The organism is Neobacillus sp. NPDC093182 (assembly GCF_044754045.1).
On sequence record NZ_JBIVOI010000021.1, the window covers coordinates 1 to 115,343 of the forward strand.

Below are 115,343 nucleotides of genomic sequence, written 5' to 3' on the forward strand. Positions count from 1 at the left end.
AAGTTGATTAGCTCATTTGTTACGTTGGCTAGTTTCTATAGAAGAAACTAATATTTTTTGTTGACGTTCTTGTTTGTTTAGTTTTCAAAGAACAAATTTCTTTCTTTCGCCTCATGAACAATCCCGCTCAGAAGCAACTCTATTACTATATCATTTTGTTAACTCGGCGTCAACATCTTTTTTTAAAATGTTTTTAACGCTTGCGTGTTGTTAACTCGTTATTAACGACCGCTAAAATATAATAACACCATTAGCACCTATCGTCAACAAATTATTATTAATTTATTTTACCTCGTAAATTACCTTCATTTATATATAGAAGAAAGCCGACTCACAAATTAGAGCCGGCTCCTTTTTCATTACTTGGTAATCTTAATAATACCTGTTTGTTTTAAATTAACTTGACCTGGTTTTTCAATCACTACCTTTTCACCTTCAGCTAAGTTAGTGAAGACAACTGGTGTAATGGTTGATGTAGCATGTTCTTTAATGTAATCTAGATCAACTTTTAGTAATGGCTGGCCTTGGTCAACAATGTCATTTTCAGATACTAAAGTTTCAAACCCTTGCCCCTTTAAGTTCACCGTATCAATTCCAACATGAATTAGAATTTCACGTCCTGCATCAGACAGGATTCCAATTGCGTGTTTGGTTGGGAATAGGTTAACTATTTTCCCATTTACCGGTGATACAATTGTACCCTCTGCCGGGACAATCGCAAAACCGTCACCCATCATTTTCCCAGCAAATACTTGGTCAGGTACTTCTGTGATTGGTTTTAATTCACCTTTTAATGGAGCCATAAATCCTTCATCTTCATTACCGCGCGCAGTTTGAAGTGCTTCTGGATTAATTTCCTCGATTTGCTGTTCCACACCTTTTTCAGGCGCTTTTACCGTAGTGCTTGGTTTTTTACCATTCATTATATCTTTCATTTGACCCTTAATCGTTTCGGAGCGCGGTCCAAAGATTGCTTGAATATTGTTTCCGACTTCTAAAACACCAGCCGCACCTAATCTCTTCAATTGGTCTTTATCAACATTTTTAATGTCATTAACAGAAACACGAAGACGAGTAATACATGCATCTAGATGAGCAATATTCCCCTTACCGCCCATTGCCTCCAAAATGTTAGAAGCCAAATCGCCTGAACCAGTTTTACCTGTTGGCGCTTGAGATTCCTCTTCTTCTAGCTCACGTCCTGGAGTTTTCAAATTAAATGTACGGATTGCAAATCGGAAACCAAAGTAATAAACGACTGCAAATACAAGACCTACCGGTATAACAATCCACGCATTTGTCTGCGGGTTAATTAATCCAAATAAGATGTAGTCAATTAAACCACCGGAGAAAGTCATCCCGATTTTTACATCTAACATGTGCATAATCATAAACGAGAATCCGGCGAAAATCGCGTGGATACCAAACAATATTGGTGCTACGAATAAAAACGAGAATTCAATTGGTTCTGTAATACCTGTTAAGAAGGAAGTGAGGGCGGCGGATGCCATTAATCCTCCAACAAAAACTTTCTTTTCAGGCTTTGCTTCATGATAAATCGCTAAAGCTGCCGCTGGAAGTCCAAACATCATGAACGGGAATTTACCAGTCATAAATGTTCCAGCTGTTAAGTTTTGAACATTATCTGTAATTTGTGCCATGAAGATTCGTTGGTCTCCACGAACCACTTCTCCTGCTTTTGTTGCATATTCTCCGAATTCATACCAGAATGGGGAATAGAAAATATGGTGTAAACCAAATGGAATTAATGATCGTTCAATCACACCGAAAATAAATGCAGAAATCGTTAAGTTTGCATGAACCATGTTTTGGGAGAATGCATTTAGACCATTTTGAATTGGCGGCCAGATGAAAATCATCAATATCCCTAAAACAAGAGCAGTTGCCGCAGTAATGATTGGGACGAAACGTTTACCTGCAAAAAATCCCAAATAAGATGGTAATTCGATTTCATAAAACTTATTGTACATTGACGCTGCTAATATACCGACGATAATACCGCCAAATACTCCTGTTTGAAGAGTAGGTATCCCAAGTACACTCGCATAGCTTAAGCCATTAACATCCTCAGCTGTAATGCCAAGTACTGTTCCCATTGTTACATTCATGACTAAGTATCCAATAATGGCAGCCAAACCCGCGGTTCCTTCACCGCCAGCTAACCCTACAGCAACACCAACCGCGAACAAGAGTGGCAAGTTTCCGAAGATAATGTTTCCGGCATTCTGCATAACAGAAGCAATCATTTCAACCGTACTGTTATCTAAGAATGGTGCTAATTCTAATAGTGCTGGGTTTAATAGTGCTGCTCCTAAAGCAAGTAATATACCTGCAGCCGGCAATAGCGCGACCGGGAGCATTAATGCTTTACCGACTTTTTGCAAGACGCCAAAAGCTTTTTTAAACATAATATATACCTCCATTTTTTCATATAGCTCATTAAGCGTTTTCATTCAGAAAAACACAAAAAAGGCATGAGTAAAAGTTCAATCGAAATGAGACTACGGGTATAGATTACCCAAAAGTCTTGGTTTCAATTAATACTTTTCACTCATGCCTGATCGAATCAGTAACACGTAAAAAATAATAACTATTTAAATTTTTTCTGTATTCGCTGCAAATGCATGGTTAAGTACACTGCTTCTGCGTCGAATACTTTCATTTTCAATGTCTGTTGCATCACTTTAATGAGCTTCCATGAGAGATTATAGCACACAGGATATTCTTGTTTCAATAGAAAAGATATTTTTTCTGGCTCGTCGACTTTCTCCCCTTTAACTACTCTCTCAATGGTGAATCGCAAATGGCGAACAAGCCTCATATAATCAATGCTTTCTTTATCGATATCAATTTCAAACTGCTCTTCAACCATTTTTACCAGCCTGCTGACTAGCTGTGAATGCTGATTAACCTCTGATAAGTTCCTATTTGTCATCGCACTGTGAATATGGAGAGCAATAAAACCTATCTCGCCAACAGGCAGAGAAATCCCTGTTTTATCATTGATAAAATCAACAACCTCAGCAGCTATTTCATATTCATGCCGATAAAGCGTTTTTGTTTCTACCAGGAACGGATTACTCATTTCCATGCCTTTTGATACTCTATTGATTGCGAACATTAAGTGATCGGTTAATGCCACATGGATATGTTCATCTAACTGCGTATGGGTCCTTTGCTTGATTAGCCCAATAGCAGAAATAATCACTTCTAGTAAATCATTGTCAATAAAAGGAAGCAATTTAATATAATTTTGTTGTTCCTTTTCATTTTTAAGTACGAATAGTTTTTCCACCGAATCAGTTTCAATAAAATCTCCATGTTTCCGATTAAAGCCTATTCCTTTACCGATTAGGACAACTTCTTCGTAGGAAGGATGTTCGGCAATCAAAACATTGTTATTTAGTACTTTATCAATCAATAGCTTTACCATTGCCTTCCTCCCCTTTTTACCCGAAATACCTTAGTAATCTCATGTTATAAGAGACAAAACAAGAAGTCAACGACAATATTCGACACCGTTAAAAAGTTGCAATATAAAAAAGAGCCTGTGATAGTTCACAGACTCTCTCGACTTAATTATAGAAATAAGAAGTATAGAATGAAAATAACAAAGAACAAGTACATGATTGGATGAATTTCTTTCATACGCCCTTTAACAATCATTGTAATTGGGTAAAAGATAAACCCAATTGCGATCCCTGTAGCAATGCTATATGTCAAAGGCATAGCAATCATCGTAAGGAAGGCTGGTACAGCCACTTCAAATTTGGTCCATTCAATTTTACCTAATGATGCTACCATCAACGCGCCAACAATAATTAATGCAGGTGCTGTAACTGCTGACGTAACAACTGATAATAATGGGAAGAAAAACAGTGATAAAATAAACAATGCTGCTGTAACAAGTGAAGCAAACCCTGTTCTTGCACCTGCCGCTACCCCAGCAGATGATTCAATATAAGATGTTGTTGTTGATGTACCTAGGACTGCACCGACAGTTGTTGCAACTGAATCAGCAATTAATGCTCTGCCTGCACGAGGCAATTTATTGTCTTTGATCATTCCTGCTTGATTTGCTACCGCTACAAGTGTCCCTGCATTATCAAAGAAATCGACAAACAAAAGAGTCAAGATAATTCCAAGCATACCCATTGTATAAAATGAACTATCACCCAAAGAAGAAAACGCTGCTCCAAATGTTGGTGCTAAACTCGGAACAGTATCAACGATTTTTTCTGGTGTGTCAATCAAGTTAAAGATCATACCTACAATAACCGTAATAATCATTCCAAAAAATACTGCTCCATTAATTCCTCTAGTCATCAAAATAACCGTAACAATTATTCCGAAAATAGCCAGCAGAGTCGGTCCAGCTGTCAAATCACCTAACCCAACAAGTGTCGCGTCATTATTTACTACAATACCAGCACTCTGTAAACCAATAAAGGTAATATATAAACCAATACCGGCTCCAACCGCATGCTTTAACTCTATTGGAATCGCATTGATTAATTTCTCACGTAATCCTGTTAGTGTTAGTAAAAAGAAAAATACACCGGAAATGAATACTGCTCCTAATGCATGCTGCCATGGAACGCCGCTTCCTAATACAACGGTATAAGCAAAAAAGGCGTTTAATCCCATACCAGGCGCTAATGCAAGTGGATACTTTCCAAGTAACCCCATCACAATAGATCCGATTGCTGCGGCTAAGGCTGTTGCTACAAATACTGCACCATAATCCATTCGAAGTGCATCTGGTAAATCCGGTACACTTGATAGTGTCAATGTAAGCGGGTTAACCACTAATATATAGGCCATAGCCAAGAATGTTGTTATGCCGCCAATAATCTCACGGCGATAATTCGTCCCTAATTCCTTAAACATAAAGTATTTTTGCATTTGTTCTTCCCCCTAGGAATCTTTCTTTAATAAAAACAAAAAAACGCTCCGATATCTACCGGAACGCTTGACTTGGGGCTAGTGTAAATAAATAGAGGAGCTATCCTCCGTTTTAAACACCGCCTCGTAGTCAAGCCATTTACGGTGGCTCGGTAGAAACTTTTGGGCCTTATTCCCAAGATTATACGAGTTAAATCGACAAATTATTTACTTCCCCTTTATATTACCAAGGAATTTCCTCTTTGTAAACATAAAAAGCGAACGTTTTTAAATATATATTTAAAAACGTTCGCTTTTAGAAGTATTATTTTAAATTTATTCCCATTCAATCGTTGCAGGCGGTTTGCTCGTAATATCATAGACCACTCTGTTAACGTGAGCTACTTCATTAACAATCCGGGTTGAAATAACTTCGAGCACATCCCATGGGATACGAGCCCAATCAGAGGTCATCCCGTCAATGGACGTAACAGCGCGGATACCAATCGTATAATCATATGTCCTCGCGTCTCCCATTACTCCTACACTGCGAATGTCCGGAAGCACCGTAAAGTATTGCCAAATTTCGCGGTCAAGTCCGGCCTTCTTAATTTCTTCACGAAGGATCCAATCAGATTCACGGACAATTTCAAGTTTATCTTCAGAAATCGCTCCTAAGACACGAATTCCAAGACCTGGTCCAGGGAATGGCTGTCTCCAAACAATATCATCCGGGATTCCAAGCTCTGTACCAAGCGCACGAACCTCGTCTTTAAACAGGGTATTCAATGGTTCAATTAATTTAAATTGCATATCTTCAGGCAATCCGCCGACATTATGATGGGATTTAATGGTTTGAGCAGTGGCAGTTCCACTTTCGATAATATCGGTATAAAGTGTTCCTTGAGCTAAAAACTCAATTCCTTCAAGCTTCGTTGCTTCATCATCGAATACATAAATGAACTCGTTGCCAATGATTTTCCGTTTCTTCTCAGGATCAGATACGCCTTCTAATTTAGATAAGAAACGTTCTTTTGCATCCACTTTAATAACATTCATATGGAAGCCTTCAGCAAAGGTCTTCATAACACTTTCTGCTTCATTCTTACGCAGTAAACCATGGTCAACAAAAATACAAGTCAGTTGATCACCGATCGCTTTATGAATAAGTACAGCAACAACAGAAGAGTCCACTCCGCCGCTAAGAGCGCAAAGTACTTTCTTATCGCCGACCTGCTCACGGATTTTTGCCATTTCCACTTCAATGAAATTTCCCATTGACCAATCGCCTTTACACTCACACACATTAAAAACAAAATTCTTTAGAAGTTCATTGCCATATACGGAATGACGTACTTCTGGGTGAAATTGAACTGCATAAAGTTTCCTTGCTTCGTCACTCATTGCCGCGATTGGGCAGTGCGGGTTTGTTCCGTCAACCGTAAAGCCAGCTGGTGCTTCCACAACCAAATCTCCATGGCTCATCCAAACCACTTGCTCCCCAGGCATATCATGGAATAGCTTCGTTTGATTTTGAAGGTTCATTACCGCCTTCCCATACTCACGGTTCTTCGCTTTTTCAACTTTCCCTTGAAAATGAACAGTCATTAATTGCATGCCATAGCAAATCCCTAAGATAGGCAGGCCCATTTCGAAAATTTCCTCATCACAGCGGAATGAGTTCTCATCATATACACTATTCGGGCCACCTGAAAAAATGATTCCCTTTGGATTCATTTTTCTAATTTCCTCAGCCGTAATCGTATGAGGATGAAGTTCACTGTAGACTCCGAACTCACGAATTCTGCGTGTAATTAACTGGTTATACTGGCTTCCAAAGTCTAAAACCACAATCAAATCTGTATTTGTCAACACGTCCACCTCTTCCAAAATAATAAGGTTAGTATTTACTTTAATAACAAAAAAAAACTAGAATTCCCCCTCCAAAAAAACCAGGAAGGCAGAATTCTAGCTTTCTCACAATTGCTATAGCAGAAATTTCTGCCTTCATAGTCAGGTTATTTATGGTAACCCGGTAGAGACTCTCGAACCCTATTTTCGAGGATATATGAAGGAAAACCGAATAACAGAAAAGCGGAAGCGCCTTGCACAGGGGCGACAGGCATAAGACGAGCCGGTGGGAAGGTTGTTCTTTAACCTTTCTGACGGATTGGCTTATGACCCCGAGCCCCTAGGCGCTGCAGCTAGACATTAATTTTACGCCTTATTGTAACAATAGGTTGTTTTATCGGTCAAGCAATTGTCTTTTTAATTAAATTTTCCCATAATTCCCGTGAATCCTTCCAGCTTCCCTCGGGGAGTTTCTGATGGTAAAGATATTGCTCATATCTATCCGTCAGCTTAGACATCTCTCTAGAAGCAAAGAAGGTATCAATGTATCGGGCATAATTTCTTAATGTTTGGTCCTCATCTCTCTTTAAGCCGTATCGCTCTAATTGTTCTAAAAGGATAAGATATGCTTTACCGATATTTTCATCCTTTTTTCTTAATCGGAACCGAAGTAAATATAACCGCGGAATCCACTTTCCTCGCAGCCTATACATTAGGCCTGCTGTACCAATAACTACCACAAATAAAACGAAAATCCATTTCCAATTTTGATTGAAGAATGTTTTAATACTCAGCCAGAAACTGCTAAATGAAAAAGTTTGTTCTGACTTTTCGGAACTGCTGCTATCTTCCTCGAGATCCTGCTGAGGCTTTGGTGTTGTCGCAGCGGTTGCTTCGGCAGCAGGAGTTGTTCCATCATTATTTGTAAAATCAATCGAAACACTATTCGTGAAGCCCTTTGTTGGTTCAAATGGAACCCAGCCTTGGTTAGGAAAATAAACTTCAACCCAGGAATGAGCATTATTATTGGTGATTTCATAAATTTGTTTTGAAGAAGCATCTTCACTATATTCTAGAAACTCTCCGCCAGTATACCCCTTTACCCAGCGTGTAGGAATCCCTATTGATCGGAGCAGAACCGCCATTGAGGTGGAAAAGTTATCACAATACCCTATTTTTGTTTCAAATAGAAATTGATCTACGTAATCATCATTTTCTTCCGGTACGGCTACATCACTCTGACTGTAAGTGAATCCAGCACCGCCAAAATGGCGCTCCACGGCTTTTGCTTTATCAAACCAGTTTGTTTCTTTTTCCGTAATACTCTCAGCCAGCTCCTTCACTCGATCAGGCAGGTTATCAGGCAATTGCGTATATCTTGCGAGAAATTCTGAATCTATCTGATTAGGGTCTGCTGTAGTTGTTTCCCTTAGCTCAGCTGCTTGATATTTCGGCACCTTATACTCGATTGAATAGGAATCAGGAGCGATTGGACTAGAATCAAAGCCATTCAATATTGAGATCTTTTCCTTCGTTGAGTCAATCTCTAAAATATAATCACGTTGGAATTGTGCTCTTTGGATACCAGCCGGATAAATGAGGTGATCATAATCCATAAACATAAATAAGGAGGCACTCTCATCCCGGGTTTCAACATTAGAAGGGATAGGGGAAACAGGGATTAAATCCTCTCCTCCTATTCGGAACGGAGTCGCTTCAGAAGGAATCCACCCTTTTCCTGTATAATGGTCCTTTGTTTCTACCTTCCAATAATTCTTCTGTGCTGCTTCACTCCGAAACACAATACTGTCATCCCCAATAAAAGGACCGCCTAAACGGGAATCATCTGTGCCGTAGCCTACTTTAGCAATGCCATTGCCTGCCACGTCTTCCCCGCCTTTATTGCTGGCAGCCTTTAGATACGGCACAGGATCTGGCCATATTGGCGAGAACTTTGGAGCAATAATACCAACGAAAACGCTAAAAGTGATCATTAAAACTAATGGTCTCATCCACTTTCGAGTAGTAAAGGAATCACTATTTACATGTTCTTTAGCGAGAATTCGGTAATAGGTTAACATTCCCATCACAGCAAAACCGACTACAACCGTTCGGACAATGGCTGTTTTTGCACTATAAAGTGTGAATGTATCTAAAACGGTAATATAAATGAGAGTCATAAAAAAGAAAATGAAAATTCTTTTCCGATTCAAAAGCCAATAGTGAACTAAATACACCATCAACCATAGAAGAATAAACAGCAAGAATGTCCTAAATTCATTGGTCAACCCCAGCCAATTGCGCGCCACAATCCTGCTAAAATTTGCGGTCAATTCATTAGTAAAAAATGTTACCCAGCTGAATTGAAAGAAATCTTCCTCATAATGAAACATATTAACTGAGAAGAAAATAAACCATAATTTTATTATCATCTGCCAAATCCACTTCATCCTAAGAAAAGCTAATGTAAAGGATAACAGGATAAAAATCACGAACATTTCAATATGATCGGTCGTTGTTAATTGCTCGACAGGACGGAGCCATTCCCATAGCAGCAAAAAACCAAACATATATAAAAGAAAAGACTGAAAATCTCTTTTCATCGCAAATTCACCTCCGTAAAGGCCGATGCAAATTGCCCTTCATGCACCATCACTACACGTACATTTCGTGCGTTTGCCAGCGCAATCAATGACCTTTCGTCATCTGTAGGGGACTCCTTTTCTCCTTTAATAAGGAATAAAGTGATCTTCCCTTTTCTTTGCCCTAGGAAGCCAGCCTTTTCTATTAAAGGCTTCGTTAATTGGGCTGATACTAGTAAGAAGGAAACTGTTTGTTGGACAAACATCCCCTCGGTCTCTAACACTTTTTCAAACGAGGAAGGACTCTTTGCTTTTATCTTTGCTAAATGATAGAAAAGCTGGTGCAGTTGATTTTCCCCGCCCCTTATCGGAAAGGATGCTCTTTCTCGACTAATGGTCAGAAGCCCAATTTGTGCTCCCTTTTTCAAAACGGCACGTAATAAAGATGCCGTAAAGGAAACGATTGCTTCAAAGTGCTTATCAGGTGTGCAATCCATCACAACAAATACATCATGGGATTGACGCTGTTCAAATTCCTTTGTCATGATTTCATTTCGTTTTGCAGAAGCTTTCCAGTTGATCCATGAAAACCGATCACCCGGCTGGTAATCCCTAACACCTATCGCCAATGTGGTATCACGCTGTACCCGTTCTCTTGAAGCAGTCATCCCTTGATCAAAGTGGATTTCAAACGGGCGGTACAATAACTCTGTGTATGCTGGATAAACTATGATTTTACTTTCATTTGTCTGCGATTTTTCTTTCTCAACCAAGCCGAGAATATCTCCGGTTCTGACGGTAAAACCGTGAAATATATGCTCTCCCCGTGGAAGTTCATCAATGGCATATTCATAGGAAAACTCCTTCCTAAAACCCGGCAATACTAATGCCTTTGCCTTTTCTCTCTTAGGGGTTAGGATGTCATCTAATTGATCCTCAACGAGCAGATAAAATATAGGAAAAAACGAGTGTCTCTTTATATTTACGGTTACCTTCAACGCTTCGCCAGCGTTGTAATCATTTTGGGGAATGTGTCGAGTTATTTCCAGCTCATTCAAAGAATAAAAGGATAAGCCGATACAATAGAGCGCAAAAGGCAAAAAGCTATAAAATAAAAACCAGCTTACAAATCCGCCTTGAAACATGGCATAAGAAAAGGTAAGCAGAATCAAAAATAGTAAGACGACAAACTTCCATACTTTTTTGAATGGAATCCATAACTTTTTCATCGTTACTTCACAAGCCTTTGGATTGGAACGGGAATCCTCGCAATGACTCTGGTGACAATTTCTTCTGCAGAAATTCCTTCAAATTTTGCTTCTGATTTTAAAATAATCCGGTGCGATAAAACGAACGGTGCTAGATATTGAATATCGTCTGGAAGGATATAGTCACGGCCATACATAAAGGCATAAGCCTGTGCCGCTTTCATGAGGGCAATCGATCCCCTTGGACTGGCGCCAAGGTACACTCCGGAAAAGTTTCTAGTTAGGTTAACGATATCAACAATATAGCGTTTAATCGTTGGGTCCACATAGACTTCTTTGATTTCCTTTTGCAATGCGAGTAATCCTTCTAGGTCAATCACCGGATAAAGGTCTTCAATCGGCGGGACTTTTTGTGCTCGATTTAAAACTTCTATCTCTTCATCCACTTCAGGATAGCCCATTTTCATTTTTAATAAAAAACGATCCAGCTGTGCTTCTGGCAGGGGATACGTCCCTTCATACTCAATGGGGTTTTGAGTCGCCATGACAAAGAACGGCTTCTGAAGCCGATGAGTCACGCCATCAATGGTTACACTTGCTTCTTCCATTCCTTCTAGCAGTGCAGACTGAGTCTTTGGAGACGTCCGGTTAATTTCATCTGCGAGAATAATATTCCCCATCAACGGTCCCGGCCGGAATTGAAATTCCATTTCCTTTGGGTTATAAATTGAAATTCCCGTTACATCTGATGGCAGTAAGTCAGGAGTAAACTGAATCCTGCGGAAGTTTGCATTTACAGACTTGGCAAGAGCACGGACCATCATGGTCTTCCCAACACCAGGTACATCCTCTAGCAGTACATGCCCTTCTGCTAATAAGGCAATAAGGCTAAGTTCGGCTACATTCCTTTTTCCAATCATAACCTTTTCAATGTTTAAAAGTATTTTTTCTATTATTTGGTTCATATGTTCACGGGCCACTATAAATCCTCCTCGGCGTATTCTCTCGTTATAAAACATTATATCTGACGTATTCTATTTTTCTTTCGGAAATTCCTGTAAAAAGTAACGAAATATTCAAAAACTAAATAATATCGAAAAAAGACCTTTCACCAGTTTGATGAACTGATGAAAGGCCTTTTCTGTAAGTGACCAAAATTAGCGATTTACCACTCTCTGAATATGGATAGCCAAGTATAATTTTTCATTATTCGTAAGACTATAGTCAAACTGGTTTACAATGTAATCATTGATTTTTTCTGTACATTTAATGGCCTCTTTATGCTTTTGCTTAAAGGACTCATACAGGAACGGGTCATCGTCTTCTATATAGTTCTTGCTATACAGTCTCTGTGCAAAAAATTTCAAATGCGTCACAAAGCGAAAATAATTTAATGATTCCTCGTCAAAATTGATTTTATAATGATATTTCACTATGTTTAAAATGTCTTGCATGACTCTCGTAATATTAGCGACGTTTGGCATTTCCTCATTCAAGCCTGAGTTAACGATGTGCATCGCTATAAATCCAGCTTCATCCTCCGGCAAGAGAACACCAATTTTCTCCTTCACTATTTTTAGTGCCTCCATACCGATTGAAAACTCATCCTTATAAAACCTTTTGATTTCCCACAATAAAGCATTTTTTATGTCGTAGCCTTTTTGGTGCCGATCTACGGCAAAGTGAATATGATCCGTTAAAGAGACATAGATGCTGTCGTTAAGATTTCTCCCTAACCTGCTTTTTGCGAGTTGTATAACTTCCTCCGTTACTTCCATGTATTCAATAGGCACTTCATATAAAAGAGTTTTGAATCGCTCTGATATATCGTTATTTTTTAAAACAAAGGTCTTTTCAATCTTTTCTTCGTCCACAGTATCTCCGGGCTTTTTTTGAAAAGCCAGACCTCTCCCCATGACCACTAACTCTTGGTTCTTTTCATTAAACGCACTGATGACGTTATTATTGTACACTTTGGCTATTTTCATTTGACCACCTATATATGTTAAATATGGTTTTAATAACTAGAATAGTGATCGTTAAAAAATCTAGAGATTCAAAAGAAGGAAAGCCACAACAGCTTTCCTATTATAGTATATACTAAAGTTTTTCTCCATTCGTTGCAATGACATCCTTATACCATTGGAAGCTCTTCTTCTTTGAACGCTTGAGCGTTCCATTTCCTTCATTATCCTTGTCCACATAAATGTATCCATAGCGTTTTTTCATTTCGCCAGTGGAGGCACTAACAAGGTCGATGGGGCCCCAGCTAGTATAGCCGAGAATTTCAACGCCGTCTTCAATCGCTTCTGACATTTCTGCCACGTGCTTTCGTAAGTACTCGATACGGTAATCGTCGTTAACCTGCCCATCTTCTGTTGGAACATCGACAGCACCTAAACCATTTTCCACAACAAATAAAGGTTTTTGATAGCGATCATACAATTGATTTGCAGTAATACGGAAGCCCTTCGGATCAATCGTCCAACCCCACTCAGACTTTTCGAGGTAAGGATTTTCAATTGAACCAAATACATTGCCTGCAGTCGTCTTATTGATTTCTGGGCCGGTACTGGTTGTACGGCTCGCATAATAACTAAAACCAATATAATCTACTGTGTGCTTCTTTAGAAGCTCTTCATCCTTCTCATCCATTTCAATCGTCAGGTTGTTATCCTTGAAAAATCTCTTTGCATAGCCTGGGTATTGGCCGCGAGATTGAACATCGATAAAGAAGAAGGAATCACGGTCTTTTTCCATCGCATCGAAAACATCATCTGGGTTACATGAGTAAGGATACGTTTGACCTGCTGCCAGCATACAGCCGATTTTAACATCCGGAATGATTTCATGGCCAGCTTTAACAGCTAATGCGCTGGCAACCAATTGGTGATGCGCAGCTTGGTATTTTACTTGCTTCTTATCTTCTCCCTCTTTAAAGACAAGACCAGCACCAACGAACGGCAAGTGCAGAAGCATATTGATCTCGTTAAACGTCATCCAGTACTTTACTTTGTCTTTATATCTCTTAAAAAGAGTCGTCGCATATGTTTCAAAAAAGCTAACCATCTTGCGATTTCTCCAGCTGCCATAATTCTTCACTAAGTTAACCGGTACATCAAAGTGAGCAATAGTTACCACTGGCTCAATACCATATTTCAATAGTTCATCAAACACATTGTCATAAAATTGAAGTCCTGCTTCATTCGGTTCAGCGTCGTCTCCATTTGGGAATATCCGAGCCCAAGAGATCGATAAACGCAATGCTTTAAAACCCATTTCTGCAAAAAGGGCAATATCTTCTTTATATCGGTGATAAAAATCGATGGCTTCATGTGATGGATAAAATTCACCTTCAAGCGGTTCGTACGAAGGCAGATTCCCAAACATTATCTCCCAGCGTTTGTTCCCTGTTGGCAATAAATCAACGGTGGTTAATCCCTTTTCATCTACTAAATAAGCACCTTCTGCTTGGTTGGCAGCAATCGCGCCGCCCCATAAAAATCCTTTTGGAAAAGCCATGAAATCCTTCCTTTCTTAAACGACAGGAAGAAAGGAAAAGTAACCTTTTCCTTTCTTCAATAAAAATGATTAAATCGTTACTAGTTTAATTAATTGATTACCTGTTTTTACTTGCTTTTGATTTGTTAACTGTAAGCTGTATTCCTTATGGTTCGTCACGACAACAGGTGTTGTTAACGGCTTTCCAGCTTTTTTAATTTGCTCCATATCGAATTCAATTAGTAATTGACCTTTTTTCACATACTCACCTTGAGTCGTATGCGCTTTGAAGTGCTTTCCTTCTAGTTGAACCGTGTCCATTCCAATATGCATTAAAATTTCTGCACCTGAATCAGTTGTAATTCCAATTGCATGATTCGTTGGGAATAATGCAGATACCGTTCCAGATACAGGAGCGAGTAACTTACCTTCACTTGGTTCAATTGCTACACCATGTCCAAGTGCACCAGATGAAAACGCTGCATCTTCAATATCTGATAATGCTAGTACTTTCCCACTTAATGGGCTAAGCAATTCTTCAGTTTGAACCTTAGTTGCTGCAACTTCCTTAGAAGCAGTAGTTGTTTCTTTTGTGCCTTTCTCTTGTTTAATACCGCCAAATAAGAAGGTTAAAATAAATGCAACTGCGAAACCTGCAACTAATGCAATAACCGCTCCCCAGAAAGACATATCAAGTCCTGATCCTGGTTTGATAAAGGCTGGAAAAACGAATATTCCCATTCCACCAAACATCCATAATTTACCCGCTGTAGCACCGATGATACCGCCACCGACTGCACCACCGATACAACTCATAATGAATGGTTTTTTAAGCGGTAATGTAACACCATAAATCGCTGGTTCGGTTACACCAAAAATACCTGAAATGAACGCTGAAACGCTAAGTGATTTTAATGCTTTGTCTCTAGTTTTCAGTATAATAGCTAAAACTGCACCGATTTGTGCAAAACATACCATTACGGTAGTTGCTAAAATTGAATCGTTACCCATAGTAGCCAAATTGTTAAATGCTATTGGAACAAGTCCCCAATGAAGACCAAAGATAACAAATACTTGCCAGAAACCGCCTAGAATTAAACCAGCTATAACAGGGCTTAACTCATAAATCCATACAGTTGCTGCCCCTAACAAACTACCCGCCCATGTTGAGATCGGCCCGATAACGAGGAATGTTAATGGCACCATAATTAAAATTGTTAAGAATGGAACTACGAATGCTTTCACAACAGCTGGAATAATTTTCTTAAAACCTTTTTCTACTTTAGAAGCTACAAAGCTTGCAAGAATGATTGGAATAACACTAGATGCATAACTCATCATAATAACAGGTATACCTAAGAATGTAATATGAATTGGTGATTCAAAGAGTGTACCTTTGAAAAGCACCTGTGAAACTTCTCCTGTTGTTAATGTTGCTAATGTAGGGTGTACCAATGCTGCGGCGATCGCCATCCCAATAAACGGTGTACCGCCAAATTTCTTCATTGCTGTATACCCTAAGAAGATTGGCAAGAAGTTAAATAAACCATCACCGGCGAGATTCAATAGATGGTATGTGCCTGAAGTTGCTTCGACCCAGCCTAACGCCAAGAGTAAGGCAGCCAACCCTTTGATCATACCTGTTGCAGCCAAAACGCCAAGGATTGGATGGAAAACGCCTGAAATCATATCAATGAATTTCGCACCCAAACCCATTTTTTCATCACTGCTTGAATCACTGTTTTCACTCATCGCCCCAAGATTGCCTACATTTAAAACAGCGGCGTATACATCAGGGACATGGTTTCCAATAACCACTTGATATTGTCCCCCGCTTTTCATAACGGTAACTACACCATCCATATTTTTTAACACTTCTGTGTTCGCATTCTTTTCATCCTTTAACTTAAAGCGGAGACGTGTGACACAGTGCACAACACTGGAAACGTTTTCTTTTCCGCCCACATTTGCAAGAATATCTTTTGCTAACTGATCGTATTTCATATTTTGACCCTTCCTTCTTTATTAGATTTTATTTTATTCAAATAAAAAACCTGACCCGATTAGAAACAACACACACGAGATTCTTTAGCGTGTCATGTTCTAATCAGATCAGGTTATGCCCACTTAAGGTAACATTCCTGCAAAGGAATTTTATTAAGTTTTATTTGATACGTGTAATTTATCACGGGTATTTGGTATGTGTCAACGCTTTCTTTTTAAAAAATTTAGTAGATTAATTGAAATCCGAAAACCATCTTATATATATAAAAATACAAAAAAATAACGTTTACAAAAATTCTTGCCTGTTAAAAAAATTCATGATATAGTAAACGCAATTAAACAAAACAACCTTTTAGGATTGTTACTGGTTATGCAGGCAAAACCTAAATCACGTAAACTATGAGACCTTTCTGTCTTCATTACGTGGTTTAGGTTTTTTTATTTTCTCTAGTAGAAAGCGTAACCAAAAAAATGGAGGGATACTTTATGAATAAATCAACTTATCAATTTCCAGAAGGATTTTTATGGGGCGGCGCAACAGCTGCTAACCAATTAGAAGGAGCTTATCTTGAAGGCGGCAAAGGAATGAACCTGGCAGATGTAATGCCTGGTGGAAAAGTAAGATTAAAGGTAATTGGAGAACCCGGTTTTGACTTTAAAATTGATTCAGAGAAATATGTCTATCCGAACCATGATGGGATTGATTTCTATCACCGTTTCAAAGAAGATATCGCTCTTTTTGCTGAAATGGGTTTCAAGACATATCGCATGAGTATTGCCTGGAGCCGTATTTTCCCTAATGGTGACGAGCTAGAACCAAATGAAGAAGGTTTAGCTTTCTATGACCGTGTATTCGATGAGTTAGAAAAATATAATATTGAACCAGTTGTTACGATTTCTCACTATGAGATTCCGCTTCATTTAATCACAGAATATGGCGGCTGGCGTAACCGTGAAGTGATTGGTTTCTTTGAGCGCTATGCAACAACGTTGTTCAACCGCTATAAAAACAAAGTAAAATACTGGTTAACTTTTAACGAAATTAATGGTGCGACACACATGCCACTTCTAGGACTTGGTTTCTCACCAGAGACGGAAGAAACAAAGTTACAAGATAGTTTCCAAGGTCTTCATCACCAATTTGTAGCAAGTGCCCTTGCAGTAAAAGCAGGACATGAAATTATTCCAGGAAGCCAAATCGGCTGTATGCTTATTTATGCACCAACCTATTCCTTTGATTGCAATCCTGAAAACGTGATGCATGCACTACAAGAGGAGCGTCTATTTAATAATTATTGTGGTGATGTACAGATCAGAGGAGCTTATCCAACGTTTGCAAATCGTTTCTTTAAAGAAAACGGGATTAACCTTGAGATTAAAGAAGGTGACCTAGAAATCATTAAAGCAGGAACTGTTGATTTCATTTCATTTAGTTATTATATGTCACGCACAGATAAAAAGAATAAAACACCAGAGGAAATTGGACAAGGTAATCTGATTGGGGGCGTTAAAAACCCATTCTTAAGCGCTAGTGATTGGGGCTGGGAAATCGACCCAACTGGACTTCGAATTGCTCTTAACCAATTATATGACCGTTATCAAAAGCCGCTATTCATCGTAGAAAATGGACTCGGCGCTTACGATACGATTGAAGAGGATGGCTCAATCAATGATGATTATCGTATTGATTATCTAAGAAGCCATATCGATGCAATGGGTGAAGCCATTGCAGATGGTGTAGATTTAATGGGATACACTCCATGGGGATGTATCGACCTAGTGAGTGCGTCAACAGGCGAAATGTCCAAGCGTTATGGCTTTATCTATGTAGATAAGCATGATGATGGAAGTGGTACGCTTGACCGCAAAAAGAAGAAATCATTCTTCTGGTACAAAAACGTGATTGCTACAAACGGGCAAGAACTTTAAGAATCAAAAAAGCAGAGACCAAGAATACTTGATCTCTGTTTTTTTGGTATTTTTAAGTTGTTTATTACTAAATTATAACTTTACGCCATGACGTTCAAATGCTGCTGCTTCTAGAACGGACATACCTTGCGCCTCGGCAGCCTTAGCCACTTTTTCCGAAACTTGCGGTGCAAGATTGGCAGGAGCAGCGTAGGACATTTCTCTTGCGCGCGCTGAGTTTCTGCGTTGGAACGGTCCCCAGATCGCAAAGGTTTGGCCTGGACTTTGAATATTAACAAAAAGCGTGTTTCCATCAGGGGAGAAGGTTGGTCCTGCCAATTCAGAATCACTTAAACGGTTAGCGGCAAAAGGATAGACTTTGCCTTCTGGGGTGATTCCCATAAGTCGATCTTGACCTGAACCATCTTCTGCATACCAAAGGTCGCCCCATGGAGTCATACAGATATTATCTGGATATTCCATTTCTCGTGCATCATTTCCCTCATAGAACAGCTCCAATGTATTAGTGTGAGGAATATAACGGTAAACGCGGCCGAGCTTTTTGTCGCCGGCAGAGGTATCATCAAACCAGAAAACACCCTCTTGGAAGAACGCTCCCTCAAGTCTTGAGAATTTAATGCAGTTTTGTGCAGCAGCTTCCTCACGGCACATATGAGGATCTACTTTCTTCCAAACAATTTTAAATGTTTGGCCTGTTTTGAAAGTGCTTGCTGCTGGATCAGTTACTGCTTCAATCGCAGCCGCATATAGCGTACCGCCTTCTTGTAACGCGCCAGGCTTTTGGCTCGTGTTATTTGGGATAAAACGGTAAAGGTAGCTTGGGCTCGCATCTTCAGTTAAGTATACATATCCTGTAGATGGGTCAATTGCACAGGCTTCGTGTGCAAAACGGCCCATCTCCTTGATTGGAGTTTTGGACATATCGTTTTCCGGCTGCTGTGGATCTACTTCGAATACATATCCGTGTCCCGTAGAACGGTTTTCTTCACAAGTCAGCCAAGTGCCCCAAGGTGTTGCACCACCAGCACAATTTCGGATTGTTCCTGAAGACGTTACATATTCTTTAATAACTTCGCGATTAGCTCCTACAACTAGAGCCGTTGTACCGCCTTGAGCATTTGCATCATACGGATTGCTTCCAAATGCTGGACCTGCCCCTAATTCATGATTACGAACAAGGATAGTCGTATTGTTTGGACCTTCAAAAGCTGCCATTCCATCAAATGCGCCCGGGATTTTTGTCCCGTTTGACATTAGATCTCCCTCTTCAGAGATAATTTTGTAATGAAAACCTTTTGGAAGGTCGAGAATTCCATTCGGATCCGGAACCAAAGGACCGTAACCGCCAAAGCCGCTAGTTGGATTATTTGTCGTGTCCGCAAATGCTTTTGAACCTAGAGCCAGCACACCAGTTGATCCAAGGGTTAGGGCAAGTGTACCCATTCCTCCTGCTTTTAAGAAGTCTCTTCTGTTCAAACTATTTTTAGAAGTTTCATTATTCATAGTTTATATTTCTCCTTTTTATGTATATTTGTTGAATCTAGTAATAGATTAAATGGAAAGTTTTAAGGGATGATAGGTTTTTTGTAAATACTCAGTAAATTAATGATAAGGAATTGTAAATAGGTCTTAGTCTGAATACTTCATTAATTCTTAACATTACTTAACATGGTATTTACACACTAGTAATTATTTCTTCAAATTTCTTCCGTATTATTTAATAGAATCTACTAGAGGAGGAAATGAGTAATGAAAATCATGAAATTGGTAATGTGCCTGATGTCTATTGCATTTTTTATGGGTTCTCTAATTGGGACACAGTCAAAAGCAGCAGCAAATGGAACGGTGTTTGAACGGGGTGTATCCGTCAATGTAAAGATGATGTCATATAACATTCATCACGCTGAAGGTGTTGATAGAGTATTAGATTTGGAACGAATTGCTAAGATTATTGAAGATGAAGGGGCAGAGATTATTGGACTGCAGGAAGTGGACAATCACTGGTCAGAACGCAGTGCTTTTGAAGACCAGGCAAAATGGCTGGCTGAACGTCTTGGAATGTTTTATGTCTATGCTGCCAACTTGGACAGAGATCCATTAAATGAAGGGGAGCCGCGCCGTCAGTATGGAACAGCGATTTTGAGTAAATATCCAATCTTGAACTCTGAAAACCACTCTCTTACGAGAATCGGAAATACGGAACAGCGGGGTCTCCTTGAAGCTACAATTAATGTAAAAGGAAATCACCTACATTTATATAATACGCACTTGGCTTTAACAACGGCTGAACGTGAAATACAAATGAAGGAAATCATTGCAATAGCAGCAGAATCCAAAGGACCTCAAGTAATTATGGGAGATTTAAACGCTGTCCCAGAAAGCATTGAAATGCAGCCGATGTATGCACATTATCTTGACGTTTTTGCGGATAAGCCTGAAGCTTATACCTATTCGGCTATGAATCCTACTAAACGTATTGATTATATTTTTACCTCATCCGATATTAAAACGGTAGAAACAGATGTAATAAATACATTAGCTTCCGATCACCTGCCAATTACAGCTGAAATTGTATTGGAAAGACTGGAACCTTTTTATAATGGCGGAAAGTAAAGACCAAGAAAAATTCCCATTAAGCTGTAATGGCTTGGTGGGTATTTTTTGATTATGTCACCCACCTTTAATAAAACCTCTTATCTATTAATAGATTTTACCAGAATATACACTAATGGTTTTCTCTAAAAAAATTAATTCTTATAGTTTTACTATTAATACGAGTGTTTTAACATAACTAGTCTTTCTATTAAACAAATTAAATTAAAAAAGTCATATTTCATAACTTGTCAGCATTATTAAAAAATGCCTACCTCTCAAAATGTGAAAAAAGGCTGTAAATGATATTTACATCATTCACAGCCCTCTGCTTACTTTATTCCTCAACTTCTACTTTTTTCTTTCGTCTAACCAAAGCAGTAATCCCAATTCCCATTATTCCGAATAGCCCAATTAATGACCCTGCAAACAATGGTTTGTTTTCATAAAACTTTACTAAAGCTGTCTTCTCGGCAATTTCAAACGGAATGACTGTAGTCGTTTTATTTCCCGCTTCATCTACCGCTGTCACTTCCACTTTATATGAATTGATTTCTGAGAAAGTAGATGTAAAGACGGAAACTCCATTCTCATCTGCTAATTCATCAAAGTTATGCAACTTGCCATTTACCAGAATGGATTTGATGGTATCGCTCGGATTATCAAGGGTAATCTCTGCTTTAACAGCCTCGAAGTATTGCTCATTCTGCTTAATGCCATCGTAAATTACCTTTGGAGCCTTTTTATCAATAATAAACTCGACACTTAATTGCTTAATATTACCTGCCTTATCCTTTACTTCAAAGAACAAAACATGTTTACCTTCAGAAGTAATCGGATCGCCTAGCTTATACTCCCTGCCGTCCAAGGTGAGCGCAATAATGTCATATTCGTTCAAGTCCTCAATTAACAGTTCTGGTATTAAGTCCTTATTAAAATAATTATTCGAAACAGGTTCTTTAAACTTGATGACTGGTGACGTTTTATCAATCGTAAAGACGATTGTTCTCGCACTAACATTGTTCGCTAGATCTGTTACCGTTGCTTTGAAAACATAGTCTTTTTCCAACTCTAGATTCGTTCCGTTTTTATAAGGAGCACCATTCAACGTTACAGAAGTTCTGCTTGGATCTAAATGAATGTCAGAATACGTAACATTTGGCTTCAGATTCTCATTAAAGAATCCATCAAGGATGCCGGAAATCGATAATGTTGGTTTTGTCGTATCTACGGTAAACTTGATTTCCACCGTTGATTCATTACCCGCTTTATCCCGAGCCAAAACAGTAAAGTGATAAGCCATTTCCTTCGATGCAGTCGGGGCCGTTCTGCCGGCATTCGCACCGTTTAATGTAACGGAAACGATAGAATCATCTTTCTGATCTAAGGCAAATTCCGGAGTGAAAATTTCATTAATATATTCTCCATCCTTAATGACTCTGTTTTGTCCTTTAAATTTAGGGGTGATGACTGGTTTGGTCTTATCAATCGTGAAACTCACTTGCTGCGAGAAACTATTTCCTGCTTTATCGGCAGCTTCTACCAAGACATGATAGTCTCCCTCTTCACTAAAATTGTGACTTAGCGACGCTGTGTTATTGCTGACAGAGAAGCCGCCGGCATTATAACGGGCACCATCTCTCGTAACTGTTATCTTGTTAATGTCTAAGTTTACGTCACGAATCGCCACACTTACTTTCTTATCCACATTATAAAATGCATCCTGCTCCACGCCCGTTATTTCTATAGCGGGTTTTGTTTTATCGATCGTGAATGTCGTGTTTACAATAACAGGTCCATTTCCAGCCTTATCTGTTGATTTAACAAAGATTGCATACAACCCGTCTTCAGCAAAATTATGATCAATGACGGAAAGCTGTTTTTGATTGGTGATGAACGGACCCAAATCATACGGCCTGTTATCTTTTGTTACCGCCAGTTCAACCTTATTTGTTGAAAAATTCTTCTCATTAACGGATATTGTTACGTTTTTGTTCGCCGGGTTAAAGGAGTGATCATCTACCCCCTCCACTTTTACAACAGGCTTGGTTGAATCAATAATAAAATGAATCGGCCCATGGACGGTTTTTCGCTTCGCTTTATCACTAGATTCCAACGTCACTGTATAATTTCCTTCTTCTTTAAACGTATAGCTTAGTGCACCTTCTGTTTTATAGCTTAATGCAATCTCACCAATGCTATAAGGCTCCCCATCTTTTAACACGCTCAGTTTTGTATTGGATATGTCAATGTTCGTATCTTTTATCCAAAATGCTGCTGTGGTACTTTGGTAATTCTGATCATTCTCAATACCATCAGTTGCTACTATCGGATTGATCGTATCAATGGTAAAGGTTACTGATTTTTCATCTGCGGTGTTTCCAGCTGCATCTTCCGCAATTACTTTGATGAAATACTCATAGTCATCTTTAAAATTGTAGGTAAGACTGGATATTTCAGCAAAGTTTCTCCATTCACCGATCCAGACACTTTTACTTTCATTTGTAACTGTATTTTTTTCTATTACCTCATACTGTACTTTGTTGTTAGCAAAATTATGTTCGTTCACTACAATTGAAACATTTTTGCTCTCAGCGTCGTATGAATGATTTTTCACCTCTGTATTGGTTTTCACATCGATTATATCGATTACAGGTTTAATCGTATCAACCGTGAACGATAACTCCATGTCGGAAGCTTTGTTTCCAGCCTTATCTTCTGCACTTACTGTAATTTGATAATCTCCATCTTCAGTAAATTTCAATGCGAGTTCCGATTTTTCAGCTGTATTCACAAACGTTTCTTCTTTTTTGCTGTCATCTTTCTGAACCGAAACACTTACGTTGTTTGTTTCATAGTAGTATTCATTAACCCCGATGACAACCTCACCGTTCTTAACAAAGGCACCATCATAAATTCCAGTGATATCAACCTTTGGTACTGTTCTGTCGATGGTAAACTCTACAGTTTTAGAGCTTACTTTTCCAAATCTGTCTTCTGCGGTTACTTTAAGTTGATAAATGCCTTCCTCTTTGAAAGAAAGGTTCATTTCACCATTATAAAGCCACTTAAAATAATCATAGATGTTCCAGTTGCTTGGTGGGATTTTGGTGACCTGATCACCATTTGTTCTTGTCATTTCAAGGGTTGTTTTGTTTTTATCAAACGTGAAGTCATTGACCATTATGGTTACATCTACAGTTTCACTGTTGTAATGTTCTTGATGGTTAATTCCTTTAAAATGAATATCTGGTTTTCCCGTATCTATTGTAATTGTTTTCGTTAGAACTGTTTTATTCGTAGCTTTATCTGTAGATTCTACTATAATTTCATAGACTCCATCTTCTTTAAATAAATGTTCGACTGCAACGTTTTCACCGTCTCGAACAAGTGGATCAATCCTATAATCTTCTCCATTTTTCTTTACCGATACGTTGTAAAACTCATGATGCTTATCGGTTACCGTTATTTTTACTGTTTTTTCACCATCAACGACTAGTTCATCTTCTGCCATCACCGTGCCATCAATGGCAACTACCGCTTTTGGATTGGTATTATCAATTGTAAAAGAAACTGATTTTGCTGGTGAAGCTTGTCCTAGTTTATCGGTTGAAGTGAGGGTAAGCTTATATTTTCCTTCAGCGGTAAAGGTATGTTTCGCCTCCGCTTTTGCGTCTGAGATGTCCTTCAATTGAATCACTTCTGGATAGGCTGCTCCGTCCTTCTCAACTTTTAAACTGGTTTGAGTTAAATCAAGGGTTAAATCCTCAACGGATACCGTTACTTCCTTTTTACTATTATCGGAGTTGTAGAATTCCCCTGCATTTACCCCAGTGATATCAAGTGTTGGTGCAGACTTATCGATAATAAATTTTACTTTATTAGCTGCGGTATTCCCGGCTTTATCGGCGGCGCTTAACTCAAGTACATAAACACCTTCCTCGGTAAAAGAATGTTTTTTGTAGGCTTCTTCACCCGTATAGGTTGTTACTTGGTTTCCTGCCGTTACTTTAAGCTCAGTTTTACTTTCATCCACATTCGCGTCGGTCACACTTATTTCAGCATCTTTGGATTCACTGTATTCACCTTGATCATTAACACCGTTAATGGCTAGGACCGGTGCTGTTTGATCAATTGTAAAACTTGTGGCTCCTAACTGATGTCCAGGATCAATGTTTTGCCGATCTTTTACTGTAACACTTACCTTGTAATCACCATCCTCCGTCAGGGAAAGGACAGCATTTTTACCTTTTCTCTCGAAACTTTTCACTTCTGTTGTCTTTTCGCCATTAATCGTTTTCTCGATGGCTGCACTTGCATCGTAAATAAGAATGTCGCTTTCAATTTTCAACTCAACCTGTTTATAAAAACCACTGTCGTTTTTATCTTTTATCGTTAATCGCGGCCCTTGTTTCACGATACCAAAGCTCACTTTTGCAGGATCACTTTTATTTCCTGCTTTATCGGCGGCAGCAATCGTCACCTCATAGAACCCAGTATTATCAAGAGTTAGGAACGTTTCATTTTCTTTCCAGACAGGTGCCTGTGCAGGTTCGTAGGCAATCCCATCTTTTAAAATTGAAATCGTATCGTTCCCAGGAATAAAATGGCTGTCGGTTACCTCTATACTCATCGAGACTGGCTTGCTAGTAAACGCTCCATCTTTAAAAAAGCCATCTTCGAACCAAGGTGTAACATTCACTACAGGTTTTACGGCATCTCTCTTTATAGTAAATGTGTTAGTTGAAGCTGGGATATTCCAAGAATTCTCCTCAGCAAATACCACCGTTACATGTAAACTGCCCTCGGGACTATCTGGCTGTACTGGGATGGAAACCAAATATTCTCCTAAAAAAACTGCCTCAGGATTCTTTATTTCCTCAATTTTTGCTGTTGTGATTTCACTGCCTTGGTAAGCAGCTATAACAGCAAACGGTGCTTCTACCCCCGCAACACCTTCACCCTGACTGTTATTCTCAAAGTCTTCCTTTAAATCTACCTTAAAGGTAATACTATCTTTATTCGTGATCCAGTCTGGCTGGTCAATCGACTCCATATCCCATTTGTCATCACTAAACACGATATATCGCTTTGCCCCATCCAGCGAAAATGCATTTGTGCTAAATAGAAACACTGAAATGAGCAAAAGGCTGACCATTAGTGTCCAGATGACCTTCTTTTTACTTTTGTACCTTCTAGCTATCCTATCTGCCATTCTACTAAACTCCCCTTAGATAATCGTGGTGGAATGAACAACGATTACATCTACTTCTTTTTTGAAATAATCTTCTTCTCGTAATAACGAAGTTTCCTCTGCCTCCTCCGATAAAACCGTTGTCTCATCAGAGTCTGCTGTTAACAATGATGTTTCTTCGATATATCCATCACCAAGTAATGCTGTTTCCTCGATTTCTCTGCTCAAAAGTTCCGTCTCTTGACTTGCCGCAGCTTCCCCGGCATACTGCTTTTTTATCATGATTTCTTTCGTCAGACGCTTTTCATTCGAATTATCCTGGACCTTTTTCTTTTTATGTAATCTTTTCCGCAGGCTTATACCGGTTAAGTCCTCGACCACTTGTGTAATACCCATTTTGACGTAGAGAATAATTGAGACGATCAGGGTAATCAGTGCACCGGCCATTCCTCCGTAAAGCATAATCTGGTACTCCATTTTCCTTCCCCTTTCTAGTTAATACTAAGGTTATCAAACCTCCTTTTTAGCTTTTTAAAGGCTTCATCCTCTCCTGCTCCATCCAGCGCATTTGCTTGTTCATAAACCTGCTTCGCGACTTGATAATTTCGGCTGCCTTCTTCTTTACCTTGTTCGATATCTAACAATAAATTTCCAAGTTTAACATGTGCATCAATACTTTTTGGATAGTCTTTTATAGCACTTTGGAATTGCTCAACTGCACGTGCTGGCTCACCCATCTCTTGATATATGACTCCAATTTTCACTAATATATCCTCTTCATTACTTGCATTTAACTGTAAAAGGTTCTGATAATGCTGTATTGCCTGCTCGTAATCTTCCTTTGCAGTCACTTTATCTTTTGAATTTACACCTCTGCTATAGAAGGCTTGCGCCAATTTTTGCTCGAAATCTAATTCATACTTAATCAATAGGTTCTCGTTTTCGACTAAACGTAAAACCTCGTAGGCCTTTTCAACGATTTCAATTGCTTTTGTATTGGCATCGGAAATTTGTCCTTTATACGAGATGTAAATATTCGCCAAGGAATTATAGTTATCGATTTTCCTTCGTTCATTTGGCAGCCGGTCATTGAACTTTTCAAATTCAAGCAGATTTTCTGAGAACTTTTTATAGTCAATATTCATCGAAATCATCGTAGTCGCTAATGCTTTATAAAACTGTGCATCCGGAATTTCTTCGGGATCCACTTGATTGAAATGCTTCAGTGCCTCCGAGTAGTTACGTTTGATATCAAAATACGTCATCCCCATCTTAAAGCGGACCTCATTATTCTCATGGATATCTCCGTACTCATCCTCAATATAGGCTTCTATCTTTGCTAATCCCGTATCCGTTTCATTTCGATTGCTATATAAACCTAGTAAATTGATGTATGCTTCTGCTCGGGATTTGTCGACCGTCGTAATTGCTTTTTCTAACATTTCAATAGCTTTCTTATCCTCGCCATCCATTAAATAAACCGTGCTATCATTGACTAAGCTCATATAATCCTGGAACTGCGTATTTTTCACGCCTTTATAGCCAAACACCGTTGTTGTCGCAAAAGCTAGACACAAAACAACTGGTACAAGAAAAATGGAGAGCTTCCTGCGCAGCTTATTTTTATATCCTGCTGTCAGCTTGTTTATATTTTCAAGGTCATAGGATAGTTCACTGCAGCTTTGATAGCGGTTCGTTGGTTCCGACTGAGTCGCTTTGTTAATAATATGTTCAAGGCCTTCAGGAAGGGCTGGATCCCAATGACGGATTGGCTTAAGCTCAAAGGGCGGCTCATTTAAGCTCTTACCGGTGACAAGATGATACAAGGTAACCCCTAAACTATAGATATCCGTGCGCGCATCCGTCTGTTTGCCGGACATCTGCTCGGGCGCCGCATAGGATTTCGTTCCCAAATTAGTTGTATCCGTAGAACTCTCACTCTTGAACTCCCTTGCGATTCCAAAGTCAATCAGCTTAATTTTGCCTTCAGGAGTAAGCATAATATTATCTGGTTTCATATCCCGATAAATAATCGGGTAAGGTTTTCTTGTATGTAAGTACTCTAAAACCTCACTCAGCTGCCTTGCCCAATCAATTACCTGATTCGCCGAAATGGTCTTTTCTCGTTTCAGCTTCTCTTTTAAAGACTCGCCTTCGATATAGTCCATGACCACATAGATATCGCCTTCAGATTCGATAATATCGTAGATTTTGGGCAGCGCTCCGTGGTCAAGAACTTTGAGCATATTGGCTTCGACAATCAAGCTGTTGATTAGTAGCTCGTTATCACTAGACGTGCGTTTCCGTATATCCTTTACGACTAATGATTTGTTCAGCCTGTTATCCATCGCTAAATAAACGATACTCATCCCGCCGCGGCCAATTTCCTTTAATATTTCATATCTTTCATCGATTACCGATCCAATTTCTATCAAGTAAAACGCCCCCGCTGCTTACAAAACTTTTGCTGCTACAACCGAAATATTATCTAGTTCTTTTCTTGCCTTGACTAACTCGACTAACTCGACAACCTTATCCTTCAATTGCTGATCATTCGTTATCGTATCTGGTTTGAGATTCAGTGCTAACTCTTCCTCCGTAATTTGATGGTAAAATCCATCTGAACATAGCATAAATACTGTGTTTGCTTGGACATCACCTGTGGAAAAATTAGTTTCAATTTCCTTTGTTGCCCCGACACATTGCAGCAGCACATTTCTGCGTGGGTCCATTTTCGCCTGCTCATCCGTTATGTTCCCACGGGCCACTTCCCTCGCTACTAATGTTTGATCCTTTGTCAGTTGGTTTAAAGAGTTAGAAATGCTGTATGCCCTGCTATCCCCAATGTGTGCAATATAATATTTATTGTGAACGATCAACAGTGCGGTCAGGGTTGTCCCCAATTTCACTTTTGAGGTCTCACCGTAGTTGAGGATTTTCTCATTCAATTGTTTAATGCACTTTTCTACTTCTAAATAAATTTCTTGCTCGATGTGTTCTGAAAGTGAGATTCTTGGCATTTCCGCATCGAACCACTCTGCCATTCCTCTAATTACGGTCGCACTTGCCAGTTCACCGTGCGACAAGCCGCCCATCCCATCACAGATGATAAATAAGCCGACCGGACCTTTCGGAGTTTTGGCTGTCTTTAGTAGCAAGGCATCTTGATTGGTCTTCTTTTTGATACCTACATCCGTATGGTGCGCTGTTAAAAATGCCATTTTCCAAACCTCCTTACTTAAAATAACTTGAAAACGAATTCCTGATTCGCAAGCTTTATTCGATCTTCGTGTTTAATTTTTGTCTTTTTATTGGGAGACAGTTTGACCCCGTTAAGATAGCTGCCATTTTTTGAATGTTTATCAATTAGAAAATATTCGCCATCAGAGGTAACCACTTCTGCATGAATCCGCCCAATCACTTTATTGTTCGAAGCATAATCGGCTTGTTCAGGGTCTCTTCCTAATTTAAAAACTTCTTTCGTTACGATGATTTTTGCACCGGTTTCCGCCTCTAAAAGAAATGGTTTTGGCAGACTCTCATTGTCTATCCCTAATGCTGTGGTACCTTCTTCATACTCGTCCAGCTCGTTAAAAGCCCCTAAAACCGTCGTCCCCTCATCCGCGAGTGCCAATGCACGCGTGATGAATCCTGGACTGTAAAAATTGGAGTTCGTTTCCGTAACAGCCTCGTTTCTACCTCCACCTGAAAACTCAGTCAGTTTTTCTTTAAACTCCTGCAGCCGGAATACCGGCGTACCCGCCAGGTAATTATGAAGCTTGATAAAAAACTGTAAATCGTCATTTTCATCATAGGATGTGGAAGCGATTAATTCTTTAAAAAATTGACTCATTGATACCTTTTCAAAGACATTATCTTTTATGGGAAGGCACATAAATACTAATCTATTTGAAAAGTGATCAAGAAAAATTTGTTTCTTGTCTAGCAAAATGTTTTTGAAATCCATACCGCTTTTCTCTAACTCCGTCAAACTGTCGACGATGTTTACTAAATAAGTCATCAACTGTTCTTTCGTAAGCGTTCCTGAAAAAAGCTTATCCAAATCGGTTTTCATCGTATCGTCTCCATCTTTAGGGTCTCAATCTACCCGTTATTACTTACTCCCGAAATGGTGTTGTTCCTAACTCTCCTCTAAAAAGAGAGTTAGGAACAATACTACCTGCAGGCTTATTTAAATGCACTCGCGTTGCTGTTGATAGCTGATTCTGTAGAGTTATAGGCATTTACAGTTTGATCTAAAAATTTTGCATAGCTGTCAACGATTTCACGGAAGTTATCAAACTTTGGTGTAAGTGCATTGAAATTATTCCGAATGGTATTCGATGCATCACTATTCCATGAATTCGCTAAAGCATTCATTTCTCTCTTCATCTCATCCAATCTGCCCGTTAATTGTTGGTTTAAATTACGGATTTGATTGGCTGTACTGCTGACCTCATTCAGAGATATTTTGATTCCTTCTACTGCCATGGTTTCCACCTCACATTCATTATGACTCTATTAGTTCGTTAAACGCCTCGCTCCATTAATGATTTCATTTTGAGTGTCACGATAAGTGCGTGCACTTACTTTTAAGAACTCAGAGTATTGTTTCATTAAACTCGTCATCTGATTGAAATCATCCATAAATCCTTTAATCTGGTTTACGTAAGCCAAGTTATCAGTACCTTGCCAAGCAGCCTGCATTCCCTCAACCTCGTTGAAAAGAGCTTTATAAATACGCTCATAATCAGCTGATTGCTGGTCAATTTTTGACGCAGCAGTGTCTAGCTTTGCTGGATCAACTGTGATTGTTCTTGCCATCTTTTTCACCTCCTTTAAAGTGCCATTACCACTGGTTGCACTAGATTTTCCTTAACTCATGCGTCACATTGCGATACTTATTCGCAGCTTGCTGCAGGCTTGAGGCACTCTTCATTGAACCAATCCCTTTAAACTCTCGGCCAAGACCCTGTGAAATATCCTCCAACTCTCTAGTAATCTCATTAATTTCGGCAATAATACTACTAACCTTGCCTTGAAGATTTTTATCCATTGCTTTCCCCCGAACCATTACTGTATAGACCGCGCTTTCGTACCCAAAATGGATTCAGTTCGTTCCAGTAGATTTTTCACAGTATTCAAATAGGTAATATTTTGATTGATGGTGCCGTTAAACGTCGTTAACATATCTGCTTTTAACACGTTGTCCAAACCAAAGAGCCCGGCTTCAAAATACAAATCATCGATCCTGCTATTTAAACTGTTTGTTTTTCGTTTTATTACTTGCAGCCGCTCTGCGTAATAAGCTAATCGTTGCAGATTCACCTGAAGATAAGGCTCGACAGGGAAACTGCCTCCGCTCGCAGCACCGCCCCTTCTATTTAGCAAAAATCTCGTATGATTACGAACTGAATCAAAAAAATTCCTCAAATCGATAATTGCCTTAACACTTACATTCTCAAATCCTCTGACCAACGCAACACAACTATCAATCACTAGGTTCGCTGCATCCTGCATCCCTTTCCAGGTTGCATGGATAACCATTAATGCTGAATTTGTAATGGCTAACGCTGCCTTATAGGCTTCTCTTACTCCATTTACCGCATTAACAATCGCAAACTTAATTGCCTCTGTATTAATATCATTAGGTGAAAAAATTGATCCTTCTTGAGACTTTTCAAATGATCCATTGGCGAAGTCTACACTCGTCTCATAATGCGGATAAAATGGATCATCATAGTCATCTTTATTAATCGCAACTGTCTTATCCACATAAGGTGCAAACCCTAGATCATGTACAAAGTCACCTTCATAAGCAATAAAATCAAATTTGATGCTTTTTAATGCCTCTTGTTGTTCCTCTGTTAAACTAGGCCAAAATAATGGAGCACCATTGACCACATAGCCACTAGGTTTATCAGCTATGTTATTTACAAATACATACGAAGCTAAATTTCCACCCTTTGAATGACCAACTATTAACTTTTCCCCCGTTGCACCTTTTACAAATTCCTCATAGAAGTGGTTAGCTTCCTTTTGCTGTTGAATTTCATTTCCAATTCCCGCGGATCCATTTGATACCCAATCTGTTTTAAAATGGTCCCAATTTGTAGGATCTTCACTGCCTCGATAAACCGCTGCTGCATTACCTGTTTTGTCACCCCATGCATAGCCAACAAAGCCTGATTCCGACTCACCACCCATAGTGGGATTGTTGTTCTGATACCCCTGGAGCGTAACCTCAGCCAACCTAGAGTTTTTGTATGTATCGGAAGTAAAATACTCCTCAAGCTTGATTCTTCTTGCCTCTCCGCCGTTGCTCGGAGTTCGCATTGCTTCTTCCCATATTTCCTTAACCGTCAAACCTGTTAAATCTCCTGGTAAGTCAAAATAAGATAACTGGAGAAGAACATTTTTCTCTTCATCATTTAAGTTAGAAAGTGACATGGTATCATTCCTTAAACTCTTTATAATATTCTTCTATTTGGCTTGCATCTGATATCGTAAATCGTTTATCAACCATGATGGTTCCAAAAACCTTCGCATCCAAATTGGACCAAGGTGTATTGTTAACACTTGAGGTTCGAATATAATGGGAAACATCCGCGCCGTTGTCAACAAATCCAACTGAAACACGGCTTGATTTCACATCCATTTGTTTAACAACCTGTAATAGCTGATAAATCGGTTCATTATAGTCAGTTACATTTGGTTTCCCTGCACTTTTAACAGCTGCCTTTAACTCAATACTTACATCATTATTTACATTTGCAAAATAATCATCGACAGACATATCCTTCATGGAACTATCGTATTTTCCGTCCTCGACAAATAACAAAACTCTATATTCAGCGTCCTCTGGCAGAAGATTGCTAATTTCAGGTTTTAACCTTTTTGTCAGTTCATCTGACCATTTAGACAACACATAGTTATCATAATATTCCCCTTCATGGTCTCTATCTTCACCTGCTAAAAATACATGCTCAGGCTTACCCTTCGGATGAACGATTACTTTATCGGCACCGTACATGTTTTTAAAAATGGTACTTCCCTCCTTAAAGGTTTCCACTTCAAAGGTTTCATGATAGGTCTCTTCTAAATATGTCAGTATCGCGTTCTCTGAAGATTTCTCATTCATACAGCCTGTCACCCCTATTAATAGAACGAATGGAAGAAGGATGGATCTCACCTTCTTTGTTATTTTCATTGTGCACCTTCCTTTAGCGGCAATTTGGATTCACTTGCAAATAAGGCTCGACAGGGAGGTTGATGCACTGACTGCATCGACTTTCTATTAAGTATAATTTTCATATTCCTTCGAACTGAATTAAAGAAATCCCTTAAATCGTTGATTGCCTTAACACTCACATTCTTCGGCACCGTTGCTTTTATAACGCCCTTTTAGCAGATTAAAGTATGACAATTGCAGAAGTATATTTTTTCTTCATCATCTAAATGCTCAAGTGCCATCAGCTTACTCCTCGAACATTTCGTAATACTCTTCAATTTGCTTCCCATCGGTGATATTCGCAAAACTATCAACCATAATCGTTCCATAAACCTTACCGTCATAATTGTTCCACGGAACATTATTAACATTGGACGTCCTGATGTAATCGGTAACGTCTTCCTTGCTGTCTACAAATCCTAGTGATACATCATACATATCCACACCTAATGTATCGAGCAGCTGTAACATCTGATAAACCGGCTCATTATATGACGTAACATCCGGTGTACTAGATTTTTTAACCGCCACTTTTATAACAACGTTTGCTTCATTATTCTTATTAGCAAAGTAATCAAAGACAGACATCTCTTTCATGGTGTTGTCATATTTTCCATCCTCAATGTATAACAGTACTCGATATTGGACTTCCTCCGGCAGAATACGGTTGATTTCCGTTTCAAACTTTTTTGTCAGTTCAACTGCCCATTTTGACAACACATAGGTATCGTAGTATTCCCCTTCATATCTCTATCTTCTCCGGCTAAAAAGACATACTCAGGCTTACCCTTTGGATGAACAATCACTTTATCGGCACCGTACATGTTTTTAAAAATGGTGCTTCTTTCCTTAAAAGTTTCCACTTCAAAGGTTTCATTATAGGTCTCTTGTAAATATGTCAGTATCACATTCTCTGAAGATCTCTCTTTCATACAGCCTGTCACCGCTATTAATAGAACGAATGGGAGAAGGATGGATATTACCTTCTTTGTTATTTTCATCGCGCACCTTCTTTAGCGGAAATTTGAGATGATTACAGCCCGTCAGAGTAACATCAGCTTGGATCCATTTTTCAAACCAAGTTCTTCGATGGTCCTGTTGATATCAAATACATTTCCAGTAATTGCATCACATAAAACTGTTTGCTCTGTGACCTTGTAATGCCCTTGTGAAAGATCGGAGATTGTATGTGTTAGCAGATAGACAACTTCAAATACAGGACTTTTCAACGGGATAAATATGTCATAAGTGTTGTTTGAAGCCGGGTTATATATCTCGACTAAAATCTTATGCATATTGCACCGCCTCCTCTTCACTCGCTGCAGTTGTCAGGAGTTTTACTAGTTTTACTTTTCCTTTGTTCACTACATAGCCGAAGTCCTCTGCTAGTTCACCATACATATCATTGGTAATTTTATTGATTTTCAGCGTGTATTGTTCAGTAATACCATTTCCTACCCATACACCATCACTCAGCGATACTTGTTTTTGGAACCACGGTTCATATGTGTAAGAGCTTAGTTTGTCGACTGCATCGGAGAAGATAATCGTCACGTTCAGTCCATTTACTCGTTCTAAAAAGACCTTCAGCTTATCTTTTCCATCATCGGAGAGCTGTGCATTCAATTCTGTAAATGAATGGATGATACAGGTTATGTTTTCAAACACCGGTGCCGGCTTGCCTTCCGCAATCGCGTCCTTTGTAGTGTTGTTCCGGTACACCAATGTCGTAAATAAATAGACAATCATCTCTTCTAACGGTTTTGGTCCTGTCACATATTGATACGTACGACCGCTGTCATACACAAGGCTGCCAACAGCATCGATGACAATTACCTCTCTGCTGTCTTTCATCGTGATTACTTCCGCTAGTCCCTGCAGGAAAGCTGAGCATTCATCACCCGTAAGCGAAGTTACGAGACTGACCTCTGAAGCAGTAAAGTCATAGGGATAGATAATTAATGAGTCCTTCTCGACTCCAATCGGAATTTTGTTTGTTTGATTAAAACGGATTTCATCCTGTAAATACTTGATATCTACTTTATCTGGAAGAATCGGAATTCGTTTTGCTGAATTCTTGTTCCATTTCTGCTGGTGCTCGCGGCAATAACCTGTTACAAAGCTGTACAAGTCTGATGATGCTTCTACTGAAATTTGAGCCACCTGGAATTCGTAAACATTCTCTGTTTTGAAAATTCCTCTTCCCTTATTTTTCGATGGGTAAACTCCATCAACGTTGCCTAACACACCAGAATATTCGGTTGTGTCATTGAGCTGAAGGACATACATTTGTTTGAAGTTCTGAAGCTGCCTATACCGAATCGCACCCGTATTTAACGCTGTTACTAGAAAATAGATTCCATATTTCGTTCCTTCTCGGGTCAAAAGTGAAATAGCTTCTTCATATTGTTCATACATCTCTGAAAAAGCAGAGTAATTGTGAATCATCAGCACAATCGATGGTACTTTTTCGTTCGACTGTTGGTTGAAGGTTTTGAAGTCTCCTCCATAATTTGCGAATTGCTTCTTTCTTGCTGCGATTTCAAGATTCATCATTTTAAAGAGATTGTCGATTTTTTCCCCTTCATGTGACAGCATTACATCGCCAACATGCGGAGACTCACGGTACCAGCTTAATGTTTCTGACCCAAAGTCTAGTAAATAAAGATTTACTTCTTCAGGGGTGTGTTCTTCCATCAAAGAATAGATAAGCGAGGTCAAGAAAGTTGTTTTCCCGCTTCCAGCTACCCCGTATACAACGGTATTGCCTTCTTGGGAGATTGGCAGCCTCAACACTGCCTGACGTTGATTTGCTGGATCATCATATTCGCCAATGACCGGATTAAGTTCAAACTGCTGCGAGCCATTCTCACGATACTTTTCCTTTAGTTCATCCAGGTAGATATTAGCTGGGATAGGATCCAACCAAAGTTGTTTTACTTTAATATTTTCTTGGTTTGCAAGATTCGCTAGATAGTTGGTGACCTCATCAATTTGACTCACTGGTTTTGTGACTGTATTTTTCCGCTTATCAATTCTAGCTGATTTCATTACGCGTCCTAAATTATCAATGACCGTAATTCCATCATCTTTTGTCCTTTCCACCTTATCTGCAGGGTAATATGGTGCCCCAGCCCATGCCGATTGACCAAGTTCAAACAGTTCATTGTACCCGACCTGCAAGTAGAAACGTCCTGTTTGTGAAAGTTCAGCTGCGTCCGGTCGTTTGATGACTTCCATACTGTCTGCCTTTTCTTGTACCTTCAAGCTGATACGGAATTTACTGTTACTCCAAATTTGGTCATCTACAACCCCTGAAGGCTTTTGAGTCGCTAAAATTAAATGGACACCCAAGCTTCTTCCAATCCGTGCTGCGCTGACCAGCTGATCCATAAATTCAGGCTGCTGCGTTTTTAATTCGGCAAACTCATCGGAAATCATAAATAAATGCTGTAATGGCTCTGAAACCGCACCTTCGCGGTATAACCTTTGGTACTTATAAATATCAATATTGCTTTCATTCAGTCTCCTGCTTGTTTCACTAAAAATAGCCTGGCGTCGTTTTAGTTCACTTTGGATACTAATTAGTGAACGTTTGACGGCTGCTCCATCAAGGTTGGTAATTGTACCTGCCAAATGCGGCAGGTTCCTGAATGCATTGGCCATCCCACCACCTTTATAATCGATTAAAATAAAGGCCACTTCATCTGGATGGTAGTTTACGGCTAACGATAAGATGAACGTCATAATAAACTCACTCTTACCAGATCCGGTCATACCCGCAATCAATCCATGTGGTCCATGGTATTTTTCATGAAGATCAAGTTTGAAGTGCTCACCTGCCTGGTTAACACCAATCTGCGTTTCAATACTCTGTGTCGGGTTATTTTCCTTCCATCTCGTAGGTGAATTTAAATGCTCTACTTTTCCAACGCCAAACATTTCTAAAAAGGTGATCATATCAGGAAGGGTGTAGGCCTTAACAGAAGAAGCCAGCTGTATATTGGCCAACTCGATCGCAATAGGTTCTGCATCTTGTTGTAAAAAAATATCGGCAGCAAAGTTTTGAACCTTCCCTGAGATATCGTCTTTATCAAATATTTTGCTAGTTTTGTCATTAAGCTCAACGACATTGGTGCATTCTTTCGGCAGTAATTCCAAACTGTCATATAAGGTAATCAAGCTGAAGCCAATCTCTTTCTTTTCTCTTAAAAGTAAATTCACCATTTCAGCTTTTCCTGCTAATTCTTTGCTCATCGAAAAAACTACATAATGCTGCTTAATCTCTGCTTCATTACTATCACCCATGGCTGCTCGATGGGTGATCTCTTTTTCAAAATAAGCAGAAAGCTCTTTTATTTCATTGGCGTCAGTGGCAATAAAGCGGACACTCTTTCCATCATCCCAGACATGCGGCAGCCACTTGACGAACTGCCAACAGTCTTGTTCTTCTTTATCGTAAAGAAACACTAATTTCAATTCGTCGTAACTATGTAATGCCGCTAATTGGAAAATAATCCCTTTTGCAAACTCAATAACCAAATCCCTTTTTCCAATAATCCCGCTTACGTGCTCATCGACAAGTGATATGGTGACAGGCACCTGTCTTATGATTTGAGGAGATTCTACCCATTGATACAATTCATCATGGAGATTGTCATCCTCAAGCGTAAATTTTTTCTCAGGATATTTGATTTCAGCATCTAATGGCAAATCACCTAAACCGACTCTAATTTTAAGAAAATCATTTTGTCCTATTGTGCGTTCCCATAAATTACGTTCACGATTGCGGATCCTTTTTAAGCAAAGGTATAGGGGTATATGGTTTTCATGCAGAATCTCACTCTGATATTTGCATTCGTCCGCCACCACTTGTTTCATCTCTTCTATGTACTTGCTATATTTTTCCTGACGTATTTTCTCCTGTTCGATTCGCCTTTTCTTCTCATGCCTTTTTGTTAAAATCGGCCATAGGATCATCCCAATCATCATACTTAAGGACATGATAAGCGTAGGCATTGCATACATAATGTCCCCATTCGTTCGCATTACATTTTGAACTGCAAATATTCCTGTAAACAGTGACGCCATCCCCATCGTAATCGAGGGACCAAGCATCAGCATTAATGGTGTTTCTTCGGCATTATTTTTCTGAGGCGGCGGGTCAATTTTAATGGTCTTTCGCTCAATATCCCGTTTAAACCTCGGTGAACGGAAAAACAATTCATCCTGTTCTTCTTCGATTAGAAAATCATCGAGCTCCTCTTCCTCTTTGATAATTGGCTGGTCAACAACAAAAGGTTTAAAAGCATATCGATTTAAAAACACTAATTGATGAGGATTATTTAATGAAAGTAATCGTCCATTGTAAATAATCCGCAGGCCCATAATCGAAATCACGTCTCCAATGGCGAGCACTTTTTCCTTAATTCTTTCACCATTGACATATGTACCATTTGAACTGTTATGGTCCCGAATTATAGCCTGACCATTCCCATCATATTCAACGGAACAGTGTGAGCTGGATACCAACTTGTCGGTAAAACAAATATCATTATCTTTGGCTCTCCCAATCCTAATTACATCCGCTGATACCATATGTCTAGTAAACTCATTTCGTCCTTCACTTGCTGGTTCCACATATAATAATGCAGTCGAATCTTGATCACGGTAGATTGTATACGTCATAAAAGGCTCTACTGGGACTTTTCCGATCTTTTCTCCAGCAGCGCCTTTTAGGTAGGCATATTTATTTGATTTTACATACCACTTGCCGTTTTCTGCTTCAACGGCAATTAAATCAATCGAATTATCATCTTTATCAACCGTAGAGAGAACGTATCTCCCGGTTATTTTTTCAGGTAAAACAAGATTAAATGCTTTACCTCTATCAAACAGCGTTACTATCAAAACAATTCTCTCCCTGCTCCAGTAGAAACAATTTCCTATATTTGTTATTATAAAGCAATTTCCCATTTGGTCCGTCATACTTTAGACACAATTTGACAAATCCATTCCAATCCTATCAATGACTGATACAAAGCCTATCTAGCCCTTTCTTCTTAGTAATTTTTCTAAAATGAGATAAGAATAAAGAACCATAGGTCCCACAAAAAAATCCACATGAGAGTTCTCATATGGATTTTCGTTATCGACTATTTACACTTGAAGCTTCAAGCCCTACACCATTTAACAAATCACACCACTGCTCAATTGTATTTAATGCAACCTTTACTGGTGCAGTTGGATGGTCCGTATATTCTACGACCCAAATCCCTTTCGCTGCGGGAAGAAAGAAGACAATATTTTCGAGAATCGGGTCTCTTTCAATACTTGGATTATGAAACATTGAAATATTATAAAGAGACCAGCCCTGCGATTCTAAATCATCTAGAAACAATTGAAAGCTCTGCTCTTCTATAGGTGAAAAACTGCTTTGTTTCCTTACCTTACCTGCGTTATGGTGTTCACTAAGCAAATCAAATGCCCGATCGGTGAGATGGAACATCTGTGCTCTTTCAATACCCTCTTCCGAAAAAGAATAATAGTTTCGGATTATGCTTGGAATATCTGCACCTTTGATATAGGCGAATTCATGGATAATGTCCCGATCAATGATATGAGTCATCCATGTATCCTTTTCAATATGGTGTATCATTAGAATGTTGGATTGTCCCTTATTTGAGCAGCGAATCATCCATTTCGATTCAACATAACTCTGAATAAATTGCTGAATTTCATCCCTTAATGGGATCTCTCCCTTTAGCTCTCTTTCGTCATCCCAGAGCTGCTTTAGGATTAATTGGTGAGTAGTCACCTCCATAATTGCTTCCCACTCTTTTGGTCTCTTTTCTCCAACGGATGCCTCCGCAATACCTTTTGCTACACCAGGATATCCACTAAGTGTTACTAAGAGTGCAAGCTCCGCTGATGTACAAGTCATAATATAATCCATTTATTTCACATTCCTTTTCGTTATAAAGCCCTTTTATATTATCGTTTCACGAGAGAGTGATTATAGAAAAATTGCACGGAGCAGGTTTTTAATCACATAATAAACAATAATAGAGGCAAAAAGTTGGACTACAATAGAAATCAACATAAAGAACTTTCTTTTAAAAAAAGAGTACTTTAAAAATTTCTTGTTCAGATACGGTCCTATACCAAAAAAAGCATTGATCACAAACGTAAACGTCCTTTGAAATACTGTTTTTGGATTTTCAGAAACACCTGCCTCGTACACATCAAGCATGATCCTGCCAAGTAAAAATACTAAGATACTGAAAATCACTTGAACTCCGAGAAAATAGATTAGTAATTCTTCGGTTCGTTCCAATGTTTTTAAAGTCATGTTCATTCCTTATCCTAAACCATGGGGACGGTTCTCGTGGTTTTTAATGAAGCTAGTTATGCCACAAGAACCGTCCCTATGATCTTTTTTCATAGATTTATAAATAGGTGTTTATAGAAAAATCGCCCGGAGCAGATTTTTAATCACATAATATACAATAATAGAGGCAACAATTTGGACTACAATAGAAATCAACATAAAGAACTTTCTTTTTAAAAAAGAGTACTTTAAAAATTTCTTGTTCAGATAAGGTCCTATACCAAGAAAAGCATTGGTCACAAACGTAAGCGTCCGTTGGAACACCGTTTTTGGATTTTCATAAACACCTGTTTCATAAACATCAAGCACGATCCTTCCGAGTAAAAATACCAAGATACTGAACATTATTTGAATACTCAGATAATAGGATAATAAGCCTTGAATCAGTTTCATCGTTTCTAAAGTCATGTTTCATCCTTATCCTTTATTAAAAGATTTGCTGAAGATTTCTCGCTTTCATAAAAAAAAGTTTTAGTTGAACCAACTTCCTACGGATTTAAAAGTGTTATTAATCCCCGCACCTATATCTTTAATTCCCTCTTCAATTGCTCCTCCAAGCTTTTCGCCACCAGCTTTAATCTGGTCTTCAAAGACAATACTTCCGACTCCGCCAACTAAGGCACCAACGGCACCGCCAACTACGATTCCGACAGGGCCACCCAAGCTCCCAATCATCGCACCGACTTTAGCGCCTCCGCTGATTGCGACAAAATCAGCGGTAAGTCCAGCAACTGCGCGTCCGGTTTTTTCACCACCAGTCTTACCTGCATTGTCAGGATCAACAAACTCTGCACTGTTTGCAGCGATTGATATTCCCCAGCCAACTAATGGGACTTTCTTTGCCACTTTGGTCCAACCCTTGGCATCGATTATGTGCTCAGCAATTTCCTTAGTACCGGTTGTTATACGTTTTTGGAATGTACCAGATAAAGTATCCGCTTTTAACAGATTCAAATTCTTTGGAAAACCAGCAGCATGCTTTAATAAAGCTGAAGGGTTATTATAAGAAGCTGCCAACTTATGAAGTTGTTTTACTATAGGGTTGGTAGGGCTCGATTTTGAAAAATTATAAATGGCACGAGCCAGCTTCGAGTCATATCTTCCTCTTCCTCTGCTCTTCCAGGATGGATGAGCTCCTACTGTAAATTTATAATCACCCTTAATTTTCTTCCAAAACTTTGGCTTCCCGCCTATGTAATTAATTTTAAGCTTCCGTGAAATCCCAGCACTAAGTGCGATTGTGAAAAGTTGTGTGCCAACTAGGGCGGCATCCCCGATACTAAGTTTTCCATTGATGTAGTTAAACACATTCAAGATACTTGCGATGGTTGATTTCTTAGATTCTGGGTTTATTGCCGATTCCGATTTTTTCGTTAACTCGGTCTCAGTCCGGCTATACTGATCCATAGATTGTGCAATAAATCTCTCCAAGTTTCTCAGTCGTGTTTCTAATTCATGAGATGAACTAATGGAAGTATTAAACCTTGCACGCAGGTTTCCCCGATTCATAATTTCATGATCAATCGAATACCTAAGAGCGCTTAAACCATCACTAACCTCTGATACTTTTTGTGACATATGACCAATACTGGCACCAGTCTGTTTAACATAATCTGTTTGAATCCTAATGGGCGGCAATTTATAGCACCTCCATGTACTCTAGTAAATTAGTTACCAGCGGCTTTTGCCTTTTTCTCGGCTTCCGCTTTTGCCTTGGCTTCTGCCTCCGCCTTTGCTCTTGCTTCGGCTTCTACTTGACGCTGGATTTGTTGAGCAGCTGAAAGAACATCCGAGCCGATTGAACTTAGTTTAGAAGAAAGAGTCGCGATTTCCCGATTTATACTGTCAATCGTTTGGTTTATGTAGAACATCTCTTGGGCATTCCAGCCATTGTTGAGATTTCCTTTTACCCTATTTAAGTTGCTTTTAACCTCAAGTAGTTTCGAGGCATAATCGTTGATTTTATTTGCCTGCGAAGCGGCCAAATTCACGTTAATACTCACTTCAACACCTGCTTTATTAAAAAATATTCTTTGTTTTTCACTGGTTGCCACGGGTGGTTGCCACGGGGACGGTTCTTATGGTTTATAATAAACCTAGTTATTGCCACAAGAACCGTCCCCTCGGTCCGCCCTCGGTCCGGATTTCCCTCTATTTTCCTATTTATTATAAAAGCTATTTTTTTATTATTCTATAAAAATGAAGAAATTGGTTATTTTGTACCGGTCGTTCTCCAAAATATATAAAAAATAACGCCTGAAGACCTAGACGTTTTCCATTGCCCCTGCTCATCACCTTTTGCATGTAACAAAATAGATGAAAAAAGAGGCTTCCCAAAAATTCAAAGAACTAATGGAAAACCTCTAATTTTGAACCTTATCAGGATTCAATGTTCCCCTAGAGACATGGCCCCTATAGAATCAAGGGATAATGGGACGATATTACATCATGCTACCCGCTAAAGATATTTAAAATTGATAATTGCTTAACATTGAATCCTATAAAGCTTTCTCCATGAGTCCACTTCTGCTGATACATCTCATTCCAATAAAAATAGCAGTGCAATATTCAGCACTAAAGCGCCCTTGTTCTACTTCCCCTTTATTTTTCCTCCATTGCTTTTAATGCTTTTGTTTTAAATCCACATTGCTCCATGGCTTTAGCAAGCTCTGCTCTTAATTGTGCTTCTTCAAAATCCACTAATGTTTTTCCTGCAACCACTTGCTTCCCAGCGATAAATACATCTCTTACATTGCCAGCATTTGCTGAGTACACCAAAGCAGAATACGGATCAAAAATAGGAAACATATTGACTGAATCGGTTTCAACTAGGATGAAATCCGCTTGTTTCCCTGCCTCAATAGAGCCAATTTGCCTCTCCAGACCTAAAGCGTTCGCTCCTCCGATAGTTGCTAACTTTACAATTTCTTCAGCTGGAAAGGCACTGCGATCCTGTAAAACCGTTTTATGAAAATTGGCAAACAATCGCATTTGGCTAAATAAATCCAAAGTATTTCCGCTGCTTGGACCATCTGTTCCCAGCCCCACCGTTACACCTGCAGATAATAAATCCCGAACACGTGCTACACCTTTAGCCGATTTCGTATTAGCACCGATACAATGAGCCACTTTTACATCATACTTCTTCAATAACTCAATGTCATGATCTGACAAATGAATACAGTGTGCAGCTACAAGTCTCGGACTCAATACGCCAATCTCCTCTAAAAATTCAATCGGAGTTTGATTGTGTTCTTCACGAAATTTATTCATTTCAAAATCCATTTCACTGACATGCATCATCCATGGTACATTGTACAATTGAGACAAAACATCTGCTTGCTGGAGCACTTCAATTGTATTAGAGTAGGGGGCATGCGGTGCAACTGATACTTGAATTCTCCTATTTCCTTGCCATTTCGTCATAAAACTTTGAGCATACCGTAAGCCACCCATTGGCTCAGGTACATCAACCGTTACGGAATCTATGACGGTTTCTGCTAAAATACCGCGGCTATGCATTTCTTCTGCCGCTTCAGCCAATTGTTGTTCAAAATAATACATATCAAAGAATGTCGTCACACCGGCAAGCTGCATTTCAGCAATTGCATATTTTGCGCTCGTGTACGCCAGCTGTTCGTTCATACACTCATTTTCTAATGGAAATAAGAAGCGGCGTAAACGGTCTGGATAGTCATCCCCTAGTGAACGAAATGGAATCATGCCAATATGAGTGTGTGTATTAACCATGCCAGGCAGCAAAATTGCCCCTTTGGCGTCGATGCATTTGTCATAGAGGATGTCACTTGGCAGTGAAGCCATCGTGCCAACATCTAAAATTTTCTCATCATCAGCAATTATATAGCCTTTTGGAAACTGTTCCATCTGTTCATTCATGGTTAAAATCCAAGCATTTTTAATCACTATTTTCAAATTTGTTCACCCTCAACTAATGGGATCATCACTTGAGAACGCACATTCATCATCCCTTTGTCGGTAATTTTGATAACAGGGGAAACAGGCAAGGATAATGTCGAGAAGGACATAATTTCATTGCTGTTGCGGTAGCCTAACCTATTCATAGCTTGACGCACTCCCTTTAATTGCGCACCTAGTTCTTGTATCGGTGCATCGCTGATTATGCCGCCAACTGGCAATGGGCAAACGGCTTGCACCTTCCCAGCTTGTACCACAACATAACCACCTTGTATATCCAATAATTGTTTTTGCGCAGCTAGTATATCTTCCGAGCTCGTTCCCATTACCATCAAATTATGATGATCATGTGCCCACGTAGTGGCGACAGCTCCTTTTTCATATAAAGCTTTATCAACAAATCCGTAGGCGATGTTGCCTGTCTTCCCATATCGCTCCATCACAATAATTAAGGCTAACCCACTATTCTCCCAATCTAAAAACCCATCTGCAACCCTAACCTCCCGCTGCACATGTTCGGTAAATGTGCCCACATCCGAGATTTGAATCACATTAACTACAGCCTTTTCAGATGCCTTCACCCTGAATCGTAAATCCTCTAATTTTAATGCCCGGCAATCTAAGGATTTATAGAAGTGTTCTGGAAAATCAGGCTTCACAGCAGGATAGCTGATTCCATTTCCCTGTCTATACACCAATTTCCCATCCTTATATACCGCCCCAATTTCAAAGCTTCCAACATCATTCAGCAATAGAAAATCGGCTTTAAAACCTGGGACAATCGCACCTCGATCCTGAAATCCCATTCTTCTAGCAGGCGTATAAGTAGTGCAATATATGGCCTGTTCGGCAGGCATCCCACATGAAATGGCTAGACGTACGTTTGCATCCAAATGTCCTTCCAACAAGTCGTCCGCCATCACATCATCCGTAATGATTGCTATATATTCATAGAAATCATTTTTAACAATGACACGCATATTTTCTGGAGTAATTGATTTCTTTTGAAATTCTAAAAACATTCCATTGGTGATTTTCTCATAAATTGATTCGGGCGCTTGATGGGTATGATCAGCCGTGATCCCTGCATATAAAAATTTTGATAATTCTAATCCCGAAACACGCGGAACATGACCTTCTAAAGGCATAAATGGCCTCTCCGATTGAACTGCGTGTAAAATCTGCCTAATCAAAGAGTCTGGTTCATTGACAATGCCGTTGAAATTCATCGCTTCCCCTAGTGCAATAACTTTCGGATGCTGCAAGAGCTGCTTCACTTCTTCTACACCGATATAGCCGCCCGTTGTTTCTAATTCTGGAGTTGTCGAAGGGACAGAGGAAGGAATCGCATAGAAAATATCCATGACACTTGGCTGGGAAAAGAACGCCTCAAGCCCTTCCATACCAAACACATTCGCAATCTCGTGAGCATCAGCGACAACCGTTGTTACTCCATGGGTTACGACCGCTTCTGAAAAAATGGAAGGGGATGTCATTGAGCTTTCTATATGCATGTGAATATCCATTAATCCTGGAATCAAATACTGCCCTTCCGCATCAACCACTTTACTAGCCTGCCAATTTTCAATTTCGTCATCCGTTATATAATAAAATTTATCCTCAATAATAAACACATTGTTCTTTTCAAACTTTTTGGTAAAAGTGTTAAAAACCTGTGCATTTATAATCGCCAAATCAACTTTCATTTCTTTTCTCCCTTCTCAAGGACTTAATTAAAAGAAAAAAGCCAAGAATGATCTTAGCCCTTTTCCTCTACCTCAAACTATTTGTTTAAAATTCTATTCCATTGATTAATCCAAGATTCAAGGTTTTTATTAACAAATAATGAATCCACTTTGTTTGTACGTTCAGCCACATCACCATACGTTTTATTTTTAGCCGTTTCTTCGTCTAGTACTACATTTTTATTGGTTGGAGCTTCATTAAGAGACACTGCCGTTTTTTCCTGAACTTCCTGGCTTAGTCTCCAATCGATATATTTATAGGCCAAGTCCTTATTTTTAGAGTTTTTGTTGATGTTGATCGTGTTAAAGTTTGCGTATGTTCCAGATTCAGGAACAACATAGGCTACATCTGGATTGGATTCCGTGATAATCGGAACAGCAAAGTCGCCGACAACAGCTGCTGAAATTTCTCCTGATTGGAACATGTTGGCTAAATCAGAAGATTTGCTATACGTTTTTACAACGTTTGGAGCTAAATCCGTGATTCCTTCAAATGCTGCTTTTCCATTATCAGTTGTAATGTCAACATTCTCGTGACCGCTTGCTACATATAGCATCGCTGGACCAAATGTTGTAGTAATGTCAGGAATCGAGGTTTTCCCTTTTAAAGAAGACTCCCATAGATCATCCCATTCCTTAATTTCTTTACCTGCTGTCTTTTTATTATAAACAATCCCGATACTGTTCAGCGTGTAGGCTGGGCCAGAACCATCTGCAGCCAAATCTTTTGCACTATCGATTAAGTTGTCCATATTTGGAGCTTTAGAGCTGTCGATTTTTTCAAATAAATCTGCTGATACACCGTCAGCCGCATTTGATTGAGACAATTCAATAACATCAACCGTTGAGTTTGGATTGCTTTTTAATTTTGTTAAACGCTCAGAGCTCGTACCCGTTTCTAACACAATGTCCACATTGTATTTTTCTTCAAATGGTTTAAAGACATCTTCTTGCATTTTATCTTCTTCCAAACCAAAAGTTGAGATGATCAATGTTTGCTTTTCCTTACTCGCATCTTTGTCCCCGCCGCCGCATGCAGCCAGTATACTAGCTGTTACTAAAGTTAAACTTACTAAACCTAATTTCTTTTTCATTTTGTTTCTCCCCTTTTCTTGGATGTTTTAAACTATGATTAGTTTGTGAGATGGCATGGATAATGTGACTTCGTCTCCAACTTGATAGACCACATCATCTGTTTTATTTGCGAGTAATTTGCCAATAGGTGTTTCGACTTCATATTGGTAGGACTTGCCAAGGAACGTACGAACTTTTATAATCCCTGACACCATATTATTTTCATTTTGTTTACTATTTCTTGTAATCTCGATATCATCCGGACGGATGGTTCCCGTATGCTTTCCTGGCTCCCAATCGCGAGTACTATGGAAAACTGTTCCATCAACAGCTTGATAGTTCCATTCTTCTGTTGGTGTTAATTCAAAAAAGTTCTCAAACCCAATAAAACGGGCCACGAACTCCGTTTTTGGATTATTATAAATTTCTTCAGGTGTGTCGAACTGTTCGATTACCCCTTTATTCATAACAGCAACTCTGTCTGAAATGGAGAAACATTCCTCTTGATCATGCGTTACAAATACAGATGTAATGCCTAATTGCCTTTGAATCCGTTTAATTTCGATACGCATTGCCAAGCGTAATTTAGCATCTAAGTTGCTTAATGGTTCATCTAATAATAATAATTTGGGTTCGATGACTAAGGCGCGCGCTAAAGCTACACGTTGTCTCTGCCCGCCTGAAAGTTGTTTGGGATAGCGGTCGCCCAGCTCTTCTAATCCTGTAATCGCTAAAATATCTTTTACCTTTTTGTCGATGGAATTCTTTTTTTCCTTACGTAATTTCAAGCCGAACGCAACATTTTCCTTAATCGTTAGATGGGGAAACAATGCATAGCTTTGAAATACCATTCCAAATTCACGTTTATGAACGGGCACCTTCGTTAAGTTTTGAGTGTCAACAAGAAACTCACCATCATTCGGCTCAATTAAGCCGGCAATGACGCGTAAAGTGGTTGTTTTCCCGCAGCCTGATGGGCCTAACAAGGAAACCAATTCGCCCTTTTCAATTGATAAATTTAAATCTTTTAAAATATTGGCTTTGTTGTCATAACTCACACGAATATCTTTTAATTCAACATAGGACATAATGCTGTTTTACCCCCTTCGCTGTTAAAATCCTGGTTGTTCCTATGAAATACTTGCTAACCCTAACGTCTTCTCAATAACATACATCAGAACAATCGTACCAAGCATTAAAATGACTGATAAAGCAGATACAGATGGATCATAGTTATATTCTATATAATTCATTAAGCTTGTCGGCAGCATGGTTACACCTGGTCCTGATAAAAACTGAGATACCGGTATATTGTTGAAAGAATTAATGAATGCCAACATGAAGGAAGCAAAAATTCCAGAAGTAATGTTGGGTAATACCACTTTTATAAATGCTTGTAATTTTGTGCACCCTAACGTCCACGAAACTTCTTCAATTGAAAAATCTAGCTGCTCAATTGTTGAACCAACCACCCGAATAACGTAAGGCAGGCAAATCAAGAAATGGCCTAAAAACAATCCTTGGATGATAGGAAATTGAAACTTAATGACTATAAATTGATACATAGCATATCCAACTACCAAGCCAGGTACAATCGTTGGAGAAAGGAAAAAACTCTTAATCCAATTTCGTCCGAACACCCTGTGGCGTGCCAAAGAATAAGCAGCTGGAACACCAATAATTAATGCCAAGAGAGTCGCTATAAATGCTACTTGCAGACTTAGAAAGAAGCTGTCCATAAATGCTTCATTGTTAAATACCTTACTGTACCATTCAAAGGTAAAACCTTTAATTGGAAATTGAATAGTTGTGTTTGTTCCAAAAGAAGTCACTATGATAATGAGCAAAGGAACTAACAGAAATGCAAAAACTAGACCGGCAAAGATTTTTAAACCTATATTTTTACGCACTCGCCTCACCTCTTTTATCCATGCGTCCCGCAATCCAGCTGAATAACTTCATCACGATTAAAGTCGCCACAATCATAATCAAAGCAATGACACTTGCACCTTGCCAGTTTCCTAGTGCAGTTGCATTTTGATATAAGAAGGTAGCTAACATTATGTTTCGATTCCCGCCTAATAATTGTGGGGTTGTATAAGCTGTCAAGCTTCCTGTGAAAACTAAAATGCTGCCAACAATAATCCCCGGCACACTTAATGGCAGGATAACCTTCGCAAAAGCGATCAAGCGATTGGCGCCTAACGTTTCTGCTGCTTCCATAATTTCAGAATCAATGTTCTCTAAAATTCCCACTAACGTAATAACCATTAATGGCAAGAAGAGATACACAGAGCCAATGACAATGGCAAATTCTGTATAAAGCATCGTAAGTGGCTTAGAAAGTAAGCCAATATTCATCAAAGCATTATTTAAAATACCGTCTTGTCCCAAAATTGTAATCCATGCAAAACTCCGCACAACCGAATTCGTTAACAACGGAAACAATGTGATCGACATTAATAGACCGCGCCATTTTTTCGGACTTTGGGAAATGTAGTAGGCCGTCGGAACTCCTAACACTACACAAATCAGAGTTGCAATCAGTGAAATCTTTATGGTCCGCCAAAAAATTCCAAAATTATACTCATCCAAGAAGAATGAGGTGTAATTTGAAAAGGTAAACCCTCCATTAAAGAATGTTGGAAAAATGGTAGAAATAAGAGGTAACACCAAAAATAAAATCAAGAGAATCAATCCTGGAGCCAAGATGAGATAAGGTACTCTTCGCTGCGTCATATCTGGCCTCACTTTCCAATTCAAAAAAGTATTATTGAATGGTGATTAACACCATACAAGAATCCGGTTTTATCTATCTCTTACACTTTTAGATTATAATTAAAAACTATCATTTTGGCAATATAAAAGACGAATATTAATTTAGTAATTACATTAAATGTTCGTAAAAAGACAGGAAATTCTATCAAAAAAACTATTTATACTTTGTGTAATGCATTTTTTTACGAATATTAGAATGACGAAGTAATTCATCTTATGTAACGAAATCGAGAAAAAGGCCTCCCACCAGTTTCGTAAGCTGATGAAAGACCTTTTCAAATATATTAAAAAATTGAAGATGACTCAAAAGGTCGTTGAATAACGATTCTTTCAATTCATCCTCTACCATTTTTTATCTCCATGTAATTAGGAAACTTTTTTAGCCTCTTCCATTTCCTGTTCTTTTTTTGCAGCCTTTTTTGCCCAATAGGTAGCAACCAATGGTCCAGAAATATTATGCCACACAGAGAAAATCGCACTCGGAACAGCCGTAAGTGGAGAGAAATGTGCAGTCGCTAGCGCTGCGGCAAGTCCTGAGTTCTGCATTCCGACCTCGATTGAGATTGCTTTTTGATCGGCATACGGGAATTTGAACCATTTTGAAATAAAGAAACCTAATACCAATCCAACAAAATTATGTAGAATGACCATACCAAGAATTGCCAAACCAGATTCCAGGATATTTGCTTTATTCGCTGCTACCACTGCTGAGATAACACCGACGATTCCAATTACAGAAACAAGCGGCAGGATTTTCGCCCCTTCCTCTGCTTTGTCCTTCAAAATCCATTTAAAGACAATGCCAAGAATAATAGGAAGAAGAACGATTTGAACCGTTGAAAGAAGCATATCTTTTCCTGATACAGGAAGCCACTGGCTCGCTAATAGGTAAATAAGCGCAGGGGTTAGGATTGGTGATACCAAGGTTGCTACCGATGAAACAGCAACTGACAACGCGACATTTGCTCTTGCTAGGTACGACATTACATTTGATGCAGTTCCCCCAGGACAGCAACCGACCAATATTACACCAACCGCCACTTCAGGAGGGAGATTCAGCCCTACAGCCAGAAGATAAGCTACACCCGGCATGATAATGTATTGAGCAGCAACCCCTACGAATACAGCAAGAGGCTGTTTGAATACGGCCTTGAAATCTTCTACAGATAACGTTAACCCCATCCCAAACATGATAATTCCAAGCAGAACTGAGATATAAGGAGCAATCCAGGTAAAACCGCCTGGAAACACCATGGCTAGAGCTGTGAATAATAAAACCCAGTAGATAAAAGTGTTACCTGCGACTGTACTAATTCTTGCTAGTATATTCATTTGTTGTCCACCTTTTTAGAGAATTTTTAGATTATTCCATTATACATTATATTCAGACAATATCAATGACACTTTTCGTTATAAAATAACATCCAGAGAGGTATGAGGAAAGATACACAAAATTAAAAGAAGGTCTCCACCAGTTCAGTAAACTGATGAAAGACCTTCTCTTTTCAAATTCATTTACGACAGCACGGTATGGATTTCACCCTTGGCTACGTTTAATCCAAGTAAAAGTATTATGACCCTACAAGCTCTTCAACTTCCCTCTTACTCGGCAGAGCAGAGATAGCTCCTTTTCCTGTTGTAGTAAGAGCCCCGCTAGCATTGGCAAATTCTAGAATAGATGCCTGGTGGTTTCGAAGCACCTCTTCAATGTTTTCCGGATTGGCATGCAATTCTAGTAATTGATATAAAAATCCGCCAATGAACGCATCACCTGCCCCAGTGGTGTCCACCGGTTCAACAGCGTATCCGCTCGATTCAAACTTTTGATCTTTTAAAATCAAATCCGCTCCGGCAGCCCCCTTCGTGTAGACAACTGCCTTCACGTTTCCAACGAACAATGACTTTATCGCATCCGACTCATCTTGTATTCCCGTAATAAAATTAAGCTCTTCATCGGAAACCTTTACGATATCTGCAGTCGGTAAAAATTCGAGAATTGCCTTACGACAGTCCTCTGGATTTTCCCAAAGCGGAAGCCGCACATTTGGGTCAAAGCTGACTAAGCCATCCGCAGCTGAAACAGCGGCAATCGCTTTTTTATGAGCCTGTTTCATCGGGCTTTCCACCAAATCAACCGAGCAAAAGTGAAGTATATCCCCCGCCTGAAACCATGTTGGATCGACTTCCTCTTCGCTTAACAGCAAATCAGCTGATGGATTACGGTAAAATGAAAAGTCACGTTCCCCATTTTCTTTTAACGAAACAAAAGCCAAGCCCGTATTTGCCTCCCTAGTGCGGTAAACCTTGTCCGTCTCAACCCCCGACTCGACAAGCTTTTCAACTAAGAAGTCGCCAAACGCGTCATTCCCTAATTTAGAAATCAGCGCTGCTTTCTGTCCATATTTGGCAACGGCGGCTGCCACATTTGCCGGTGCCCCCCCAGGTGCTCTCTCAAAAGAGACAACATCCTTTAAAGCCACACCTTTTTTAAAAGGGATAAAATCAATTAACATTTCACCAATTGTAAAAAGCTTTGCCATTCTTTCACCTCTTGTACTCTAAAAAGTTTATCTAATATCCCATTTAACAGCCTTTACTTTCGTTTGTCCACCACGAGCAAACACAGAGATTCCATTACTAGCTTTACCAGGAAAAATCCTTCCCGTAAATACTTCAACCCCATCATTGATAAACACCTCAACAGAGGAAACATCAACAAAGATTCGGAACGAAATCTTTTCAGCGTCCAACGTACATTTCCGAACGGTACCAAACTCTTCAGCAAAAGATTCGCCAGAACTAGTCCGATCAAACACAACCTTTTTCGCCACCGCGTCATATTTAATCACGGTTTTCTCCATTTCCCCAACCCGAAGTTCCAAACCAAACTCCTCAGCATTACTATCAGAGAATTCCGCAAGAAGCTCATACGCGTCTCCCTCAAAGTTATCCAAACGGACATTTTCATTCTCCACCGTTTGAAGGGTTTCTACCTTTTGACCGCGGAGCGATATCAACTCAGGAACGGGCTGTTGAATCAATTTTCCGTCCTTAATCTTTAACTCACGAGGAAGTGTTAAACAATGCGCCCAGCCATTTTTATCAGTAGGATAGTCAATTTCCGGTAAACCCATCCAGCCGACTAAAATCCGCCTTCCCTGGTGATCCACCGTTGTTTGCGGTGCGTAAAAGTCAAAACCGCGATCCAGCTCATGGAATGCACCATGCTTTAATTCGATATTCTCTAAATCTATGGGACTTCCTGCTACATACCCTGATTGATAAATATTTTGATAGCAGTCACCTTCCGCTTTTAACCCTTGCGGGGAGAAAAGGAATACACCCTGCCCACCCAGCTCAAAATAATCCGGACATTCCCACATATAACCGAACTCTTCACCTAACCCGGTCTTCACTTCACCCGCAAACTGCCAATCTTTTAAATCCCTAGAACGATATAAAACTACACTTCCAGTCTCATTTTCCCTTTGGGCACCAATCACGGCATAGAAGAGGTCCCCATTTTTCCAAACCTTTGGATCACGAAAATGATCAGTATACCCGCTCGGAACCTCTGCAATCACCGGCGCATCCATTTTGACAATGCTTCCATCCGGACTCATCACAGCCAAACATTGGTAGGAGTGTCGATTCCAATTTTCATCGCGCGTATTGCCCGTGTACATTAAGTATAGTTTCCCCTCATGCTCAATCCCGCTTCCAGAATACGCCCCATGACAATCAAACTCATTCGACGGCTCAATGGCCATTCCAACATTTTCCCAATGAACCAGGTCTTTAGACTTCGTATGATACCAATGCTTCAACCCATGAACCGGCCCTAGCGGGAACCATTGATAGAATAAATGATATTCCCCATTAAAATAACTAAATCCATTCGGATCGTTTAACAATCCTGTCACCGGCTGAATATGAAAAGACTGGCGCCATGGGCATTGATTCACTAGTTTGGCTAACCCTTGGATTTCCTCTTCGGACATGTCTTCCATGGTTCTGTATCGCTGCTCCTTTGTCCATTCCATGCTGTTCACTCCTAATACAGAAAGGAGAATCACGGGATTCTCCTTTTCATTTTTTATTATGCTGCTGCTTGATCAGATGTTTGTTTCACTGCTTTTTTTTCGTCTCTTTTTGCTAAAACAATCGTGACGATAAACGATACGGCAAATGCGATGGCCATACCGATAATATAAGAAATAATGGTATCTGGGCGAATCGAGATGATTCCTGGTATACCTGCTGCCCCTAATGCCGTCGCTTTAACCTTGAACATTGTAACAAAGCCAGATCCAACGGCAGAACCAATAATGGCACCGATAAATGGATAGCGTAATTTCAAATTAACCCCAAACATCGCTGGTTCGGTAATCCCAAGTAAGGCAGAAATCCCGGCTGCTGAAGCAGTTCCTTTGATCTTGGCATTTTTTGTTGTTTTTAGCACCGCAAGTGTCGCTCCTCCTTGCGCAATGTTTGACATCGCAGCAATGACGAAGATAAACGATCCACCCGTTTTCACAACATCAGCAAGCAATTGTGTTTCGACGGCAATAAAGCTATGGTGCATCCCCGTAATAACAATTGGCGCATACAGTAAACCGAAAATGATTCCGCCAATGATACCTGTTGTGTCATATAACCAGACAATTCCATCTGTTAATAGATTACCAGCCGAGCGTGTCAGCGGTCCTACCAAAGTAAACGTTAAAACCCCTGTAATAAAGATAGAAAATAACGGTGTTAATAGATTGTCTAAAGCCGATGGAACAACCTTTCGTAAGGAGGTTTCGATTTTTGCTAGAATAAATGAAGCAGCAAGTACAGGCAGTACGGTTCCCTGATAGCCTACCTTTTCTATTTCTAGGCCAAATAGATTCCAAACTGGGACTTCATTATTCAATAACGCCGCACCATAACCGTACCCATTTAATAGGTCAGGATGAACCATTAGCATTCCAAGAGTTGCCCCAAGGAAGGGATTCCCTCCAAACCGCTTCGTTGCTGAAAAACCAATTAAAATCGGTAAAAAAACAAAGGCTGCATTTGCAAATGTATTAATAAGTGCCGCCAAATCTGACATTTCTGGGTTGGCATCCACTAAGGATTTTCCCTCAATAAATAAATCTGGGGCTGTTAAGATATTGTTTATACCCATCAATAAACCGCCAGCTACAATTGCTGGAATAATAGGAACAAAAATGTCTGACAGCATTTTGACGAACTGCTGAATTGGATTCAGTTTCTTCGTCGCTGCGTCTTTTACATCACTCGTAGACATTTCCGTTTGACCAGACATCTCTGCTAAATGTTTATAGACCTCGTTTACCGTTCCAGATCCTAAGATAATTTGAAACTGTCCTCCAGTTGAAAAAGTCCCTTTTACGACATCCATGTTTTCCAACGCTGATTGATCTACGGCTGATTCATCATTTAAAACTAGACGTAAGCGTGTGGCGCAATGCGCTGCAGCTGATACGTTTTCCTTACCGCCAATGGCGTCCAAAACTTCTCGAGCAATTTTTTTATGATCCATCTTAATCCCTCTCTTTTCATTTGTATTAGGAACCGGTTCCATCCGAGGGTAAAAAATAAAAACCCTTCGGTAGAGGAACCGGTTCCAAAATTAACTAAAAAAATAATTGGTTAAGAGAAACCATATCCAACTGTTAGCAAGTGAATAGGCCCTCTCAATTGGAACCGGTTTCGTTACCTTTATTATAGGGGACGTTTAAAGAAATTGTCAACGCTTTCCCGCTCAATAATTTCAAATTTAGAAACGGTTATTTTTTCCACAGGGCGTTCCTTGACTAACTCTACAATATGTCTTGCCGCCGTTTCCCCCGCTTCTTTGTAAAAAAACTTCGCTGTCGTTATGCCCGGATGAATGATTCCTGTCACATCATAGCCTCCAAAGCCTGTAACTGCTAAGTCCTGCGGTATCGTAATCCCCTCTGAATACGATGCCTTCAATACCCCAAGAGCAATATTATCGGTTGCACAAACAAAGATGGCAGGCTGAAATTCATGGATGATTCCCTTTGCACTAGCCTGCGCAGCTGGAATATTGAATAATGTCTCATAGAAGCGAACATCACAATCGTCTACTTCTTGTATCGCCTTTTTAAAACCCAGCTTTCGTTTCACGCCTACTGAAATATCCCGTTCCGTTACGCCTAGATAAGCAATCTTCCGATATCCTTTTTCAAGGACATATTGCCCCATCGCATAACCAGCATGAAAATCATCATGAATCAGACTATGAAAATCCTCATGCTCCTGTCCAATTAATAGAACAGGAATCTTAACACTTTCAAATGCCTCGATATGCTGATCTGTGATTTCAGTAGCAAGCAAAATAATCCCCGCCATCTTTTGATTGGCGAAGCTATAAATGCTTTCAATCTCTCGCTCTAGATTTTGACTTGTATTGGAAATAAGCATCTGATAATTCATTTTCTTTAATTGTTCATCGATGCCAATTAACGTTTGTGAAGAAGCATACGAATCAAGCCGCGGGACAATCGTGCCAATAATATTCGTTTTCTTCGCTTTTAAACTCTGCGCAAATGGATTCGGAGAATACCCAGTTTCCTTGATCGCCTGTTCAATTTTCTTTTTTGTCGCCTCGCCAACAGAGCCGCCATTTAAATACCGAGAAACCGTGCTTTTTGCTACACCCGCAAGCTTGGCAATATCTAAAATTGTACTCATTGTCCTCAACCTCATAACATTTCAATTTCATATAACATTATAGTATCATAAATAGCTTCATCCACAATGGAGCAATGATGATAACAGTTAACTGGCTTGAAAATGATAGCTGCTAACCCCATAATAATAGTTTCTGTCCTTACTTAGCCTGTGAAATTTTACTCCTCGTAAAATTTCACAGGCTTTTTAGTTGTTAGCGAAGTGTTTTGTCCCAGCCTCATTTGTTTTTGGCAGGATTCGTTTGGTATCAAACCGGGTAAGTATTGATATACCTATTGATTAATAAACGAGGAGGATAGGGACATGGAAAGAAACAACACAATCATGCAATTCTTCGAGTGGCATCTAGAGCCAGATGGAAGCCACTGGAGACGTTTGAAGGAAATGGCGCCAGAATTAAAAGAAAAAGGAATTACCTCCATCTGGATACCACCAGTAACAAAAGCGATATCGCCAGAAGATAATGGCTATGCTTCCTATGATTTATATGATCTGGGTGAATTTAATCAAAAAGGATCCATCCAGACAAAGTATGGGACTAAACGAGAACTAATAGAAGCAATAGCTGCATGTCAAAATGTCGGGATTAAAGTGTATGTAGATGTGGTTATGAACCATAAAGCAGGTGCTGACGAGACGGAATTAATTAAAGTTATTCAAGTGGACCAAGAGGACAGGACCGAAGAGATATCGGAACCCTTTGAAATTGAAGCTTGGACAAAATTTACATTTCCAGGACGTGAGGGAAAATATTCTCCTTTTGAATGGGGGTATGAGCATTTTACCGGAACTGATTATGATGAAAAGACGGAGAAATCAGGAATATTTAAAATCCTTGCCGATGACAAGGATTGGAGTAAACATGTGGATAATGAATGCGGAAATTATGACTATTTAATGCTTGCCGATATTGACTATGAACATCCAGAAGTAAAAAAAGAAATGATAGAATGGGGGAAATGGCTTGCGGATACCCTTAACTGCGATGGATACAGGCTTGATGCAATCAAGCACATTAATCACTATTTCATTAGCGAGTTTGTAGAGGAGATGCGTAAACACCGAGGCGATGATTTTTATTTTGTCGGAGAAGTCTGGAAAACTCAGCTTCATGCATGTCAAAAATACCTTGACCATGTCGATTATCGAATAGATTTGTTTGATGTCCCCTTGCATTATAAGCTACATAAAGCCTCCATCGAAGGCAGTGATTTTGATTTAACCAGCATTTTCGAGGATACCCTTGTAGATTCCCACCCTAAAAATGCTGTTACCTTCGTTGATAATCATGACACTCAGCCCCAAGAATCCCTTGAATCGTGGGTTCAGGAATGGTTTAAGCCAAGTGCATATGCCCTGATTCTCCTAAGAAGAGATGGAAATCCATGTCTCTTCTATGGTGATTATTACGGAATCGGCGGCCCGGAGCCGGCAGAAGGAAAAAAAGAAATCCTGGACCATCTCCTCTTTGCCAGGTACGATAAAGCATACGGGGAACAGCATGATTACTTCGACCATCCAAATACCATTGGCTGGGTTCGGCTGGGTGTGAAAGAACTTAAGTACTCTGGTTGTGCAGTCGTCATCTCCAATGGACAAGATAGCGAGAAAAGAATGTATGTTGGCGAAAGGAAGGCTGGAGAAACATGGATAGACCTAACAAACTCAAGGCATGACCAAATTATCATCGAAGAAGATGGATATGCCACTTTCCCAGTTAACGGCGGCTGCGTATCAGTCTGGGCTTCCCACACTAAGGAATAAGATAAATTATCTGTATGAGCCAGTCTAGCAATTTTAATAACACACTTTCAAACAAAATGTCCACTGTAGGTGGACATTTTGTTCGAAGTGTCTTTTTGTGGTGACAGGCACCTATATTATAAAAGGGATTCTGCGCCGTCAATGTAAATTTCACTTCCGGTTATGTGGTTTGATAGGTTGGAAGCAAGGAATAGTACTAGGTCGGCGACTTGTTCGGGTTTTCCAGGTTTGTGCTCCAATGGTTGGTTCCCTTCCGGGTATTCAATGGGGATTTCCACTTTTTTTAATTTTTCGGTTTCTTTCCATGTGTTTTTATTGATATTTGTTTCAATCGCTCCTGGGCAGATCATGTTGACTCTAATACCATAGTTGGCAAGCTCAAGAGCTGCCATTTTTCCAAAGCCCATCTGGCCAATTTTTGATGTACTATATGCGGACATGCCGATATTTTTATAGATTCTGTTCCCGTTAATGGAACTAGTAATAATGATACTTCCCCCATTTGTCTTTAAATGCGGGATTGCATATTTTACCGTTAAAAAGGTACTCGTTAAATTATTGGAAATGGTTAAGTCCCATTCTTCCGGCTCCAAGTCTTCTATGGGCGCCACTTCCCCATTAATCCCCGCGTTAGCAAAGACAACATCGAGTCTTCCCCACTGATCAATGGTTCTTTTGTAGCAGTTTTCTACTTCCTTCGGGTGAGAGACATTGGCCTCCAAGACAAGCGCTTCACTTCCCATATCTTCGATTTGTTTTTTGACTTCTTCCACGTTTTCTTTATGCAAATCTACTAATGCAATTTTTCCTCCATTTTGAGCAAGCTTCAAAGCAGAAGCCCTTCCTATCCCTGAGCCAGCCCCTGTAACAACAGCAACCTGATTTTGAAGTAGATTTTCCACGTTAAAAAGCCTCCTTTAATGGTGATGTATATTACTATATCCACCATGGAGATTTTGAAACATAAAGATTATATTACTAGGTTTCACTTTCCTATAAAAAGGGTACCGAATGGAGTGTGTAATTCTTTTACCTGCACTTTCTTTATTTTGTGGTTACATATTTTCGTGAGGAGGATCACTATGGATAATAAGAAGGCTGTTCAATTAAGTAGCTTTACCATTAACAATGAAAAAACTGCTCCTTTAACTACCAACCAAGGGCTAAAAGTATCTGAAGATGAGTTTTCATTAAAGGCTGGGTTAAGAGGACCTACATTGATGGAGGATTTTCATTTCCGAGAAAAGATGACCCATTTTGACCATGAACGGATCCCTGAACGGGTTGTTCATGCCCGTGGCGTAGGGGCACATGGAATCTTTCAGCTCTATGAATCTCTGGTTGAATATACAAAAGCTGATTTTCTTACTGACACCTCCAAAACTACACCGGTTTTTGTCCGCTTCTCAACGGTACAGGGTTCGAGAGGGTCAAGCGATACGGTTCGTGACGTCCGAGGGTTTGCGACCAAATTTTATACGGATGAAGGTAACTTTGATTTAGTCGGTAATAATATGCCTGTTTTCTTTATTCAAGATGCAATTAAGTTCCCTGACCTGGTACACGCTCTTAAACCTGAACCTCATACTGAAATTCCACAAGGATCGAGCGCTCACGATACGTTTTGGGATTTCATTGGCCAAAATCCCGAATCCGCCCATATGGTAATGTGGGTAATGAGTGACCGTGCCATCCCACGCAGCTTCCGAATGATGGAGGGCTTTGGTGTGCATACTTTCCGACTTATAAATGCGGATGGTGAAGCACATTTTGTAAAATTCCACTGGAAGCCTGTCCTTGGGATTCATTCACTAGTCTGGGATGAAGCCCAGAGGATTGCAGGTAAAAATCCTGACTTCCACCGCAAAGACTTGTATGAGGCGATTGAGAAAGGGGATTTTCCGGAATGGGAACTTGGCCTGCAAATAATTCCTGAAAAAGATGAATTCAAATTTGAATTTGACATTTTAGATCCTACAAAACTATGGCCAGAGGATGAAGTACCCGTAAAGATGGTTGGTAAATTGACCTTGAACCGTAATGTTCAAAACTTTTTTGCGGAAACAGAACAAGTCGCTTTTCATCCCGGTCATGTAGTGCCCGGCATCGACTTTTCGAACGACCCTCTTTTACAAGGACGTTTATTTTCCTATACAGATACACAGCTTTCCCGGCTAGGAGGTCCAAACTTCCATCAGATTCCCATTAATAAACCTGTTTGTCCTTTTCATAACAATCAACGAGATGGAATGCATCAAATGACCATTCATCAAGGGCAAACAAGCTACCATCGTAACGGTTTAAATGCAAATCAACCTGAACCGGCACCGGTTGAACTAGGAGGCTATGAATCCTATCAGGAAAAAATCGATGGGCGTAAAATTAGAGGCCGAAGTGAAAGTTTTCTAGATCATTACTCTCAAGCGAAGTTATTCTATAACAGTCTTACTCCGGTTGAGCAACAGCACCTGAAAGATGCACTGAGCTTTGAGCTTGGGAAATGTAAATCAGATATGGTGAAAAATAACGTGGTCGCACTATTAAATCATATCGATCGGCAGGTAGCGGAAGAAGTGGCTGACAATATTGGTGCGGAGCTTCCTGTAGATAATCTTGAAGTAAAATCAGATAAAAAGTCTCCTGCACTTAGTATGGCAAACACAGTTAGACAACCGGCTACTAAATGTGCAGCCATCTTATTAAACGGTGAACCCGATGATGAAAAATTAACCGTTTGGATTAGAACACTGGCACAATATAATATAAATTATAGTATTGTTGCAAAAAAGATGTATACGATAAGCCCAGTACTAAAAGTAACAGATACGATTGATACGGTAGATTCAAGTCTTTTTGATGCAGCCATTTTGATTAGTACGAGTTCCGAAGCCGATCCGTCTGTATTGGAATTTATTGAAACTGCCTATAAACACTTCAAACCTTTGGCAATGGCCGTTGAAGATAACACAGCCATAGAAAGATGTCGTGTGCGGTTAGATGCACCTGGTGTTTATGATTTAACCAAGGCTGGTATTCCTCAATTCATAGAAGGAATAGCACAGGGACGTTTCTGGGAACGTACATTATAAGCATGAAGCCCTGAACATTAAAATGCGTTCAGGGCTTTGTGCTAATTTCTACAACATAAAAAGAGTACCTCCTTGTTTTTAGGAAGTAGTCTATTTTTTAGAAAAAAGTTTTTACATAATTGTTTCCAAATGCTATATAAAACATCGGAGGTAAATCAAAGGACAATTTCAAAAGTGATAATAAAGGGAACCTTATCGATACCTGCAAAAGCGTTCCACTATTTTTACTTGCTCCTCTTCTCGACAATATTCTTGATACTAAAGAGAACTAAACATAGGTTTAACAGCATTTATAGCTTTTCTAATCAATCGTTTGGTTAAAACCGATTCAACTAATTAATCGTTTGATTAAAAGTAAAGTAAACCCTTTTAAATCAAGCTTTTACCTGTTTTCCAGAAAAATTTATTGTCGAGGAAAACTTTTGTATTATAGGTAATAAGTTGCAGAACCAATCTATGTGACGGGAACCGGCATTCTCCCTACCAATCTTTTTTCCCTTCAGTAAAACCGACTTTAGTATAAAGAAGCGGCCAACACTATTGTGAAGGCCGCTCCCAAACCAATGATTCTATTAAAATGGTACTTTTTTATAATATCTTCTCGTTGTCAGCGGGTGATTTCTTTGCTCTTCCAAGTGGCAGCTGACTCTCTCAAGTAACGCCGCAAAGACAATCGGAGAAACGAGACTACGCAGACCTTCGGAAATGCCCTCTAATGGATATTCCTTCGTATCAAAAATGGTTACTTCCTTCGAGTAATGTTCAGCAAATCGCTCGACTCTCTCCACTAGCTGACGGGTTCGATCTTCCCCTTTTAGCAGAATAATGCTCGTATCTTCTTCCACTAATTCCAAGGTACCATGAAAAAAATCAGAGGCATGAACCGGTCGTGTTTTAATCCACTGCATTTCTTCTAAAATACACATGCCATAATAATAGGTTTGACCCCAATCGATCCCTGTTCCTGAAAGGATATGGTACGGTGTATCTTTATGTTTGCGGGCAAACTCCGCCGCCTGCGGTTCTACCGCTTCTTTCACGGTAAGGAGGGCATTTGGCAGATGTCTCATTTCCTCAACAAATTGCTGATAGACTGGAAATTCATTCCGCATATACATCAAACGAAACGCTAGTAAATAAGACTGGATATAGAACGATTCACAGGAGGTATCATCAGCCGCATAATTAACAAAAGTATAATCGGTTCCATTCGCTAACGGTGTAGCGGCATGCCCCACAAAGCTGACCGTTACCGCCCCTTTTTCTTTACAAAACGCTGCTGCCTCCACTGTTTCTTTGGTTGTACCAGACAAAGAAGGCAAGATAACCAATGAATGTTCACCCAGGTGCTGATGATCCATTAACATCAATTCCGAAGAGATTTCTGTATAAACCGGCAGGTTGGAATGTGTTTTTAAAATATATTCTGCCGGGCGCATCAGGATGGCCGCTCCTCCAGTTCCAACAAAGAATACATTTTCCAACCCTTTTTCTATCACCGAATCAATTACCTGATCGAATTCATCCTTAAGAGATAAGGCACCATTTTGAATGGTTAAATATCTTTCCACATCAAAGTTAAACATGATGGCCACCTCCTAGTAAGCCATTTTACGGTAATATCTGCGAGTCTCTAACGGATGATTTCTTTCACGCTCAAGATATACACTGATTCGGCCCGTTAATGCCCAGTTCAGGCAGATCGCAAAGTGCTTTCTGAATTCATCACTAACTCCTTCCAAGCGGTAATCCTTTGTATCTATAATGAACAATTCGTTGGTGATATTTTCTACGAATCGTTCCACACGTTCCACCAATGGACGAGTTTCATCTTCGCCCTTGAATAAAATCACACTTGTATCCTCTTCAACCAGCTCAAGCGTGCCGTGGAAGAATTCAGCCGCATGGATGGATTTAGACTTGATCCACTGCATTTCTTCCAAGATACACATTGCGTAGGAATAAGTATTCCCCCACAGGTTCCCGGCCCCAACCAGCATATGGTAATCGGTATTTTTATGTTTGATCGCGAATTGCTCAGCTTGTGAGTCAAACTGCTCTAACGCATCAACGATACCTTGTGGTAAAAGGGAAATTTCTTTTGCAAACTGATCATATTGCGGAAACTCATCATTGTTATGAATAAAACGGAACGTAAGCAGCTGCAGTTGAATAAAGAAAGTGTCAAATGAATGCTTCTCATGACCAGTGGAGATGCAGTAATCAACAGCCTCAGCCAATGGTGTGCCTTGTTCTGCGACTAGTCCAATCGTTGTGGCACCCTTGTTCTTACAGAACTCGGCAGCGGCTACTGTTTCTTTTGTCGTGCCAGTAACTGAAGCAAAGATACAAACAGAATCCTTGGTAAGATGGCGATTATTCATCACCATAAGCTCAGCTGCAATTTCCGCATGTACCTCTAGTGTGGAATTGGACTTTAAGATATACTCATATGGATACATCATCGCAATCGTCCCGCCGGAACCGATTAGGAAAATGTTTTTAAATCCTTTAGCCGAAATACCATCAACAACCTTCTCAATTTCCTCTCTCTTCGCGATGGCCTCTTTCCCAACCAATTGTAAAAATAACTCAGCGTCAAATTTCAACATGTACACTACCTCCAAATTTTTATTAGAATTATTAGGACTACATTTTTATGGTTCCTTTTTGGTGCCTGACACCCAAAAATGACACCATAAATGACACCGCCAACATTTTTAGTAAGGCACTTTCCACATATATCTTCTTGTGCTTAGTGGATGGTTTCGGGCTGTTGCTAGTTCTTCTGCGTATTGGCGCAGGATAGTTTGCAGGACGAGTGGGGCTATGTAGCCTTTGACGCTTTCTGCTATACCTGTCAGATCAAAGTCCTTTGCATCAAGGACGACGACTCTTTCGCCATATCTTTGGGTGAATTCCAATGAGCGTTCTTCTAATGGCCGGGTCTCATCTAAACCTAACAGCTGAATTACTGGTACGTTTTGATCCAAGACTTCAAACGGCCCGTGGAAATATTCTCCGGCATGGAGAGCGTGGGAATGAATCCACTGCATTTCCATCAGCAGGCAAATTGCAAACCAATAAGCAGTTCCATAATTCGCCCCGCTTGCCATTGTGTAAATTACTTTTTCATCCTTATAGGATTGAGCAAATTCCTTTGCCTGTTCTAAATACTTTGCTTTCTCCTGTACCAATATTTGATCTAAATTCTCTAAGGAGGAAACGACAACGGAAAACTTTTCATTCCCTTCTTTAGCAGCCAGAAGTCCAAAAACAAGTTCCAGCATCACGGCTGGTGACTCATTCACATACTTCGCTTCTTTCCCATCTTCATAAACAATCACATACTCAGATGCTTCGGCAAGCGGTGATCCCGGGTCAAAGGTTAACGATACAGTAATTGCACCTTTTTCCCGTGCAAAGCGGGCAGCCTCCACCGTCTCCGGTGTTTTTCCAAAATGGGAGCACAAAATCACCAGCGATTTCTCATTGAGTTTCCGCGGGTTTCGATGCACAAACTCATTGGAACTATACAGGTCAGAATCAATCGTTGCACTTTCCCGGTCTAAGACGTATTTACTCGCATACATGAGGGATGAAGAGCCACCGCAACCTACGAAATAGACACGATCGATGTCCCGTTCTTTAAAGACATCCAAAGCCTTTTGTACGTCTGCTAACATTTTTTATCCTCCTTTATTTATTGACTTTGACAGATGAAACTTCATTTTGCGTATATTGGAGCCTTTGATAGGTACCAAAACAAATCAAGGCGAATCCACCAATAAAAATACATCCAAACAGCAGAACCAACGGACCAAATCCATCGTAGAGCAGCCCGCCTAGTAAAGGTCCGATCGTTCTCCCCACATTGGCTGCTCCACTCACTAAACCTTGATACATTCCTCTTCTATCTAAGGGTGCCAGTCGATCCGCAATCGCTGGCACGGCCGGAAAAATAAGGATTTCTCCGATCGTCATAATCACCATACCCGCAACAAACCCGCTATAGGAATGACTCTGTGACAGGAGGCCGAAGGTAGCCATAAAAAAGAGTACCCCCGATAAAAGCTGCCACTTCATCGGTGCTTTCATGCGGGCTATAAACCATTGGATCAAAGGCTGACCCAATAAGATCAGTACCCCGTTGATGGTCCACAAAGCACTGTAGGCTGACAACGTAAATCCTAACTGGTGCATATAGTTGGAAATACTCGTTTGCCATTGGATATAGGTAACCCAGCAAAACATAAATCCTAAACAAAGAATTAATAAGGAATTAAAGCTTTGTGCAGGGCTCACTTCGTACTTCGGCCTCAGTGCAGGTTCCTTCTTTACCTTCGAAGTTTCAATAACTGGGTCAGGTTCTTGGAGAGCGAACCAAACGATGAAGATAAAGACGATATAGGTGAATCCATTGACCCAAAATACGTATTGAAACGAGAATTGCGCCACTATGCCGCCTAAAGCGGTACCTACTGCCACACCGAAATTAAGAACCAGGTAGATGAGATTAAAGCTTTTTCTGCCGCCTTCCTTCCAAACAACCCCTGCAAGGGCATAGATGGGAGGAAAAATGGTTCCAATGGCTAATCCAAGCAGGATCATCATTAGAATATAGATAGGCCATGATAGACCAATGGAAATAATGAAAATAAAACAGGCAGATGCTAGGACAGAAAGGAGAAGGGTGCGTTTCCCCCGAATGCGGTCATATAAGTAGCCGCCAAGGAAACTGCCCACAATCTCAGCTCCTGAATGAAGCATTAGAACAAAACCTGCTTCTGACAGCGTTTTTTCCATCCCTTGTGTCATGTAGATGGTGTGCAAGGGCCAAAGAAAAGCCATACCGGTGGAATTGACCAACATTGCAATTAATAAAACTTTTAAGCTCTTGGGATAACTCCTCCAAATCGACATAGGATAAAACTCCTTTATATCACTGAATTAGTCACCCTATTCGGAACAATCCCTTCGTCCGTTACTCTAGAAACGGTGCAAGACTTCGCAGGGACTTTTCAACCGCCTCGTTGGGGTTAATCAAGTATTGTGAAGAAGTAAACTCCAACGTAAGGGCGCGATCGTAGTTGTAGTTTCCTAAGGTTTTCATATATGTTTCCAATGGCAGGCTGCCATCCCCCCATGCTAAATGTCCACCCGGGTTCCCATCGATAAAGTGGATATGGACCAAGTCATCCTGTAATTGCTCAAAATAGCTGGCCAGTTCCTCCCCTTCTACCGCAAGCGGAATGGTATCGACCATTCCTTTTAAATTAGGAGAAGCAATCGAAGCAAGGATTTCTTTTAACTCAGGCAATGTCGTAATCAGATTGGACTCAATTTTTTGTAATGGCTCCAGGGCTAAAACGATTCCTTGTTTTTCCGCATAAACGGTTAGCTGCTCCAAAGAATCTTGGGTCCTGCTCCACGCTTCCTGCCTGCTTTCATTGCGGTATCCCCAGCCGGCCGTAACTAACACCATCGGCGCCTCTAATTCAAGCGCAGCATCGATCGATTTTTTAAAATAAGCGACACTTCGTTCACGAATCGCAGATTCCTTTGCCGCCAGATTAATCGGGTACATACATTGTTCTGGCGTAAAGCAAACGACATCTAATTCCCGCTGGTCGATTCCTTTCTTAATGATACGGATGTCTGCTAAGGAAAGATCCTCCACATACAGATGCGGCGCAGCACCCCACAGTTCAATTTTTTCAAACTCATACTTCCCCATTGCATCTAAAAAATAGTCCAGCGGATAGTGCAGGTAATGAAAGTTCATTCCAGTTATTTGCGACCGTTTGATTTTGCTCATCCAATTCCTCCTTCTCCGTTACCCAACCTAGTTTTAGCAAAATGTCATATGGTATATACCATTCAAACCGCTCATACGAAACTAGAGTGATTGAGTATGGAAGAGGAAAGCCAACAAATCTTTCCTCTTTATTCTCCTATTACTCTTACAAGTTTCGATTATCCTTTGACACTACCTGCCGATAGACCGCGGACAAATTGCTTTTGGAAAACAATATACGCGATAATCATTGGCAGCGCCGAAATGGCTAACCCCGCCAATTGGATTCCGAAATTGGTATTCAACTGACTTCGCAAATTCATCAGACCCACCGGAATCGTCCTTAGGGCAGAATCCTCTACAAAAACTAACGCAAACATAAATTCATTCCACACGTTCATTCCCGTTAATAACGCACACGAGGCAATAATCGGTTTCCCCATCGGAACAATTATATGTCGGTACACCTTCCAACTATTACACCCATCAATAATCGCTGACTCCTCAAGCTCTTTCGGAATCGACAGAAAATACGAGCGCATCAAGAAAATTGAAAACGGCAGTTGAAAGGAAACATATGGGAGAATTAACGCCCAATAAGTATTGTACAGTCCCATCGCCTGCAGTAATTTGTAAAGTGGAATTAAGCTGACCTGCGGCGCCAGCATCAACCCGCTTAGGATAATAACAAGCAAAATATTTTGTCCTTTAAACTGAAAGCGGCTCAAACCAAAAGCAGCCATCGACCCAAGAAGTAATACCGTGACGACCGATACCACCGTAATGAACACACTATTTAGGAAAAATTGGCCAATTCCGGCATCCCAAGCGGCTCGGTAATTTTCCCACAACCATTCCTCCGGCAGCGACCAGGTATTTAAGAAAAAGTCAGCATTGGATTTTAATCCGCTCAAGCCGAGCCAAATGATCGGATAAATGATCACCAATGCAAAGAGACTAAACCATATAAGCACACCCGTTTGAAAAATTCTATTTTTCACCTTCAAGGACAGCATGGAACTCCCTGTCCTGATTTCTTTTATTTTATTTGTCTCTACTACCGTGTTATTATTCTCCATCGCCTTACTCCTCCTGTCCTGATTTGCCTATTTTCAGCTGAATTAAGGAAAGAGTAAGGGTGACGACAAAAATAATCGTCCCGATCGTGGAAGCATATCCCATTTCATCATTTCGGAAGGCTGCCCGATAAAGCATCGTTCCCAACACTTCCGTTGAACGGCCTGGTCCCCCATTTGTCATAACATACACTTCATCGAATACTTTGAACGCACCGATTACCGTAATCACCGTACCGACCAGAATCATTTCCTTCATTTGCGGCAAGGTGATGAAAAAGAACGTTTTTATCTTAGAAGCTCCATCAATCATGGACGCTTCATAATATTCAAAAGGAATTTTTTGCATCGCAAGCAAGAATAACATCACCATATAACCGGTGTACTGCCATTGTGAAACAGCAACAACAGCATAAATCGCCGTCTTACTGTCCCCCAGCCAAGATAGTGCCCATTCCGATTGTCCGATTGCATTTAACACCCCGTTCACTAAACCCACTTCTGGATTATAAAGGAGCTGCCATAACAAACCAACAACCGCAATTGAAATAACAGATGGGATAAAAAAGACAGTCCGGAAAAATGGCTGAAACCTTCTAATCAATTTATCTTCTAATATAGCTGCAATGATTAAGCCCATACCTACCTGAAAAACTAATGAAATGACAGCGTACAGAGAATTATTTTTCAATGCAGTAAAAAAGATTGGATCCTTGAAAAGTCTGCCATAATACTCCAAGCCAACAAAAACTCTTCCAGCCTCAAAGGAATTCCACCGAAACAAACTGTTATAGAGATTTAATACAATCGGCAAAAATACAAAGAACAGGATGAATAGGAGCGCTGGCAAAATAAAAAGTATCGCAGTTCGGCTGTTTTTAAATGTTTTTGTCATCCCCAACTTCCTCCTAGGAGGGGGTAAGCAAGTGTGCCCTGCCTACCCTTTCTCGTTTATAAAAAATAAAGCATGTAATAACTTTGAATACTGTGTCTAGCTCTTACGGCCCATACGCCGCTAAACGGGTGCCTCCGCTTTTCTTTATTCCACTTCACTTTGTACTTGCTTAGCTACATCTTGTACTTCTTTGATAATTTCTTCTGGAGATTTGGATCCATCTAGCAATAGCTGAATATTGGATAGATACACATCTGCTACCTTCGCATGGACATCTGTGTCGAGCCATTCAGCCATACCTTCAGCCTTCTTCATGACTTCCACACCTTCAGCCACTTCCTTCAAAGCTGTATCTGGGTTTGTAGCCCCATCAATCGGACTTGGCCAGCCAATTTGTTTCACAAGCTTTAAGGCGTTATCTTTACTTGTTAAAAACTTCAAGAATTTAATTGCTTCTTCTGGATGTTTTGTTTTAGAAGAAACGATAAATCCATCTGGTGCTCCGGTAATGAAACTCTGACTGCCCTTACCATCTGCAATGGACGGCATTTGGAAGAAGCCCCAGTTGCCTTTCATATTATTCTCGATCGTTTGGAACTCTTCTAATTCGACATAGAAGATTGCTCCCTTACCGGCCGCAAATAATTGTTGTCCCATATCATGTGAACTAGAGTTAACATTCTTCATAAAATAACCCTTTTTATTCAGATCAGCTAACATTTGCATAGCTGTCACATAGCCAGGGTCTGTAAACTCACCTGATTTCGGATTATAGTCTTTCATTCTCACGTCTTGGGCTACCATCTTTTGGTTTAAGCCTGTTAAGTAATGGATTGCTGCCCATGGACCTTGGTTTCCTAGAATAATCGGCGTTTCTCCGCCCTTTTTCAAGGTGTCTAGGACTTGTAAGAATTCATCCCAAGTAGTTGGTGCCTGTAGTTGATGTTTTTCAAATATCTTCTTGTTGTAAACAAAGAATTTTCCATTGAAGCGGAGAGGAATACCGTAATTTTTTTCATCGGATGTGAAAGGCTGAAGGGATGCCGGAATAAAACTGTCCTTCCAAGCTGTATCTTCATTTAAATAAGGAGTTAAATCTAAGGCTGCATCAGCGCGGACGAATTTCCTGGCAAATTCGCCTGACCATGAAAACATAATATCTGGAACTTCGTTACCGCCTAGAATAACACGGAGTTTATCTTTAATCGGTTCATCTGCAATCGCTTCCATTTTAATGGTGATATCTGGATTTTCCTTTTCAAAGGCTTCGACTACCTCTTCAAAATAGGGAGCGTATTCTGGCTGCGGCCACTTATGCAAAAACTTTAATACAACTTTTCCCGACTCTTCATTGCTAGAAGAAGAACTGGAACATCCCGTCAGGACAAGCGCGAACACCATTAGTACTGCTAATAAAACGTTTAATTTCCTTCTCATTCATTAACCCTCCTTATTTTTTATAAAATCAACCTATACTAAAGCGGTATCCATTCACCCCCCAAACCTTCTATGAATGGTTTTTATTTTAATCCCTTTAAAGAAATTAAAAGGGAATCCCATAACCAAAAGCACCATCTACAAGACACGTCTTTGCTGCAAACTTGGCCCCTTCCTCCATACTGTTTTGGAGGAGGATGGCTTCCTGAATTTCAGGATTTTCTTTTTTTCCAGAGAGATAATGTAAGATAAATGCAGTAAAAAAGGAATCTCCGGCACCCAGCGTATCAACCGGCTGCACAAAGTATGGCTCCTGGCGGTAAAAGGATTGGCCGTCATAGACGATCGAGCCGCGTGAGCCCATGGTGCCCAGTACTAATTTACTCCCATAGGAATAAACACGTTTTAATAGATTCTCTACTTCCTCTTCAGCCAATTGCCCGCAGGAGAGCAAGCTTATATCGATATGAGGGCAATTCTTCGCTAGCAATTCATCGTTATAATCACTCGAAAAATCATAGGATACCGGGATCCCAGATTCTTTTAATTTACGTAACTCTGAATCCATCTCACTGTAGATGCTGCTATGGGCAATATCAAAGCTTTTAATATATTCCAAGTCTTCTGAACTGAGGATAATCGGATGATCCATTTGAACACCGCCCCCATTTCCGCCGATAAACACCCGGTCACCATCTACTAAATCAACTGCGGCAAAGCCATTTTCCCCTTTATGCTGCCTGCAGTTAGAAATGTCCACATTCAAGCATTTTAAGGTGGCAATAATATGCTCTGCGGCCCGATCATTGCCGAACACTCCAAGATAGGCAGCTTCAATCCCTAACTGCTTAGCATAGACACTGAAATTCAAGGCATTTCCGCCTGGATACATCGTTTTTTTATAAACATATTTATCAACCACATTATCGCCAACACCGATTACCTTCATGAAAAAACCTCCAAATTCCATTATTGGTATATACCATTTAAACTAAGTTGAAATGATTTTAACCATCATTTCAGCTTTAATTCAGAATAAAACTTGACTATATCACTTCTCGTTAAGGACGTGGAGAATTCTATTTCCTTTTCATTGGTATCAAAAGCAACTGCTTCTTGGAAAATACACGGACTCTCGGAACGTATTTTCAACAGCTTGCTCTCACTTTCATCGGAAACCGTGACCTGCATATACTCCTTTGCCATGACAAGGACAACCCCGTACTTTCTTTCTAAAATTTCATACAAGGAATCATTGTCGGTAATAATTTCATCGAGCCCAGGACAAAGCTTCTCTGGCAGGAATGATTCTTCAATCGAGATCGGAGTCTCATTGACAAGCCGAAGCCGTTGAATAGCAATCATCATTTCTCCCAGGGGCAGTTTAAGCTTTTGAGCTAAATTAGGTGTGGCTTCCATTTTACGAATGGACAGAATCTGTGTGCTCGGTATTAATCCTTTACTCAGCATGTTCTTGGTAAAACTATTAAACGTAACAAAATCCATTTGGATTTTCTTATTGTTGATAAAGGTTCCCGACCCTACACGTCGCTCCACTACACCTTCCCGCTCCAAGATCGACAAGGTATGTCTTGCTGTCATCCGGCTGATTTGAAACTGCTCAGCCAATTCCCGTTCCGAAGGAAGCTTATCACCGTGCTTAAGCTTTCCGCTTTCAATTTCATCGAGAATTTTATTTTTTAATTGTTTGTAAAAAGGAACATCCTCTTCATCTCTGTTCATTTTGCTCATCTCTATTTCTCCCATATAGGTACATATTCAATCCATATACAAAGGATATAGTATTTTTACATCAGTTGTAAATTCTGGTTTTAAAAATGGTATATACCATTCCGTGTAAAGCTAAGGTATTCTATCTAGAAATTAGAAATTAGAAATTAGGGAATAGGAAATTACTTTTTAAAAGCGCTTACAATTATTTCGAAATAAAAACAGGCTCTAGGATGATGTTTACCGAAGGAGATTGTAGGATGAGGATCATTTTTGTCAGTAACTGAACAACCATGGAACGCCTTTCACGTTGTCATAATTATTAATTAACTTCAGAATAATTCAATTCCGCCCCCTTGTCAATATATAATCTACTAAACAAATATCTACAAAATTAGTAAAATTGACCTGACCAAGGATTGGTAATTTCATCTTAACCCCTGTCAATACTAGAATTACGCCTTTAGTCTTATAAGAATAATGTCGATATTTGTCCTGATTTACTCTAAGGCAGATTCAGTATGCGTTAAAAAAGAGAGTGTTAAATCATTAACTAGAATTAGAGTAATCTGGAATTATCTATGCACATATGACCGCCAACATAGAAGAAAAGGTTCCCAAAAGTTTGATAAACTAATGGAAGACCTTCTCTACTTATTGGTTTTTCTCTACCTAGGGTTTGTCGATGCAACAGGGTTTTAGAGCCCTAATTACATCATGCCGCCATTCATTTTCATATATAATAGAAAGAAATATTGTAAAAAAAAGGCTTTAAATCAACGTTTCAAAATAGTTTGACCTAAATGTTTTAAATGCGATATAAAGCATTGGAGGACAAATAGGAGGACAAATGAGGATTACTAAGTATTTAAAGCCCTTCTCAATTGAGTGGGGCTTGTAGAATGCATCGAAGTGACGTCTCTTTAAGATAATGAAAAGAAGAGTGTTGACTGAGTCAACACTCTATACCGACTGCCCGTCGCACAAAAAGCTGCCTTCTAATGGCAGCTAGAACTTCAACACAAGCACCCTATTATTGAATAACCTTTGATGATTCTATCGTTCAAGATAGGGATAAATCCTCCAAAACTATAAGGTTTAGTTATATATTTGTTTTTGATAAAGCAAGTTGATCCTCTGGTAGTGGTTTAGTTATGCCTTCACTATTTAAAACGTTACGCCATGTATAGCGAGGTTCATATCCTAGAATCTTCTTAGCCTTATCAGTTGCCATAAGTGTTTCATGTCCTTCTATTGGCCTCTTTATAGTTACATTAGGGAAATATGTATCCACCAAATCTTTACTAAGGTCAGGCATGATTGTATCGGGGGCCGTAATATGGAATACATCATTTCCTAAATTACTCTTTTCTATTGCAAGAAGGCATGCCCTTGCAGCATCCCTAACATCACAATAAGCCCATGCATTTTTCTTTTGAACATCTTTTTGCCTATCATCATTCCAATGCATGATAGGGATTTTTTCATATTCATCGGGCTCATATATATTAGCAAAGCGTAGAGCAACTATTTGTGCTTTCGTAAGATTGTGATACATTTCAGAAAGGTTTTCAGTTAATTTTTTTACCATCGCATATGACGATTTTACTTTGGTTGGGTGTTCCTCGTCTAAGGGAAGATAATTGAGCTCTTCAGGAACAAAGGGATATCCTAATACTGTTTCGCTTGATGCCCATACCAGCTTAGGAATTTGAAAGTCTTTACAAGCTTCAAGGATATTAAAATTAACGAGCATATTATTTTCAAATATAGCTTGCGATGTGTTCCTTACATCGGTAGGAATATTCCCAAGGTGGACAACTGCATCACTTCCCTTCAAAAGCTGACAAACCTGACCATAATTACATAAATCAGCTTGAATAAAATTTTTCGATCTTGATTCTTCCCTCAATAATCTATCAGATGCAACCACCTCATGACCTGCTTCTAAGATTGTCCTAACTGCCCATCGGCCGATTTTACCTGCTGCCCCTGTTACTACAACTTTCATAAGTTTTTGCTCCTTTTGCGCAATTTTCATATTAGGGTATCCATTAAAAATCATTTATTTCTTAAATATTTCGTCCTCATTCCAGATGCATCAATATTTATTAACCATGTTCTTAAATTTAGCTGCCTCTGGAACCATTTCCCTAATTTTTTAAGTAATAACTAGAACTCCAAGGTTACACCCTAATTCGTTGTTAGACTTCCCTTTTCTATATGTTTTATTGAAGGCAGATGGGTGGCAGATAATGGTCAATAAGTATTTTATAGCAACTAAAAAAGACATAAATGAAAAGTGTCCTTTAATGGAATAAATAAAATTATATGCCCTATAATCACTTGATTCTGCTTTACTTCAGCACCCGTTAATACGAAAAAATAAATTGCCACCAAGTAAAAGCGTTAACTTCGGATATAAATCTTCAACAAAGAAAGGACCTAAATATTATGAAAAAAACAATACTAGAAATTTTTCTTGTTGTATTAGGATCATTTCTTTTTGGATTTTCAGTTAACATTTTTGTCATTCCAAATGATTTAGGAGAAGGCGGAGTAACGGGTATTTCAATTATTCTTTATCATTTATATGGTTGGGCACCAAGTATAACAAGTTTTATTTTAAATGGATTATTAATTATTATCGGCTATAAATTTTTAAACAAAACTACAACAATCTACACAATTATTGCTGTTACATGCATTTCATTATCATTGCACCTAACCGAATCATGGTCCATTGATTCAAATCAAATTATTTTAAATAGTATTTTTGCAGGTGTTCTTACGGGAATAGGACTGGGTTTGATTTTTCGGGCTGGTGGTACAAGTGCAGGTACGACCATACTAGCCAAACTAACAAATAAATATCTTGGATGGAATATAAGTTATGGTCTTTTATTTTTTGATTTAATTGTTGTTTTTTCTTCTTATTTTATTATAGGTACAGAAGGACTTATGTTAACTCTTGTCATGCTTTATATCGCAACAAAGGTAACAGACTTTATCATTGAAGGTCTAAATTCAAAGCGGGCTGTTACAATCATTTCCAAGTCATACGATGAGATTGCACGAAATGTAAATAATGAAATGAAAAGAGGCGTTACAGTTTTAACAGGGTATGGTTATTATACAAAAAATAAAAAAGATATCTTACATATTATTATTAACAAACAAGAATTCACCCACCTTAGAAAAATTGTCACCTCAGTTGATAAGGATGCGTTTGTCACGGTTCATGATGTAAGGGATGTATTTGGAGAGGGTTTTGTAGATATTGATGAATAAAAAAAGGGATTTTTTCTGTCCTCCGTTAAGAATCATGTTAGTTTAATTCGATTTTCTCTCTAGCAAAAAAGAATTTGATGGATTCAACCTTTCTACGTTACTAAATCTTTTTCATTTGTATAATCGTGCTTGTTTCTCAAACAATAACAAATGGCATTTATTAAAAATTCGTTACAAAATATAAGATAAACATCAAAGTAGTTGGTATGATTCTCTTGCCTTCGTATTGAGAAACTAAATTGTTTATGAGGATGATACTTCCTTTATGTTTCCTTTGTCTCAAAAAATATACGAACAAAAAGTTTCTGTTTAAATTTTGGGAGGAGTATTATTTTGAATAATTCTGAAGACATACAAATGAAGTTCTATCAAAGTGGTGACAAGGGAGCGAGTTTGCTTCCAATTTCTTTTGAAGATTGGGAGAAAAGAGCAAAGCAAGTTCTCGGAGCTGGTCCTTTCGATTATGTAAGCGGTGCTGCGGGAGCTGGAGATACATTACGTGCTAATTTAAAAGCATTTCAAAAATATCAAATTCGTCCAAGAATTTGCCGGGATGTAAGCAAAATGGACTTAACCATTCATTTATTTGGAAAGAATATTCCGGTTCCATTTTTACTTGCACCTATTGGTATGAACTCTGTACTTCATCCAGAGGCAGAACTAGCTCCAGCAAAAGCTGCTGCTAAGTTAGGAGTTCCTTATATTCTAAGTAATGTTTCGACAAAATCAATGGAAGACGTAGCTAAAGCAATGGGAGATGCTTTAAGATGGTTCCAATTATATCCACCAAAAGATCATGAATTAACAAATAGTTTTTTAAAAAGGGCAGAAGATGCTGGTTATTCGGCTATTGTTGTTACCAATGATTCCACTTTACTCGGATGGAGAGAAAAAGATTTACAAAATGCATATTTTCCATTTTTATCAGGGGAAGGTATGGGGAACTATTTTTCAGATCCCATATTTCTGTCTAAACTCGAAGAACCTCCAGAAAAAAATGTTAAGGCAGCTAGCAAAAAAGCTTTGGAACAAGGAAATAATACTTCCTTTACATGGAAAGAACTTGAGTATATTTGCAAACAAACCTCCTTACCCGTGATTTTAAAAGGAGTTACCCACCCTGATGATGCTCTTCTTGCTTTAGAATATGGGGTGGCTGGGATTATTGTTTCCAATCATGGCGGACGACAGTTGGACGGAGCAGTCGCTACACTGGACGTTTTACCTTCAATATGCAGGGCAATTGAAAACAAAATTCCCGTTTTGGTTGATAGTGGTATAAGAAGAGGTGCTGATATTATAAAAGCAATTGCACTTGGCGCTTCTGCTGTCCTTATTGGCCGGCCATATGCATACGCATTGGGAGTAGCTGGAGAAATTGGTGTAAAAGAAGTGCTTGAAAATTTTATTGCAGAAACTGAACTTCAATTAGCGATTTCAGGGAGAAGCACTATTAAAGAGGTAGATCGTCTATTGGTAACAGAAGAGTTTCGATAACCAACAAATAAATCTTTATTACCCAAATAACCCCCATCAAAAATTGGGGGTTTTTATTATTGTATTATGAAGGTACTTTTTAATTTATGATATCATGAATCCATCATTTACCACAGAAATCGTAAGAAAATATCGTTCTTCATGGTAGTTGATAAAGGCCCTGCATTAATACAGGAAAGCACCCTTTCATCGAACAAGTACCTTCTCTTCTAATCATATAATCTTTGAACTGTACAAAAAAAGAGTAATAATAAAAATTAGATAGGTTGGAACAATATTACATACAAAAAAATCATCAACATATGAGATTGATGAAATGCTGATTAACATGTTAAAGAAGCACCGGATTAAACAGAATGAGATTAAATTAAAAAACGGCCTTGTTTACCAGGATAACGGATTTATTTTTGCTCGAGAAATGGACACCAAAGCAGGAATTGAAAAGATCGTTACGCCACACTCATTTCGGCATACCCATACTTCACTATTGATTGAAGCTGGATTCGGAATTAAGAAATACAACAGCGGCTTGGGCACACGGATATTAATACGACAATGAATATCCATGCTCATACGAAGAAAAGGCCTCCCAACAGTTTAGAAAACTGATGAAAGACCTTCTCCTATAGTTAGCTTTTCTTTTGTCATGGGTTGTCGTGTTTTTGAGAACGAGGACAAATCCGAGGACAAGAAAAACAAAAAATCATTGGAAACGTTGATATAACAAGGGGTTTAAAGCCCTAATTACATCATGCCACCCGTAAGATGAGAGTGTGTAATATATTTAACGATGTGTGCAAAAAGTGCGGTATATCAAGATTTTGTTAATTTCTGTCTGTAACATCTTTAAAGGGATATTACCGTTTTTTACTGGATTGCGTTAGCAAAATGTTAGCAATTTTAAAGCAGAAATCGTCACCATTGTTCAAACACTCAACATGTCCAGAGTGTATGTGGCAACAAATGGGATGGTGGTGAGGTTTACGCATTAACAAGCATAGCTTCTAATTTTTTATATTGTTCTTCAGTAATGTCCCAGAAGCTAGTTAATTCATTAGGTTTAAACCCAGGCACAATCCTTCTAATTCATTATAGTTAACCGCAGGGGATTATCCCAAGGAATTTAACTAAATAAAAAATAATAACAGCTATGCCTACAGGAATTAGTGTAATTGCAAACCTTCGAAATCTCTTCTTCACAAAGTAGCGAATGTTTTTTGCGTTTCTTGTCCTAGCTCGTTCCATATTCCCACTCCATTTTATAAAAGTATTATCACTTTAATATATGCAAAATTTAAAATTCCCCAGGAGTTCTCTTTAGTCAAAAAGGGTTTGTTAGCATCGGCTCGTTTTATACTTCGTTTGGTAAACAAGCTAGCGTTTAAGAATACCGTGAAAGGACTCGATACAAGCATTGTCATAACAATTTCCTTTCCAGCTCATATCATATCTTACTTTTTTAATAGTTTCTGATAGTCACTCAAGGCATAATGAACACCACGATCGGAGTGATTGTTTGAATTCTAAGTGAGTCTTTAAAACCTCTTGTGATAATTTCTTATGTTGTTTCTGCCTGTCACTTTTCGGTCAATTTGAAACACCAGTTGAATAGCAGCGGTCAAGAATAATGTTTACTCTCACCTCAAAGATAAAAGGTGCCAGACTCTCGATACGGTTATGTATTAACGTATCGGGGGTCTGGCACCTAATCCTGAACTAACCGGTCGAATTCAGCAATTCTTATTTTTGTTTGCAATTTGTCGCTGAAGTTTTGTCTCGCTCTGGCATTAAGCTGTGGGGATAAATTGCCGGCTTTAATCACGCCTGAGGATTTTCGAGATCATGAGAAAGTTAGATTTTATTTATGAGGGGAAAATGTGGGAGTATGGGCCTATTAAAAGCAATCCTAATATAGCGCCCTGCTCCCCCGGGACATAAGTTGAATGTTTAGGGGAAGCAGTTGACTACTTCTTCAACCAACTATTATATTAAAGCTTTTTCTACTTCTTCATGTCAGAAGCATAGATCTATACCGTTTGCCACTGCTTTTTTATTTTAACTGTTGCCGAACTGTAAAATCTCTTTCCGCCAAAAAAGCTTTAATACATTCTATAGCCTTAATGCTAATATAGTATTCTATATTTCTTACTTCTTGATCAATTTCCTCTTCTTCCATGCCAATATAACGGAACAAATTAACGAGGATTTGATGATTTTTAGCCAGTTTCATTCCACTTGTTAACCCTTTTTCTGTCAAAGTAATAATCCCATAAGGCTGGTAATCAACAAATTCCTCCTGTGTTAGCTTTCCAAGCATCTTAGAGACAGAAGAGGCGGAAACATTTAATGATTTGGCCAAATGTGAAACGCGGGCGTAACCGTTTTTGCAGACTGAGTAATAAATCTCTTCTAGGTATTTCTCTTCATTTGCTGAAGTCATATAGAAGTTTCATTCCCCTCCAATCAGACCATTTTCATTCTTCTCCATTTCTTCATCACAACACCATGTGTTGGTGATAACAAGAATACAAGTAAAAAGATAGCACCTGCGACGGTAATCATGGAACCTGCTATCGAAGCATCAAATAAATAGGCAACAAAATAACCAACTACCGAACTGATGATGCCAATAACCATGCTAATGGCAATCATAATACTTAATTTTTCCGTCAGAAGATAAGCTGTGGCAGCAGGTACAATAATCATTCCAACAACTAAAATGGCACCTACACTTTCAAAGGATGCTACCGTTGATACAGAAACTAACCCCATCAATAAATAGTGAAATAATGCGACTGGGATACCAAGAGCAGCTGCTAATGCAGGATCAAAGGAACAAAGCTTAAACTGCTTATAAAATAATCCGATCACAATTATGTTCAACAGCAAGCTTGCGCCTACCCCCCACACCGCTCTTGGACCAAGACTTTTACCGCCAATCTCAAAAGTGTCCCAAGGGGCGTAGGCGATTTCTCCATAAAGCACACAATCTAAATCCAAGTCCACTTCTCGGGTAAAAAGACTCACCAATACAACTCCTACTGCAAATAAAGCAGTAAAAACAACCCCGATTGATGCATCTGATTGTACACCTGAATTTTGAAACATTTGAATTAAAAATACGGTTATCAAACCTAAAGCTGCAGCACCTAGCATCATGAAAAAGGAGTCTCTTGAACCACCGCTGAATAAAAAGGCGAGAACAATTCCAGGTAAAACCGAGTGACTAATCGCATCACCGATCATGGACATCTTTCGTAAAACAAGAAAACAACCTACGATACTACAGGAGCAGGCGACCAGTGCACCAATGAGGATAATCCACATATCATTCATAAGGACTTCTCCTTTACTTTTTGACTCGTATATTGTTTGTTATAGTTTTTCCTTGCAGAAAGCTGCATCAAGCTTTTAGCAATAACACCTCTTCTTGGTGCAAATACGACCGAAAACAAAAATATAACGGTTGCTGATAATACTACAAGTGGGCCTGTCGGAAGATTATTAGCCGTCGTACTGATGATCGTACCAGTGAACCCACTCAACGCCCCAAAAATACCTGACATAATCACCATAATGTGTAGCTTTTCTGTCCAATACCTAGCGGCGACAGCTGGTGTAATAAGTAAAGCTGCCATAAGTACCACCCCAACCGCCTGAATTCCTACCACCACTGCTGTAACAATTAATAGCATAATAAATTGATCCAGAATTAACGTTGGCAGTCCAATCCCCTTTGCAAAACCTGGGTCAAAGGAAAGGAGCTTAAATTCTTTAAAAAGCAAAATCGACAATTTGACAAGAATGATACTAATCATTGTCATCGTGTACACATCAGATTGCACCATCGAGGCAGCCTGACCGAACAGAAATTTATCCAACCCGCTCTGATTACCGCTGTCACTATGCTGAATTTGAGTTAAAAGCACAATCCCAAACCCAAAAAATACGGTTAAAATAAGCCCTAAGGCAGAATCCTGCTTAATACGAGAATTTCTCGTAATATAACCAATCATGAAGGTCGCGACAATCCCAGCAACAATCGCACCAATTAGAAAGAAGAAGATCGATTTAGTTCCTGTCAGCATAAAGGCAATACAAACACCTGGGAGAGCTGCATGAGCTAAAGCATCCCCCATTAATGACTGCTTACGTAAATAGGCAAAGCTACCAATGACCCCGCTGCTTAATCCTAACAACATTGTTCCTAGCAATATCCATTGCGTATTAGGGTCTTGAAATATTTCGAACCAGTTCATGTTTATTCCTCACCTCAGCTTATGATGATCGGGGAAGTATCTTTTTCTAGCATCGTTAATTTACCACCATACGTCGTTTGTAAATAATCCTTCGTAAACAACACCTCTGTTGGCCCGATTCCAATCAATTTTTTATTTAAAAGCATAATCCAATCAAAATACTCTTTCACGGTATTAAGGTCATGGTGAACAACTAAAACGGTTTTCCCCTGTTTTTTCAGGTCATTTAAGAGTGTAATAATCGCTTTTTCTGTCGCTGCATCGACTCCGACAAATGGTTCATCCATAAAATATAGGTCTGCATCTTGTGCTAGTGCACGAGCTAAAAATACCCGCTGTTGCTGCCCACCAGATAACTGACTTATTTGCCTGTTTGCAAATTGGCTCATACCTAATTTTTCCAAGCATTTCATGGCAATGGCTGTGTCTGTCTTACCTGGACGTTTAAACCAGCCTAAATGACCGTATCTACCCATTGTGACAACATCAAGGGCATCGGTTGGAAAATCCCAGTCCACCGATTCCCTCTGTGGTACATACCCCACTTTTTTTCGACTTTGTTTATAGCTGCTCCCAAAGATTTGTACCTTTCCACTAATTGTTGGGATTAATTCTAGGATGGCTTTAATTAACGTGGATTTCCCTGCCCCATTCGGTCCAATAATACCGATTAGCTTTCCTTCAGGTACACTAAATGAGATATCTTCTAAAACAGGCTTTTTTTGATAGGCAACTGTCAAATTATTTACTGTTACTGGCGATGTCACTTTCTCATCGACTCCTTTACTTTAATGCATTCACGATTGTATCAACATTGTGTCGGACCATTCCTAAGTATGTGCCTTCCTCTGTGCCTGCTTCTCCCATAGCATCAGAAAACAACTCTCCACCGATAACCACTTCATGACCCTGTTCTTTAGCTCCTTCAATAACAGCCTCAATTGCTTTTTTCGGAACACTTGATTCTACAAAAACAGCCTTAATCTTGTTTTCAACTAAGTAATCTCTTAAGCTACTAACATCTTTAGACCCGTATTCAGAAGCTGTGCTCATCCCTTGTAGACCCATTACTTTAATGTCATATGCCTCACCAAAATAACCGAAAGCATCATGCGCTGTCACTAATACGCGGGTTTGTTCCGGAATTGTAGCAATCTGCTCTTTCGCATACTGATCTAATTCTTCCAATTGTTGAATGTATTCTTTAGCATTTTTCGAGTAATCCGCTTCGTTATCAGGGTCAATCTTTGATAGTTCGTCTGCGATTGTTTTAGTAGCTGTAATCCAAAGCTGAACATTAAACCATACGTGAGGGTCATGGCTGTATGCTCCATCATCTGGTGCACGTAATTCTGATTCTAGAATATCCTTTGTGACAGCTACAGTCGGTTTTTCCTTTGACATCTTTTCAAAAATGTCAACCATTTTCCCCTCTAAATGTAAACCATTGTAGAAAATAAGATCTGCATCCTCCAACTTTTTTATATCCCCTTGAGATGCTTTATAAAGATGAGGGTCAACACCCGATTTCATTAGACCCGTCACCTCTACATGTTCACCTCCAACATTTTTGACTACATCGGCAATCATTCCTATCGTCGTTGTTACGATTAATTTATCGCTGCTATTGTTTGTTTTTTCCGTACTTGAACAACCTACAAGTGACAAAGTTAGAACTACTAGAACAATCAAGGATTTTTTCAAATAGTGGAACATAAAACATACCTCATTTCCTTTATGATTTCTTGGTAACGGACATCTATTTTGCATACACGCAACTTTTTGGTCAAAAAAAAGGAATAACTATAGATAGAGCAAATTCATTTTTTCACATTACAATTGAAATTAATTTTTCGAGAAAAAGATACAGACAACCTAGTCTTTAGTTGGATTATTTAAAAAGGATTTACCTGTTATTTGCTTATATTCTTCTTTATTAATAATCCCTAAACATTTACAGAAATAAGAGAATGCGACAATTTTTTTTTGAACCCTTGAATTATTTCGCATACTCCCCCTCCCTCCTTTCTCTCTCTATATATATTCACCACCACCATAAAACTTTCCTGCATGCAAAAAACTTTTTAAAATAAAATTTTTTGTTCATATCTAAATTCAACATTAGGAGCAAACATGTTGGTAAAAGTAAGCCGTTTTCTTTTGTGTAAAAATAAGATGCCTGCCCTCCAGTACGTCAATGATTACGTACTGGAGAACAGGCATTAAAGGAACAAAGAGTACAGTTTACTGTCCCTGCGATAGGGACAAAGGGAAAGTACCTGTCCCTCCGTCCCATTTTTGTTATATATAAAGAATTTATTCCATAAAGTCATGGGGATGGATATAAACGAGCAGCTACCATTACCATATATCTTTGGATTTATTACCATGATATGCTTAACAGAATTTTTTAGATAAATTGTTGTTGGTCTTCACATAAATATTTGTATTTGGGCAAAAATTATAGAAACAAGCAAATTGGAGACCAACATTTATGATTTTTCTTGCCCTTTTGTTAATGTTAGGTGGGTTAGTAATAATTAATGCTATATATGCTTATCACACCAAGCACATTGATTCACATTTTCTATCAACTTTGTGGTACTATATAAAACTTTTTCCTTTTTTTCTATCCGGCAGTATGATGATTGGATATGGAGTAAAGTTTCTAACAAAAGTTGTAGGTAACTTAACCTTCTCTCTTATTGTATCTAAAGGATTGGAGATTCTAGTAAGTGTTGCAATTGGTTTTATATTTCTAAAGGAAGTTCCTAGTTGGCGCACTGCAATTGGTATAACAATTATATTAGTAGGTTTTTGGATATTAAAAGGAAAATAATCCTTACATTCTCGTCTCAAGTATTTAGCATATGTTTTTATGACACTTTGTGAATATTTTCACTTAAATTAACCAACTTATAGCTATGTAAGGCTACAACTACAACAGTTAATCTGGCCTGTTTGCAGAAGACTGATCTAATTGATAATGTATAATGCAGCACCTTCTCTCGTAAGCAAAAGAAAAAGGCTTCTCAAAAGTTTAATCAACTAATGAGAAGCCTCTTTTATATACCTAATGTTAGCAATTTGTTAGCAAATCACTTTAAAACCCTTATTTATCAAGGGGTCTTAGCGGTTATCACATCATGCCGCCCATTCATTTTCATATAAAATAGAAAGAAATGATTTATAAGAAACGGCTTAAAATCAACGTTTTTAAATAGTTTAACTTAAATGTTTTAAATGCGATATAAAACATTGGAGGACAAATAGGAGGACAAAAGAGGACAATTTAGATGTAATAAAGTATAAAGCCCTGCTCAATTGAGTGGGGCTTTTTGTCTTTGAGTAGACAATCCTTCTTCAACTAGTCGAGTAGAAGGGAGCCTTTCTACCTTGCGGTAAATTGGACCCCCCCCCTCACAGAACCGTCCTTGCACTATTAATGCACACGGCTCCTCCTAGTTATCATTTACAGAATGTAGCTAATCTCTTTTCTTAAATCATATATATTCACTTTAATTCTTGGTGAAGGAAGTGGATATTTATTAAGAAATAGACTGAATTTATCCCATGTAAAGGATTTCCTTTGGCTTTTTCTATTAAGCCATTTAAACAATAACTTTTCGATTTTGTCTTTGAAGTTGTTAACATTTTGGGTATTATCAGTGATGCAATAATAGTTGTAATAACCTATTAGTGAGCGTTTAAATCGGCATTGAGTGAACCTCCAATAAATTTTATTATCTTTTCCTAAATCGGGTAACTCTTATTCGACTAACCTGCTTCTTAAGTTGAAAAAGAAAATAAAAGAAGCACTCAAAATTTTGAGCACTTCTTTAGACATAAGATCCCGGCAGTTAAAGGCTGCCGAGATTTTTTATTCTACCCGCTTAGGGTATACCTCTTTTTTTTCATTCACTGCTTTGTGTAAGTTTAAAAAATTCAGACTCTTTTTTGCTAGCCTTTACCTTATTGTTGTTTTTACCAATTTTTCCATCTGGTTCATAACTTAATTTCTGCGTTACCTTTTTATTCTACTCCATAATTTCCCTCCCCAACAAGATTTGAAAATGTGGCTCATTTCTCAAAAGTCTTTAAAAAAAGATTTGGCATGCCTCCATCCATGGTAAGAGGGCGTCATTAGCAAACGTAAAATTAAACTGTACTGTATCTATTAAAGTAGTGTTTATAAACTTGTTTAAGGCCTGAGTCGTTGTAGAGACTGAGGTCATTTTTTGAGCTAAATAAACAAATAAATCGAACTAATGGAAAAGTGCTTGTAGTTAAAAAGCGGTATAGTGTACTCATGACACCTCTTCTTACATAACTTGGCAAGTAAATGCTTGAGCATTATCTAAACCAATATGTGTGTGAAAAAATTTGTATCTATCTAAATTGACTAATAGTCAATGCGATGATCTTATTTAAATCAAGTGGATGATGTACGATGATGCTTCCCCAGAGAATTCCCCCCACTGTTGTCACCCCGATAAAAAGAAGCCATTCTTTTCTATTCAACTTTCGTACTCGGTTTAATAACATCAGACCACCGCTGAGAAACAGTGTATATAAGCCTAACATTGCGATCATGCTGGTTTGTCTCTCCTCTGTTTTTTATATAGCGTCTGTAACCAAGAACCAATAATCAGAATCGCCGGAACAATGACGGCGTACAACATATAGTAGCTAAATAAATAATTTTCAATCCATTCGATGTTCTCTATCACGTTGGCAAATAAAAGAGAGTAAGCGGAGATGATCCATACTAGCGGAAAGGCTACTATGTCACGTCTTTCAATTTTGAACAGCTGGCAAAGGCCGAGGACTGCACAATAAAACAATAAGCTTAATTTTAGACATAATAAAAGAAGGATATTAATCGAAAGAATCGTTTCTAAATGTTCCAAAAATCCCGAAAACTGCATTTCACGAAAAATGGTGTAAACTGGGTATATAAGATGTGAGCCTCGATCGACTCCTAAAATGCCAATCGTCATGTATACACAGATAGAAAGGATAACACCAGCGGTGCTAATTCCTAAAAAAAATGCCGTTTTCAATCTGCTTTTAATAAAAGGGAAAAGCATCATGAACATGATGGTTTCCATATAAGGAAACGCCAGTGCATATTTTGTATTAAGGATCGTAGTCCAAAGCTGAAAGTCAAAAGGGACATGGAAAGTCCGCCAGTCCCAATCCCTTAGCATGACCGTGAAGGGAATCCAGAAAGCCACAATAATATACGGCGTAACAAGCTCACTAACCATTGCGATCGACTCAATTCCTTTTACGACGGCATATGCACAAACGAGCAACACCACTACATTGAAAATGGAAAGGGGAGTTCGTGGCATAAGATTATTATGCATAAAATCACTCAAGTTACGTGTTACCCAAGATGCAATTTGGATGAAATAGAGGATGTAAAGAAAGGCGATCAATCCACCAGCCCATTTACCTAGTACTTGTATCGCAATTTGAATGAGACTTTTTCCAGGGTAAAGTTTGGATAAGTATAGCCAAAAAGCCGCCAATATCAACCCATACAAGAACGACCAAACACAAACAATCCAGCTGTATTGCTTTGCATCTTCCATAAGTTTCCCTGGTAACATAAGGAACGTCGTAGCGCAGATAAAAGTAAAAGTTAATGTGATCATCTGACATCCACTTAGTCGGGCATTTTCCATTTTCTTATTCACTCTTTTCTACTTTGTATGAAGATCCTGTATTCCCGATAGTTGTCACCTTGGATTTCACCACAAACGTCACAGGTAATTGTTTCCATGCTTTATTAACGCCTTCATCCTGAATCCCTAACAGGTCCCAATCTTTATTTTTACTTAACTCATCAAATGACTTTGCTTTCTTTTTTAGGGTTCGATTAAATGATGATTCTACTTCATGAAGATTTTCTGAGGTCATTGGTTTAGGTTGTTTATTGTTAACAATCCGCAGATCAGCACGAATCTGAATAGTTAGACGAGAGGAAGAACGGTTGAAGTCCCTGTTAATTTCAACATCCTGCACCTCTACATCGACATTCTCTCCATTCACTTCAATCGATTCTACAAATTTCTTAAGCTTGCCATTCAAGATGTAAAAATACTTTTTTGTATCCAAATCAATTCGGCCAACCATGCGGGCATTGATGAAAACAGCTCCGTCCTCAAAACTCATAGCCTCTTTACTTGCGTTGATGTTTTCCAATCTATCTGTCTTGGAAGCGGGTTGTTCGCTTTTATAGTGTAGAATCGGAATGATTGTCGGTTGATGATAATTAATCCCTTTTGCCAAATCTCTAAAACGTGTAGGCATAATACCGTTACGATAATTACGTGCATGAAGGTCAAACATTGATTTAACAAACCGGCCTGGTACTCTTTCCAGAAAGGTATAACTGTTCATGACTGTCGATAGCGGGGAATCTGTCACTACAATATTCACATTCGTCCGACGTCCAGGATCGCGTTCCAGAAAGTTAATTAAATCTAATAAACCTTGTCGGGCATACCGTTCAGATACAATATATAACTGTACATGAGGGGTGTAAAACAACCTTGGCATTACCGTGGTTGTTTGTTCCGCAAATTTTCCAGAACTATATTCCTTTAATTTATATGTATAAACGGCACCGCCACTTGCGCCGCCTGATTTGATTGAAACGCCTGAGGGGTTAATGATCTGGTAATACGCAGTAATCATACCAGTCTTTGGGTCTTTATCGGCTCCAGCTATGTTGACAATCGCTAATTGATTAATTTCCTTCATATCCCAGCACCCGGAACAGAACAAAATAAGAAATAAAGAAAGATAGGATCTTCTCATTCTTCACCCTCCTTTTATTTTTTGTCATAAAACGCACGAGGAATGCGTTTCAATAAAAATCGGGGGAACCGGACAAAAGTATCCTTCCAATCGGCAAGAGCCAAAGGTGCCAGTGGGGTCATATACTTAACTCCAAAAGATCGTATCGATACTAAATGAATTAAAAGAAAATATAAGCCAACCATGATTCCAAAGAAACCCAGCACCCCTGCTAATGCCATAAAAGAAAATTGAACAATTCTTTGAGCAATGCTGAAACTGTAGTTAGGTGAGACAAAATTAGAGATAGCTGTAAAAGATACAACAATAACCATCGCTGCTGAAATGAGTCCGGCTTCCACCGCCGCCTGGCCTAAAACGAGTGCGCCGACAATAGAGATGGATTGGCCGGCAATACGCGGCATACGAAGCCCGGCTTCCCGTAAAATCTCGAACGTTACCATCATGATAATTGCTTCGAGAAACGCAGGGAATGGCACTTCTTCACGTTGGGCTGCCAAGCTGATTAATAGTGCGGTTGGCAGTAATTCTTGGTGATAGCTTACTACTGCGATATAAACAGATGGTACGAATATGGAAAACAAAAAAGCAAGCATGCGCAGCCAACGCGTGATTGTGGCAATATCTGCTCGCTGGTAATAGTCCTCTGGGGATGAAAACATTTGAAAAAAGGTTATGGGCCCGTATAAAACCATAGGTGTACCGTCCGTAATAAGCGCAACTTGTCCCTCGAGTAATTTTGCTGCAATAGAATCTGGTCTTTCTGTACTTACTAGTTGAGGAAAAGGTGAAAATGTCTTATCTTGGATCCATTCTTCAATATAAGCGCTCTCCAAAATACTATCAGCTTGAATGGAATGAAGGCGACGACGGAACTCATCTAAAATTATCGCTGAGGCCACATTGTTGAGATAAGTTAGGTACACTTTCGTCCTTGTTGATGATCCTATCGTAAATGGCTCAAATACTAGATGTTCGTTTTTTAATCTTTTTCGGATTAGAGCGACATTTCTTGCTGCCTCTTCAACGAAACCCTCTCTTGGACCACGAACAGAAGCCTCCGCAGTTGGTTCCGAAATACTTCGAAATTGTTCATTTGAAACATCATAACTTAGATAAGTATTTCCACGGGCCGGAATCAGAAGACAATGACCTTCAAGAAGATCGGAAATACCTTCTTTGGATCCGGATAATTCTTTCCATTGAATAAGGGGGATTGTTTTTTTCAACCAGTTAATAGGAGTATGTATTGACGCTTTTATGTTCTGATTGCCTTCAGAAATGGGCTTCAATAGCATTTCATCGACCAGATTCGTCGTCACGATTGATGCAAGATAAATGCAGTAAAGGCTGAATTCCTCAGCAGCTTCTATTTTTTTACATATAAAGTCAGGCGATTTTCCTAGACGTTCCGTGATTTCCTCAACAATGAGACCAGCTTTGTTAACCCTTAACATAAGATATCCCCACTTCTAACAAGACTACCTTCATTTTTTACTGTGGAGGGAATTATTATGCAAAATTTTACAATCATTTTACTGGAGGTTATTACAGTGGGTAAAACCATCTTTATTACAGAAACCAGTTCAGGCCTCGAAAATATTAATTGTATTATTGTAAAAGTGATAATAATGCTTTATCAATTTATTGAATTGAATTAATTAATTTCTTAATAAAAATTTACTAAAAAGGATAGCTTTACTATTTTGTTTAAAATGAGGTGAATTCTAAAAGAATAAAAAGAATTCCTTTTATAAGGTGACCATTTAAAAGTTGACCAAAGCCAGGAAAAGCAACACTCCAGAGAATTGCTTCTAACTTATATGTTTTATTCATGATATCAACCTTAATTAATTATTTATATTTTGATTCCCCTTTTGTTTATCCAATTTTTTTAATAATCCAACAAAACCTCTAATTGTAAACAAAGTAAAACTGCAACTTCCAAAAGTATGGAGTAGTGTCCATTTTTTCCATTTGAATAATCTGGAATTCTTTTCAAGGTACCATTGGGCGATACTAAAAGGGACACTAAATATCAAACTTTTCAATAGGATTTTCCCTAACTTATCATTATATGACAGTTTAACCCAGATAACACTTAAAATCGGGAAAAACAACATGTTAAAAATAATATTTGTTTTGAAAATTTTTGGTAAAGGACGAACCGGATATTCAATTCTTTTGGTCCCAACAACATAAGCATCAATCAAAGTTGCAAGTATTCCTTTTGAGAAAAAAACAACTAAATTTTCTCTTATTTTTGATCCTCTAAATAAGAATGCAAAAGAAGCAATACTCATTACAAGAACCAAATTTAACAACTTTTTTTCCATTTATGAACATCCTCTCAAACATGTAATAGTTATACTATTACATTTGCCTAAAACTTATCATTAATACATTTAGCCCACCTTCTACAAAATTTTATCTTAAATTAAAATATCTTTTTTAGTCTTTTATTTTTCTAATAATGAATATTTATAACACTGTTTAACTAACCTACCCCGCTTGTACAACAAAAAAAGAATTAAGCAGAAGTTCCATCTTTAAAACTTTACCCGTCTTTTAGGTAAGTTTGTACAATTTTTTTAAAAGAGGGTAAATTATTTTTCCCAAAAAATCTTTATTGAATGAGGAATGAGAGATGAAAATTTTCATCTCCCTTCTTCAGCTAAACTACACCTTATCTACAGTATCAGTAATAAAAACGTTGATGTGATGCTCCTTTTATCCTTGTGTACATGTATCCATACGAAAAGTATCATGATTGAACCGAATAGACAAGAAAAATGGACTTTTCTAAAAAGCTCGGATCAGCGAACGAGATTATAATTAAACATGCAAGCGCAACTATTCCTAATAGAAAGGAGAATACATATGATTACAGCAGATCAAGCCCGCAAGATCATAGCCGCCGGCGAGGCGCGGGCCACAGAAATTGGCGTTCCGGTCAATATTGCAGTCCTGGACGCCGGCGTGAACCTGAAGGCCTTTGGCCGGATGGACGGTGCCCTTCTGGGCTCCATCGACATCGCTCTCGGCAAGGCCCGAACAGCCGCGCTGTTCGGCATGCCCACCGAGGCGATCGGTGAATTCTCCAAACCCGGCGGTACCTCGCCCGGCCTGGAGCAGACCAATGGCGGTCTGGTGGTCTTCGCAGGCGGCCTCCCTCTGCTGGACACCAGCGGCATCCTGATCGGCGCAGTCGGCGTATCCGGCGGTGCAGTAGCTCAGGACCTTGACATCGCCCAAGCCGCGGCAGCGGTGCTCGGCAACTGAACAGCAACCAAAGCACAACCATCAACCCAAATATGAAAGGAAATGAATGTATTATGACCACCAAGACTATCCTAATCACCGGCGCTGGCTCGGGCTTCGGCAAGGCAGCGGCCATCGGCATGGCCAAGAATGGACACAACATCATCGCTACCGTCCACGTATCCTCGCAGGTGACCCCGCTGCGCGAGGAAGCCGAAGCTCTCGGCCTCACCAACCTGCGCGTCGAGCGGCTCGACCTGACCGATCCTTATGATATCAAGCAGGCGCAGTCCTGGGACTTCGACGTACTCTGGAACAATGCGGGCATGGGCGAAGCCGGCCCGGTCTGGGAAATCCCTGTCGATCTTGTCCGCAAGAATTACGAGGTCAACGTCTTCCTGCCACTGATCCTCACCCAGGGCGTTGTCCAGAAATGGGTGCGCGAGGGCAAGCGTGGCAAGGTCGTCTTCACTTCGTCCATGGGCGGCCTGTTTACCCCGGCCAACTGGGGCACCTATGTTTCGACCAAGCATGCGCTGGAGGCATTCGCCGAAGCCATGCAACAGGAGCTGGCCCAGTATGGGATCAAGGTCCAGACCATCAATCCGGGCGCCTATTACACGGGTTATAACGAGACGATGGCGGACAATCCGTTCCGCTGGCTCGACGACGAGGTCAACTTCACAAAGCGCGCCGATCTGCGCAAGGGCTTCGACGACTTCTTCGCTACGCCTGAAGGCAAGATGGATGCGCAGGAGATGATCGATCGCATGATCGACATCGTCCCTGCCGACGAAGGCAAGTTCCGAAACGTCGTCCCCCAGGTGATCGAGGACATGTTGAAGGAACATCAGCTCGCCGCTTGGGAAAACCGGATCTGACCTCAACCCACCACCGGGCGGCGCCTCAAGCGGGTGCCGCCCGTCCTTATGTAGCCATCATGAACACCCGTTATGATGGAAGACTTGATCTCCGATTGTGCGATTGCACCGGAATGCCTCAAGCAGGAATCGCTCAAAATGTCACTGCAGCCCGCAGTCGAGAATGCAATCATGCATGGGATGAGCCGCATGCATTCCAGCGACGGAAATCTTGTCATTACGATCTCTGCCGTCCGGCGTGATCAAACAGAGATTTCATGATGTAGTTTTGGGGTTTTCTTGCCTTGTTTTTTGGAAATACTCTAAATAAGCGATTTTACGGAAGAACTACCTGGTTGGCAGACTAGGTGGTTCTTCTTTTTTTGGTGACACCAAGCCAACTATGACAATACCAATTTTAAAATTGGAGTCTGACGTTAAAAAGCCGGCGAAATCTTCAATCAAGCTGTATAGATCGGCAACCAAACTTAGTAAACTCAAAATTTCTATGTTCCCCACAGTATTAGGGGTAGTACCAGCGTAGTTGACACCACCCGCAAAGTAGATGTTAATAATCGGTAAAAAAATTAAACCGTAATTCGAAGTAAAGTTCCGTTTCTGTTCATGGTAATGAAACTTGGTTTGATGGTAACAGGATTTCCCTTCTTATCTAGCGGACAAAGGATCTTAGAAAGAAAATAAAGTTCCGATACTCACCGTTTCAGGAACTTTTCACCTTCTTACTTTGCTGTCTGTGTCAGCTACGCTGGTAAGTTCACAACTGGAATATTTTTATGGTTGTAAATACTGATTTGTTGGCGGTACACATAAAAGAGAGAATGAAATCTCTAAATTTTTTTTGATTTTTTTGAGGGGAAATTTAAGAAAAAAATTTTAAAAATAAAACTTTTATTTCGATATTCCGTCTAAGTAGTGAACATCAAGAAATGGAGGGGGGATAAATTTGTCCGAGTACAGAAAAGAAGAAATTACAGATTGGTATGACCAACATAGTAAATCAGTTTTAACCTTTATATTATTGATGGTTAAAGATTATCAACAAGCAGAAGATTAGACAGTTAAGAAGTAGCGCCAATATATTTTAAAACCCACGCTAATACATTTTATGAAACAAAAAAGACGATTTTCCCAACTCTAAGAGGGAAATCGTCTTTTCTAGAAAGCACTCTTTATAAGTTCCGTTATCTATATATAACTTCTAGCTTTTATATAGATCTAAAACAGGTCTTACCTCAAATGTGGCTGTTATCATTAACGCTTTTGGATGTTAAAGCTTTAAAAGCATATATCTCCTTTTTAAGTTTCATATTTACAAGCGCAATACTAAGCACGACTAAGATAATTCCTACGAAAAGATTAAGTGTAACTGCTTCATGTAGAAATAAGGAACTTCCTAAAATAGAAATAACAGGGATTAAAAAAGTATAAGTTGATACTTTGCTTGCCTCCCCGGAACTAACCAGTGTAAAGAAATCAAGCCAACCAAGTGCAATCACAAATATGGAGATAAATAATAAGACTAGTGTAAACGGTATGTTCCATGAAATAGACGACCAGCTTTCCGTTACCGTTCCAGCTGCAAGCAGGAACAATCCCCCAATAATAATATGAAGCGTAGTAAGCCAAATTCCATCTACTTTTTGTGCTGTTTTTTTCATATACACCGTACCTAATGCCCAACTAAGAGCAGAACCTAAAGCAAGTAGAACGCCGATAATCGAAATGTGTCCAGCTAATCCTCCTAAACAAATGACAACGACACCTGCAAAACCTAAAATTAACCCAACTGCTTTAAGAGTATACATAGATTCACCCAGCCAAATCCACGAGAATACACTCAATAAAACTGGTTGAAGAAAAACAATCGAAGTAAAAAGTCCTGCCGGTAAATAATTTAAGCCGACAGTTTGAAGACCGTAAAATAAAATAATATTTAAGAACGCAGATACAAAGTAAATAGGCCATGTTTCTTTAAAACGAAGCATTTTATATCTTGGAATGGCAATGATAAGTAAGATAAGTCCACCTATAAATAATCGCATCCCTGCAAATAATAGTGGAGGTGAATAATTTAAGGAAAATTTAGTCATAGGCCAGTTTATCCCCCACATGATAACGAGAAAAGCGAGAAAAAGGAAATTTTTCACTTTAATATGGTGCTTCATAATAATATAACGCCTCCCTAGTCTGATTACCTTATACATGGTACTATATTTATAAATATAAATAAGATGAAATATTATAATAGAGGGTATAAGATATTACTTATGATGACGTTTTCGCAATTGCAGATGTTAGTTACAGCAATAGACACGGCCGAAGCAGCCACCGATCTTAAACTCAAGCACCCGTTAGTTGAAGAAGCATTTAATTAATTAGCATTTAATCGATAAGATAATATATGACTTACCGATTAATCCTTTTATTTAGTCTTATCTATCGAAAACTTCTTAAATGCCAAGACTGCATTATGTCCTCCAAAACCAAAACCATTAGAAATAGCATAGTTTATTTTTGTCTTAACTGCATGGTTTGGAACGTAATCTAAATCACAATTTTCATCTGGTATTTCGTAATTGATAGTGGGAGGAGCTATATCTTCCATGATACTTTTGAGTGCTATAATGGACTCAATTCCCCCTGCAGCTCCGAAAAGGTGCCCAGTCATTGATTTGGTAGAACTCACCTTTAAATTATAAGCATGAATACCAAAAACACTTTTAATTGCTTTAGTTTCTGATTTATCTCCTTCAGGGGTACTAGTTCCATGGGCATTTATATAATTTACATCAGTAAGTTTGATTTCACCCATTTCTAAAGCTAATTTCATAGCATTTGCTGCACCGTTATAATCAGGGGAAGTAATATGATAGGCATCCGTTGTGGAACCATATCCTACAATTTCACCTAAAATTGTCGCTCCTCTTTCTTTAGCGTGTTCATACTCTTCAAGGAATAATACACCTGCTCCTTCTGACATAACAAAGCCATCACGTTGACTGTCAAATGGACGGCTTGCCCTTTCTGGGATATCATTAAAAGTGGACATTGCTCTCATTCTTGAAAATCCAGCAAAAGCTAAAGGATTAATAGGAGCTTCAGCCCCTCCAGCTAATATTCCATCAGAGTAACCATGCCGAATATTTAAAAAAGCCTCCCCAATCGCTTGATTCCCTGTTGCACAAGCAGAAACAGGAGAATAGCTAGGTCCCTTAAATCCTGTTTTTATGGAAATAATACCTGAAGCCATATTACTAATCATCATAGGAACCATAAATGGAGAAACTCTTCTTGGTCCTTTTTCAATTAAGAATTTATGATTATCTAATATGGTATTAATTCCTCCAATACCTGAGCCAATATATACCCCGAATCGCTCCTTATTTATATTATCTACATCAATATTTGCTTGGTCTAAGGCTTGTTTAGCAGCAGCATAACCATATTGCACAAACAAATCATATTTCCCTAATTCTTTTTTATCAAGATATTGCTCTGCATTAAAGTCGGTAATAAAACCACCAATTTGAGTGCCTATATCTTTGAAGTCATCAGATTGAATTTTTTTGATCCCTGATTTACCTTCTTTAATATTATTCCAAAACTCTTCTACGTTATTTCCTAACGGTGAAACTACTCCATATCCAGTCACTACAACTCTACGTGGCATAATCAACACTCCTCTTAATTCTTCACACTATACTTAAAACGATTATTTCAAAAGACTTCTAAAAAGTTCGATTACATTTGAAAATAATGTATTCCCCCAAAACACGCTATATTGTAGTCCGCCTTTTGTGCTTGAAATCAGAAGGACAGTTAATGATTCTATCCTGGAACATCCGAATCTATCACACTGTTTTGGATTTGAACATAGAATAATCACCTCGTTTTATGAATTATACACTTGATATTAATACCTGGTACTAATTATCCATAAAAAAAATTCTTCTTCAACTAACCTCCCGTTAGTGGAACAACAAAAAAGCTACCTTAGTAGCCAAATAGTGTTGCAACTCAAGCTACCCGTTACTTTAAGTACAATTATTCACAAACTATCAAAAAAGGAACGTCATTGCACTAAACTGCTTTTTTTAGGCCACCAAGATTGGTAGCTGGATTTTTAAGGCAAGCATCCGTTAGCTAACAAATGATGATGAAATATTTTTTATTAATCCCTAAGTAGTTTACCTTCCTGTAATCACTTAATTGTTGGGTAAACATTACTGAAGAGGATAAAACGGACCCTTTGGGAAAAAAGACTTATAGCCCACTAACCAATCACTTACAGAAATTGGTGGATGAGTCACGACGAAGAAGTAGAAGTCCGAAGTTAAAAAGGCGAAGACTCGAAATAGGAAATTACACCAAAAAATATATCAGTGAAATGGGTATATACGAATAACTGTGAAAAAATTGTATTTTTTACCAGTCCAACTTTAGATAACCTCCCATTTTGTTCTGTTAACTTAAGCATTACATGAAATGGGAGGCTTTATTCTGATATATTACTTGTATCTCCGTCAGAGTTGGGCTTAATTATCCAAAGATGAGCCCATCAAGTCTTAATAAGATTTCATTTCAGCCATTTTTATTGAACATTTACATCATCGTGATCTGTACCTGTAATCACGTCATACCAAGCTTCAATATCCTTTTCAAAATTAGCCGTCTTTTCCCGGTATCTTTGCAGCGAATCCGTGCCAAGCGGCAAGTGAACCGGCGGCTTCTCCGCGTTGGCAACCTTCACGATTGCCTTGGCCAACTTGACAGGATCGCCCGGTTGTTTCTTATTTGCCTGGGTAGCGAATTTTCTCATCTCTCCTACCGTTTGGTCATAATCCGGAATGATGTGACCTGAGCGCGTTAGTGACGCAGCATCCAGAAATTCCGTACGGAAGAAGCCCGGGGCTACTACGGTCGCATGAATTCCAAGCGGAGCCAATTCCAATGCAAGTGCCTCCGTTAATCCTTCAACAGCGAACTTGGTTGAACCGTATACGCCCCAGCCGATATAACCGCTCAATCCTCCAACGGACGAGAAATTGATGATATGTCCGGAACGTTTTTTACGCATATGAGGCAGGACTGCCCGGGTCACATTCAACAAACCAAAAACGTTGGTTTCGAAATTTTTCCTAACCTCATCAGCAGTAGCTTCTTCAACGGCACTTAGCAGTCCGTATCCTGCATTATTGACAAGAACATCAATTTGGCCGAATTTCTGTACGGCTTGATTCGCAGCTGCAATTGCCTGTTGTTCATCGGTAATATCCAGAAGAACAACTTGAAGATTCTCCGGATTTCCTAATTTATCAGCTAAAGACTCCGCCGATCTACGGACTGTCGCAACAACGTTATCTCCGGTTTCCAACACAGCCTTCAGTATTTCCAAACCAATGCCCCTTGCTGCACCAGTAATAAACCAAACTTTTTGCTTTGTCATCTAGAAACACATCCTTTTTGTTATTTTTGTTGTATGTTATCTACTTGGAAACCTAGGAATCTTATCAGCAAGCAGATATTCTGCATATTGCCGAGAGCTCTCAACTAATTCTCCCTCGCTTTTATCGTCCGTATCAAAGATGGTAAAAGGCATCAACAAATCGGTTTCGATTAGATTGCTCGTAGCATGGAAAGGGCTAAGGAGTTCATGTATTGTATAGAGGTCGCCTCCTCCAGGCCGATAATCTATTTCTGAACCACCGATAGAAATAGCCAGACCCAGCTCCTTTCCCCGTAGTTTCCCCCCTTTTGATGTGTAGCCCCATCCATAAGTCAGTACATCATCTAACCATTTCTTGAGAAGCGGAGGTGAACTATACCAATAGAACGGAAATTGAAAAATGATCCGATCATACTGTATAGCAAGTTCTTGTTCTCTTTGAACGTCAATCCTCCAATCCGGATAGGAAGCGTAAAGATCATGAACGGTGATCGTATCTGGATACTTCTTGATTTCCTCTAGCCAAGTCTTATTCACGCGAGATGTGTCTAAGTTAGGATGAGCAACAATAACCAATGTCTTCATCGTTTTTCCTCCCTTCGTTTGATCTTATGCCTCTGACAAGTTAACTTTATCGTACTTTAAGCGAGGGTGCTTATCTGCGCAGTTCAAACCATTTGTCTATTTAGCTCAAGTTCGATGTCCAGCTACCTGCTGAAATGTAACCCGGGGAAACAAAAAGGTTTCCTAAAGTATCTTGATAAGAACAAGGCAATCGATTGGATGATTGGGTATAATATTTACCCCAATATTTCACCCCTTAGAATAAAAGGTGCATCGTTTGATGGCCCATGCCAGCTTGCTGCTCTTAAGGTAGTTATTTTGAATCACACTAGCGAAATTGTGACTAGCTTAATATTATTTTATGGTATAGCGAGGAGGGGTATAAATGATTGTACGTTCCGAAAAGATAATGAAAGTACCACAGGGTTTAACCAATGATGTTCATCAAATAGCGTTAAAGTTAAATGGGTTAATGATCTTTGAGTCCTGCGTTTATATGGAAAGTAAAGCAGGAACATTATTTCTAGAAGACCACCTGCTATTATTCGTGCTCAATGGTACATATACCGTTCGTTTTGGGAACCAAGTACATACTGTCCGCAAAGATGAAATGGTTTTATTGCAAAAATCTATTGTCATTGAATATGAAAAATCTGGCGAGGATGGATCGGAAAACCTTCTTGATTACATGATGTTTTTCTTAAAAGATGAAATTCTAAACGATTTTATCAAAATGGCGAATGTAATACCTACTTATCCCTCGGTCATAGTCCCAATATCGGTCTTGTCAGTTAATGAAAGGCTCATTCATTTTATAGAATCTTTTAAACTGTTGATGAAAGAACCAGACCGAATTAATCCTGGTTTAATTAAAATTAAATTATTAGAGTTGTTGTTTGATCTCGCAGACGCAGATGACAAGTTATTGTTCCAGTTTTTGCAAATAAAACGCAAAGAAAAAAGGCATATTACTGAGATTATTGAAGAAAATTTGTTCAATCCAGTATCTTTAAACGATCTTGCCTATTTGTCAGGACGTAGTTTGTCATCCTTTAAACGTGATTTTCAATCGATCTACAGACACTTCGCCACTTCAATGGATTCGAAATCGTAGATTAGATCGTGCCAAGGAATTACTTGCAAATTCGTCATTGTCCGTTACAGATGTTTGCTTCTCAACAGGATTTGAAAATGTGGGTCATTTCTGAAGGGTCTTTAAAAAACGATTTGGTATATCTCCATCCATGGTAAGAGACCGTCATTAGCAAACATTAAAAGGTAGCATAGGTAGTCGAAAGAGAGTAATGGGGACACCCAATGCGTAAGGTGTCCGATTTATTACTCCTAAGACTTTCTTTTTTATACAGGTTAGTATTTAAATTTTTGTTAACATTGATGCACCAGGATAAGATTTTTATCGAGCAAGCTCACGTCGTACAACTGGAGCAACTTTAGTTGCAAGCAATTCAATCGCCCTTGCAACTTTGGTGTAAGGCATCCCTCCAATATCCAGTTGGACCATAAAGCGGTTGTGTTTGAACAACTCGTGTTGATGCAAGATTTTCTCAATTATTTGCTAAGGGCTTCCGACAGCTAGAACGGTTTTAGGACTTACTAGAAACTCGAATTCAGAGCGGGACATTCTTCCTCTTCCTTTTGATCAATAGCATAAAGGCTGCTAAGCGTTTTAGGCATTTCATATCCTCTAACCATTAGAAATACATCTCCTTAACAATTATTGAACGCTATCGTTAACCGTTAGCGCGCAGCACCGCTTGGACATATGAATTCATCTCTTTAATGAATATAAGTGCAGAGGACCTTATAGTAACGGAATTAAGATATACAAGAGATATACCCCAACAAGGAACATGGCCTGCTAATCTTACAATACCCAAAGAATCGTCCCTTAGACTTTCGAGCAAAGTTGTTGGTAAAAGAGCTGCTCCAAGTCCATGACGAACCCATTGAATCAATACTGAAGTGGAGGACGTTTCTATTATCGACTTCAAGGTAAACCCACAAGAGAAACAATACATATCAATTAATGATTTGTTTTCTTCTCGAAACATGATCGAATTCATTTGCTTCAAGGATCGAAAAGGAATCGAAGATTTATCGGCCAAAGGATGTTCTGAGTGAATCAATAGCGCCATATCTTGTCTATACAAATGAGTCGAAATGACCGAAGCATCAGAAATCGGATTTGCAGTGATTCCAATGTCTACCCTTTGCCCCAAAACTTTATTCTCTACATCCTCTGCATCGATAATTTTTAATAAAATATTCGGGTACTTCTCGCGAAATCTCATGAAATTAGACAAAGCCTTATTGCTTGTAAAAAGACTGACTTTTAGACTTATAAATAGGGACATAGCTTGTTAAAAACAATTGAAAGGATTGTTTTGTTACAATAGAATAAACCCATGCGAATTGCATGAGCCTCTGATAGAAATCTATTATGTTGATCTTAGCGGTTTTTTAAGCAGTGATGGAGAAATACCAAATCTCTCCTTAAATACTTTTGAAAAGTGAGATACATTTTCGAATCCCGTAGAAAAGCAGACATCAGTTACAGAGAATGAAGTATGAGTCAGCAGCTCTTTTGCCTTATCCAACCTACGATTACGTATATAGTGTAAAGGAGAAGTATTATAAATTTCTTTAAACTCCCGCTTAAAGGTTGATAAGCTTCTTCCAGACAAATAGGCGAGATCATTTAAAGATACGGGATTAAAAATGTTTTCTTCAATAACCTCCGTAATGCTTTTTCTTTCTTTCCGTTTCAATTGCAAAAACTGAAAATAAAAATTTTCATCTGTGTCTGCCACATCAAATAGCAATTCAAGCAGTTTAATCTTGATAAGCCCACTACTTATTTCGTCAGGTTGTGTAAAATAAGGTTTTAGAGATTCAATATAACTAATAAGGCGGTCATTTACTGATTTAACCGATACTGCATCAAGAGCCGCGGGGTAGGAGGGCTTAAGATCGGCCATCTTGACAAACTCGTTAATTAAATCTTCCTTTAAAAAAAACATCATATAGTCGAGCAAATATTCCTCGTCCTTCTCCCCCGACTTCTCAAACTCGACAGTGATTGACTTCTGCAAGAGAACCATCTCATTCTTCTTTACCGTATATGACTGGTTCCCGTAGCGAACGGTATACATACCTTTAAGTACAAACAAAAGCAAGTGGTCCTCTAGAAACATGCTTCCTGTGTTATTTTGTGTGTGCGTACACGATTCTATGACAGATAACCCGTTCATTTTTAAAATACTCTGATGATATGGGACAGTTGTCAATTCTAGAGGCACCTTTACAACCTTACTGGACCTTATGAGCAATATGATCCTCCTTTCTATTTAAGATTTTCATTTAATGTTCTAACAAATCTAAAACATGATACTTTACCGATATATCAATACCCGTAGGTCGGTAATAGCTGCCCCCATAACGGACAACTATTGACGCAGCCCTGAATTCGTTACCAGCGGTCCGGGTCTTAGTCTTTTCAAGGGATTCCACTCTTACATTCATTATAACCTAAAGCGATGGATTTACCCGTCACCGCCGAGCCGAAGGAATCGAATTTTAATATATTTCTCCACTATCCTCCCGTTAACTTACAACTTTATTTACTGTGCTAATATGTTTCATTTATTTGCTCGTAAGGAGCTTGCATTCGATCGTCCAATGGCTGCAATTCGGCTTCCCCAAGCGTTAATAACACCACAAATAAAATAAGACGATCCTGAGAAAGATGATCAGGATCGTCTATTTTATTCCGGAGATTGATATTTTAATGCTACATTCTGGGATTCTTTACTACCACATCCCGAATTTCTTTATTTATCAGTTACAAATTCAGCTATTTAAAAGCTGCTGAAATGACCCGCTTTGTGATGTTCGCAAGTTGAATGAGCGCGTTTTTATTTTACCTCTTCTATGGTATTGTCGATTGGGGCATTGCCATTCTGATAAAATTTGGCTCAATTGTCGGCTCACATATCGGGCTAAAATTTGCCTCTTATTTAAAAGGAAAATGGATTCAGCTTTTGCTTCCGATTATCTCTTTATTATTAATTGTTTAAGTTATAGCTGACTTGCTATTTTAGTTATTGAACTAACCTGCCCTTTACTTCAATGAGAAAAAAATACCGCCGTAGCGATCTTTTTGGATATGTATTCGGGAACATTATCTCAACTCAAGCACCCGTAGTTGAACAAGACAATAAAATAACTTTTATAGTAAAATATTGGTATTTACAAAAGGAGTCTCATTCTTATGAATATTTTAATTTTAGGTGCAACTGGACGAGTTGGAAGTCAAATAGTTACTTATGCCCTTCATGACAGACATCATGTTACTGTGTTAGTTCGCACTCCAGAGAAGATTCAAATAAATAATGAAAATTTAACCATTATTCAAGGGAATGTTTTAAACAAAGATGATATCGTAGATGTAATGCATGGGATTGATGTAGTTATTAGTGCACTAAATACTGATGGCACAACCACTCTATCAGAAAGTATGCCACTTATTATCGAAGCAATGGAAAATGGAGGTATAAAACGCATAATAACTATAGGAACTGCGGGTATCCTGCAAAGTAGAACCACTCCAAATTCTCTGCGTTATCAATCAAGTGAATCAAAGCAGAAGTCAACCCGTGTAGCGAAAGAACATCATAAAGTTTACGATATACTCAAACAATCAACCCTAAAATGGACGATTGTCTGTCCTACCTACTTGTCTGATGGAGAAAGGGTAGGTAAATATCGAATAGACCGAAATTTTTTGCCGGAGGGTGGAGCTGAAATATCCGTACCGGATACAGCAGAATTTACTTTTAAACAGATAAAAGCAAGAGATTATATAAAATCGCGTGTAGGTATCGCCTACTAATAATATTCTTATACTATTTCATATTGGATTAACCCGTTTGTTCAAAAGGAAAATGGGATGCAGCAATAATCAATAAAACAGCGACAGGCTAGAACTTTATTTTCTCATCCTAGCTACCACTGTTTTTATTGTTGGGGCTTGTCAAAATAAGCATGGTCGTTTTTTTGTCCATCAACCGTTTAGGTCAAAAACTGGGGGGATTGGGGAGCGTGCATCCGCCAAAAGGAAACAACCTGGTCCGTATCTGCCACCATTCCAAAATAGGTATCCACGGTTTTTAAGGTCATATCGTGTTCTTCCGCGAAAAAGCCGCGCAGGCATCTTTCAAGAGCACGATTCGATAATCCAGCATAAACCCATCTCTGGCGGTTGATTCCACGCAAAAATTCGTGCTGACTCCTGTTATAATCAAGGTTTCGATTTTAAGAGTTCGCAATATGGACTCCAGCCTAGTATGAACGAACCCGCTGTAACGATGCTTCTTCACACTGTGGCGCAACTTCGTAAAATTCCGCTCCCCGTCTGGCAAGCCGGGTTGACACCATCCGGAAATCGGGAAAGCCAAACCTCGGAATCAGTCGACTTATCATGATTCGTCTACAAAAAAATGATTGGAACGGAGTGCTCTCTTGCCGCATCCAACAAGCTTTGCAAGCTCGGCATTATTTTTTTGACCGCGCTGACATCTTCAAAACGGGTTCCTTAGGATTCGGAACCTTTCCCATCTCTTCCAAGTATTTATATGTGGCCTTTAGATTGTGATACCAAATATCGATCCCTGTTTCTTCCTCATATCTCGGTTCATAGCCTTCATGCATTGCAGCAACCTTAATATAAACATCCCGGTAAGAAAAAGTTCTGTCAACAACACTCTCCTCACACAGCTGGCAATAGCGAATGCAAGCTTGCAAATCTCCTTCTTCGATAGCGGGAGAAAGGCTTTCCATTTCTTCATGCCTTTTAACTCTATCTTGCCACTCTTGAACAGGGTCTTTTCCCTTTGGCTTTATATTTCGCTCAAGATGTTTCAGTCGAGATTTTAAACTCATTCAAAATCGGTCCTTTCGAAATTTTGTTGCTATTCCTGGTTTTCAATCATTTTCTCAATCTTGTTCATTCTTTCCGCTAAATCGCCCAATTCCATTGACTTTAAAGCTGTATTCGATAATGTTGCAATTGTTTTTGCCTTATCTATTGTCATTTCTCCATCCTTCAGCAAAATATTAATCACGTTTGCTAACATCCTTCTAATGTCTTGAGGCTTGTTAATCCTAATGTCTTTAGTAAAATGTTTATTCATACTTTGGCTCCTTTTCTTGTAAACTGGAAATATTCCAGTACAACAAGGGTTTCGCCAATTTTAAGTTTACAAAACGTGCTAAAAAACCCCGTTTATGATTCATTATCATTGGGAAAATAATTCCTTTTTTCCTGAATATTAATTCTCTCTGGGCCCTACTAAGCCAGTTTTTGTTTTTCAGTTCTTAAATGTAAACAAAGGACAAGGATAAGTTGGGAACCCACAGGAGCCCTTGAAAATTGTTTTTGGGCTCTCTGTAAGTTTCTCTAGCAAGCCCTTAAGGAAAAAATGACGTGTATGTGGGCTGATTTACCTTACATTCTGTATCTATTACTCGATACATTTATTCCTCCCTTAGAAAAATCCATTTAATGAATCTGGAGTTTTTTTCTATAATCATAATTTTCTATGAACAAATCTATAAATTTTGTATTATTATAAAGACGGCTAAAGACTCGATCTCCCACTGCAAATGGTAAGTCTGTATCCGTCAAATTGCTTGTGTAGATTGTCGGTTTCCCAGACCGGCTTTCTACAATCTGAAATAACATTCCCTTTCTCCAATCGTCATTTTCCCCGATTGCCTCTGAGCCCACATCATCCAGGACTAGAAGACCTAATCTTTTAATATCCCTAAAAATATCCTCTTCAGATTTAGAAGGTCCTTTTCTGTAGGTTGTCTTAAACATTGATAGCAACTGACCTGTAGTTAAAAAACCTACGGAAAATCCTTTTTCTTTTACTTCTTTTATAGTCCTCGCAATTGCAGCGCATAGATGACTTTTTCCTGTTCCGGGATTTCCCATAATTAGCAAGTTGTAAAGTTCACCTGCCAAAAACATTTTTGTATATGTGATTGTGGTTTCTTTTGCTTTCGAAGTAACATCGTTAGTTTTCTCGAAATTCTTAAACCCAGCAGCCATTAAATCTTCCGGAAGGAGAAAATACTCGTTCGTAAGCCTTTCACCAATTAATGCTCTTAATTCTTCTAAGCTTTTACTTTGATAAACATTGAAAGCTTCCTTGTCCCTACAAATTGAGCATTTCATCGTTTTGCCAACTGCATACCAATCATCTTGATTTATCATTCGATAAAATAACCCACTTGCAGTTTCGTCCCCACAACTAGGACATGGCAATTTATATTGGTATTCCGTTTCAAAATCGTCTCGTTCAGCTAGTTTCGGAACTATTTTTTTAACAGCATCTTTATAAACATCCTCGATTTTCATAAAACGCTTAATAGCTTGCATCAAGCCAACCTCCTAAAAAGGCATTTCCGCCTCTAATTCTTCAATCTTACGTAATTCCTCTTTTGTTAAGGGTTTTCGTTCCGGCCAATGTTCCGGGCGTTTTGTTAGAATATCGTGGGGACTTTTCTTTTTCTTTTGGTTTGCTGATTTAATCTTTGCTACCAATTGATCATATTGTTTTCTTAATTTTGATGGAGAAAGAATATTTGCTTTCCAGAAAGAATCCTTTTGACACCAATCGATTAAATATTTAATTTGCTCTTCAGTTCTATTGTCTTTTTCCATCATCAATCGGAAATCATTTGACCATTTTTGGAGGTCAGGCTCTTTAAATGTCTCGTTGTTTTTCGAAGAATGATTTTTCGGAAAGCATTAACTCAAGGATTAATAAGAAATAATCCTACCGAGGATTTCAAAATGCCTAAAAAGCAGCAAAGTGTTGAGGAGCTGGAGAAAGCAGAAGAGGAGATTGTTTTTCTTGAAAAAGAAGAGCTTGCCCATTTTCTTAAATTAGCCTATACAGACGGGCTTGAAATGGATCATCTTGTCTTCACGGTACTTTCCTATACCGGATTAAGAATAGGTGAATTATTGTCCTTAAAATGGGGGGATTTTAATGAAAAGCAAGGTACTATTCGAGTTACTAAAACTCTTTATAACCCCAATAATCATTTTGAAAAATATCAGCTTTTAACGCCAAAGACAAAGGGCTCTGTCCGAACAATCAGGATTGATGAAATGCTGATCAACATGTTAAAGAAGCATCGGCTTAAACAAAATGAAATTAAATTAAAAAACAGACTTGTTTACCAGGATAACGGATTTATTTTCGCTCGAGAGGACGGACATCCACAACTAAGAAAAGTTGTTGAGACCCGGCTTAAAAGGCTTCTGAAAAAAGCAGAAATAGAAAAGAACATTACTCCACACTCATTTAGACATACCCACACTTCATTATTGATTGAAGCCGGAGTTGGTATTAAAGAGATACAACAGCGGCTAGGACATACGGATATTAATACTACAATGAATATCTATGCTCATATGACCGCCAATATGGAAGAAAAGGCCTCCCAACAGTTTAGTAAACTGATGAAAGACCTTCTCCTATAGTTAGCTTTTTTTGTCATGGATTCGATGTTTTATAGAAAACGAGGACAAATCCGAGGACAAGAAAATTATATTATCGTTTTAGACGTTAATATAACAAGGTTTTTAACCCCTTATTACATCATACCGCCCATTCATCAAGAAATAAAATAGAAGAAAATGTAGTAATAAAATTACCGTTATAATAGGTTTTTCATCTTAATAATAAAATATTTTTAAACAAAAGAAAAAAAGACTATGAGCAAAATTATGAGCATTGGGTAAGGTGCCTTTCCTTACCCTTTTCGGTGAAAATCACCTTTTAAAACGTATTTCATACGCTCCTTAATTTATTTATTAATAGGAGGAAAAACGAAACAAGGTAATTATTAAAAAACACTGATAAAACTGACTTTCTTGTTTATTTTAAAATTAGATGTAAACCATTATATATCTTTTGTGATCAGAATGTGTGCTTAATTAAATTATGATTAAAGTTTCAATATTGGGAGAACATTTTATCAAATATAGATGGTAAAGGTATATTTAGTAGTATTTTTTAATACGTCTCTTTTCTTTTAGAGTAAAATTCCCCTCTGAAATCAGTTTAATTACCTCCACAAGAGATCAAGGCTAATGTACCATTGCCCTAATTACAAAATTCCCGCTACTTTAAGAATTAATTATCGAGAATTAACTTATCTCATTTTTTAGATAAATATTTTATTATTCGATCTTCATTTAATGCCTCCTTTAACGTTAAAAGAGCTTTAATATCCTTTTCTTCTAGGTAAACAAATCGATTATTGTTCGCTTAATGGAATAACTTTGGTTCCTGAATTGAGTATTCTTATTTTTACATCAACATGAAAAGGAACTTCTGGAAAAACTTCATCCCATTCTGGTTTAAATTTACCTCTCCATTCTTTACGATGCTGTTGATAAAAATTTAACCCTATTCCCAAAAAGTCGGATTTAAATTCTTTTTGGGCTTTTGTTATTGTGGCTTCAAGTTCTTTTTCCACCTTGCCTTCCAGATCCTTTTCGCATGCGTTGAGAATCTCCTGTGTGATGGCTCCGGTATTACCGCCGAATTGGAGCATCGTAGCATTGACTTTCGTCGAAATAAATACTTCGGGTACCTTATGGCCCGTCTTAATTTTTATTTTCAATTTATCTTCTTGAAGTCTGAATACAGCGGCTACTGAAGCTCCAGTGTCAGGTACCGTTATGGATACAGGTAATATTTCTTGTATATTTTTATTTACAATTCGCGCCAATCCTTTACTTTCGTTCCCATTAAGCACGCCTACCAGATTGTAGCCTTTAAAAACAACCATATCCGACAACTGAAGCTTTTCGTCTCCGTCTCTATTTGTTTTGATTAATGGGGCGATAGGCTCTACTCCTTCTGTCATCAGCATCTTATTAAATTCTCTTAACCTGATCGGAAATGAAACGCCTACACGAGAAGTAACCTTAAAAAAATCTTTAAACGCTTCCCCAATCAACAGCCCTGTTTTCCCGACTGACATATTCAAAATCTTTTCCGGTTTCTCCTTTGTAAAGACCAAAAATACGGACTCTCTTATACTTGGAGTAATAAATAAATAATCTATGATATTTTTCAGTTGCTGCTTTGCCGCATCTTCGCTAATAATGACTGCTGCAGCATATCCTAAGAACAATTCTTCCGACACCATGGTTTGCAGATTACTGAAAGCTTCCAGCATTGTTTTTCCCTTTCCTAGGATCACTTCCTTGGACTCTCCTCCTCCCTTATCTTGTTTTTGTGTCCTTATGATCTCGCAAGACAAAAGAAATTCCCCGTTTTTATCAATATCGATACCGATTGCATGCACTAAAGCTATGCTTTCATACTCCATGTAATCCCAGCATCCGGTGCATGCAGTCAGAATGACAATACTTATAATGAGTCGTATACATTTTGAATATTTCATGTTTTCGTTGATACCGCCTTTTTTCCTTTTGAAAACATCAAGAAGGAAACTGTACACAGGATAACGATGTAGAATGGATAAACACAATATTGAATTACGAGTATGTAATTGTAATATGCTTGGTTAAATGAGCATATATTCAAAGTTAATATGAATGTAGTAATCGTAATGATGACGATAAAAACCTTGGAACTTCTTTTTATGATGGATTCTGAAGCTACCCAGCTGCTGTAGAAATTTCCGGATAGCTTCAATACGGTGATGATAACATAAGTAATTAATAAAAAAATTTCTACTCCTTGAATGAATTTTCCAATCGTTATTGAAAAAGCTACATTTACACCTGCAAACGAAATTCTGGAAGCCTCTTCCGGAGAAATAGCGGCTGAGATTAAAAAAGATACGGCTCCTGGCATTAATACGACAGATACCAGTAACCCTACAGTAAGTGAAAAAAATTGCTTGCCAGGTTGATACAAAGATTCAACCATAATGAACATGAATAAAATAACTTCAGAATGCCCTCCTCCTGCCAATAAGACAGCCTTTAGAAATGATGGAACGTCACTGTCTAACATAGGGAAGATGTTTGAAGTATCGAATTGGGTTATTACACCAATAACAAGGGTAAAAAATATACCGAGCAAAACAATCTCCAAAGTTGCGCTTAACCTCGCTAAATTCTCAATTCCACTTCCTGCGATTAAAAATGACAGTAAAATCATCAGAAAAATTGTTACCCACATCGGTGTATTTGGCAAAACAAGGGTCTTGACCAGCCCTCCGCACAACATTAACAGCAAAGCCGATAGGACTATGTTTAATCCAACATAAGCTATACTGAAAATCGTACTGATCAATTTTCCGGCAAACATCTCAAGTATATGGAATATGTTTTTTCCCGGATATTTCTTTGCAACACTCAATATCCATAGGGCAAAGGCAATATTAATAAACCCGCTTACGAACTCCGCAATCCACGCACTTCTTCCTGCCAAACTAGTAATGTAGGAATGATAAAAAACAACTCCGCCATAAGCGCTTGCGAAGGTAAGATATATGGCCTGTAGACTCGAAATCCTTTGCTTTTGCAGCACGTTCCCTGACCCCCCTTTATTTTTTGGGACCTGGCTTTCTGGTACTATCCCCCATCCTCGTTTCGTTTCCGGACAATAATCTAGGGCGGGTTCTCAATTTCCACAGCGGAGACCTTATCAACAGGTCCTTCATCAGGCTAAATTCACCGACATCCAAAGGATGGGAAATCGGAATGCCGAAAGAGCGTAGGGTAACCCATCTCCACTGCAAAAAAAGAATGCCGAGAATGACACCAAAAAGTCCCAAAAAAGTCGCTAATAATATTAAAAAGTAATTGATTACTCTTGACACATTTGTAAGGTTTATCGACGGCAGCGCAAAGCCAGAAATGGCAGAGATCGCAACAATGATAATCACGACAGGGCTGACATAACCCGCTTCCACAGCCGACTGGCCTATAACGACGGCCCCAAGGATACCGATGTTCTGACCCAAACCTCTAGGCATCCTTATCCCTATTTCTTTAAGCAAATCAATAATGAAGGTCATGAGCAGCACCTCAATGACGGAAGGGAAAGGGACCTCCATTCTTCCCGCAGATATACGAATGGCAATAGCCGGGGGCATAATAGAATGATTATAGGCTACAAACGACACATACAGGGAAGACAATGTGGAAGAAAGAAAAAAAGCGCAATATCGCATAATTCTCATGATCGAACTGAATATCCATTTTTGCGAATAATCGTCGGGTGTCTGAAATTACCAATAAAGGTACAATGATAACAAAGGAGAAGTTATCGCATAGTATGGCTACACGTCCCTCAGCCAAATTAGCGGTGGTTACATCAATTCGTTCGGTCAGCTTATATTGGGGCCAAATCGATAAAGGGCTATCTTCGATTAGTTCAATTATGACGGATATCGAATGGACGATATCGATGTCGATCCGGTCTAATCTACTGCATATCTCTTCGATTATTTGGGGATTGGCTACGTTTTTTACCCAAACGATTCTTACTTTCGTATGGGAAGTCCTTCCTAACTCCATCTGTCTAAACATTAAGTTTGGGGAAGGCAATCTCATTCTTAACAGGTTAAAATTTTTATTAATATCTGTTGTAAATGCTTCATTTCCACTCTGTATGGAGGGCTCTGTTTCTGATTTTTCACCTACTTCACGCTTTAGTAATGGTATAACTAAAGCAAAATCTGTATCGTTACTTGTTAATGCAACATGACCTGTAAGGATAGCTTGTACGAGGTGATCTTTTTCGTCTGAAGTATAGACTTTCGCTACAGAGAGAACTCTGGATTTAATCATATCCATTAACTCGGCTGAAGTTAGAACACTTTCCTCCGAGTTTCTGTCCTGCAACCTTTCGATTACAAATTTGTTAATCATTTCATTTTCAATTAAATTTTCTATGTAAATAACATTTACTTCAGCTTTTCCCTTCAAAACGGGTATATCTCTTGAAACGAAATCAGCATCGTCACGAAATGCATCTTTTAAATATTCCTTTAAACGCAGCTTATCTTCTCCATTAGAGGACATCGATGATAAGCCTCCTTTACTAAGTTAAAGTTTTTACGTTTGTAGGGTAAGCATGGACAAATGTAGTATGAGCACTGTTCTTCCTTTTTATGCGGAAAATTCGGTTATTTGTCGTGGAACAACAACGTCTACTTCCACGTTTACTAATAAACCGGCCAAAGTATCAAATAAAGGTTGAAGAGATTGAAAGTAAAGAAGAAGAAATAAAATTTTTAGAGAAAGAGGAGCTAGCACAATTTTTACGTATTACTGATTCAGATGGCTTAGAAATGGATTCTTTGATTTTTACCACACTTGCCTATATTGGCTTTCGTATAAACTATGAAAGCATATTAGAGTAAATTGGCGAGAATGTAAAAACAAATTTAACGTTTGAGGAAATGAAAGAAATTTAGGCAAACTATTCCAAAACGCGGCACAACCTTGAACAAATCCAGATAAACGGAAGCAGCAAGGAAGAAAATGGTGTCTATTACTACATTGTTGCCCGAGGAAGAACGGACAAAGCTGTGTGATACGGTTAAGAAACACTTGGATATTCATTAGTTTACGATTAAATCCAAATACTCCAGACCCCAGCTCTCCATTACCAAAACTAATTTGAAAAGGGCAAAAAAAGGAACCTATGCTTTTATAGCCTTAGGTTCCTTTCAAAAGCTTAGGAAATAAAAAATCGGACCTCGACCGAAACCGTCACTCACGAAACTTCTCAAAATCCCGCTCAACCTCTTTAAATGTATAAAGCCCTCCGAAAAGGAACCCTTGCACCTTATGACATTGATTCTCACGGAGGAATTCTAGTTCTTCTAGGGTTTCAATCCCTTCAGCAACCACTTCCATAAGAAGAATTTGCCTCATTTTAATCATCGCTGATGTAATTCCCACATTGTCAGACTGACAGCAAATATGGCGAATAAGTTAATTTTGAGTAGTCAAATAACCAAAAACGCCTATCTTCATGTAGGGCAAGAAATGAAAAAAGAAGCTCCCCATAAGTTTGGTCAACTTATGAGAAGCCTCCGTTAATATTCCTCAATGTTAGCAAAATGTTAGTATTTCACTCTCACCTTACTAACAAATCATTTTATATCTAGTGTTTGAGGGGCAGATTACATCATGCCGCCCATTCCACCCATACCGCTCATATCAGGCATGCCGCCTTGACCTGCTGGTTCTGGCTTGTCAGCAACAACTGCTTCAGTTGTTAAGAACATAGCCGCAACAGATGCAGCGTTTTGAAGTGCAGAACGAGTTACTTTAGTTGGGTCAACGATACCAGCTTCGATCATGTTTACCCACTCACCGCTAGCAGCGTTGAAGCCTGTTCCAACTTCTTCGCGCTTTAAGCGGTCAACAATTACAGATCCTTCAAGACCAGCGTTGTGAGCGATTGTACGTACTGGCTCTTCGATCGCACGTAATACGATATTTACACCAGTTTGTACGTCGCCTTCTGCTTGGATTTCTGCAATCTTGTTGTATACGTTAAGAAGGGCAACACCACCACCGGATACGATACCTTCTTCAACCGCAGCACGAGTTGCGTTTAAAGCGTCTTCGATACGAAGTTTGCGCTCTTTTAATTCTGTTTCGGTCGCAGCACCAACTTTGATTACTGCTACACCGCCAGCTAATTTAGCTAAGCGCTCTTGTAATTTTTCACGGTCAAATTCAGAAGTAGTTTCTTCTAATTGAACACGGATTTGGTTAACTCGAGATTGGATCTCTTCAGTTGCACCAGCACCCTCAACGATTGTTGTATTTTCTTTTGTTACAACAACCTTAGAAGCGCGTCCTAAAGATGTGATTGTAGTAGTTTTCAATTCACGGCCAAGCTCTTCAGTGATTACTTCACCGCCAGTTAATGCAGCGATATCTTCAAGCATTGCCTTACGACGGTCACCAAAGCCAGGAGCTTTAACAGCAACTGCATTGAATGTTCCGCGAAGTTTGTTCAATACTAAAGTAGAAAGTGCTTCTCCTTCGATATCTTCAGCGATTAACAATAATGGTTTGCCTTGTTGTACTACTTGCTCAAGGACAGGAAGGATTTCCTGAATGCTTGAGATTTTTTTGTCTGTGATTAAGATATATGGATTTTCTAAAACAGCTTCCATTTTATCTGTGTTTGTTACCATGTAAGCAGATGTATATCCGCGGTCAAATTGCATACCTTCAACAACGTCTAATTCAGTTGTGAAGCCTTTAGATTCTTCGATTGTGATAACGCCGTCGTTACCAACGCGCTCCATCGCTTCTGCAATTAATTGACCTACTTCTTTATCATCTGAAGAAATAGCAGCAACTTGTGCGATAGACTCTTTGCCTTCGATAGGCTTAGAAATCGCTTTTAAGCCCTCAACTGCTACAGTAACTGCCTTTTCAATCCCTTTACGGATACCCATTGGGTTAGCACCAGCTGTAACGTTCTTTAATCCTTCACGAATCATAGCTTGAGCAAGAACAGTTGCAGTTGTTGTTCCGTCCCCAGCAACATCGTTTGTTTTGCTAGCTACTTCAGCAACAAGCTTAGCACCCATGTTTTCAAAAGCGTCTTCTAATTCGATTTCCTTCGCGATTGTTACACCATCATTTGTAATAAGCGGTGAACCGAATTTCTTCTCAAGAACCACGTTACGTCCTTTTGGTCCAAGAGTTACTTTTACTGTATCTGCCAATGCGTCTACACCACGAAGCATTGCGCGGCGTGCATCTTCACTAAACTTAATTTCTTTAGCCATGTTCAAAAAACCTCCTCGTATTTTTTAAACTCAATATTGTTTTAAAAAATCCTTATTGTCCAACTACAGCAAGGATATCGTTTTCGCGTAAAATTAAATATTCGTTTCCTTCAAACTTCACTTCTGTACCAGAGTATTTTGAGAAGATAATACGATCGCCTACAGAAACTTCAAGAGCAACACGTTCGCCGCTTTCAAGCACTCGGCCTGTACCTACGGCAACAACTTTTCCTTCTTGAGGCTTTTCCTTAGCTGAGTCTGGTAACACGATACCGCTTGCAGTTTTTTCTTCTGATTCGACAAGCTCAATGACAATACGATCACCTAGTGGTCTTAACAAATCAAACAACCTCCTCAAATAGATATGTAATTCTGACTTATTAGCACTCTCTTAACTTGAGTGCTAACACAATTCTTATAATAATAAATGGAAAAAAATTTTGCAAGTATGAAGCAGCAATTTTTTATTATTTTTTGCAACCTTACAAGTATGTGATTTACACGTGGGAATATACATAGTTTTTCCGATAACCTTAAAAATTGAAACAACCTTGCTTTTATTAGTACAATGAAGAATAGGGTAAAATATTTTCATTAGCTGCTTAAAGGAGATTTATTAATTTGAAAAGGGAATATTGGATTATTTTAATTGTCTATATAGCCATGCAGTTATCAAGCCTAGTGGGAATTCCAGGACTGATGTTCCTATTTGGCTACTTAGGAATAAATCAAGGGCTCGTTGTCCCCTATTGGTTAATTTTCAGCTTCACCCTTGCTCTGGTTATTATTCTTTTCTTATTACGAAGAGAAATAAAGAAACCAGGGTTGAATGAAAGAGGCAGTTCCTTTGGCTTTGCTGCCATCTGGGCTGTATTTGGTGTCTTCCTAGCCTTATTTGCCCAAGCTCTCGCTGCGAATATTGAACGGCTGATCGGGGTTGAAATGGGCTCAGAAAACACACAGCAAATTCTCAACATCATTGAATCCTTTCCACTTGCCATCTTAGTCAGTTCAGTAATTGGC

Annotated in this window: 97 protein-coding genes, 4 pseudogenes and 2 riboswitches (1 of these 103 running past the window's edge); of the genes and pseudogenes, 20 read left to right on the plus strand and 81 right to left on the minus strand. The window is 39.0% G+C overall.

Features of this window, described 5'->3' with window-relative positions; translation table 11 throughout:
- Positions 1–359: 359 nt before the first annotated feature.
- The 10 genes from ptsG to ACIQAA_RS28060 form a co-directional block, all read right to left on the minus strand.
- The gene (ptsG, locus tag ACIQAA_RS28015; RefSeq protein WP_402626239.1) at positions 360–2,429 is read right to left on the minus strand and encodes a glucose-specific PTS transporter subunit IIBC; all 2,070 of its coding nucleotides are present in this window, start codon (positions 2,427–2,429) and stop codon (positions 360–362) included.
- A 182-nt stretch (positions 2,430–2,611) separates the two neighbouring features.
- Positions 2,612–3,454: a glucose PTS transporter transcription antiterminator GlcT gene (gene glcT / locus ACIQAA_RS28020; protein ID WP_402626240.1), complete on the minus strand. Its 843-nt coding sequence runs from the start codon at positions 3,452–3,454 to the stop codon at positions 2,612–2,614.
- Between the two features lie 146 nt (positions 3,455–3,600).
- Positions 3,601–4,926: an NCS2 family permease gene (locus tag ACIQAA_RS28025; protein WP_402626241.1), complete on the minus strand. Its 1,326-nt coding sequence runs from the start codon at positions 4,924–4,926 to the stop codon at positions 3,601–3,603.
- 107 nt (positions 4,927–5,033) lie between these two features.
- A riboswitch (purine riboswitch) is annotated at positions 5,034–5,135 on the minus strand.
- 106 nt (positions 5,136–5,241) lie between these two features.
- Positions 5,242–6,777, minus strand: a complete 1,536-nt coding sequence (gene guaA / locus ACIQAA_RS28030) for a glutamine-hydrolyzing GMP synthase (RefSeq protein ID WP_402626243.1) — start codon at positions 6,775–6,777, stop codon at positions 5,242–5,244.
- A gap of 118 nt (positions 6,778–6,895) precedes the next feature.
- A riboswitch (purine riboswitch) is annotated at positions 6,896–6,997 on the minus strand.
- A 160-nt stretch (positions 6,998–7,157) separates the two neighbouring features.
- The gene (locus ACIQAA_RS28035) at positions 7,158–9,359 is read right to left on the minus strand and encodes a transglutaminase TgpA family protein (protein WP_402626244.1); all 2,202 of its coding nucleotides are present in this window, start codon (positions 9,357–9,359) and stop codon (positions 7,158–7,160) included.
- The gene (locus ACIQAA_RS28040; RefSeq protein WP_402626245.1) at positions 9,356–10,567 is read right to left on the minus strand and encodes a DUF58 domain-containing protein; all 1,212 of its coding nucleotides are present in this window, start codon (positions 10,565–10,567) and stop codon (positions 9,356–9,358) included. Before ACIQAA_RS28040 ends, ACIQAA_RS28035 begins: the two co-directional genes overlap by 4 nt.
- Before the next feature lie 2 nt (positions 10,568–10,569).
- Complete coding sequence (locus ACIQAA_RS28045; RefSeq protein WP_402626246.1) at positions 10,570–11,526, minus strand: AAA family ATPase; 957 nt, start codon at positions 11,524–11,526, stop codon at positions 10,570–10,572.
- 177 nt (positions 11,527–11,703) lie between these two features.
- The gene (gene licT, locus ACIQAA_RS28050; RefSeq protein WP_402626248.1) at positions 11,704–12,534 is read right to left on the minus strand and encodes a BglG family transcription antiterminator LicT; all 831 of its coding nucleotides are present in this window, start codon (positions 12,532–12,534) and stop codon (positions 11,704–11,706) included.
- 112 nt (positions 12,535–12,646) lie between these two features.
- Positions 12,647–14,068, minus strand: a complete 1,422-nt coding sequence (locus ACIQAA_RS28055) for a 6-phospho-beta-glucosidase (RefSeq protein WP_402626250.1) — start codon at positions 14,066–14,068, stop codon at positions 12,647–12,649.
- Between the two features lie 69 nt (positions 14,069–14,137).
- On the minus strand, positions 14,138–16,051 hold the full coding sequence (locus ACIQAA_RS28060; protein ID WP_402626252.1) for a beta-glucoside-specific PTS transporter subunit IIABC: 1,914 nt from the start codon (positions 16,049–16,051) through the stop codon (positions 14,138–14,140).
- A 486-nt stretch (positions 16,052–16,537) separates the two neighbouring features.
- On the opposite strand from ACIQAA_RS28060, the gene ACIQAA_RS28065 reads away from it, so the two are divergent.
- Entirely contained in the window at positions 16,538–17,980 is a 1,443-nt protein-coding gene (locus ACIQAA_RS28065; protein ID WP_402626253.1) for a glycoside hydrolase family 1 protein, read from the plus strand.
- A gap of 72 nt (positions 17,981–18,052) precedes the next feature.
- Here ACIQAA_RS28065 and ACIQAA_RS28070 read toward each other — a convergent pair whose 3' ends face one another.
- Positions 18,053–19,483 (minus strand): alkaline phosphatase PhoX, encoded by a 1,431-nt coding sequence (locus ACIQAA_RS28070; RefSeq protein WP_402626255.1) that lies wholly within the window; start codon positions 19,481–19,483, stop codon positions 18,053–18,055.
- 246 nt (positions 19,484–19,729) lie between these two features.
- Here ACIQAA_RS28070 and ACIQAA_RS28075 point away from each other — a divergent pair, with 246 nt between their 5' ends.
- Positions 19,730–20,593: an endonuclease/exonuclease/phosphatase family protein gene (locus tag ACIQAA_RS28075; RefSeq protein ID WP_402626257.1), complete on the plus strand. Its 864-nt coding sequence runs from the start codon at positions 19,730–19,732 to the stop codon at positions 20,591–20,593.
- Between the two features lie 316 nt (positions 20,594–20,909).
- Here ACIQAA_RS28075 and ACIQAA_RS28080 read toward each other — a convergent pair whose 3' ends face one another.
- The 30 genes from ACIQAA_RS28080 to ACIQAA_RS28225 form a co-directional block, all read right to left on the minus strand.
- A complete protein-coding gene (locus ACIQAA_RS28080) occupies positions 20,910–25,787 on the minus strand; it encodes an Ig-like domain-containing protein (RefSeq protein ID WP_402626258.1) in 4,878 nt (1,625 codons plus the stop codon).
- A gap of 15 nt (positions 25,788–25,802) precedes the next feature.
- Positions 25,803–26,243: a hypothetical protein gene (locus tag ACIQAA_RS28085; protein ID WP_402626260.1), complete on the minus strand. Its 441-nt coding sequence runs from the start codon at positions 26,241–26,243 to the stop codon at positions 25,803–25,805.
- Positions 26,244–26,257: 14 nt separating this feature from the next.
- The gene (locus ACIQAA_RS28090) at positions 26,258–28,201 is read right to left on the minus strand and encodes a protein kinase domain-containing protein (RefSeq protein WP_402626262.1); all 1,944 of its coding nucleotides are present in this window, start codon (positions 28,199–28,201) and stop codon (positions 26,258–26,260) included.
- An 18-nt stretch (positions 28,202–28,219) separates the two neighbouring features.
- Positions 28,220–28,987 (minus strand): PP2C family protein-serine/threonine phosphatase, encoded by a 768-nt coding sequence (locus ACIQAA_RS28095; protein WP_402626263.1) that lies wholly within the window; start codon positions 28,985–28,987, stop codon positions 28,220–28,222.
- 17 nt (positions 28,988–29,004) lie between these two features.
- Positions 29,005–29,841 carry a DUF6382 and FHA domain-containing protein gene (locus ACIQAA_RS28100; RefSeq protein ID WP_402626265.1) on the minus strand — a complete coding sequence of 279 codons (837 nt, stop codon included), beginning with the start codon at positions 29,839–29,841 and terminating at the stop codon, positions 29,005–29,007.
- Between the two features lie 113 nt (positions 29,842–29,954).
- Positions 29,955–30,257 (minus strand): pore-forming ESAT-6 family protein, encoded by a 303-nt coding sequence (locus ACIQAA_RS28105; protein WP_179160617.1) that lies wholly within the window; start codon positions 30,255–30,257, stop codon positions 29,955–29,957.
- A 30-nt stretch (positions 30,258–30,287) separates the two neighbouring features.
- On the minus strand, positions 30,288–30,590 hold the full coding sequence (locus ACIQAA_RS28110; protein WP_402626267.1) for a WXG100 family type VII secretion target: 303 nt from the start codon (positions 30,588–30,590) through the stop codon (positions 30,288–30,290).
- A gap of 40 nt (positions 30,591–30,630) precedes the next feature.
- A complete protein-coding gene (locus ACIQAA_RS28115; RefSeq protein WP_402626269.1) occupies positions 30,631–30,822 on the minus strand; it encodes a hypothetical protein in 192 nt (63 codons plus the stop codon).
- A 17-nt stretch (positions 30,823–30,839) separates the two neighbouring features.
- On the minus strand, positions 30,840–32,216 hold the full coding sequence (locus ACIQAA_RS28120) for an Mbeg1-like protein (protein ID WP_402626271.1): 1,377 nt from the start codon (positions 32,214–32,216) through the stop codon (positions 30,840–30,842).
- A 4-nt stretch (positions 32,217–32,220) separates the two neighbouring features.
- A complete protein-coding gene (locus tag ACIQAA_RS28125) occupies positions 32,221–32,976 on the minus strand; it encodes a hypothetical protein (RefSeq protein ID WP_402626273.1) in 756 nt (251 codons plus the stop codon).
- Between the two features lie 267 nt (positions 32,977–33,243).
- Positions 33,244–33,714, minus strand: coding sequence for a hypothetical protein (locus ACIQAA_RS28130; RefSeq protein ID WP_402626274.1), 471 nt, complete (start codon positions 33,712–33,714; stop codon positions 33,244–33,246).
- Positions 33,690–33,998, minus strand: coding sequence for a hypothetical protein (locus ACIQAA_RS28135; protein WP_402626276.1), 309 nt, complete (start codon positions 33,996–33,998; stop codon positions 33,690–33,692). The genes ACIQAA_RS28130 and ACIQAA_RS28135 overlap by 25 nt, the downstream gene beginning before the upstream one ends.
- Positions 33,999–34,040: 42 nt before the next feature.
- A complete protein-coding gene (locus ACIQAA_RS28140; RefSeq protein ID WP_402626278.1) occupies positions 34,041–34,292 on the minus strand; it encodes a methyltransferase in 252 nt (83 codons plus the stop codon).
- A complete protein-coding gene (essC, locus tag ACIQAA_RS28145; RefSeq protein WP_402626280.1) occupies positions 34,285–38,907 on the minus strand; it encodes a type VII secretion protein EssC in 4,623 nt (1,540 codons plus the stop codon). Before essC ends, ACIQAA_RS28140 begins: the two co-directional genes overlap by 8 nt.
- A 238-nt stretch (positions 38,908–39,145) precedes the next feature.
- Complete coding sequence (locus ACIQAA_RS28150; RefSeq protein ID WP_402626282.1) at positions 39,146–39,952, minus strand: hypothetical protein; 807 nt, start codon at positions 39,950–39,952, stop codon at positions 39,146–39,148.
- 60 nt (positions 39,953–40,012) lie between these two features.
- Positions 40,013–40,348: a hypothetical protein gene (locus tag ACIQAA_RS28155; protein ID WP_402626284.1), complete on the minus strand. Its 336-nt coding sequence runs from the start codon at positions 40,346–40,348 to the stop codon at positions 40,013–40,015.
- A 111-nt stretch (positions 40,349–40,459) separates the two neighbouring features.
- Positions 40,460–40,795 (minus strand): hypothetical protein, encoded by a 336-nt coding sequence (locus ACIQAA_RS28160; RefSeq protein ID WP_402626285.1) that lies wholly within the window; start codon positions 40,793–40,795, stop codon positions 40,460–40,462.
- A gap of 63 nt (positions 40,796–40,858) precedes the next feature.
- A complete protein-coding gene (locus ACIQAA_RS28165) occupies positions 40,859–42,025 on the minus strand; it encodes a hypothetical protein (RefSeq protein ID WP_402626287.1) in 1,167 nt (388 codons plus the stop codon).
- Positions 42,026–42,054: 29 nt separating this feature from the next.
- A complete protein-coding gene (locus tag ACIQAA_RS28170) occupies positions 42,055–42,390 on the minus strand; it encodes a hypothetical protein (RefSeq protein ID WP_402626289.1) in 336 nt (111 codons plus the stop codon).
- A gap of 598 nt (positions 42,391–42,988) precedes the next feature.
- Positions 42,989–44,311 carry an amidohydrolase gene (locus tag ACIQAA_RS28175; protein WP_402626414.1) on the minus strand — a complete coding sequence of 441 codons (1,323 nt, stop codon included), beginning with the start codon at positions 44,309–44,311 and terminating at the stop codon, positions 42,989–42,991.
- Positions 44,312–44,316: 5 nt separating this feature from the next.
- Positions 44,317–46,029, minus strand: a complete 1,713-nt coding sequence (locus ACIQAA_RS28180; protein ID WP_402626291.1) for an adenine deaminase C-terminal domain-containing protein — start codon at positions 46,027–46,029, stop codon at positions 44,317–44,319.
- A 77-nt stretch (positions 46,030–46,106) separates the two neighbouring features.
- Positions 46,107–47,162 (minus strand): ABC transporter substrate-binding protein, encoded by a 1,056-nt coding sequence (locus ACIQAA_RS28185; RefSeq protein ID WP_402626293.1) that lies wholly within the window; start codon positions 47,160–47,162, stop codon positions 46,107–46,109.
- A gap of 27 nt (positions 47,163–47,189) precedes the next feature.
- Positions 47,190–48,230 (minus strand): ABC transporter ATP-binding protein, encoded by a 1,041-nt coding sequence (locus ACIQAA_RS28190; RefSeq protein WP_402626295.1) that lies wholly within the window; start codon positions 48,228–48,230, stop codon positions 47,190–47,192.
- Positions 48,231–48,272: 42 nt separating this feature from the next.
- Positions 48,273–49,052, minus strand: coding sequence for an ABC transporter permease (locus ACIQAA_RS28195; RefSeq protein WP_402626296.1), 780 nt, complete (start codon positions 49,050–49,052; stop codon positions 48,273–48,275).
- Entirely contained in the window at positions 49,045–49,881 is an 837-nt protein-coding gene (locus tag ACIQAA_RS28200) for an ABC transporter permease (protein WP_402626298.1), read from the minus strand. Before ACIQAA_RS28200 ends, ACIQAA_RS28195 begins: the two co-directional genes overlap by 8 nt.
- A 405-nt stretch (positions 49,882–50,286) precedes the next feature.
- Positions 50,287–51,252: a bile acid:sodium symporter family protein gene (locus ACIQAA_RS28205; RefSeq protein WP_402626299.1), complete on the minus strand. Its 966-nt coding sequence runs from the start codon at positions 51,250–51,252 to the stop codon at positions 50,287–50,289.
- 239 nt (positions 51,253–51,491) lie between these two features.
- Positions 51,492–52,460 (minus strand): carbohydrate kinase family protein, encoded by a 969-nt coding sequence (locus ACIQAA_RS28210; RefSeq protein WP_402626301.1) that lies wholly within the window; start codon positions 52,458–52,460, stop codon positions 51,492–51,494.
- Between the two features lie 27 nt (positions 52,461–52,487).
- Positions 52,488–53,963 carry a sucrose-6-phosphate hydrolase gene (locus ACIQAA_RS28215; protein ID WP_402626302.1) on the minus strand — a complete coding sequence of 492 codons (1,476 nt, stop codon included), beginning with the start codon at positions 53,961–53,963 and terminating at the stop codon, positions 52,488–52,490.
- Positions 53,964–54,019: 56 nt separating this feature from the next.
- Positions 54,020–55,471 carry a sucrose-specific PTS transporter subunit IIBC gene (locus ACIQAA_RS28220; protein WP_402626304.1) on the minus strand — a complete coding sequence of 484 codons (1,452 nt, stop codon included), beginning with the start codon at positions 55,469–55,471 and terminating at the stop codon, positions 54,020–54,022.
- Positions 55,472–55,653: 182 nt separating this feature from the next.
- On the minus strand, positions 55,654–56,649 hold the full coding sequence (locus tag ACIQAA_RS28225; protein WP_402626306.1) for a LacI family DNA-binding transcriptional regulator: 996 nt from the start codon (positions 56,647–56,649) through the stop codon (positions 55,654–55,656).
- Positions 56,650–56,952: 303 nt separating this feature from the next.
- Between ACIQAA_RS28225 and ACIQAA_RS28230 the strand changes: the two genes are divergently transcribed.
- On the plus strand, positions 56,953–58,413 hold the full coding sequence (locus ACIQAA_RS28230) for an alpha-amylase (protein WP_402626307.1): 1,461 nt from the start codon (positions 56,953–56,955) through the stop codon (positions 58,411–58,413).
- A 116-nt stretch (positions 58,414–58,529) separates the two neighbouring features.
- Here ACIQAA_RS28230 and ACIQAA_RS28235 read toward each other — a convergent pair whose 3' ends face one another.
- Complete coding sequence (locus tag ACIQAA_RS28235; protein WP_402626309.1) at positions 58,530–59,315, minus strand: SDR family oxidoreductase; 786 nt, start codon at positions 59,313–59,315, stop codon at positions 58,530–58,532.
- 180 nt (positions 59,316–59,495) lie between these two features.
- Here ACIQAA_RS28235 and ACIQAA_RS28240 point away from each other — a divergent pair, with 180 nt between their 5' ends.
- Positions 59,496–61,502: a catalase gene (locus ACIQAA_RS28240; RefSeq protein WP_402626310.1), complete on the plus strand. Its 2,007-nt coding sequence runs from the start codon at positions 59,496–59,498 to the stop codon at positions 61,500–61,502.
- Between the two features lie 572 nt (positions 61,503–62,074).
- Here the strand turns inward: ACIQAA_RS28240 and ACIQAA_RS28245 are convergent.
- The 11 genes from ACIQAA_RS28245 to ACIQAA_RS28295 all read right to left on the minus strand — a co-directional run bounded on the left by ACIQAA_RS28245 (position 62,075) and on the right by ACIQAA_RS28295 (position 74,449).
- Complete coding sequence (locus tag ACIQAA_RS28245; protein ID WP_402626312.1) at positions 62,075–63,088, minus strand: SIS domain-containing protein; 1,014 nt, start codon at positions 63,086–63,088, stop codon at positions 62,075–62,077.
- Between the two features lie 12 nt (positions 63,089–63,100).
- Positions 63,101–64,114: an SIS domain-containing protein gene (locus tag ACIQAA_RS28250; protein ID WP_402626314.1), complete on the minus strand. Its 1,014-nt coding sequence runs from the start codon at positions 64,112–64,114 to the stop codon at positions 63,101–63,103.
- A 108-nt stretch (positions 64,115–64,222) separates the two neighbouring features.
- Entirely contained in the window at positions 64,223–65,188 is a 966-nt protein-coding gene (locus ACIQAA_RS28255; protein ID WP_402626315.1) for an SIS domain-containing protein, read from the minus strand.
- Positions 65,189–65,201: 13 nt separating this feature from the next.
- On the minus strand, positions 65,202–66,425 hold the full coding sequence (locus tag ACIQAA_RS28260) for an MDR family MFS transporter (protein ID WP_402626317.1): 1,224 nt from the start codon (positions 66,423–66,425) through the stop codon (positions 65,202–65,204).
- A 61-nt stretch (positions 66,426–66,486) separates the two neighbouring features.
- On the minus strand, positions 66,487–67,320 hold the full coding sequence (locus ACIQAA_RS28265) for a TIM barrel protein (RefSeq protein ID WP_402626319.1): 834 nt from the start codon (positions 67,318–67,320) through the stop codon (positions 66,487–66,489).
- A gap of 158 nt (positions 67,321–67,478) precedes the next feature.
- A complete protein-coding gene (locus ACIQAA_RS28270; RefSeq protein WP_402626321.1) occupies positions 67,479–68,378 on the minus strand; it encodes a carbohydrate ABC transporter permease in 900 nt (299 codons plus the stop codon).
- A gap of 4 nt (positions 68,379–68,382) precedes the next feature.
- Positions 68,383–69,270 (minus strand): carbohydrate ABC transporter permease, encoded by an 888-nt coding sequence (locus ACIQAA_RS28275; protein ID WP_402626323.1) that lies wholly within the window; start codon positions 69,268–69,270, stop codon positions 68,383–68,385.
- 144 nt (positions 69,271–69,414) lie between these two features.
- Positions 69,415–70,707, minus strand: a complete 1,293-nt coding sequence (locus tag ACIQAA_RS28280) for an ABC transporter substrate-binding protein (protein ID WP_402626324.1) — start codon at positions 70,705–70,707, stop codon at positions 69,415–69,417.
- Positions 70,708–70,813: 106 nt separating this feature from the next.
- Complete coding sequence (locus tag ACIQAA_RS28285; RefSeq protein WP_402626326.1) at positions 70,814–71,656, minus strand: fructoselysine 6-kinase; 843 nt, start codon at positions 71,654–71,656, stop codon at positions 70,814–70,816.
- Between the two features lie 65 nt (positions 71,657–71,721).
- On the minus strand, positions 71,722–72,459 hold the full coding sequence (locus tag ACIQAA_RS28290) for a GntR family transcriptional regulator (protein WP_402626328.1): 738 nt from the start codon (positions 72,457–72,459) through the stop codon (positions 71,722–71,724).
- A gap of 1,081 nt (positions 72,460–73,540) precedes the next feature.
- Positions 73,541–74,449, minus strand: a complete 909-nt coding sequence (locus ACIQAA_RS28295) for an NAD-dependent epimerase/dehydratase family protein (protein WP_402626330.1) — start codon at positions 74,447–74,449, stop codon at positions 73,541–73,543.
- A 443-nt stretch (positions 74,450–74,892) separates the two neighbouring features.
- Here ACIQAA_RS28295 and ACIQAA_RS28300 point away from each other — a divergent pair, with 443 nt between their 5' ends.
- The 3 genes from ACIQAA_RS28300 to ACIQAA_RS28310 all read left to right on the plus strand — a co-directional run bounded on the left by ACIQAA_RS28300 (position 74,893) and on the right by ACIQAA_RS28310 (position 77,785).
- Positions 74,893–75,729: a YitT family protein gene (locus ACIQAA_RS28300; protein WP_402626332.1), complete on the plus strand. Its 837-nt coding sequence runs from the start codon at positions 74,893–74,895 to the stop codon at positions 75,727–75,729.
- Positions 75,730–76,059: 330 nt separating this feature from the next.
- Positions 76,060–77,226, plus strand: a complete 1,167-nt coding sequence (locus tag ACIQAA_RS28305; RefSeq protein WP_402626416.1) for an alpha-hydroxy-acid oxidizing protein — start codon at positions 76,060–76,062, stop codon at positions 77,224–77,226.
- Positions 77,227–77,542: 316 nt separating this feature from the next.
- On the plus strand, positions 77,543–77,785 hold the full coding sequence (locus ACIQAA_RS28310) for a site-specific integrase (protein ID WP_402626334.1): 243 nt from the start codon (positions 77,543–77,545) through the stop codon (positions 77,783–77,785).
- An 818-nt stretch (positions 77,786–78,603) separates the two neighbouring features.
- On the opposite strand, the pseudogene ACIQAA_RS28315 reads toward ACIQAA_RS28310, so the two are convergent.
- Positions 78,604–78,740 (minus strand): annotated as a pseudogene (locus ACIQAA_RS28315) (IS3 family transposase); the annotation flags it as partial.
- A 206-nt stretch (positions 78,741–78,946) separates the two neighbouring features.
- Here ACIQAA_RS28315 and ACIQAA_RS28320 point away from each other — a divergent pair.
- Positions 78,947–79,164, plus strand: a pseudogene (locus ACIQAA_RS28320) (hypothetical protein); the annotation flags it as partial.
- Positions 79,165–79,276: 112 nt separating this feature from the next.
- Here ACIQAA_RS28320 and ACIQAA_RS28325 read toward each other — a convergent pair.
- Genes ACIQAA_RS28325 through ACIQAA_RS28345 form a run of 5 tightly spaced genes read right to left on the minus strand, consistent with a single transcriptional unit; the run spans position 79,277 to position 83,201 of the window.
- Positions 79,277–79,666, minus strand: coding sequence for a metal-dependent transcriptional regulator (locus ACIQAA_RS28325; protein WP_402626336.1), 390 nt, complete (start codon positions 79,664–79,666; stop codon positions 79,277–79,279).
- A gap of 23 nt (positions 79,667–79,689) precedes the next feature.
- On the minus strand, positions 79,690–80,562 hold the full coding sequence (locus ACIQAA_RS28330; protein WP_402626337.1) for a metal ABC transporter permease: 873 nt from the start codon (positions 80,560–80,562) through the stop codon (positions 79,690–79,692).
- Complete coding sequence (locus ACIQAA_RS28335; RefSeq protein WP_402626339.1) at positions 80,559–81,485, minus strand: metal ABC transporter permease; 927 nt, start codon at positions 81,483–81,485, stop codon at positions 80,559–80,561. The genes ACIQAA_RS28330 and ACIQAA_RS28335 overlap by 4 nt, the downstream gene beginning before the upstream one ends.
- Before the next feature lie 14 nt (positions 81,486–81,499).
- Positions 81,500–82,252, minus strand: coding sequence for a metal ABC transporter ATP-binding protein (locus ACIQAA_RS28340; protein ID WP_402626341.1), 753 nt, complete (start codon positions 82,250–82,252; stop codon positions 81,500–81,502).
- A 16-nt stretch (positions 82,253–82,268) separates the two neighbouring features.
- Positions 82,269–83,201 carry a metal ABC transporter solute-binding protein, Zn/Mn family gene (locus tag ACIQAA_RS28345; RefSeq protein WP_402626343.1) on the minus strand — a complete coding sequence of 311 codons (933 nt, stop codon included), beginning with the start codon at positions 83,199–83,201 and terminating at the stop codon, positions 82,269–82,271.
- A gap of 778 nt (positions 83,202–83,979) precedes the next feature.
- On the opposite strand from ACIQAA_RS28345, the gene ACIQAA_RS28350 reads away from it, so the two are divergent.
- A complete protein-coding gene (locus tag ACIQAA_RS28350) occupies positions 83,980–84,324 on the plus strand; it encodes a hypothetical protein (RefSeq protein ID WP_402626345.1) in 345 nt (114 codons plus the stop codon).
- 1,550 nt (positions 84,325–85,874) lie between these two features.
- Here ACIQAA_RS28350 and ACIQAA_RS28355 read toward each other — a convergent pair.
- Genes ACIQAA_RS28355 through ACIQAA_RS28370 form a run of 4 tightly spaced genes read right to left on the minus strand, consistent with a single transcriptional unit; the run spans position 85,875 to position 89,773 of the window.
- Complete coding sequence (locus ACIQAA_RS28355) at positions 85,875–86,078, minus strand: hypothetical protein (RefSeq protein ID WP_402626347.1); 204 nt, start codon at positions 86,076–86,078, stop codon at positions 85,875–85,877.
- Entirely contained in the window at positions 86,075–87,178 is a 1,104-nt protein-coding gene (locus ACIQAA_RS28360) for a GerAB/ArcD/ProY family transporter (RefSeq protein ID WP_402626349.1), read from the minus strand. The genes ACIQAA_RS28355 and ACIQAA_RS28360 overlap by 4 nt, the downstream gene beginning before the upstream one ends.
- A 4-nt stretch (positions 87,179–87,182) precedes the next feature.
- Positions 87,183–88,316, minus strand: a complete 1,134-nt coding sequence (locus ACIQAA_RS28365; protein ID WP_402626351.1) for a Ger(x)C family spore germination protein — start codon at positions 88,314–88,316, stop codon at positions 87,183–87,185.
- Between the two features lie 14 nt (positions 88,317–88,330).
- Positions 88,331–89,773, minus strand: coding sequence for a spore germination protein (locus ACIQAA_RS28370; RefSeq protein WP_402626353.1), 1,443 nt, complete (start codon positions 89,771–89,773; stop codon positions 88,331–88,333).
- Positions 89,774–89,830: 57 nt separating this feature from the next.
- On the opposite strand from ACIQAA_RS28370, the gene ACIQAA_RS28375 reads away from it, so the two are divergent.
- Positions 89,831–89,977 carry a hypothetical protein gene (locus ACIQAA_RS28375; protein ID WP_402626355.1) on the plus strand — a complete coding sequence of 49 codons (147 nt, stop codon included), beginning with the start codon at positions 89,831–89,833 and terminating at the stop codon, positions 89,975–89,977.
- A 189-nt stretch (positions 89,978–90,166) separates the two neighbouring features.
- Here the strand turns inward: ACIQAA_RS28375 and ACIQAA_RS28380 are convergent, their stop codons facing one another.
- Entirely contained in the window at positions 90,167–90,652 is a 486-nt protein-coding gene (locus ACIQAA_RS28380; RefSeq protein ID WP_402626357.1) for a CBO0543 family protein, read from the minus strand.
- 544 nt (positions 90,653–91,196) lie between these two features.
- On the opposite strand from ACIQAA_RS28380, the gene ACIQAA_RS28385 reads away from it, so the two are divergent.
- The 3 genes from ACIQAA_RS28385 (at position 91,197) to ACIQAA_RS28395 (ending at position 92,719) form a co-directional block, all read left to right on the plus strand.
- Positions 91,197–91,598: a GlcG/HbpS family heme-binding protein gene (locus ACIQAA_RS28385; RefSeq protein ID WP_307437827.1), complete on the plus strand. Its 402-nt coding sequence runs from the start codon at positions 91,197–91,199 to the stop codon at positions 91,596–91,598.
- Between the two features lie 53 nt (positions 91,599–91,651).
- On the plus strand, positions 91,652–92,458 hold the full coding sequence (locus tag ACIQAA_RS28390) for an SDR family oxidoreductase (RefSeq protein ID WP_402626360.1): 807 nt from the start codon (positions 91,652–91,654) through the stop codon (positions 92,456–92,458).
- Between the two features lie 138 nt (positions 92,459–92,596).
- Positions 92,597–92,719, plus strand: coding sequence for a hypothetical protein (locus ACIQAA_RS28395; RefSeq protein WP_307437823.1), 123 nt, complete (start codon positions 92,597–92,599; stop codon positions 92,717–92,719).
- Between the two features lie 971 nt (positions 92,720–93,690).
- Here the strand turns inward: ACIQAA_RS28395 and ACIQAA_RS28400 are convergent.
- From ACIQAA_RS28400 to ACIQAA_RS28415, 4 genes are all read right to left on the minus strand, one after another.
- Positions 93,691–94,623, minus strand: a complete 933-nt coding sequence (locus ACIQAA_RS28400) for a DMT family transporter (protein WP_402626362.1) — start codon at positions 94,621–94,623, stop codon at positions 93,691–93,693.
- A 257-nt stretch (positions 94,624–94,880) separates the two neighbouring features.
- Entirely contained in the window at positions 94,881–96,128 is a 1,248-nt protein-coding gene (gene fabF / locus ACIQAA_RS28405; RefSeq protein ID WP_402626364.1) for a beta-ketoacyl-ACP synthase II, read from the minus strand.
- Between the two features lie 921 nt (positions 96,129–97,049).
- Entirely contained in the window at positions 97,050–97,904 is an 855-nt protein-coding gene (locus tag ACIQAA_RS28410) for an oxidoreductase (RefSeq protein WP_402626366.1), read from the minus strand.
- 36 nt (positions 97,905–97,940) lie between these two features.
- On the minus strand, positions 97,941–98,489 hold the full coding sequence (locus ACIQAA_RS28415) for an NAD(P)H-dependent oxidoreductase (protein ID WP_402626368.1): 549 nt from the start codon (positions 98,487–98,489) through the stop codon (positions 97,941–97,943).
- A gap of 364 nt (positions 98,490–98,853) precedes the next feature.
- On the opposite strand from ACIQAA_RS28415, the gene ACIQAA_RS28420 reads away from it, so the two are divergent.
- Both ACIQAA_RS28420 and ACIQAA_RS28425 read left to right on the plus strand, forming a co-directional pair.
- Positions 98,854–99,582, plus strand: coding sequence for an AraC family transcriptional regulator (locus ACIQAA_RS28420; protein ID WP_402626370.1), 729 nt, complete (start codon positions 98,854–98,856; stop codon positions 99,580–99,582).
- On the plus strand, positions 99,527–99,676 hold the full coding sequence (locus ACIQAA_RS28425; protein WP_402626372.1) for a helix-turn-helix domain-containing protein: 150 nt from the start codon (positions 99,527–99,529) through the stop codon (positions 99,674–99,676). The genes ACIQAA_RS28420 and ACIQAA_RS28425 overlap by 56 nt, the downstream gene beginning before the upstream one ends.
- A 543-nt stretch (positions 99,677–100,219) precedes the next feature.
- On the opposite strand, the gene ACIQAA_RS28430 is transcribed toward ACIQAA_RS28425, so the two are convergent.
- Both ACIQAA_RS28430 and ACIQAA_RS28435 read right to left on the minus strand, forming a co-directional pair.
- Positions 100,220–100,780: a LysR family transcriptional regulator substrate-binding protein gene (locus ACIQAA_RS28430; RefSeq protein ID WP_402626374.1), complete on the minus strand. Its 561-nt coding sequence runs from the start codon at positions 100,778–100,780 to the stop codon at positions 100,220–100,222.
- A 147-nt stretch (positions 100,781–100,927) separates the two neighbouring features.
- A complete protein-coding gene (locus tag ACIQAA_RS28435; RefSeq protein ID WP_402626376.1) occupies positions 100,928–101,818 on the minus strand; it encodes an AraC family transcriptional regulator in 891 nt (296 codons plus the stop codon).
- Positions 101,819–102,391: 573 nt separating this feature from the next.
- Here ACIQAA_RS28435 and ACIQAA_RS28440 point away from each other — a divergent pair.
- Both ACIQAA_RS28440 and ACIQAA_RS28445 read left to right on the plus strand, forming a co-directional pair.
- Positions 102,392–102,565 carry a hypothetical protein gene (locus ACIQAA_RS28440; RefSeq protein ID WP_402626377.1) on the plus strand — a complete coding sequence of 58 codons (174 nt, stop codon included), beginning with the start codon at positions 102,392–102,394 and terminating at the stop codon, positions 102,563–102,565.
- Between the two features lie 194 nt (positions 102,566–102,759).
- Positions 102,760–103,380, plus strand: coding sequence for an NAD(P)-dependent oxidoreductase (locus ACIQAA_RS28445; protein ID WP_402626379.1), 621 nt, complete (start codon positions 102,760–102,762; stop codon positions 103,378–103,380).
- Between the two features lie 283 nt (positions 103,381–103,663).
- On the opposite strand, the gene ACIQAA_RS28450 is transcribed toward ACIQAA_RS28445, so the two are convergent.
- The 5 genes and pseudogenes from ACIQAA_RS28450 to ACIQAA_RS28470 form a co-directional block, all read right to left on the minus strand.
- Entirely contained in the window at positions 103,664–103,867 is a 204-nt protein-coding gene (locus ACIQAA_RS28450; RefSeq protein ID WP_402626381.1) for a cysteine hydrolase family protein, read from the minus strand.
- 175 nt (positions 103,868–104,042) lie between these two features.
- Positions 104,043–104,429 carry a hypothetical protein gene (locus tag ACIQAA_RS28455; protein ID WP_402626382.1) on the minus strand — a complete coding sequence of 129 codons (387 nt, stop codon included), beginning with the start codon at positions 104,427–104,429 and terminating at the stop codon, positions 104,043–104,045.
- Between the two features lie 29 nt (positions 104,430–104,458).
- Entirely contained in the window at positions 104,459–104,680 is a 222-nt protein-coding gene (locus tag ACIQAA_RS28460; RefSeq protein WP_402626383.1) for a hypothetical protein, read from the minus strand.
- 368 nt (positions 104,681–105,048) lie between these two features.
- The gene (locus ACIQAA_RS28465) at positions 105,049–105,933 is read right to left on the minus strand and encodes an ATP-binding protein (protein WP_402626384.1); all 885 of its coding nucleotides are present in this window, start codon (positions 105,931–105,933) and stop codon (positions 105,049–105,051) included.
- A 12-nt stretch (positions 105,934–105,945) separates the two neighbouring features.
- A pseudogene (locus ACIQAA_RS28470) lies at positions 105,946–106,281 on the minus strand (hypothetical protein); the annotation flags it as partial.
- A gap of 69 nt (positions 106,282–106,350) precedes the next feature.
- Between ACIQAA_RS28470 and ACIQAA_RS28475 the strand changes: the two are divergent.
- The gene (locus ACIQAA_RS28475; RefSeq protein ID WP_402626386.1) at positions 106,351–107,046 is read left to right on the plus strand and encodes a site-specific integrase; all 696 of its coding nucleotides are present in this window, start codon (positions 106,351–106,353) and stop codon (positions 107,044–107,046) included.
- 779 nt (positions 107,047–107,825) lie between these two features.
- On the opposite strand, the gene ACIQAA_RS28480 is transcribed toward ACIQAA_RS28475, so the two are convergent.
- The 3 genes and pseudogenes from ACIQAA_RS28480 to ACIQAA_RS28490 form a co-directional block, all read right to left on the minus strand.
- A complete protein-coding gene (locus ACIQAA_RS28480) occupies positions 107,826–108,983 on the minus strand; it encodes a Ger(x)C family spore germination protein (protein WP_402626388.1) in 1,158 nt (385 codons plus the stop codon).
- Positions 108,980–110,080: a GerAB/ArcD/ProY family transporter gene (locus tag ACIQAA_RS28485; protein WP_402626389.1), complete on the minus strand. Its 1,101-nt coding sequence runs from the start codon at positions 110,078–110,080 to the stop codon at positions 108,980–108,982. The genes ACIQAA_RS28480 and ACIQAA_RS28485 overlap by 4 nt, the downstream gene beginning before the upstream one ends.
- A 16-nt stretch (positions 110,081–110,096) precedes the next feature.
- Positions 110,097–111,579, minus strand: a pseudogene (locus ACIQAA_RS28490) (spore germination protein).
- 113 nt (positions 111,580–111,692) lie between these two features.
- On the opposite strand from ACIQAA_RS28490, the gene ACIQAA_RS28495 reads away from it, so the two are divergent.
- A complete protein-coding gene (locus ACIQAA_RS28495) occupies positions 111,693–111,920 on the plus strand; it encodes a hypothetical protein (protein ID WP_402626390.1) in 228 nt (75 codons plus the stop codon).
- Positions 111,921–112,272: 352 nt separating this feature from the next.
- Here the strand turns inward: ACIQAA_RS28495 and ACIQAA_RS28500 are convergent, their stop codons facing one another.
- The 3 genes from ACIQAA_RS28500 to groES all read right to left on the minus strand — a co-directional run bounded on the left by ACIQAA_RS28500 (position 112,273) and on the right by groES (position 114,660).
- Positions 112,273–112,494, minus strand: coding sequence for an EAL domain-containing protein (locus tag ACIQAA_RS28500; protein ID WP_402626418.1), 222 nt, complete (start codon positions 112,492–112,494; stop codon positions 112,273–112,275).
- A gap of 194 nt (positions 112,495–112,688) precedes the next feature.
- Positions 112,689–114,320 carry a chaperonin GroEL gene (gene groL, locus ACIQAA_RS28505; protein WP_402626392.1) on the minus strand — a complete coding sequence of 544 codons (1,632 nt, stop codon included), beginning with the start codon at positions 114,318–114,320 and terminating at the stop codon, positions 112,689–112,691.
- Positions 114,321–114,372: 52 nt separating this feature from the next.
- Positions 114,373–114,660, minus strand: a complete 288-nt coding sequence (gene groES, locus ACIQAA_RS28510) for a co-chaperone GroES (protein WP_283863119.1) — start codon at positions 114,658–114,660, stop codon at positions 114,373–114,375.
- A gap of 281 nt (positions 114,661–114,941) precedes the next feature.
- Here groES and ACIQAA_RS28515 point away from each other — a divergent pair, with 281 nt between their 5' ends.
- A protein-coding gene (locus ACIQAA_RS28515) for a CPBP family intramembrane glutamic endopeptidase (RefSeq protein WP_402626394.1) crosses the window boundary here: on the plus strand, positions 114,942–115,343 show its 5' portion. The gene runs 321 nt beyond the window's last position; the window shows 402 of its 723 coding nt (coding positions 1–402); it begins with the start codon at positions 114,942–114,944; the stop codon falls past the right edge of the window.

What these genes read in the sequence shown, in the direction of transcription:
- ptsG (WP_402626239.1), bottom strand. Translation starts at nt 2,429, where the DNA reads ATGTTTAAAAAAGCTTTTGGCGTCTTGCAAAAAGTCGGTAAAGCATTA.
- glcT (WP_402626240.1), bottom strand. Translation starts at nt 3,454, where the DNA reads ATGGTAAAGCTATTGATTGATAAAGTACTAAATAACAATGTTTTGATT.
- ACIQAA_RS28025 (WP_402626241.1), bottom strand. Translation starts at nt 4,926, where the DNA reads ATGCAAAAATACTTTATGTTTAAGGAATTAGGGACGAATTATCGCCGT.
- ACIQAA_RS28035 (WP_402626244.1), bottom strand. Translation starts at nt 9,359, where the DNA reads ATGAAAAGAGATTTTCAGTCTTTTCTTTTATATATGTTTGGTTTTTTG.
- ACIQAA_RS28040 (WP_402626245.1), bottom strand. Translation starts at nt 10,567, where the DNA reads ATGAAAAAGTTATGGATTCCATTCAAAAAAGTATGGAAGTTTGTCGTC.
- licT (WP_402626248.1), bottom strand. Translation starts at nt 12,534, where the DNA reads ATGAAAATAGCCAAAGTGTACAATAATAACGTCATCAGTGCGTTTAAT.
- ACIQAA_RS28055 (WP_402626250.1), bottom strand. Translation starts at nt 14,068, where the DNA reads ATGGCTTTTCCAAAAGGATTTTTATGGGGCGGCGCGATTGCTGCCAAC.
- ACIQAA_RS28060 (WP_402626252.1), bottom strand. Translation starts at nt 16,051, where the DNA reads ATGAAATACGATCAGTTAGCAAAAGATATTCTTGCAAATGTGGGCGGA.
- ACIQAA_RS28065 (WP_402626253.1), top strand. Translation starts at nt 16,538, where the DNA reads ATGAATAAATCAACTTATCAATTTCCAGAAGGATTTTTATGGGGCGGC.
- ACIQAA_RS28070 (WP_402626255.1), bottom strand. Translation starts at nt 19,483, where the DNA reads ATGAATAATGAAACTTCTAAAAATAGTTTGAACAGAAGAGACTTCTTA.
- ACIQAA_RS28075 (WP_402626257.1), top strand. Translation starts at nt 19,730, where the DNA reads ATGAAAATCATGAAATTGGTAATGTGCCTGATGTCTATTGCATTTTTT.
- ACIQAA_RS28080 (WP_402626258.1), bottom strand. Translation starts at nt 25,787, where the DNA reads ATGGCAGATAGGATAGCTAGAAGGTACAAAAGTAAAAAGAAGGTCATC.
- ACIQAA_RS28085 (WP_402626260.1), bottom strand. Translation starts at nt 26,243, where the DNA reads ATGGAGTACCAGATTATGCTTTACGGAGGAATGGCCGGTGCACTGATT.
- ACIQAA_RS28095 (WP_402626263.1), bottom strand. Translation starts at nt 28,987, where the DNA reads ATGGCATTTTTAACAGCGCACCATACGGATGTAGGTATCAAAAAGAAG.
- ACIQAA_RS28100 (WP_402626265.1), bottom strand. Translation starts at nt 29,841, where the DNA reads ATGAAAACCGATTTGGATAAGCTTTTTTCAGGAACGCTTACGAAAGAA.
- ACIQAA_RS28105 (WP_179160617.1), bottom strand. Translation starts at nt 30,257, where the DNA reads ATGGCAGTAGAAGGAATCAAAATATCTCTGAATGAGGTCAGCAGTACA.
- ACIQAA_RS28110 (WP_402626267.1), bottom strand. Translation starts at nt 30,590, where the DNA reads ATGGCAAGAACAATCACAGTTGATCCAGCAAAGCTAGACACTGCTGCG.
- ACIQAA_RS28115 (WP_402626269.1), bottom strand. Translation starts at nt 30,822, where the DNA reads ATGGATAAAAATCTTCAAGGCAAGGTTAGTAGTATTATTGCCGAAATT.
- ACIQAA_RS28120 (WP_402626271.1), bottom strand. Translation starts at nt 32,216, where the DNA reads ATGTCACTTTCTAACTTAAATGATGAAGAGAAAAATGTTCTTCTCCAG.
- ACIQAA_RS28125 (WP_402626273.1), bottom strand. Translation starts at nt 32,976, where the DNA reads ATGAAAATAACAAAGAAGGTGAGATCCATCCTTCTTCCATTCGTTCTA.
- ACIQAA_RS28135 (WP_402626276.1), bottom strand. Translation starts at nt 33,998, where the DNA reads ATGAAAATAACAAAGAAGGTAATATCCATCCTTCTCCCATTCGTTCTA.
- ACIQAA_RS28140 (WP_402626278.1), bottom strand. Translation starts at nt 34,292, where the DNA reads ATGCATAAGATTTTAGTCGAGATATATAACCCGGCTTCAAACAACACT.
- ACIQAA_RS28150 (WP_402626282.1), bottom strand. Translation starts at nt 39,952, where the DNA reads ATGGATTATATTATGACTTGTACATCAGCGGAGCTTGCACTCTTAGTA.
- ACIQAA_RS28155 (WP_402626284.1), bottom strand. Translation starts at nt 40,348, where the DNA reads ATGACTTTAAAAACATTGGAACGAACCGAAGAATTACTAATCTATTTT.
- ACIQAA_RS28160 (WP_402626285.1), bottom strand. Translation starts at nt 40,795, where the DNA reads ATGACTTTAGAAACGATGAAACTGATTCAAGGCTTATTATCCTATTAT.
- ACIQAA_RS28180 (WP_402626291.1), bottom strand. Translation starts at nt 46,029, where the DNA reads ATGAAAGTTGATTTGGCGATTATAAATGCACAGGTTTTTAACACTTTT.
- ACIQAA_RS28185 (WP_402626293.1), bottom strand. Translation starts at nt 47,162, where the DNA reads ATGAAAAAGAAATTAGGTTTAGTAAGTTTAACTTTAGTAACAGCTAGT.
- ACIQAA_RS28190 (WP_402626295.1), bottom strand. Translation starts at nt 48,230, where the DNA reads ATGTCCTATGTTGAATTAAAAGATATTCGTGTGAGTTATGACAACAAA.
- ACIQAA_RS28200 (WP_402626298.1), bottom strand. Translation starts at nt 49,881, where the DNA reads ATGACGCAGCGAAGAGTACCTTATCTCATCTTGGCTCCAGGATTGATT.
- ACIQAA_RS28205 (WP_402626299.1), bottom strand. Translation starts at nt 51,252, where the DNA reads ATGAATATACTAGCAAGAATTAGTACAGTCGCAGGTAACACTTTTATC.
- ACIQAA_RS28210 (WP_402626301.1), bottom strand. Translation starts at nt 52,460, where the DNA reads ATGGCAAAGCTTTTTACAATTGGTGAAATGTTAATTGATTTTATCCCT.
- ACIQAA_RS28215 (WP_402626302.1), bottom strand. Translation starts at nt 53,963, where the DNA reads ATGGAATGGACAAAGGAGCAGCGATACAGAACCATGGAAGACATGTCC.
- ACIQAA_RS28220 (WP_402626304.1), bottom strand. Translation starts at nt 55,471, where the DNA reads ATGGATCATAAAAAAATTGCTCGAGAAGTTTTGGACGCCATTGGCGGT.
- ACIQAA_RS28225 (WP_402626306.1), bottom strand. Translation starts at nt 56,649, where the DNA reads ATGAGTACAATTTTAGATATTGCCAAGCTTGCGGGTGTAGCAAAAAGC.
- ACIQAA_RS28230 (WP_402626307.1), top strand. Translation starts at nt 56,953, where the DNA reads ATGGAAAGAAACAACACAATCATGCAATTCTTCGAGTGGCATCTAGAG.
- ACIQAA_RS28240 (WP_402626310.1), top strand. Translation starts at nt 59,496, where the DNA reads ATGGATAATAAGAAGGCTGTTCAATTAAGTAGCTTTACCATTAACAAT.
- ACIQAA_RS28245 (WP_402626312.1), bottom strand. Translation starts at nt 63,088, where the DNA reads ATGTTTAACTTTGATGTGGAAAGATATTTAACCATTCAAAATGGTGCC.
- ACIQAA_RS28250 (WP_402626314.1), bottom strand. Translation starts at nt 64,114, where the DNA reads ATGTTGAAATTTGACGCTGAGTTATTTTTACAATTGGTTGGGAAAGAG.
- ACIQAA_RS28255 (WP_402626315.1), bottom strand. Translation starts at nt 65,188, where the DNA reads ATGTTAGCAGACGTACAAAAGGCTTTGGATGTCTTTAAAGAACGGGAC.
- ACIQAA_RS28260 (WP_402626317.1), bottom strand. Translation starts at nt 66,425, where the DNA reads ATGTCGATTTGGAGGAGTTATCCCAAGAGCTTAAAAGTTTTATTAATT.
- ACIQAA_RS28265 (WP_402626319.1), bottom strand. Translation starts at nt 67,320, where the DNA reads ATGAGCAAAATCAAACGGTCGCAAATAACTGGAATGAACTTTCATTAC.
- ACIQAA_RS28270 (WP_402626321.1), bottom strand. Translation starts at nt 68,378, where the DNA reads ATGGAGAATAATAACACGGTAGTAGAGACAAATAAAATAAAAGAAATC.
- ACIQAA_RS28275 (WP_402626323.1), bottom strand. Translation starts at nt 69,270, where the DNA reads ATGACAAAAACATTTAAAAACAGCCGAACTGCGATACTTTTTATTTTG.
- ACIQAA_RS28280 (WP_402626324.1), bottom strand. Translation starts at nt 70,707, where the DNA reads ATGAGAAGGAAATTAAACGTTTTATTAGCAGTACTAATGGTGTTCGCG.
- ACIQAA_RS28285 (WP_402626326.1), bottom strand. Translation starts at nt 71,656, where the DNA reads ATGAAGGTAATCGGTGTTGGCGATAATGTGGTTGATAAATATGTTTAT.
- ACIQAA_RS28290 (WP_402626328.1), bottom strand. Translation starts at nt 72,459, where the DNA reads ATGAGCAAAATGAACAGAGATGAAGAGGATGTTCCTTTTTACAAACAA.
- ACIQAA_RS28295 (WP_402626330.1), bottom strand. Translation starts at nt 74,449, where the DNA reads ATGAAAGTTGTAGTAACAGGGGCAGCAGGTAAAATCGGCCGATGGGCA.
- ACIQAA_RS28300 (WP_402626332.1), top strand. Translation starts at nt 74,893, where the DNA reads ATGAAAAAAACAATACTAGAAATTTTTCTTGTTGTATTAGGATCATTT.
- ACIQAA_RS28310 (WP_402626334.1), top strand. Translation starts at nt 77,543, where the DNA reads ATGCTGATTAACATGTTAAAGAAGCACCGGATTAAACAGAATGAGATT.
- ACIQAA_RS28325 (WP_402626336.1), bottom strand. Translation starts at nt 79,666, where the DNA reads ATGACTTCAGCAAATGAAGAGAAATACCTAGAAGAGATTTATTACTCA.
- ACIQAA_RS28330 (WP_402626337.1), bottom strand. Translation starts at nt 80,562, where the DNA reads ATGAATGATATGTGGATTATCCTCATTGGTGCACTGGTCGCCTGCTCC.
- ACIQAA_RS28335 (WP_402626339.1), bottom strand. Translation starts at nt 81,485, where the DNA reads ATGAACTGGTTCGAAATATTTCAAGACCCTAATACGCAATGGATATTG.
- ACIQAA_RS28345 (WP_402626343.1), bottom strand. Translation starts at nt 83,201, where the DNA reads ATGTTCCACTATTTGAAAAAATCCTTGATTGTTCTAGTAGTTCTAACT.
- ACIQAA_RS28350 (WP_402626345.1), top strand. Translation starts at nt 83,980, where the DNA reads ATGATTTTTCTTGCCCTTTTGTTAATGTTAGGTGGGTTAGTAATAATT.
- ACIQAA_RS28355 (WP_402626347.1), bottom strand. Translation starts at nt 86,078, where the DNA reads ATGATCGCAATGTTAGGCTTATATACACTGTTTCTCAGCGGTGGTCTG.
- ACIQAA_RS28360 (WP_402626349.1), bottom strand. Translation starts at nt 87,178, where the DNA reads ATGGAAAATGCCCGACTAAGTGGATGTCAGATGATCACATTAACTTTT.
- ACIQAA_RS28365 (WP_402626351.1), bottom strand. Translation starts at nt 88,316, where the DNA reads ATGAGAAGATCCTATCTTTCTTTATTTCTTATTTTGTTCTGTTCCGGG.
- ACIQAA_RS28370 (WP_402626353.1), bottom strand. Translation starts at nt 89,773, where the DNA reads ATGTTAAGGGTTAACAAAGCTGGTCTCATTGTTGAGGAAATCACGGAA.
- ACIQAA_RS28375 (WP_402626355.1), top strand. Translation starts at nt 89,831, where the DNA reads ATGCAAAATTTTACAATCATTTTACTGGAGGTTATTACAGTGGGTAAA.
- ACIQAA_RS28380 (WP_402626357.1), bottom strand. Translation starts at nt 90,652, where the DNA reads ATGGAAAAAAAGTTGTTAAATTTGGTTCTTGTAATGAGTATTGCTTCT.
- ACIQAA_RS28385 (WP_307437827.1), top strand. Translation starts at nt 91,197, where the DNA reads ATGATTACAGCAGATCAAGCCCGCAAGATCATAGCCGCCGGCGAGGCG.
- ACIQAA_RS28390 (WP_402626360.1), top strand. Translation starts at nt 91,652, where the DNA reads ATGACCACCAAGACTATCCTAATCACCGGCGCTGGCTCGGGCTTCGGC.
- ACIQAA_RS28395 (WP_307437823.1), top strand. Translation starts at nt 92,597, where the DNA reads ATGTCACTGCAGCCCGCAGTCGAGAATGCAATCATGCATGGGATGAGC.
- ACIQAA_RS28400 (WP_402626362.1), bottom strand. Translation starts at nt 94,623, where the DNA reads ATGAAGCACCATATTAAAGTGAAAAATTTCCTTTTTCTCGCTTTTCTC.
- fabF (WP_402626364.1), bottom strand. Translation starts at nt 96,128, where the DNA reads ATGCCACGTAGAGTTGTAGTGACTGGATATGGAGTAGTTTCACCGTTA.
- ACIQAA_RS28410 (WP_402626366.1), bottom strand. Translation starts at nt 97,904, where the DNA reads ATGACAAAGCAAAAAGTTTGGTTTATTACTGGTGCAGCAAGGGGCATT.
- ACIQAA_RS28415 (WP_402626368.1), bottom strand. Translation starts at nt 98,489, where the DNA reads ATGAAGACATTGGTTATTGTTGCTCATCCTAACTTAGACACATCTCGC.
- ACIQAA_RS28420 (WP_402626370.1), top strand. Translation starts at nt 98,854, where the DNA reads ATGATTGTACGTTCCGAAAAGATAATGAAAGTACCACAGGGTTTAACC.
- ACIQAA_RS28430 (WP_402626374.1), bottom strand. Translation starts at nt 100,780, where the DNA reads ATGAGATTTCGCGAGAAGTACCCGAATATTTTATTAAAAATTATCGAT.
- ACIQAA_RS28440 (WP_402626377.1), top strand. Translation starts at nt 102,392, where the DNA reads ATGAGCGCGTTTTTATTTTACCTCTTCTATGGTATTGTCGATTGGGGC.
- ACIQAA_RS28445 (WP_402626379.1), top strand. Translation starts at nt 102,760, where the DNA reads ATGAATATTTTAATTTTAGGTGCAACTGGACGAGTTGGAAGTCAAATA.
- ACIQAA_RS28455 (WP_402626382.1), bottom strand. Translation starts at nt 104,429, where the DNA reads ATGAGTTTAAAATCTCGACTGAAACATCTTGAGCGAAATATAAAGCCA.
- ACIQAA_RS28460 (WP_402626383.1), bottom strand. Translation starts at nt 104,680, where the DNA reads ATGAATAAACATTTTACTAAAGACATTAGGATTAACAAGCCTCAAGAC.
- ACIQAA_RS28465 (WP_402626384.1), bottom strand. Translation starts at nt 105,933, where the DNA reads ATGCAAGCTATTAAGCGTTTTATGAAAATCGAGGATGTTTATAAAGAT.
- ACIQAA_RS28475 (WP_402626386.1), top strand. Translation starts at nt 106,351, where the DNA reads ATGCCTAAAAAGCAGCAAAGTGTTGAGGAGCTGGAGAAAGCAGAAGAG.
- ACIQAA_RS28480 (WP_402626388.1), bottom strand. Translation starts at nt 108,983, where the DNA reads ATGAAATATTCAAAATGTATACGACTCATTATAAGTATTGTCATTCTG.
- groL (WP_402626392.1), bottom strand. Translation starts at nt 114,320, where the DNA reads ATGGCTAAAGAAATTAAGTTTAGTGAAGATGCACGCCGCGCAATGCTT.